This is a genomic window from Salinispora vitiensis (genome assembly GCF_000378825.1).
GTDB classification, from domain to species: domain Bacteria; phylum Actinomycetota; class Actinomycetes; order Mycobacteriales; family Micromonosporaceae; genus Micromonospora; species Micromonospora vitiensis.
Genome location: NZ_KB900388.1, coordinates 1,086,747 through 1,202,089, shown reverse-complemented (window position 1 = coordinate 1,202,089; position 115,343 = coordinate 1,086,747). Strand labels below are relative to the sequence as shown.

General features: G+C 69.3%; 96 protein-coding genes, 1 tRNA gene and 10 pseudogenes (2 of these 107 cut by a window edge). 70 read left to right on the top strand and 37 right to left on the bottom strand.

Going from position 1 to position 115,343, the window contains the following annotated elements; all coding sequences use genetic code 11:
* The 7 genes from SALPAC2_RS0105580 to htpG form a co-directional block, all read left to right on the top strand.
* Positions 1-739, top strand: the 3' portion of a protein-coding gene (locus SALPAC2_RS0105580; RefSeq protein WP_018215659.1) for a cytochrome P450. 491 nt of this gene lie to the left of the window's left edge; the window shows 739 of its 1,230 coding nt (coding positions 492-1,230); its start codon lies beyond the left edge, outside the window; it ends in the stop codon at positions 737-739.
* Positions 740-766: 27 nt separating this feature from the next.
* Positions 767-1,708, top strand: a complete 942-nt coding sequence (locus SALPAC2_RS0105575; RefSeq protein WP_018215658.1) for an alpha/beta hydrolase — start codon at positions 767-769, stop codon at positions 1,706-1,708.
* The gene (locus SALPAC2_RS0105570) at positions 1,701-2,810 is read left to right on the top strand and encodes an alpha-hydroxy acid oxidase (RefSeq protein ID WP_018215657.1); all 1,110 of its coding nucleotides are present in this window, start codon (positions 1,701-1,703) and stop codon (positions 2,808-2,810) included. Before SALPAC2_RS0105575 ends, SALPAC2_RS0105570 begins: the two co-directional genes overlap by 8 nt.
* On the top strand, positions 2,759-4,120 hold the full coding sequence (locus SALPAC2_RS0105565; RefSeq protein ID WP_026184462.1) for an aminotransferase-like domain-containing protein: 1,362 nt from the start codon (positions 2,759-2,761) through the stop codon (positions 4,118-4,120). The genes SALPAC2_RS0105570 and SALPAC2_RS0105565 overlap by 52 nt, the downstream gene beginning before the upstream one ends.
* A 73-nt stretch (positions 4,121-4,193) precedes the next feature.
* Positions 4,194-4,454, top strand: coding sequence for a hypothetical protein (locus tag SALPAC2_RS0105560; protein ID WP_018215655.1), 261 nt, complete (start codon positions 4,194-4,196; stop codon positions 4,452-4,454).
* A gap of 84 nt (positions 4,455-4,538) precedes the next feature.
* Positions 4,539-5,777, top strand: coding sequence for a D-alanyl-D-alanine carboxypeptidase family protein (locus SALPAC2_RS0105555; protein ID WP_018215654.1), 1,239 nt, complete (start codon positions 4,539-4,541; stop codon positions 5,775-5,777).
* Between the two features lie 133 nt (positions 5,778-5,910).
* Positions 5,911-7,821: a molecular chaperone HtpG gene (htpG, locus tag SALPAC2_RS0105550; protein WP_018215653.1), complete on the top strand. Its 1,911-nt coding sequence runs from the start codon at positions 5,911-5,913 to the stop codon at positions 7,819-7,821.
* Between the two features lie 75 nt (positions 7,822-7,896).
* On the opposite strand, the gene SALPAC2_RS0105545 is transcribed toward htpG, so the two are convergent.
* Complete coding sequence (locus SALPAC2_RS0105545) at positions 7,897-8,235, bottom strand: hypothetical protein (RefSeq protein ID WP_018215652.1); 339 nt, start codon at positions 8,233-8,235, stop codon at positions 7,897-7,899.
* A 120-nt stretch (positions 8,236-8,355) separates the two neighbouring features.
* On the opposite strand from SALPAC2_RS0105545, the gene pdxY reads away from it, so the two are divergent.
* From pdxY to SALPAC2_RS0105520, 5 genes are all read left to right on the top strand, one after another.
* Positions 8,356-9,207 (top strand): pyridoxal kinase PdxY, encoded by an 852-nt coding sequence (pdxY, locus tag SALPAC2_RS0105540; protein WP_018215651.1) that lies wholly within the window; start codon positions 8,356-8,358, stop codon positions 9,205-9,207.
* A 133-nt stretch (positions 9,208-9,340) separates the two neighbouring features.
* Positions 9,341-10,678, top strand: a complete 1,338-nt coding sequence (locus tag SALPAC2_RS0105535) for a nicotinate phosphoribosyltransferase (RefSeq protein WP_018215650.1) — start codon at positions 9,341-9,343, stop codon at positions 10,676-10,678.
* A gap of 9 nt (positions 10,679-10,687) precedes the next feature.
* Positions 10,688-11,308, top strand: a complete 621-nt coding sequence (locus SALPAC2_RS0105530; protein WP_018215649.1) for an L-threonylcarbamoyladenylate synthase — start codon at positions 10,688-10,690, stop codon at positions 11,306-11,308.
* Positions 11,309-11,463: 155 nt separating this feature from the next.
* Complete coding sequence (locus tag SALPAC2_RS24440) at positions 11,464-11,997, top strand: hypothetical protein (RefSeq protein WP_162561261.1); 534 nt, start codon at positions 11,464-11,466, stop codon at positions 11,995-11,997.
* Between the two features lie 89 nt (positions 11,998-12,086).
* A complete protein-coding gene (locus SALPAC2_RS0105520; protein WP_018215647.1) occupies positions 12,087-12,803 on the top strand; it encodes a GAP family protein in 717 nt (238 codons plus the stop codon).
* An 11-nt stretch (positions 12,804-12,814) separates the two neighbouring features.
* Here SALPAC2_RS0105520 and SALPAC2_RS0105515 read toward each other — a convergent pair whose 3' ends face one another.
* Positions 12,815-14,032, bottom strand: coding sequence for a D-alanyl-D-alanine carboxypeptidase family protein (locus tag SALPAC2_RS0105515; RefSeq protein WP_026184461.1), 1,218 nt, complete (start codon positions 14,030-14,032; stop codon positions 12,815-12,817).
* Between the two features lie 268 nt (positions 14,033-14,300).
* Between SALPAC2_RS0105515 and glpK the strand changes: the two genes are divergently transcribed.
* Positions 14,301-15,818, top strand: a complete 1,518-nt coding sequence (gene glpK / locus SALPAC2_RS0105510; protein WP_018215645.1) for a glycerol kinase GlpK — start codon at positions 14,301-14,303, stop codon at positions 15,816-15,818.
* On the opposite strand, the gene SALPAC2_RS0105505 is transcribed toward glpK, so the two are convergent.
* From SALPAC2_RS0105505 to SALPAC2_RS0105495, 3 genes are all read right to left on the bottom strand, one after another.
* Positions 15,819-16,820, bottom strand: coding sequence for a DUF817 domain-containing protein (locus SALPAC2_RS0105505; RefSeq protein WP_018215644.1), 1,002 nt, complete (start codon positions 16,818-16,820; stop codon positions 15,819-15,821).
* A gap of 165 nt (positions 16,821-16,985) precedes the next feature.
* Positions 16,986-18,617: a peptide ABC transporter substrate-binding protein gene (locus tag SALPAC2_RS0105500; RefSeq protein ID WP_018215643.1), complete on the bottom strand. Its 1,632-nt coding sequence runs from the start codon at positions 18,615-18,617 to the stop codon at positions 16,986-16,988.
* Between the two features lie 572 nt (positions 18,618-19,189).
* On the bottom strand, positions 19,190-20,821 hold the full coding sequence (locus SALPAC2_RS0105495) for a peptide ABC transporter substrate-binding protein (protein ID WP_018215642.1): 1,632 nt from the start codon (positions 20,819-20,821) through the stop codon (positions 19,190-19,192).
* A 592-nt stretch (positions 20,822-21,413) separates the two neighbouring features.
* On the opposite strand from SALPAC2_RS0105495, the gene SALPAC2_RS0105490 reads away from it, so the two are divergent.
* From SALPAC2_RS0105490 to ggt, 5 genes and pseudogenes are all read left to right on the top strand, one after another.
* A complete protein-coding gene (locus SALPAC2_RS0105490; protein ID WP_018215641.1) occupies positions 21,414-22,064 on the top strand; it encodes an HAD family hydrolase in 651 nt (216 codons plus the stop codon).
* Between the two features lie 262 nt (positions 22,065-22,326).
* Entirely contained in the window at positions 22,327-24,936 is a 2,610-nt protein-coding gene (locus SALPAC2_RS0105485; protein ID WP_018215640.1) for an ABC transporter permease, read from the top strand.
* Positions 24,937-24,991: 55 nt separating this feature from the next.
* Positions 24,992-25,846 carry a class I SAM-dependent methyltransferase gene (locus SALPAC2_RS0105480; RefSeq protein WP_018215639.1) on the top strand — a complete coding sequence of 285 codons (855 nt, stop codon included), beginning with the start codon at positions 24,992-24,994 and terminating at the stop codon, positions 25,844-25,846.
* Between the two features lie 127 nt (positions 25,847-25,973).
* Positions 25,974-26,760 (top strand): annotated as a pseudogene (locus tag SALPAC2_RS24435) (class I SAM-dependent methyltransferase).
* 324 nt (positions 26,761-27,084) lie between these two features.
* Positions 27,085-28,917, top strand: coding sequence for a gamma-glutamyltransferase (gene ggt, locus SALPAC2_RS0105470; RefSeq protein WP_026184459.1), 1,833 nt, complete (start codon positions 27,085-27,087; stop codon positions 28,915-28,917).
* 125 nt (positions 28,918-29,042) lie between these two features.
* On the opposite strand, the gene SALPAC2_RS0105465 is transcribed toward ggt, so the two are convergent.
* Positions 29,043-29,837, bottom strand: coding sequence for an MBL fold metallo-hydrolase (locus tag SALPAC2_RS0105465; RefSeq protein ID WP_018215635.1), 795 nt, complete (start codon positions 29,835-29,837; stop codon positions 29,043-29,045).
* Positions 29,838-30,253: 416 nt separating this feature from the next.
* Here SALPAC2_RS0105465 and SALPAC2_RS0105460 point away from each other — a divergent pair, with 416 nt between their 5' ends.
* Positions 30,254-30,967 carry an esterase/lipase family protein gene (locus SALPAC2_RS0105460; RefSeq protein WP_026184458.1) on the top strand — a complete coding sequence of 238 codons (714 nt, stop codon included), beginning with the start codon at positions 30,254-30,256 and terminating at the stop codon, positions 30,965-30,967.
* A 108-nt stretch (positions 30,968-31,075) separates the two neighbouring features.
* On the opposite strand, the gene SALPAC2_RS0105455 is transcribed toward SALPAC2_RS0105460, so the two are convergent.
* A complete protein-coding gene (locus SALPAC2_RS0105455) occupies positions 31,076-31,474 on the bottom strand; it encodes an NUDIX hydrolase (RefSeq protein WP_018215633.1) in 399 nt (132 codons plus the stop codon).
* 82 nt (positions 31,475-31,556) lie between these two features.
* Between SALPAC2_RS0105455 and SALPAC2_RS0105450 the strand changes: the two genes are divergently transcribed.
* On the top strand, positions 31,557-32,033 hold the full coding sequence (locus SALPAC2_RS0105450; protein ID WP_018215632.1) for an NUDIX hydrolase: 477 nt from the start codon (positions 31,557-31,559) through the stop codon (positions 32,031-32,033).
* Here the strand turns inward: SALPAC2_RS0105450 and SALPAC2_RS27770 are convergent.
* Positions 32,030-32,263, bottom strand: a pseudogene (locus SALPAC2_RS27770) (flavin reductase). The gene SALPAC2_RS0105450 and the pseudogene SALPAC2_RS27770 overlap by 4 nt on opposite strands.
* A 101-nt stretch (positions 32,264-32,364) precedes the next feature.
* Between SALPAC2_RS27770 and SALPAC2_RS0105440 the strand changes: the two are divergent.
* Positions 32,365-32,553, top strand: coding sequence for a DUF397 domain-containing protein (locus SALPAC2_RS0105440; protein ID WP_018215631.1), 189 nt, complete (start codon positions 32,365-32,367; stop codon positions 32,551-32,553).
* Between the two features lie 135 nt (positions 32,554-32,688).
* Here the strand turns inward: SALPAC2_RS0105440 and SALPAC2_RS0105435 are convergent, their stop codons facing one another.
* Complete coding sequence (locus SALPAC2_RS0105435; RefSeq protein WP_026184456.1) at positions 32,689-36,504, bottom strand: carbohydrate binding domain-containing protein; 3,816 nt, start codon at positions 36,502-36,504, stop codon at positions 32,689-32,691.
* A gap of 368 nt (positions 36,505-36,872) precedes the next feature.
* Here SALPAC2_RS0105435 and SALPAC2_RS0105430 point away from each other — a divergent pair, with 368 nt between their 5' ends.
* Positions 36,873-37,643, top strand: a complete 771-nt coding sequence (locus SALPAC2_RS0105430) for a polysaccharide lyase family 7 protein (RefSeq protein WP_018215629.1) — start codon at positions 36,873-36,875, stop codon at positions 37,641-37,643.
* A 66-nt stretch (positions 37,644-37,709) separates the two neighbouring features.
* Here the strand turns inward: SALPAC2_RS0105430 and SALPAC2_RS0105425 are convergent, their stop codons facing one another.
* The 3 genes from SALPAC2_RS0105425 to SALPAC2_RS0105415 all read right to left on the bottom strand — a co-directional run bounded on the left by SALPAC2_RS0105425 (position 37,710) and on the right by SALPAC2_RS0105415 (position 41,405).
* Complete coding sequence (locus SALPAC2_RS0105425) at positions 37,710-38,975, bottom strand: MFS transporter (RefSeq protein WP_026184455.1); 1,266 nt, start codon at positions 38,973-38,975, stop codon at positions 37,710-37,712.
* Positions 38,976-39,136: 161 nt separating this feature from the next.
* Positions 39,137-40,648 carry an MFS transporter gene (locus tag SALPAC2_RS0105420; RefSeq protein WP_018215627.1) on the bottom strand — a complete coding sequence of 504 codons (1,512 nt, stop codon included), beginning with the start codon at positions 40,646-40,648 and terminating at the stop codon, positions 39,137-39,139.
* A 46-nt stretch (positions 40,649-40,694) separates the two neighbouring features.
* Positions 40,695-41,405, bottom strand: coding sequence for a siderophore-interacting protein (locus tag SALPAC2_RS0105415; protein WP_018215626.1), 711 nt, complete (start codon positions 41,403-41,405; stop codon positions 40,695-40,697).
* A 137-nt stretch (positions 41,406-41,542) separates the two neighbouring features.
* On the opposite strand from SALPAC2_RS0105415, the gene SALPAC2_RS0105410 reads away from it, so the two are divergent.
* From SALPAC2_RS0105410 to SALPAC2_RS24430, 4 genes are all read left to right on the top strand, one after another.
* Positions 41,543-42,106 carry a GNAT family N-acetyltransferase gene (locus tag SALPAC2_RS0105410; RefSeq protein ID WP_018215625.1) on the top strand — a complete coding sequence of 188 codons (564 nt, stop codon included), beginning with the start codon at positions 41,543-41,545 and terminating at the stop codon, positions 42,104-42,106.
* A 78-nt stretch (positions 42,107-42,184) separates the two neighbouring features.
* Positions 42,185-42,874: a response regulator transcription factor gene (locus SALPAC2_RS0105405; protein WP_018215624.1), complete on the top strand. Its 690-nt coding sequence runs from the start codon at positions 42,185-42,187 to the stop codon at positions 42,872-42,874.
* Positions 42,871-44,424 carry a sensor histidine kinase gene (locus SALPAC2_RS0105400; protein ID WP_223874889.1) on the top strand — a complete coding sequence of 518 codons (1,554 nt, stop codon included), beginning with the start codon at positions 42,871-42,873 and terminating at the stop codon, positions 44,422-44,424. The genes SALPAC2_RS0105405 and SALPAC2_RS0105400 overlap by 4 nt, the downstream gene beginning before the upstream one ends.
* Complete coding sequence (locus SALPAC2_RS24430; RefSeq protein ID WP_223874143.1) at positions 44,421-44,930, top strand: hypothetical protein; 510 nt, start codon at positions 44,421-44,423, stop codon at positions 44,928-44,930. Before SALPAC2_RS0105400 ends, SALPAC2_RS24430 begins: the two co-directional genes overlap by 4 nt.
* A gap of 55 nt (positions 44,931-44,985) precedes the next feature.
* Here the strand turns inward: SALPAC2_RS24430 and SALPAC2_RS0105390 are convergent, their stop codons facing one another.
* From SALPAC2_RS0105390 to SALPAC2_RS0105380, 3 genes are all read right to left on the bottom strand, one after another.
* Positions 44,986-46,026: a D-alanine--D-alanine ligase family protein gene (locus tag SALPAC2_RS0105390; protein ID WP_018215621.1), complete on the bottom strand. Its 1,041-nt coding sequence runs from the start codon at positions 46,024-46,026 to the stop codon at positions 44,986-44,988.
* Positions 46,026-47,174, bottom strand: a complete 1,149-nt coding sequence (gene alr, locus SALPAC2_RS0105385) for an alanine racemase (protein WP_018215620.1) — start codon at positions 47,172-47,174, stop codon at positions 46,026-46,028. Before alr ends, SALPAC2_RS0105390 begins: the two co-directional genes overlap by 1 nt.
* Before the next feature lie 85 nt (positions 47,175-47,259).
* Positions 47,260-48,180: a helix-turn-helix domain-containing protein gene (locus tag SALPAC2_RS0105380; RefSeq protein WP_188115908.1), complete on the bottom strand. Its 921-nt coding sequence runs from the start codon at positions 48,178-48,180 to the stop codon at positions 47,260-47,262.
* 678 nt (positions 48,181-48,858) lie between these two features.
* Between SALPAC2_RS0105380 and SALPAC2_RS0105375 the strand changes: the two genes are divergently transcribed.
* The 10 genes from SALPAC2_RS0105375 to SALPAC2_RS0105330 are packed head-to-tail and all read left to right on the top strand — an operon-like array spanning position 48,859 to position 65,038.
* On the top strand, positions 48,859-50,652 hold the full coding sequence (locus tag SALPAC2_RS0105375; protein WP_018215618.1) for an AfsR/SARP family transcriptional regulator: 1,794 nt from the start codon (positions 48,859-48,861) through the stop codon (positions 50,650-50,652).
* Positions 50,649-52,829: a TOMM precursor leader peptide-binding protein gene (locus tag SALPAC2_RS0105370; RefSeq protein ID WP_018215617.1), complete on the top strand. Its 2,181-nt coding sequence runs from the start codon at positions 50,649-50,651 to the stop codon at positions 52,827-52,829. Before SALPAC2_RS0105375 ends, SALPAC2_RS0105370 begins: the two co-directional genes overlap by 4 nt.
* On the top strand, positions 52,826-54,718 hold the full coding sequence (locus tag SALPAC2_RS0105365) for a TOMM precursor leader peptide-binding protein (protein ID WP_018215616.1): 1,893 nt from the start codon (positions 52,826-52,828) through the stop codon (positions 54,716-54,718). The genes SALPAC2_RS0105370 and SALPAC2_RS0105365 overlap by 4 nt, the downstream gene beginning before the upstream one ends.
* A gap of 9 nt (positions 54,719-54,727) precedes the next feature.
* On the top strand, positions 54,728-56,380 hold the full coding sequence (locus SALPAC2_RS0105360) for a nitroreductase family protein (protein ID WP_018215615.1): 1,653 nt from the start codon (positions 54,728-54,730) through the stop codon (positions 56,378-56,380).
* Positions 56,377-59,139, top strand: coding sequence for a lantibiotic dehydratase (locus SALPAC2_RS0105355; protein WP_050563079.1), 2,763 nt, complete (start codon positions 56,377-56,379; stop codon positions 59,137-59,139). Before SALPAC2_RS0105360 ends, SALPAC2_RS0105355 begins: the two co-directional genes overlap by 4 nt.
* The gene (locus SALPAC2_RS0105350; protein ID WP_018215613.1) at positions 59,136-60,203 is read left to right on the top strand and encodes a lantibiotic dehydratase C-terminal domain-containing protein; all 1,068 of its coding nucleotides are present in this window, start codon (positions 59,136-59,138) and stop codon (positions 60,201-60,203) included. The genes SALPAC2_RS0105355 and SALPAC2_RS0105350 overlap by 4 nt, the downstream gene beginning before the upstream one ends.
* Positions 60,200-61,396, top strand: a complete 1,197-nt coding sequence (locus SALPAC2_RS0105345) for a zinc metalloprotease (RefSeq protein ID WP_018215612.1) — start codon at positions 60,200-60,202, stop codon at positions 61,394-61,396. Before SALPAC2_RS0105350 ends, SALPAC2_RS0105345 begins: the two co-directional genes overlap by 4 nt.
* The gene (locus SALPAC2_RS0105340; RefSeq protein ID WP_018215611.1) at positions 61,393-62,319 is read left to right on the top strand and encodes an ABC transporter ATP-binding protein; all 927 of its coding nucleotides are present in this window, start codon (positions 61,393-61,395) and stop codon (positions 62,317-62,319) included. Before SALPAC2_RS0105345 ends, SALPAC2_RS0105340 begins: the two co-directional genes overlap by 4 nt.
* Positions 62,316-63,071: an ABC transporter permease gene (locus SALPAC2_RS0105335; RefSeq protein ID WP_018215610.1), complete on the top strand. Its 756-nt coding sequence runs from the start codon at positions 62,316-62,318 to the stop codon at positions 63,069-63,071. The genes SALPAC2_RS0105340 and SALPAC2_RS0105335 overlap by 4 nt, the downstream gene beginning before the upstream one ends.
* Positions 63,068-65,038 carry a TOMM precursor leader peptide-binding protein gene (locus tag SALPAC2_RS0105330; protein WP_018215609.1) on the top strand — a complete coding sequence of 657 codons (1,971 nt, stop codon included), beginning with the start codon at positions 63,068-63,070 and terminating at the stop codon, positions 65,036-65,038. Before SALPAC2_RS0105335 ends, SALPAC2_RS0105330 begins: the two co-directional genes overlap by 4 nt.
* A gap of 65 nt (positions 65,039-65,103) precedes the next feature.
* On the opposite strand, the gene SALPAC2_RS0105325 is transcribed toward SALPAC2_RS0105330, so the two are convergent.
* The gene (locus SALPAC2_RS0105325) at positions 65,104-65,529 is read right to left on the bottom strand and encodes a YybH family protein (RefSeq protein WP_018215608.1); all 426 of its coding nucleotides are present in this window, start codon (positions 65,527-65,529) and stop codon (positions 65,104-65,106) included.
* Between the two features lie 114 nt (positions 65,530-65,643).
* On the opposite strand from SALPAC2_RS0105325, the gene SALPAC2_RS0105320 reads away from it, so the two are divergent.
* The gene (locus SALPAC2_RS0105320) at positions 65,644-65,970 is read left to right on the top strand and encodes a winged helix-turn-helix transcriptional regulator (protein WP_018215607.1); all 327 of its coding nucleotides are present in this window, start codon (positions 65,644-65,646) and stop codon (positions 65,968-65,970) included.
* Positions 65,971-66,119: 149 nt separating this feature from the next.
* On the opposite strand, the pseudogene SALPAC2_RS24425 reads toward SALPAC2_RS0105320, so the two are convergent.
* Positions 66,120-66,572: pseudogene (locus SALPAC2_RS24425) on the bottom strand (DUF4291 family protein); the annotation flags it as partial.
* Positions 66,573-66,692: 120 nt separating this feature from the next.
* On the opposite strand from SALPAC2_RS24425, the gene SALPAC2_RS0105310 reads away from it, so the two are divergent.
* Both SALPAC2_RS0105310 and SALPAC2_RS0105305 read left to right on the top strand, forming a co-directional pair.
* On the top strand, positions 66,693-67,946 hold the full coding sequence (locus tag SALPAC2_RS0105310) for an MFS transporter (protein WP_223874888.1): 1,254 nt from the start codon (positions 66,693-66,695) through the stop codon (positions 67,944-67,946).
* Between the two features lie 12 nt (positions 67,947-67,958).
* Positions 67,959-68,699: a MerR family transcriptional regulator gene (locus tag SALPAC2_RS0105305; protein ID WP_018215604.1), complete on the top strand. Its 741-nt coding sequence runs from the start codon at positions 67,959-67,961 to the stop codon at positions 68,697-68,699.
* Between the two features lie 78 nt (positions 68,700-68,777).
* On the opposite strand, the gene SALPAC2_RS0105300 is transcribed toward SALPAC2_RS0105305, so the two are convergent.
* On the bottom strand, positions 68,778-68,954 hold the full coding sequence (locus SALPAC2_RS0105300; RefSeq protein ID WP_018215603.1) for a thiazolylpeptide-type bacteriocin: 177 nt from the start codon (positions 68,952-68,954) through the stop codon (positions 68,778-68,780).
* A gap of 153 nt (positions 68,955-69,107) precedes the next feature.
* On the opposite strand from SALPAC2_RS0105300, the gene SALPAC2_RS0105295 reads away from it, so the two are divergent.
* On the top strand, positions 69,108-70,388 hold the full coding sequence (locus SALPAC2_RS0105295) for an amidohydrolase (protein WP_018215602.1): 1,281 nt from the start codon (positions 69,108-69,110) through the stop codon (positions 70,386-70,388).
* A 13-nt stretch (positions 70,389-70,401) separates the two neighbouring features.
* Here SALPAC2_RS0105295 and SALPAC2_RS0105290 read toward each other — a convergent pair whose 3' ends face one another.
* The 3 genes and pseudogenes from SALPAC2_RS0105290 to SALPAC2_RS0105285 form a co-directional block, all read right to left on the bottom strand.
* Positions 70,402-72,069 carry an RCC1 domain-containing protein gene (locus tag SALPAC2_RS0105290; protein WP_018215601.1) on the bottom strand — a complete coding sequence of 556 codons (1,668 nt, stop codon included), beginning with the start codon at positions 72,067-72,069 and terminating at the stop codon, positions 70,402-70,404.
* Between the two features lie 118 nt (positions 72,070-72,187).
* Positions 72,188-72,298: pseudogene (locus tag SALPAC2_RS26820) on the bottom strand (DUF421 domain-containing protein); the annotation flags it as partial.
* Between the two features lie 27 nt (positions 72,299-72,325).
* Entirely contained in the window at positions 72,326-72,856 is a 531-nt protein-coding gene (locus SALPAC2_RS0105285) for a MarR family winged helix-turn-helix transcriptional regulator (RefSeq protein WP_026184451.1), read from the bottom strand.
* Between the two features lie 39 nt (positions 72,857-72,895).
* On the opposite strand from SALPAC2_RS0105285, the gene SALPAC2_RS0105280 reads away from it, so the two are divergent.
* The 6 genes from SALPAC2_RS0105280 to SALPAC2_RS0105255 all read left to right on the top strand — a co-directional run bounded on the left by SALPAC2_RS0105280 (position 72,896) and on the right by SALPAC2_RS0105255 (position 78,822).
* A complete protein-coding gene (locus SALPAC2_RS0105280) occupies positions 72,896-73,702 on the top strand; it encodes a potassium channel family protein (protein WP_026184450.1) in 807 nt (268 codons plus the stop codon).
* A gap of 112 nt (positions 73,703-73,814) precedes the next feature.
* A complete protein-coding gene (locus SALPAC2_RS0105275; protein WP_018215598.1) occupies positions 73,815-74,225 on the top strand; it encodes a DUF1622 domain-containing protein in 411 nt (136 codons plus the stop codon).
* A complete protein-coding gene (locus SALPAC2_RS0105270) occupies positions 74,222-74,512 on the top strand; it encodes a hypothetical protein (RefSeq protein ID WP_018215597.1) in 291 nt (96 codons plus the stop codon). Before SALPAC2_RS0105275 ends, SALPAC2_RS0105270 begins: the two co-directional genes overlap by 4 nt.
* Before the next feature lie 164 nt (positions 74,513-74,676).
* Positions 74,677-76,575 (top strand): AMP-dependent synthetase/ligase, encoded by a 1,899-nt coding sequence (locus SALPAC2_RS0105265; RefSeq protein WP_050563165.1) that lies wholly within the window; start codon positions 74,677-74,679, stop codon positions 76,573-76,575.
* Between the two features lie 28 nt (positions 76,576-76,603).
* Positions 76,604-77,461: a slipin family protein gene (locus tag SALPAC2_RS0105260; protein WP_018215595.1), complete on the top strand. Its 858-nt coding sequence runs from the start codon at positions 76,604-76,606 to the stop codon at positions 77,459-77,461.
* 116 nt (positions 77,462-77,577) lie between these two features.
* Positions 77,578-78,822 carry an MFS transporter gene (locus SALPAC2_RS0105255; RefSeq protein ID WP_018215594.1) on the top strand — a complete coding sequence of 415 codons (1,245 nt, stop codon included), beginning with the start codon at positions 77,578-77,580 and terminating at the stop codon, positions 78,820-78,822.
* An 88-nt stretch (positions 78,823-78,910) separates the two neighbouring features.
* Here the strand turns inward: SALPAC2_RS0105255 and SALPAC2_RS0105250 are convergent, their stop codons facing one another.
* Complete coding sequence (locus SALPAC2_RS0105250; protein WP_018215593.1) at positions 78,911-80,119, bottom strand: MFS transporter; 1,209 nt, start codon at positions 80,117-80,119, stop codon at positions 78,911-78,913.
* 280 nt (positions 80,120-80,399) lie between these two features.
* On the opposite strand from SALPAC2_RS0105250, the gene SALPAC2_RS0105245 reads away from it, so the two are divergent.
* Positions 80,400-81,659, top strand: a complete 1,260-nt coding sequence (locus SALPAC2_RS0105245; RefSeq protein WP_026184448.1) for a lycopene cyclase family protein — start codon at positions 80,400-80,402, stop codon at positions 81,657-81,659.
* A 34-nt stretch (positions 81,660-81,693) separates the two neighbouring features.
* Here SALPAC2_RS0105245 and SALPAC2_RS0105240 read toward each other — a convergent pair whose 3' ends face one another.
* Both SALPAC2_RS0105240 and SALPAC2_RS0105235 read right to left on the bottom strand, forming a co-directional pair.
* Positions 81,694-81,921, bottom strand: a complete 228-nt coding sequence (locus SALPAC2_RS0105240) for a hypothetical protein (protein ID WP_018215591.1) — start codon at positions 81,919-81,921, stop codon at positions 81,694-81,696.
* A gap of 80 nt (positions 81,922-82,001) precedes the next feature.
* The gene (locus tag SALPAC2_RS0105235; protein WP_018215590.1) at positions 82,002-82,871 is read right to left on the bottom strand and encodes a pentapeptide repeat-containing protein; all 870 of its coding nucleotides are present in this window, start codon (positions 82,869-82,871) and stop codon (positions 82,002-82,004) included.
* 214 nt (positions 82,872-83,085) lie between these two features.
* On the opposite strand from SALPAC2_RS0105235, the gene SALPAC2_RS0105230 reads away from it, so the two are divergent.
* The 9 genes from SALPAC2_RS0105230 (at position 83,086) to SALPAC2_RS0105185 (ending at position 93,656) form a co-directional block, all read left to right on the top strand.
* A complete protein-coding gene (locus SALPAC2_RS0105230; protein ID WP_018215589.1) occupies positions 83,086-84,117 on the top strand; it encodes an ABC transporter ATP-binding protein in 1,032 nt (343 codons plus the stop codon).
* On the top strand, positions 84,114-84,884 hold the full coding sequence (locus SALPAC2_RS0105225) for an ABC transporter permease (protein ID WP_018215588.1): 771 nt from the start codon (positions 84,114-84,116) through the stop codon (positions 84,882-84,884). Before SALPAC2_RS0105230 ends, SALPAC2_RS0105225 begins: the two co-directional genes overlap by 4 nt.
* Positions 84,885-85,005: 121 nt before the next feature.
* Positions 85,006-87,801: a beta propeller repeat protein gene (locus SALPAC2_RS0105220; RefSeq protein WP_018215587.1), complete on the top strand. Its 2,796-nt coding sequence runs from the start codon at positions 85,006-85,008 to the stop codon at positions 87,799-87,801.
* Positions 87,802-87,826: 25 nt separating this feature from the next.
* Positions 87,827-88,687, top strand: coding sequence for a carbohydrate ABC transporter permease (locus SALPAC2_RS0105215; RefSeq protein WP_018215586.1), 861 nt, complete (start codon positions 87,827-87,829; stop codon positions 88,685-88,687).
* Positions 88,684-90,009: an ABC transporter substrate-binding protein gene (locus SALPAC2_RS0105210; RefSeq protein ID WP_018215585.1), complete on the top strand. Its 1,326-nt coding sequence runs from the start codon at positions 88,684-88,686 to the stop codon at positions 90,007-90,009. Before SALPAC2_RS0105215 ends, SALPAC2_RS0105210 begins: the two co-directional genes overlap by 4 nt.
* Positions 90,006-91,061, top strand: coding sequence for an ABC transporter ATP-binding protein (locus tag SALPAC2_RS0105205; protein WP_018215584.1), 1,056 nt, complete (start codon positions 90,006-90,008; stop codon positions 91,059-91,061). Before SALPAC2_RS0105210 ends, SALPAC2_RS0105205 begins: the two co-directional genes overlap by 4 nt.
* Positions 91,062-91,129: 68 nt before the next feature.
* The gene (locus SALPAC2_RS0105200; RefSeq protein ID WP_033662041.1) at positions 91,130-91,999 is read left to right on the top strand and encodes a carbohydrate ABC transporter permease; all 870 of its coding nucleotides are present in this window, start codon (positions 91,130-91,132) and stop codon (positions 91,997-91,999) included.
* A 7-nt stretch (positions 92,000-92,006) separates the two neighbouring features.
* Positions 92,007-92,078 (top strand) — tRNA-Lys (locus tag SALPAC2_RS0105195).
* 756 nt (positions 92,079-92,834) lie between these two features.
* On the top strand, positions 92,835-93,656 hold the full coding sequence (locus SALPAC2_RS0105185; RefSeq protein WP_018215582.1) for a hypothetical protein: 822 nt from the start codon (positions 92,835-92,837) through the stop codon (positions 93,654-93,656).
* 69 nt (positions 93,657-93,725) lie between these two features.
* Here SALPAC2_RS0105185 and SALPAC2_RS0105180 read toward each other — a convergent pair.
* The 4 genes and pseudogenes from SALPAC2_RS0105180 to SALPAC2_RS0105165 all read right to left on the bottom strand — a co-directional run.
* Positions 93,726-94,459 (bottom strand): annotated as a pseudogene (locus tag SALPAC2_RS0105180) (Tn3 family transposase); the annotation flags it as partial.
* Between the two features lie 198 nt (positions 94,460-94,657).
* Positions 94,658-95,329, bottom strand: coding sequence for a hypothetical protein (locus SALPAC2_RS0105175; RefSeq protein WP_018215580.1), 672 nt, complete (start codon positions 95,327-95,329; stop codon positions 94,658-94,660).
* Positions 95,330-95,782: 453 nt separating this feature from the next.
* Positions 95,783-96,967 (bottom strand): GNAT family N-acetyltransferase, encoded by a 1,185-nt coding sequence (locus SALPAC2_RS0105170; protein WP_018215579.1) that lies wholly within the window; start codon positions 96,965-96,967, stop codon positions 95,783-95,785.
* A 725-nt stretch (positions 96,968-97,692) separates the two neighbouring features.
* Positions 97,693-97,992, bottom strand: coding sequence for a VOC family protein (locus SALPAC2_RS0105165; RefSeq protein ID WP_018215578.1), 300 nt, complete (start codon positions 97,990-97,992; stop codon positions 97,693-97,695).
* 28 nt (positions 97,993-98,020) lie between these two features.
* On the opposite strand from SALPAC2_RS0105165, the gene SALPAC2_RS0105160 reads away from it, so the two are divergent.
* The gene (locus tag SALPAC2_RS0105160; protein WP_018215577.1) at positions 98,021-98,491 is read left to right on the top strand and encodes a hypothetical protein; all 471 of its coding nucleotides are present in this window, start codon (positions 98,021-98,023) and stop codon (positions 98,489-98,491) included.
* Between the two features lie 40 nt (positions 98,492-98,531).
* Here SALPAC2_RS0105160 and SALPAC2_RS0105155 read toward each other — a convergent pair whose 3' ends face one another.
* Entirely contained in the window at positions 98,532-99,224 is a 693-nt protein-coding gene (locus SALPAC2_RS0105155; RefSeq protein WP_033662036.1) for a response regulator transcription factor, read from the bottom strand.
* The gene (locus SALPAC2_RS25420; protein ID WP_018215575.1) at positions 99,212-100,456 is read right to left on the bottom strand and encodes a sensor histidine kinase; all 1,245 of its coding nucleotides are present in this window, start codon (positions 100,454-100,456) and stop codon (positions 99,212-99,214) included. Before SALPAC2_RS25420 ends, SALPAC2_RS0105155 begins: the two co-directional genes overlap by 13 nt.
* 296 nt (positions 100,457-100,752) lie before the next feature.
* On the opposite strand from SALPAC2_RS25420, the gene SALPAC2_RS24410 reads away from it, so the two are divergent.
* Entirely contained in the window at positions 100,753-102,882 is a 2,130-nt protein-coding gene (locus SALPAC2_RS24410) for an MMPL family transporter (RefSeq protein WP_018215574.1), read from the top strand.
* Positions 102,883-103,124: 242 nt separating this feature from the next.
* Positions 103,125-103,661 (top strand): annotated as a pseudogene (locus tag SALPAC2_RS25780) (YdcF family protein); the annotation flags it as partial.
* A 102-nt stretch (positions 103,662-103,763) separates the two neighbouring features.
* Here SALPAC2_RS25780 and SALPAC2_RS28450 read toward each other — a convergent pair.
* The 3 genes and pseudogenes from SALPAC2_RS28450 to SALPAC2_RS0105120 form a co-directional block, all read right to left on the bottom strand.
* Positions 103,764-103,923, bottom strand: a pseudogene (locus SALPAC2_RS28450) (ISKra4 family transposase); the annotation flags it as partial.
* A 285-nt stretch (positions 103,924-104,208) separates the two neighbouring features.
* Positions 104,209-104,406, bottom strand: a complete 198-nt coding sequence (locus tag SALPAC2_RS0105125) for a hypothetical protein (RefSeq protein WP_018215571.1) — start codon at positions 104,404-104,406, stop codon at positions 104,209-104,211.
* A 216-nt stretch (positions 104,407-104,622) separates the two neighbouring features.
* Positions 104,623-105,120, bottom strand: coding sequence for a tetratricopeptide repeat protein (locus tag SALPAC2_RS0105120; protein ID WP_026184444.1), 498 nt, complete (start codon positions 105,118-105,120; stop codon positions 104,623-104,625).
* Positions 105,121-105,498: 378 nt separating this feature from the next.
* Here SALPAC2_RS0105120 and SALPAC2_RS27765 point away from each other — a divergent pair, with 378 nt between their 5' ends.
* Entirely contained in the window at positions 105,499-105,945 is a 447-nt protein-coding gene (locus SALPAC2_RS27765) for a transposase family protein (protein ID WP_317889009.1), read from the top strand.
* An 18-nt stretch (positions 105,946-105,963) separates the two neighbouring features.
* Here SALPAC2_RS27765 and SALPAC2_RS0105110 read toward each other — a convergent pair.
* Both SALPAC2_RS0105110 and SALPAC2_RS0105105 read right to left on the bottom strand, forming a co-directional pair.
* Positions 105,964-106,197, bottom strand: a pseudogene (locus SALPAC2_RS0105110) (ISKra4 family transposase); the annotation flags it as partial.
* A 154-nt stretch (positions 106,198-106,351) separates the two neighbouring features.
* Entirely contained in the window at positions 106,352-107,614 is a 1,263-nt protein-coding gene (locus SALPAC2_RS0105105; protein ID WP_018215093.1) for an IS256 family transposase, read from the bottom strand.
* A 78-nt stretch (positions 107,615-107,692) separates the two neighbouring features.
* Between SALPAC2_RS0105105 and SALPAC2_RS24400 the strand changes: the two are divergent.
* Positions 107,693-107,845: pseudogene (locus SALPAC2_RS24400) on the top strand (YdcF family protein); the annotation flags it as partial.
* 447 nt (positions 107,846-108,292) lie between these two features.
* Here the strand turns inward: SALPAC2_RS24400 and SALPAC2_RS0105095 are convergent.
* Positions 108,293-108,913: a TetR/AcrR family transcriptional regulator gene (locus SALPAC2_RS0105095; protein ID WP_018215566.1), complete on the bottom strand. Its 621-nt coding sequence runs from the start codon at positions 108,911-108,913 to the stop codon at positions 108,293-108,295.
* A 106-nt stretch (positions 108,914-109,019) separates the two neighbouring features.
* Here SALPAC2_RS0105095 and SALPAC2_RS0105090 point away from each other — a divergent pair, with 106 nt between their 5' ends.
* The 8 genes and pseudogenes from SALPAC2_RS0105090 (at position 109,020) to SALPAC2_RS0105060 (ending at position 114,415) form a co-directional block, all read left to right on the top strand.
* The gene (locus SALPAC2_RS0105090) at positions 109,020-109,397 is read left to right on the top strand and encodes a DUF4267 domain-containing protein (protein ID WP_018215565.1); all 378 of its coding nucleotides are present in this window, start codon (positions 109,020-109,022) and stop codon (positions 109,395-109,397) included.
* Positions 109,398-109,455: 58 nt separating this feature from the next.
* The gene (locus tag SALPAC2_RS27760) at positions 109,456-109,749 is read left to right on the top strand and encodes a hypothetical protein (RefSeq protein ID WP_223874074.1); all 294 of its coding nucleotides are present in this window, start codon (positions 109,456-109,458) and stop codon (positions 109,747-109,749) included.
* Positions 109,746-109,922, top strand: coding sequence for a TrmO family methyltransferase domain-containing protein (locus SALPAC2_RS28445; protein WP_397540869.1), 177 nt, complete (start codon positions 109,746-109,748; stop codon positions 109,920-109,922). Before SALPAC2_RS27760 ends, SALPAC2_RS28445 begins: the two co-directional genes overlap by 4 nt.
* 198 nt (positions 109,923-110,120) lie before the next feature.
* A pseudogene (locus SALPAC2_RS24390) lies at positions 110,121-110,781 on the top strand (pentapeptide repeat-containing protein).
* A 15-nt stretch (positions 110,782-110,796) separates the two neighbouring features.
* Positions 110,797-111,366, top strand: coding sequence for a kinase (locus SALPAC2_RS0105075; protein ID WP_026184443.1), 570 nt, complete (start codon positions 110,797-110,799; stop codon positions 111,364-111,366).
* A 94-nt stretch (positions 111,367-111,460) separates the two neighbouring features.
* Entirely contained in the window at positions 111,461-112,189 is a 729-nt protein-coding gene (locus SALPAC2_RS0105070; RefSeq protein ID WP_018215563.1) for a coenzyme F420-0:L-glutamate ligase, read from the top strand.
* A 176-nt stretch (positions 112,190-112,365) separates the two neighbouring features.
* Positions 112,366-112,968 carry a GNAT family N-acetyltransferase gene (locus SALPAC2_RS0105065; RefSeq protein WP_018215562.1) on the top strand — a complete coding sequence of 201 codons (603 nt, stop codon included), beginning with the start codon at positions 112,366-112,368 and terminating at the stop codon, positions 112,966-112,968.
* Positions 112,969-112,996: 28 nt separating this feature from the next.
* On the top strand, positions 112,997-114,415 hold the full coding sequence (locus tag SALPAC2_RS0105060) for an RtcB family protein (protein WP_018215561.1): 1,419 nt from the start codon (positions 112,997-112,999) through the stop codon (positions 114,413-114,415).
* 89 nt (positions 114,416-114,504) lie between these two features.
* On the opposite strand, the gene SALPAC2_RS0105055 is transcribed toward SALPAC2_RS0105060, so the two are convergent.
* The gene (locus SALPAC2_RS0105055) at positions 114,505-114,945 is read right to left on the bottom strand and encodes an archease (protein ID WP_018215560.1); all 441 of its coding nucleotides are present in this window, start codon (positions 114,943-114,945) and stop codon (positions 114,505-114,507) included.
* Between the two features lie 115 nt (positions 114,946-115,060).
* On the opposite strand from SALPAC2_RS0105055, the gene SALPAC2_RS0105050 reads away from it, so the two are divergent.
* On the top strand, positions 115,061-115,343 hold the 5' portion of the coding sequence (locus SALPAC2_RS0105050) for a flavin-containing monooxygenase (protein WP_018215559.1). 1,202 nt of this gene lie beyond the right edge of the window; the window shows 283 of its 1,485 coding nt (coding positions 1-283); the start codon lies at positions 115,061-115,063; the stop codon falls past the right edge of the window.

The window sequence follows — 115,343 nt, the reverse complement described above, 5'->3', positions numbered from 1 at the left end:
CCGGGAGCGGGTGGACCGGATCGACGCCTTCCTGGACGTGGCCGGCAAGACACCGGAGCGGCTGGCAGCGGCGAACGCCGCCGGGGCCGAACTGCGAGCCTTCTACCGGGAACTGCTCGTGCACCGGCGCCGGATGCCGGGCGAGGACCTGATCAGCGGGTTGGTGGAGGCGGTCGACGCGGGCGGGGTCGAGTTGACCGAGGAAGAGTTGATCAGCAACCTGATCGTGCTCTTCAATGCCAGCTTCGTCACCACCGTTTACCTGCTCAGTAACGGTTTGCCGGTGCTGCTGGCGGAGCCGGAGGTGGCGGCTGCGCTGGCCGATGACCCGGAGCTGACCGCGGGTGCCGTTGACGAGATCCTACGGCTGCAGACGCCGGTGCACCTGCTGGCCCGCGCCGCGCCCCGGGACACGGTGCTCGGTGGGGTGTCGATCCCGCAGGGCCAGAACGTGCTGCTGCTGATCGCCGCCGCCAATCGCGATCCGGCCCACTTCCCAGACCCGGACCGGTTCGACCCCCGGCGGTCGGGTCCGCCTTCGCTGGCGTTCGGCCTCGGCCTGCACTACTGCCTCGGCGCCGCCGTCTCCCGGCTGGAGGGCCGGCTGGCGCTGCCTCGGCTGCTGTCCCGTTTCCCGCGGCTGCGAATCCTGGAACAGCCGGTGTACAGCGGCAGCCTCTTCCTGCGTGGAATCGACAGACTCTCGGTCAGCCCGGGGGGAAGGAGCATCCGTGAGTGAGCGACCAGTCGGTACGGGGTGGGTGGCGTGAACCTGCATCCTGAGGCGGAGGCGTACCGGGCGGGCCGCGCGGCCGCCGGCACCCCACCGCTGTACACGCAAACCCTCGCCGAGGCCCGCGCGGCCGACCTCGCCGCGATCCGGGCCGGCTCCGGCCCGGTCGAGCCGGTCCACGAGGTACGCGACGCGTGCGTCCCCGGGCCGGCCGGTGACCTCCCGGTCCGGGTGTACCGTCCCGCTGGTACCGGGCCGCTGCCGACACTGCTTTACTTCTTCGGCGGTGGGTGGACGCTGGGCAGCATCGACACCGCGGACGGGGTCTGTCGGCGGTTGGCCAACGCGGTGCCCTGCCAGGTGATCACCGTTGGCTATCGGCTGGCTCCCGAGCACCCGTTCCCGGCGGCCGTGCACGACTGTCACGCTGCCCTGCGCCACGTCGCGGCACATCCGGCGGAGTTCGACGCGGACCCGGAGCGGCTCGCGGTGGGCGGGGACAGCGCGGGTGGCAACCTGGCCGCCGCGGTCACGCTGCTGGCCCAGCAGGACGGTCCCCGGCTGGTAGCGCAGTTGTTGGTCTACCCGAACACCGACCAGACGATCGAGCCGCCCGGCGACGAGGATCCGCTGTTGTTCAACCGCCGCTCGGTCGCCTGGTACCGGTCCCACTACCTGGCCGACCCGACCGACGCCCAAGATCCACTTGCGTCGCCGCTACTCGCCGATGACCTGACCGGGCTGCCGCCGGCCTTCGTGGTCACCGCCGAGTACGACCCGCTTTGTGCCGAGGGGGAACGGTACGCCGACCGGCTTCGCCTCGCTGGCGTGCAGACCGTCCGTACCCGGTACGCGGGCATGGTCCACGGCTTCTTCACCATGCCCGGCGTCTTCGAGGCGGGCCGGCAGGCGCAGGCCGCGGCCGCGACCTTCCTGCGTCGCCGCCTCCGTCGGACAGCGGCCGACGATGGCTGAGCCGCCGGTAGCGCTGCCCGGCGAGCCGCCGGTGGCCCTAGCCGACTTCGCCGACCTCGCCCGCGCGGTACTACCGCCGGAGGTGTGGGACTTCGTCGCCGGCGGCAGCGGCGCCGAGACGACGCTGGCGGCGAATCGACGGGCTCTGGACCGGACCGGCGTGCTACCCCGCGTCCTGTGTGGTTCGTCGACGCCCCCGACCAACGCCCCGCTGTTGGGGGCGGCCCATGCGCTGCCGGTGGCGGTCGCGCCGATGGCATACCAGCGGCTGGTGCACCCCGACGGGGAGGTGGCCCTTGCCGCGGCGGCTGGCGCGGCCGGCATCCCATATGTGGCCAGCACGCTCGGCAGCATCCCGATCGAACAGGTCGCGCGGGCCGGCGGCGACGTGTGGTTTCAGCTTTACTGGCTGCGGGACCGGGGGCTCGTCGCCGACCTGCTGGATCGGGCCGAAGCGGCGGGTTGCACGGCACTGGTGCTCACCGTGGACGTGCCGATTCTCGGCCGTCGGCTGCGGGACCTGCGCAACTCGTTCGCCATTCCGGCGGATGTGGTCGCCGCGAACCTACCGACCGGCCGGGAAAGTCTCGCCCACCGTGCTACCCCGGGTACATCCGCGGTGGCCGCGCACACCGGTGCGGTCTTCGCGCCGGCGGTGAGCTGGGACGACCTGGAGTGGCTGCGGGAGCGGACCGCGGTCCCGCTGGTCGTCAAAGGGGTGCTCGATCCGCGTGATGCCGCCCGCGCGGTGGCGGCCGGAGCGGACGCGGTGGTGGTCTCCAACCACGGGGGACGCCAGCTGGACGGCGCACCGGCCACCGTCACCGCGCTGCCCGCGGTCGTTGACGCGGTGGGCGACCGGTGCGAGGTGCTGTTGGACAGCGGGGTTCGGGGCGGAGTGGACGTGTTGCGGGCCCTCGCCCTCGGCGCACAGGGAGTCCTGGTGGGCCGCCCGCTGCTCTGGGCGTTGGCGGCCGGTGGCCGGGCCGGCGCCGAGAGGGCCCTGGCACTCCTGGCTGACGAGTTTAGGGACGCGCTCACGTTGGCGGGGTGCGCCGACGTGGCGGCGGTACGGCAACTGCGGACGACGACGGTGCAGTGATCATGGAGCTGCACCTGGCCGATCTGCATCCGGCGCTCGGGGATCCGGCCCTGAACTCGATGAACTTTCTCAACGAGGTGGCGCAGGACTACCCGGACGCGGTGTCGCTTGCCGCTGGCCGGCCGTACGAGGAGTTCTTTGAGTTCTCGGCGCTGCACCGGTATCTGGACATCTTTCGGCAGTACCTGGTCGATGACCTCGGGCAGGACTCGGGGCAGGTGCGTCGTACCCTGTTCCAGTACGGGCGGACCAAAGGAATCGTGCACCACCTGGTTGCCCGGAACCTCGCCGTGGACGAGGGGATAACGGTCGACCCGGAGGCGGTCGTGGTGACCGTCGGGTGCCAGGAGGCGATGTTCCTGGTGTTGCGGGCGCTACGCGCCGGTCCCCGGGACGTCCTGCTTGCGGCGGCGCCGACCTATGTGGGGCTCACCGGCGCAGCGCGGCTGCTGGATTTTCCGGTTCGCCCGGTGGCGACGACGGACTCCGGCGTGGACCTGGCGGACCTACGCGGTCAGGTGAACCAGGCCCGGGCCGAAGGGCTGCGCCCGCGCGCCTGCTATCTGATGCCCGACTTTGCCAATCCGTCGGGTACCAGCATCTCGTTGTCCGACCGCCGGGCCCTGCTGGACCTAGCCGCCGAGGAAGAGCTGCTGCTGATCGAGGACAACCCGTACGGACTCTTCCCGGTCACGGAGAGCCGGCGGCTGCCCACGTTGAAGGCCCTGGACACCAGTCGTCGGGTGGTTTACCTGGGGTCGTTCGCGAAAACGGTGCTACCCGGTGCCCGGGTCGGCTACGTGGTGGCCGACCAGTCGGTGCCGGACGTCGATGGGGGGAGCGGTCTCTTCGCCGACCAGTTGGCCAAGGTCAAGAGCATGGTTTCGGTGAACACCTCTCCGGTGGCCCAGGCGGTGGTCGGCGGCGTGCTCCTCGCCCACGACTGCAGCCTGTTGGCGGCCACGGTCCGCCAGCGCAGCGTTTACGCCGACAACCTGCGCCACCTGGTTCACGGCCTGGGTCACCGGTTCCCGTCCGGTTCGCCGGTGCGGTGGACGGTGCCCGCTGGCGGTTTTTTCGTGGTGGTCACCGTGCCGTTTCCGGTGGACGACGCGTTGCTGCACCGCTCCGCCCGGGAATATGGGGTGCTCTGGACTCCGATGGCGCATTTTTACGGCGACGGTGTGCCGGTGCACGCGTTGCGGTTGTCGGTCAGTGCGGTCACCCGGGACGACATCGACCGCGGGCTGGATCGGCTCGCCGAGCTCGTGGCGGGCGAGGTGACGCGGCGGGGCGCAGGATCAGGGTAGCTTGACTCTTCGCGTTCATGGAATGGCAGGGAGTGACCACCCCCTTGCTGGTGGTCCTCGATGGACACCCATAATGGAGTCCATGGTCGCTTGGGAATACGCACTTCTGGTCCGCCGCTACCAAGGGCAGGGCCGCAGCTTTCACGTCAGTTTCGTCTGGTACGGCCCAGACGGATCCCGTCGAGATGTCACCAGCTACGGCGACACCGCGATCGCCCACCTCAACCGGGTCGGGCGCGAGGGGTGGGAGCTGGTCGCCGCCGCCGAGGACGTGAACAACGTCCAGGGCAGCACTGAGGTGCACCGCTATCACCTCAAGCGGCCGTTGGCCTAAGGTCGGGCACGGGCGGCGCACCTCCCGATGGCGGTGCGGTGCCCGTGCCTGGTTTGCTGATCTTTATTAGCTAGGATCCCGGACGTGAGAAATCGGCTACTGGCCGCTGCCTCAAGCGTCCTGCTGCTTCCCGTCGTGGTGCCCGCGCCGGCCGCCGCCGCACCCACGCCAGCGTTGGTGCCGTGCCCGCGGGCCAGCGTGTCGACATCGACGCCGTCCCGCCCCTCCCCGCCGCCGACGGTCGCTGAGGACCAGGAGGTCGGCGGGGCGGCACTGGCCACCGCTGGCCTGGTGGTCCCGGATGGTGCGGCCCAGCCGCCCGAGGTGAGCGCGAGCTCGTGGCTGGTCGCGGACCTGGACACCGGTGAGGTGCTGGGTGCCTGTGGCCCGCACGAGTACGCCACCCCGGCCAGTGTGCAGAAGTTGCTGCTGACCGCCGCCCTGCTGCCGGACCTTGACCCGCAGCAGGTGGCCACGGTGACGAAGGAGGATCTGGACATCGAGCCCGGCTCGTCGGCGGTCGGCCTGCTCGTCGGCGGGCAGTACCCGGTCGAGACGCTCTGGCTTGGCCTGCTGATGCAATCCGGCAACGACGCGGCGAATGTCCTCGCCCGCCTCGGCGGCGGTGCCGAGGGCCGTGCCGGGGGCGTCCGCGCGATGAACGAGTTCGCCGCGGAGCTGGGTGCCCGGCAGACGCACGCGGTTACCCCGTCCGGGTTGGACGGGCCCGGCCAGTTCACGAGTGCGTACGATCTCGCGCTGATCGCCCGGGCCTGCTTCGCCGAGCCGGCCTTCCAGCGGTACGCGCTGACCGAAACCCACCAGATCCCGGATCAGGAGGCGCTCGGTAGGAAGGGCTTTCAGATCCAGAACGGGAACTCCCTCATCGACCACTACCCAGGGGCGCTGGGTGGCAAGACCGGCTTCACCACGTTGGCCCGGCACACGTACGTCGGCGCGGCCGAGCGTGATGGCCGACGCCTGGTGGTCACGTTGCTGGGCGCCGAGGCGCGGCCGTTGCGTGGCTGGGAGCAGGGCGCCACTCTGCTCGACTGGGGCTTCGCGCTGCCGCGAGAGACGTCGGTCGGCCGACTCGTCGAGCCGGGCGAGCTGACTGCCGTGCCGGCCGACGTCCCCTCGGCAGCCGATGCCCGGCCCGCCGCCGACGATTCGCTCCCGGAAGGGCTGACCGGCCCCGGGCCGCTGCTGGTCGGGGCCGTGGTCGGGGTGGGTGGGTTGGCGGCGCTGATCGTGCGCCTGGCCACTCGGCCGCGTCGTGGGCCGGGGCGGCGTCGTCGTGGGCGGGGCCGCCGCCGGGCCTGATCCGGCCCGACGGGCGGGACGGGGCGTCGCCGCCCTGTCCCGCCGGAGGTGCTCGTATCCTTTCGGGCGACACACGTCGTCGGGGGCGTCACCGTCCGTCGGCGATTCGGATATGCGGACGAAAGGACACGGCGTGAGTAGTGAGACGTTGGAGTTCCAGGCTGAGGCACGCCAGCTGCTCCAGCTGATGGTTCACTCGATCTACTCGAACAAGGATGTCTTCCTACGCGAGTTGATCTCTAACGCCTCCGACGCGTTGGACAAGTTGCGCCTGGCGTCGCTGCGGGACAAGGACCTCGACGTCGACACCGCCGATCTGCACATCGCGATCGAGGTCGACCCGGACGCGCGGACACTGACCGTGCGGGACAACGGGATCGGGATGTCCCGGGACGAGGTCGTCCAGGTGATCGGCACGATCGCCAAGTCCGGCACCGCCGAGCTGCTCCGCAAGCTGCGCGAGTCAGCGGACGCGGAGGCGTCGCAGGAGCTGATTGGCCAGTTCGGGGTCGGCTTCTACGCGGCGTTCATGGTCGCCGACCGCGTTGTCCTGGTGACCCGCGAGGCGGGAGCCACCGACGGCACCCGCTGGGAGTCGAGCGGCGAGGGCACGTACACGATCGCCTCCGCCGCGGACGTTCCGCAGGGAACGGCGGTCACGCTGCACCTCAAGCCGGTCGACTCCGAGGACAACCTGCACGACTACGCCGCCGAGTGGACAATTCGGCAGATCGTCAAGCGGTACTCCGACTTCATCGCCCACCCGATCCGGATGGCGGTCGAGCAGCCCGGCACCGACGGGGGCGAGCCGACCACCGAGGTGCAGACGCTCAACTCGATGAAGGCGCTTTGGGCGCGGTCCCGCGACGAGGTGGAGCCGGCCGAGTACCACGAGTTCTACAAGCACGTCAGCCATGACTGGGCCGACCCGCTCGAGGTCGTGCACATGCGCGGGGAGGGCACCTTCGAGTACGAGGCGCTGCTCTTCCTGCCCACGCACGCACCGCTGGACCTCTTCTCCCCGCAGGGGCGACGTGGCGTGCAGCTCTACGTCAAGCGCGTCTTCATCATGGATGACTGCGAGGCGCTGATGCCGGGGTATCTGCGCTTCGTCAAGGGCGTGGTGGACGCGCACGACCTGTCGCTCAACATCTCCCGCGAGCTACTCCAGCAGGACCGGCAGATTCAGGTGGTCCGTCGCCGCCTGGTAAAGAAGATCCTCGCCACCGTCAAGGACCTCAAGGCCAACCAGCCGGAGAAGTACCGCACCTTCTGGACCGAGTTCGGCGCGGTGGTCAAGGAGGGGCTGATCGACGACACGGAGAACCGGGACTCGCTCCTGGAGCTCCTCTCCATCGCCTCCACCCACGATTCGGCCGAGCCGACCGACCTCGGCGGTTACGTAACGCGGATGAAGGACGGCCAGACCGACATCTACTACGCCACCGGCGAGAACCGCACCACTATCGAGAACTCGCCGCACATGGAGGCGTTCCGGGCCAAGGGCTTCGAGGTGCTGCTGCTCACCGACCCGGTCGACGAGGTGTGGGTCGAGCGGGTCGGTGAGTACGAGGGCAAGACGCTGCGTTCGGTCGCCAAGGGTCAGGTTGACCTGGACACCGAGGAGGAGCGCTCGGCGGCCGAGGCCGAACGGGAGCGCCAGCGCACCGAGTACGCCGACCTGCTCACCTGGCTGGGCAGTACCCTCGCCGACCAGGTCCGGGAGGTCCGCCTCTCAGCCCGGCTGACCACCTCACCGGCCTGCGTGGTCGGTGACGCGCAGGACATCACGCCGACGCTGGAGAAGATGTACCGCGCCATGGGGCACGAGGTGCCGCAGGTCAAGCGGATCCTCGAGCTGAACCCGACGCACCCGCTGGTCAGTGGGTTGCGCAAGGCTCAGGAACAGGGTGTCACCGAGGAGTCGCTGAAGGAGACCGCCGAGCTGCTGTACGGAATGGCGTTGCTCGCTGAGGGGGGCGAACTGGCCGACCCGTCCCGCTTCACTCGGATCCTCGCCGAGCGTCTCGCTCGTACCCTCTGATCCGGCGGGAGGGCGTCGGTGCTCCCGACGCCCTCCCGGTGGCGGTTCGCGCGGTGGCGGCGCGGTGGCCGGTGCTCAGGCGGCGATGTCGCCGCGGTGCTGTTGCTGCTCTGGCGCGGTGTGCCACGGCGGGCGGGGGTGGGGCGCGTTCCACTCGTCCGCCCGCCCTTCCGACCCGTCGGCGGGTCGTTGCCCGGGTGGGGTCTGGGCCATGCGGAGCGCGCGTTGAGCAGCCTGCCAGGCGGTGCAGGGCCAGCTCTGGCCGGCGCAGAGCAGGTTCACACAGTCGGTGCCCGTGGCGTCCGGCTGGTGCGCGTCCGCCACGCCGAGAGCCAGCCCCCACAGCAGCGGGTCGCTCACGTCGTCCGGACGGCCGGCGCCGGGTGTGGGCCGGTCGTGGGTAGTATCGGACATGTCGGGTCCCCCTTCTGAGCTGCCGCGATACTACCTCCACTCCGCGCCGATCCTGCTGAACGGGCACGCCGGGGCGGGGGTAGTGGGAATTTCCGCGACCCCAACCGCGATGATGGTCGGGTGCGAATCCTGTCTATCCAGTCGTCGGTTGCCTACGGTCACGTCGGTAACTCAGCCGCCGTCTTTCCCCTGCAACGCCTCGGGCACGAGGTGTGGCCGGTACTGACGGTCCACTTCTCCAACCACACCGGCTACGGGTCGTGGCGTGGGCCGCTGCTGGCACCCGCGGATGTCGCCGAGGTCATCGCGGGCATCGGCGACCGAGGAGTGCTCGCCCAGGCCGATGCGGTGCTCTCCGGATACCAGGGCGACCCGGCGATGGGTGAAGTGATCATCGATGCGGTCCGCCGGGTGAAAGCAGCGAACCCCGCCGCCGTCTACTGCTGCGATCCGGTGATGGGGGACGTGGGGCGGGGGATGTTCGCTCGTCCCGGCATCCCGGAGTATCTGCGGGACGCGGTCGTGCCGAACGCGGACATCATCACCCCCAACCAGTTCGAGCTGGAGTACCTTGCCGGCGGTCGGACCGAGACGCTGGCGGAGCTACTCGCGGCGGTGGACAGGGTACGGGCGACCGGTCCACGGCATGTGCTGGTCACCAGCGTGCTCCACCGGGACCTGCCGGAGCAGCAGCTGGAGCTGGTGGCCGTCTCGGAGGAGGGCGCCTGGGCGGTGACCACACCGATGCTGCCGATCACGCCGAATGGTGGCGGTGACGTCACAGCCGCGCTCTATCTCGCGCACCTGTGGACCACCGATTCGCCCGCGACCGCGCTGGAGCGCACCAGCGCCAGCATCTTCCGGATCTTCGAGGCCACGTTGGCGGCGGGTACCCGGGAGCTTCAGTTGATCGCGGCCCAGGAGTCGATCGCCAGCCCGCCGCCGGGCTTCACCGCCCGCCGACTGCGCTGATCCGGAGCTACTCGACCCGTTGGCGGTGCATGTTCCGTTCCCGGCACCCGCCGCCCCTCCTTCGACCAGAGTTGGTGGTGTCCGGACCGCCCAGCGCCGGACGGTCCGGACACCCCGTGGAGGAGGAGGCGACATGACCGGTCTCCGGATCGACCTTTACGAGCTTCGGATGGCCATCAGCTACCAGCGCCACGGCCTCACCGCACCCGCCACTTTCAGCCTCTTCTCCCGCCGGCTGCCGGATCGCCGTGGCTTCCTGGTGGCCGCCGGACTCGACGAGGCGTTGACGTTTCTGGAGACCTTCTCGTTCGCTGACGACGAGCTGGCGTACCTGCGGGATGTCCAGGGATTCGAGGAGTCGGCCCTGGCGGCGCTGGCCCCGCTCCGGTTCACCGGAGACGTGCGGGCGGTGCCGGAGGGGCGGCTCGTCTTCGCCGACGAGCCGTTGCTCGAGGTCACGGCGCCGCTCGCCGAGGCGCAGCTGGTCGAGACCGGTCTGCTGAACCTGATCACCTTCCAGACCACGATCGCCAGCAAGGCGGCCCGGTGTCGACTCGCCGCAGGTGGCGCGGAGCTGGTCGACTTCTCGTTCCGCCGTACCCATGGGCTGGCGGCGGGTGCCGGCGTGGCCCGGGCGTCCGCGATCGTGGGCTTCGCCGCGACCAGTCACGTGGAGGCAGCCCGTCGGTACGGGCTGCGACCGTCCGGCACGATGGCCCACTCGTACGTGGAGGCGTTCCCGGACGAGCGGGCCGCCTTCCGCGCCTTCGCGAGCGACTTCCCGGTCAATCCGATCTTCCTGGTGGACACCTACGACACGCCCGCCGGCGTACGGGCCGCTGTTGATGTCCTCACCGAGCTGGGATGGAACGGCCCGGCGGGGATCCGGCTGGACTCCGGGGACCTTGCCCCGTTGGCCCGGCAGGCCCGCGAGATCCTCGACAGGGCGGGCCTGACCGAGGTCAAGATCATGGCCAGTGGGGGCCTAGACGAGGAGATCATCGCGGGGCTGGTCGCAGCCGGCACCCCGATCGACGGGTACGGCGTCGGCACCCGGATGGGGGTGTCCGCTGACGCGCCGTCCCTGGACAGCGCGTACAAGCTGGTCAGCTACGGCGACCGACCGGTGGTGAAGCTGTCGTCGGGCAAGGCCACCCTGCCCGGCGCGAAGCAGGTCTTCCGGGACCCCACCGGCACCGACGGCGACCTCCTCGCGCTGCATACCGAAGCGTCGCCGCCCGGTTGGGAGTCGTTGCTCGTACCGGTCATGCGCGCCGGACGGCGGCTGGACACCCCTGCTGCGGCCGAGGCGGTACGGGCCGCGCGGGACCGATTCGAGGCGGACCTGGCGTGGCTGCCCGAGCCGGCCCGACGGCTGATCGCACCGGTTCCGCCCGCCGTGACGATCAGCCCCGAGTTGGCCGGCCTGCACGAGCGGGTGGCAGCGGCGGCCCGCTCGGGTCACTACTAAGCTCGGCCCATGGCGAGGTACTACGACGTGCACCCGGACAACCCGCAGCCCCGGACCCTGCGGCAGGTCGTCGGGCTGGTCCGGAACGGTGGCCTGATCGCCTACCCCACGGACTCCTGCTTCGCGTTCGGCTGCCAGCTGGGCGATCGCCAGGGGCTGGACCGGATCCGGGACATTCGCCGGCTCGACGAGCGGCACCACTTCACGTTGGTCTGTCGGGATTTCGCGCAGCTGGGGCAGTTCGTGCAGATCAGCAACGCGGTGTTCCGATTGGTCAAGTCCTGCATCCCCGGTAGCTACACCTTCATTCTGCCGGCCACCCGCGAGGTGCCGCGCCGGATGCTGCATCCACGGAAGCGCACCGTTGGAGTGCGGGTGCCCGCCCACGCCGTCGCCCAGGCGTTGCTGGCCGAGCTCGATGAGCCGTTGGTCTCCAGCACCCTGATCCTGCCCGGGGAGGAGGAGCCGTTGACCCAGGGGTGGGAGATCAAGGAGCGACTGGACCACGTGCTCGACGGCGTGGTGGACGCCGGCGACTGCGGCAAGGAGCCGACCACGGTGGTTGACCTGTCGGGCGATGAGCCCGAGGTGCTACGTCGTGGCGCGGGCGACCCGTCCCGCTTCGAGTAGCTGGGTGGCCGCACCGGCGGCCATGATCTGTGCGATCGGTCGGCTATGTGCCGGGGTGGTCTGCGTGTGTAGATCAATGTAGGGTCCCAAACGCGAGCCATGGGAACCTCAGGGAACGGACTTCCGCCGTGCGTGCGCGACGATGCTGGGTAACAGTGATCGCCACGCTGGTTGTCGCCTCTGTCGTCGCGGTGGTTGGATGGGTCGGTGCTTGGTCCACCATTGACGTTCGAATTCAGGGTGCCTATTCAGCTCGTGTGCTGAATGCCGACGAGGCCCAGCAGGCGTGGGCCGAGCTACACTCGCTCCCGTCTACGGGACTTCCGCCAGGAGAGAAGCTGCTGGTGGTCGCCGAATGGACCGACGAGCAGCGGACCCGATGGCCAGCCACCGACTGTGACTTCATTGTCTATGTGACTCACTCTGGGTTCATGTATGTGATGGCGCATCAAGGTGACGGCTATGCCCTCGGGTCGTCAGGGTTGGCGGAAAGGGCGGCACGTCACTATGTGGATATTCCAGTAATGGAGGACCACCCGATCGGCTGGCCGGCCTTCCAGGGGTCCAATTTCTTCATCCCTGCCACGCATCCCGAGGTGGGGGAGCTGCGGGTCCTGCTCATGGGCGAGCACGAGGACTTGGATCTGATCCGGGTAGGAATTCTGCGGTGGTGCAACATGGGTCGGTAAGACCGGCCGCACCCAGGGCGTGAGCCCAGAACAGCCCTGTTGCGACCTTGCCCTAGCATCGCACCCGTGACTCGGAGGGGGAGCGCACCGTGGACCTGGCCCTGATCGGATCGCTCGTCGTCCTAGCCCTAGTCGACAGCACCAGCTTCGGAACGTTGCTCATCCCGATCTGGATGATGCTGGCGCCGGGTCGACTGCGCCCGAGCCGGCTGCTGGTCTTCCTCGCCACGGTCGCCGCCTGCTATCTCGTGCTCGGCGTGGTGTTGCTCGTCGGTGCGGCGGCCCTGCTCGACCGGGTGCGTCCCGTGCTGGAAACTACGCCGTTCCGGGTGGTGCAACTCGTGGTGGGGATCGGCCTGCTCGGTCTCGGCCTGATCATCGGCCGGAAGCGAGCGTCGGCTGACTCCCAGCCAGGCCGCCTGCTGCGCTGGCGCGAGCGGGCGATGACCGGGGGCGAATCAGCCGCGGCGTTGGTCGGCCTGGCCCTAGCCGCCGTGACGTTGGAGGCCACCACGATGCTTCCCTACCTCGCGGCTATCGGGCTGCTCGGCGCTTCCGCGCTGACGCTAGCCGGGAGCGTCGCCGTGCTCGCCGGCTACTGCGTCGTCATGGTGCTGCCCGCACTGGTGTTGCTGGCGGCACGCCTGGTCGCGGCCGGGCGGGTGCAGCCGGTGCTTGCGGCGGTCAACCGGTGGATGGTCCGCAACGCGGCCGGGACCACCGGCTGGATCGTGGGCATCATCGGTTTTCTCCTCGCGCGCGACGCCGCCAACCACCTGGAGCTCTTCGCGGCGCTGTCGCGGTGACCGGAGCGTCATCAGTCGGCCATGCGTCGGCTTGCCCGGCGCCATCCGGCGAAGACGCCAACCAGGATGGTCCCCAGGGCAGCCACGCCGCCGATCACGACCGACACCAGCGCCCCGGGTCCGGCACCAGTTTCGCCCTCGTCGCCGACAGCGGCGACCAGCTTGTCCTTGTTCTCGTCCTTCTTCGCCTGGCCCGGGCTGACCAACTCGCCGACCGTCTCGTCGGGGGCGAGAGCGAAACCCCAGTCCAGCAACGCCGTCGCCTCACCCAGGCTGCCCAGTGGTGCGTTCTCCGCACCGAGCAGGGTCACCGCGAGCGTACGGCCGTCGCGTTCGGCCACGCCGACGTAGGTCTGCCGGGCCAGGTCGGTGAAGCCCGTCTTACCGCCGAGCATCCCCGGATAGCTGCCCAGCAGGGTGTTGTCGCCGGTGAGGGCGAGCGCGGAGCGGCCCGGCGCGGACGGTAGGTTCGCCGCGCGGGTGGCGATGTAACGGCGGAAGTCCTCACGTCCGAAAGTGGCCCGCGCGATCAGCGCCAGATCGTAGGCGCTGGTGTACTGGTCAGTGCCGTCCAGGCCGGACGGTGTCGCCGCGTGGGTCTGGTTGGCCTGGAGTCGCGCTGCCTCCTCGTTCATCATCTTTACCCCACCCGGTCGACCGGCGGCACCACCACCGTGCCGGGCCAGTACGTTGGCCGCATCGTTGCCGGACTGTAGGAGCAACCCCAGCCACAGCTCCTCAACCGTGTACCGGCCGCCCGCGACCACCCCCATCAGCGAGCTCGCCGGGTCGAGGTCGTCCAGGTCGTCGCGGGTTACCTCGACCACCGTCGTCGGGTCGAGCCGAGGCAGCAGGGCCGCGGCGAGCAGAAGCTTCTGCACACTCGCGGGGGTGCGGTGCTCGTGTGGGCCGCAGCCTCCCAGGACCTGGCCGCTGCCGAGGTCGGCGACGATCCAGGAGGTCGCGGTGACGGCCGGAGCTGTCGGGGTTCCGGCCGGCACGACCAGCCCGGTGGTGGCCAGCGCGGCACCGCCGACGGCTGCTTCGGTCTTGCCGACCGGAGGCGGCGAGGGTGTGCCGGCCGGTCGGGTCGACACCTCCACAGTGGGGCACGGCTGTGCTCCGGTGCTGGCTGTCCGGTTTCGGGCCGTGACCGGTGCGGCGGGCGATACGACGATGGCGGCTACCGCCACGACGACGGCTGGCGCGGCAATTCGACGGATAGTCACATGAGGCACGGTAGTGGGGGCGCGGGCGGCCCCGCGGCGGTTGGGAGAAGCACGGTGTATCGACGTCGGGGAGAACGATGCGCGCTGGGGCGCCCGCCTGTTCGGAATTCATGTCGGGCGTGCCGTTCCTCCGCTCCGGGAGCGTCTATGCATCATTTCCACCAGAACTAGAGCGGTTTCCTGTCCGTTTTGTCGTCCGATTTGCGGTACCCCACCCGCTCCACGTCTGATCGACTCATCCGGACGATCTGCGAAGGAGAGCCCCTGAATGGCCGATCTCGTTGCCGCGGTGGACCAGGGCACCACCAGCACCCGTTTCATGATTTTTGACCACGCTGGTACCGACCTGGGTCGCCACCAGCTCGAGCATCAGCAGATCCTGCCGCGGCCTGGCTGGGTCGAACACAACCCGGTGGAGATTTGGGAGCGCACCCAGACGGTCATCCAGACCGTCCTGTACGAGCACCGCCTCACCGCCAGCGACCTCGCCGCGCTCGGGATCACCAACCAGCGTGAGACGACCGTGGTGTGGAATCGCCGGACCGGTCGGCCCTACCACAACGCCATCGTGTGGCAGGACACCCGGACCGATCGGATCGCCGCCGCCTTGGAGCGTTCGGGTAGGGGGGAGGTGATCCGGCGTAAGGCGGGCCTGCCACCGGCGACGTATTTCTCCGGCGGCAAGATTCAGTGGATCCTGGAGAATGTGGACGGGGTGCGGGAGGCGGCCGAGCGCGGGGAGGCCATCTTCGGCAACACCGACACCTGGCTGTTGTGGAATCTGACCGGCGGCACCGCGGGCGGCGTGCACGTAACCGATCCGACCAACGCCAGTCGCACCATGCTGATGAATCTGGCGACGCTGGACTGGGATGATGAACTGTTGTCCTTCTTCGGCATTCCGCGGGCGATGCTGCCGCGGATCCGACCGTCGTCTGATCCGGATTCCTACGGTGTCACCGCCGCCCACGGCCCGTTCACCGGCGAGGTCCCGCTCACCGGGGATCTCGGTGACCAGCAGGCCGCGACCGTCGGCCAGGTCTGTTTTGCCCCGGGAGAGGCCAAGAACACCTACGGTACGGGCAACTTCATGCTGCTCAACACCGGTACGGAGCCGGTACGCTCCCAGGCCGGCCTGCTCACCACCGTCTGCTACCAGTTCGGCGACCAGCCGCCGGTGTACGCGCTGGAGGGCTCGATCGCCGTGACCGGGTCGGCCGTGCAGTGGTTGCGCGACCAGTTGAAGATCATCAAATCGGCGGCGCAGAGTGAGACCCTGGCCCGCCAGGTGGACGACAACGGTGGCGTGTACTTCGTGCCCGCGTTCTCCGGCCTCTTCGCCCCGTACTGGCGCTCCGACGCCCGCGGCGTGATCGTCGGCCTCTCCCGGTTCAACACCGACGCCCACATCGCCCGAGCCACCCTCGAGTCGATCTGCTACCAGAGCCGAGACGTCGCCGAGGCTATGGCGAAGGACTCCGGGGTAGCGCTGGGGCGCCTCAAGGTTGACGGGGGCGTCACGGAGAACGACCTGTGCATGCAGTTGCAGGCCGACATCCTCGGTGTCCCGGTGAGTCGCCCGACGGTCGCCGAGACCACCGCGCTCGGCGCTGCCTACGCGGCGGGCCTGGCTGTTGGCTTCTGGCGCAGTACCGACGAGCTGCGCGAGAATTGGAACGAGAGCCGGTGCTGGCAGCCCACTTGGTCGTCGGAGCAGCGCGAGGCCGGGTACGACCGCTGGAAGTGGGCGGTGCAGCGTACCTTCGACTGGGTTGATCTCGACTGATCAGCGCGGTTTGGTCGCGCTGGGCGTCTCCGGAGAGATTGGGCGGGAGCCCGGATGGCCAGGCACTGCCGCCTCCCGCTCTCTCCGTTCCCCCGTGGCAGCACCTGGCAAACCGGAGACGGGTCGTGGCGGATACACCCACGCCACCAACACCACCGAGATGATCATTAGTAGGAACCACGACCCGAGTTTGCTCGCGGAAACCGGATGCCAGCCCTCGGCCTGGTTGGGGTAGGTCCACGCGTGTGACCAGGTGGAGATGTTCTCGGCGAGCCAGATGAAGACTGCGACGAGCCCGAACGCGCAGAGCACCGGCATCCGCAGGCGGCGCCGGAAGACCCGGAAATGCATGACGCACCGGCCGAAGACCACGACAACCCCGGCCATGATCAGCCAGCGCAGGTCAGCGAGGTAGTGGTGGGTGAAGAAGTTGACGTAGATCGTCGCCGCCATCGCGGCGGTCAGCCACTGCCGTGGATAGCGGTCGAAGCGTAAGTCGAACAGGCGATACACGCGCACCAGGTAGGAGCCGACCGCGGCGTACATGAAGCCGGAGAAGAGCGGCACCTGCCCGAGCCGGAGGACACCATCGTCGGCATAGGCCCACGAGCCGACCTCGGTCTTGAATATCTCCATGGTGGTACCCGCGAGGTGGAACAGGACCACCACCCGGAGTTCCCGCAGTGTTTCCAGCCGCGTGGTGACCATGACGACCTGGATCGCGAGCGCCGCGAGCGTCAGCGCGTCGTTGCGCGCCAGCGCGGCGTCGTCGGGCCACCACAGTCGGGCCGCGACAACCACCGCAAGCATCGCGGCGCCGAATACGCAGGCCCACGCCTGCTTGGCGGTGAAGGCGGCGAGTTCAACCGTCCAGGCTTTCCATCCGGTACGCGGAGCGTGCTCGAGCCACCCGTGTACCCGACGGTCCAGGGCGCGCTCGGGACCGGTGAATTTCGCATCGTCGCCGGAGGGGGTGGGGTCATCCGTAATCGCTACCACCAAGGCCCTGGTCGGTGAACTTCACCGACCAGGGCCTTCTCGCCGTTGTCGCCTGACTGGGTCGGGGTGGCGGCAGTCGTTGGGTCTGGGCCCGGAGGTTGTCGGGACCGATCCGTGGCTGCCGCCTACCCCTTCCCACTGGTTGGAGCAGGGTGTCGAGGCGTGGTGCTACTTCATGGTGATGTCACCGTAGGCGGCGCCGGATACCTGGTTCCAGACGAAGGTGTCGACGTTTGCGCTGTAGAGCGCGGCTTCCTTGCGCCAGAACATCGGGATTACCGGTAGTTCCTCGGCCAGGATGTCCTCGGCCTGCTGGTAGTAGGGGATGGCCTCGGCGATGCTCGGGGCGGAGTCGCCCTGCTTCAGCAGGCTGTCGAAATTGGCGTTGCTGAAGGTGCTGGCGTTGCTGTCGGCGCCGGTGCCGTAGACCGGAGTCAGGTAGGTTTCCATGAACGGGTAGTCCGGGCCCCAGCCGAGCCGGAACGGGCCGGTGAACTCCCGGTCGTCCGCAACCTCCAGGTACTCGGCGAACAGCAGGTTGACCTTCAGTTCGTAGTCGATGCCCAGCGCGGACTTGATCTGGTCGCCGACTGCCTGCAGCCAGGCGTCGTGGCCAGAGCCCGAGTTGGCCCACAGGATCAGTTTCTTGCCCTCCGGCCAGCCGCCGGCTTCCTCGAGCAGCTTCTTGGCCATCTCGACGTCCTGCTTGCAGTAGGTGCAGACACCCTCGCGGGCGCCGTCGAAGATTGGCGCGACGAAGCCGGTGGCGGGGGTGTACCGGCCGTCGAAGACGGCGTCGATGATGGACTGGCGGTCGATCGCCATCGAGAATGCCTGGCGGATCCGCTTGTCCTTGAAGGCGTCGTCGTACAGCGGCAGGCCGACGTAGTTGAAGCCGTCGCCTTCCTGCTCGTAGAGCCGGTCGCCGTAGCTTTCCTTGGCATCTTTGAAGCGCTCCGGCGGGATCGTGTACATCACGTCCAGCTCGCCGGCCTGGAAGGAGGAGTAGGCGGCGTTGATGTCGGCGAAGATCCGGTAGTAGATCTCGTCGGCTCCGCCCGGCTCGCCCTTCCAGGTGTCGCTGCGGACCAGGTTGATCTCGACTTCGTGTTTCCAGCTTCCGTCGATCTTGTAGGGGCCGTTGCCGATCGGCGTCTCGTTGCAGGCGTCGGTGTCGTCAATGCAGGCCTGGGCCATCGGGAAGAATCCCGAGTACCCGACTACCGTTGGGAAGCCGCTGAAGGGTTCCTTGAGTTCGACGGTGAAGGTCAGGTCGTCGACCTTCTTCAGGCCGGACAGCGTCTCGGCCGTCGGCTCCGGGGCCTCCTTCGGGCCGTCATCGTCCGGGTCCTTGGGCAGGACCGCGTCGATACCGGCGATCCGCTTCATGAAGTAGCCGTTGCCCTGGCCGTTCGGCCCGTAGGCGGCGAAGTTCCACGAGCGGATGAAGGCGTCGGCGTTGACCGGCTCACCGTTGTCGAAGGTGTAGCCGTCCTTCAGCTTGATCGTCCAGAGCTTCTGGTCGTCCGATTCGATCGACTCGGCCAGATCCATCTCTGCATCACCGGTCTCGGCGTTGTACCTGACCAGACCGCGGTAGAGCTGACGGATCACATAGATCGCTGGCTCGTCACTGGCTGCGGACGGCAGCAGGTACGCCGGCTCCGCGGCGTAGACCCGTAGCTTGCCGCCGGACTTGTCGGTCGCCTCCTCTGACTCGTCGTTGCTGTTGCCACAGGCGGTGGCCAACATAGCGGTGGCGGTCGCTACGACCGCCACCTTCAGGAATTTCCCGCGCATGGGAGTGCCTCCTCAGGGCGCTCGGCTCACGAGGGGGTGTGAGGTGCCTGCCACTGTGACACCAGACACGCGATGGCGAGAAGACGTGTTATCAACCCGATACTCGGCCGGGACGATGTGTACACCAGCCCGGAAGCAGTTCGACCGATCGTGGACATATCGGTAGTTGTCAGTTCAAACTGAGACGGTCTGTTCCTGCTGGGTTGGCAGTACGCCGACGCTGGATGTGCCAGCCGATCCCGGAATGTCGGTGTTTGTGGTTATAGGGCGCAACGCCCGGTTTTCGGCCCTGGTCCTGAGGCGTTACCGTTCGGCGTGCAGCAGACTGGACCCGAACAACACGCTCCTTGCGAACGGGCAAAGTGGCGGTGTAGGTGCCACCTATAGCGGCGCAGGACCCCGGTCGAAGTTGATCTGTGAGAGGACCACTTCATACCGGGGTCCTGCGCCTTTTCGTTGCACCACAACAGGTTCGGGTGCGTCCGTACTCACGCAGGGAACGAGTACCCAACCCGCTCTGGACCGTTACTCGGAAAGTCTCACCGGTTGGAGCAGGGTGTCGAGGCGTGGTGCTACTTGAGGGTGATCTCACCATAGGCGGCGCCGGATACCTGGTTCCAGACGAAGGTGTCGACGTTTGCGCTGTAGAGCGCGGCTTCCTTGCGCCAGAACATTGGGATTACCGGTAGTTCCTCGGCCAGGATGTCCTCGGCCTGCTGGTAGTAGGGGATGGCCTCGGCGATGCTCGGGGCGGAGTCGCCCTGCTTCATCAGGTTGTCGAACCCGGCGTTGCTGAAGGTGCTGGCGTTGCTGTCGGCGCCGGTGCCGAAGACCGGAGCCAGGTAGGTTTCCATGAACGGGTAGTCCGGGCCCCAGCCGAGCCGGAACGGGCCGGTGAACTCCCGGTTGTCCGCAACCTCCAGGTACTCGGCGAACAGCAGGTTGACCTTCAGTTCGTAGTCGATGCCCAGCGCGGACTTGATCTGGTCGCCGACTGCCTGCAGCCAGGCGTCGTGGCCAGAGCCCGAGTTGGCCCACAGGATCAGTTTCTTGCCCTCCGGCCAGCCGCCGGCTTCCTCGAGCAGCTTCTTGGCCATCTCGACGTCCTGCTTGCAGTAGGTGCAGACACCCTCGCGGGCGCCGTCGAAGATTGGCGCGACGAAGCCGGTGGCGGGGGTGTACCGGCCGTCGAAGACGGCGTCGATGATGGACTGGCGGTCGATCGCCATCGAGAATGCCTGGCGGATCCGCTTGTCCTTGAAGGCGTCGTCGTACAGCGGCAGGCCGACGTAGTTGAAGCCGTCGCCTTCCTGCTCGTACAGGCGGTCGCCGTAGCTTTCCTTGGCATCCTTGAAACGCTCCGGCGGGATCGCGTACATCACGTCCAGCTCGCCGGCCTGGAAGGAGGAGTAGGCGGCGTTGATGTCGGCGAAGATCCGGTAGTAGATCTCGTCGGCTCCGCCCGGCTCGCCCTTCCAGGTGTCGCTGCGGACCAGGTTGATCTCGACTTCGTGTTTCCAGCTTCCGTCGATCTTGTAGGGGCCGTTGCCGATCGGCGTCTCGTTGCAGGCGTCGGTGTCGTCAATGCAGGCCTGGGCCATCGGGAAGAATCCCGAATATCCAACCACCGTTGGGAAGCCGCTGAAGGGCTCCTTGAGTTCGACGGTGAAGGTCAGGTCGTCGACCTTCTTCAGGCCGGACAGCGTCTCGGCCGTCGGCTCCGGGGCCTCCTTCGGGCCGTCATCGTCCGGGTCCTTGGGCAGGACCGCGTCGATACCGGCGATCCGCTTCATGAAGTAGCCGTTGCCCTGGCCGTTCGGCCCGTAGGCGGCGAAGTTCCACGAGCGGATGAAGGCGTCGGCGTTGACCGGCTCACCGTTGTCGAAGGTGTAGCCGTCCTTCAGCTTGATCGTCCAGAGCTTCTGGTCGTCCGATTCGATCGACTCGGCCAGATCCATCTCTGCATCACCGGTCTCGGCGTTGTACCTGACCAGACCGCGGTAGAGCTGACGGATCACATAGATCGCTGGCTCGTCACTGGCAGCGGACGGCAGCAGATGCTTCGGCTCTGCGACGTAGACCCGCAACTTGCCGCCGGTTTGCTCATCTCCTTCCGCTGGGTCGTCGCTGCTACCGGTGCAGGCGGTGGCCAGCATGGCGGTAGCGGTCGCCGTTACTACCACTTTCAGGAGTTTCCCGCGCATAGGAGTGCCTCCTCAGGGCGCTCGGCTCACGAGGGTTCTGAATTGTCTGCCACTGTGACACCAGAATCGCGATGGCGAGAAGGCGTGTTATCAATCCGGTACCGGGCCGGGACGGTGCGTACATCCGTCCCGGAACCAACCCACCAAAATCGGCTGCGCGTGTCTAGGAGGTACGGATTTGATCAATGGGCAGGTAGTTGCTCGTATGACTCCGAACAGTTGGCGCCGCTCGTTGATCAGTTTAGGCAAGGGTCAATATGGGGCGGCTAAAGTCGATGATCGGCAATCTAATCTGTCTACTGGTGGACGCCGTCCGTGCTATTGATCAATTCATGGAAATTCGGTGAGATGGGGGACAATATCCGAATCGAGTGCCTCGGCTCAGGGGCGGTCAAGGTCAACATGTCAGGTCGGCCAACTCGTTGTCGACGACCCCTTGCCGGTCGGTGGGAGCCACGACGAGGTACTCGACCGGATGGTGGTGGCGGCTTGGTTCGCTACCATGCAGCAGCAGTCGGGGAGACCCCAAACCTCGCAACGATCCCGTGTTGCCGGACCTACCCCGCACCGCGGACCGAGATAGGAGCAACGGATGACCACTCCGGTCGGGCTTGTCATCTTCGACTGCGACGGGGTGCTGGTCGACAGCGAGCGCATCGCGGTCCGCCTCAACATCGCGCTCGGTGCGGAACTGGGTTGGCCGCTGACCGAGGCAGAGGTCATCGAGCGGTTCATCGGCCGGTCCAGCACGTCCATCGGTGAGCAGATCGCGGCCCGCCTCGGACACCACGTGGCTGCCCAGTGGGCCCGCCGGTTCGACCTGGCGCACCGTCAGGCGGTGGACGCCGGACTAACCGCGGTGGACGGAGTCAACGAGGCGCTCGACGAGATCAACCTGCCGACGTGCGTGGCTTCCAGCGGTACGCACGAGAAGATGCGCCACACCCTGGGCCGCACCAACCTCTATCCGCGCTTCGCGGGCCGCATCTTCAGCGCCACCGAGGTCGCCCACGGCAAGCCCGCCCCCGACCTGTTCCTGCACGCGGCGGCGGCGATGGGTGTGCCGCCCGGGGCGTGTGTCGTGGTCGAGGACAGCCACTACGGAGTCCAGGCGGCCCGCGCTGCCGGGATGCGCTGCTTCGGCTACGCGGGCGGTTTGACCCCTGCGCACCGACTGGAGGGCCCGGGCACGGTGGTCTTCGACGACATGCGCAAACTCCCGGCGCTGCTGGACGCTGCTTGACGTTGACCGTTGATATGCGACTGCGACGGCGCGGGCCTTCAGCCAGGTCCCGCACGGCCCGCCGCCTTGCGGTCACGCGGTCTTGCGGTCTTGCGGTCTTGCCAAAGGCTGTCATGCTGGCCGATATGCACCAAGCTTCCCAACACGTCACCTCAGCTGACCAAACGATTCGCCCAACATTGGTGTCTATAGGACCTTCCGGTGCCGGCCTGTCCCAGCCCGCCCCGGAGCAGGCCGCGTCGCAGCGGACGTACCTGGGCGAGTGGTGATCCGCGCCGTCCGGCGGCTCATCGGCATCATGATTCCGCTTCCCCGAGACCTGGCGCTGGCCTGGAGCACGATCCGGGGAAACAAGGGGGGCTTCGCCGGGTCCTTCGTCGCGATCGTCGTCGGCTCCGCCGTGATTGCCGCGTGCGGGATTCTATTGCAGTCCGGGCTCAGCAACGGCGTCACCCCCGAGCGGTACGCGGGCGCGGCCGTGACGATCGGCGCACCGCAGTCCTTCTGGTTGGACGAGAGTGCGGAGGTTCGCTACCGCGAGCGGGTGACGCTGCCCGCTGACGCGGTCGCCGCGGTCGCCGCTGTCCCCGGTGTCGCCTCCGCCGTTGGAGATGTCAGTATCCAGGTCAGCCTTCTGTCCGCCGATGGCGATGTGGTGACCGGACCGCACGACTTCCCGGTGCTCGGGCACGGCTGGTCTGCGGCGGCGCTCGCACCCTTCACGGTGGACCAGGGGCGGGCACCGACCGAGCCCGGTGAGGTCGTGCTCGACGCGGACCTGGCCGCTCGAGCCGGGCTGTCGATCGACTCGACCGCGCAGATCGTGGTCGGCTCCACCCCGGCGGCCTACCAGGTGGTGGGCATCGCCAGAGCGCCAGCCACGCTTGACCGGCAGTCCGCCCTCTTCTTCAGCGACGACCAGGCGACCCGGCTCTCCGGCCGCCCAGACCGGGTGGACGCGATCGGCGTGTCGGCCGCACCCGGGGTCGCCGCGGAGGAACTGGCCGAGCGCATCCGGGCCGCCGTGCCCGAAGTCGTGGTGCATACCGGCGCCGACCGCGGCGATGTCGAGTTCCTGGATGTCGGCGATGCTCGCAGCCTGGTGGTGGAGTCCGCCGCGTCATTCGGCGGCACCATGGTGCTGATCGTAGTGTTCGTGGTGGCGAGCACCCTCGCGCTCTCAGTGCGGCAACGCCGGCGCGAGCTGGCCCTGCTGCGCGCCATCGGCACGACGCCCCGACAGATTCACGGAATGGTCAGCGCCGAGATGACCCTAGTGTCGCTCGTCGGCGCGTTGGTCGGTGTCCTCCCCGGCATCGCACTCGCCTACGCCATGCGCGGTGTGTTCGTGCTCGTCGGCGCGGCGCCCCCGGACTTCGCGCTTCAGGTGGGAGTGCTGCCACTTCTCGCCGCGCTGGTGCTCTGCGTGATCAGTGCCCGCCTGGCCGGCTGGCTGGTCGTCCGCCGGGCGGCCAGGGTCAGCCCGGTTGAGGCGCTCGGCGACGCCGCGATCGAGCCCAAGCGGCTCGGGAAGATCCGGCTGATCATCGGCGTCCTGCTTATCCCCCTCGGGCTGCTGCTCACGCTTGGGAACGTGGCGTCGCCGGGGGACTCGGCCGCCGATACCGCCGCGAGCGCCGTCCTGCTGTTCGTCGTGGCCCTCGGCTGTCTTGGACCGTTGCTGTTCAACGGTGCGCTCCGGTTGTTCGGCCGGTTGGTGAACCCACGCACCACCGCCAGTTCCTTCCTCGCCCGGTCCAACACGCGGGCCAACTGGCGGCAGCTCAGCGCGGCCGCCACGCCGCTGGCGATGGGGGTGACGCTCGCCGCCGTGCAGGTCTTTGGGGCTTCCACCACGCTCGGCGGGGCACAACGCCAGCTTGCGGAAGGACTGCGGGCCGACTATGCCCTGACTGCTCCGTCCGCCGCCGGGATCTCGCCAGAGGTCGTGGACGCGGTTCGGCAGACGTCGGGGGTAGCGGTGGTCACACCCGTCGCACGGAGTCAGGCGCTGTTGACTTTCCCGTCCGAGGACAGCACCGCGACCAGGGTTTTCGCCGCCCAGGGCGTCACACCCGACCGGCTCTCCGAGACCATCGACCTCGCGGTGACCCAGGGTGACATCGCGGAGCTACGAGGCGAGACGGTGGCGTTGAGTCGGATCGCCGCGGAAACCGTCCGTGGGACCGTCGGCGAGACGATCGAGCTGCGCCTCGGCGACAGCCATCTGCTCAACCCGCGGGTGGTGGCGATCTACGAGAACGGGTTGGGTTTCGGCGACGTGACCCTCCCCAACGAGCTCGTGGTTGCGCACACCACCGCGCAGGTCAACAGTGCGGTGCTGGTCAGCGCCGCGGACGGGGCTGACCCAACGGCACTCCAGCAGGCGCTCCGCGGCGCGGTCGAGCGCTTTCCGACGGTCCAGGTCGGTGACCGGGAGCGGTTCCTGGCGGCACCCGGGGTTGGCGGCACCGGTGACTGGGCGCTCAACCTGCTGTTCCAGACCCTGTTGCTGGGTTACATCGCGATCGCCGTCGTGAACACGTTGGTGATGGCGACGACGGCCCGGGTGCGTGAGTTCGCGATGCTGCGACTCATCGGTGCCAGCCGCGACCAGGTCCGCAAGATGGTGAGCGGCGAGGCGCGGGTCGTTGTCGTCATGGCGCTGCTGTTCGGTTCACTTGCCATGATTCCACCGCTGGTGGGCTTCAGCCTCGGGCTGACCCAGTCGGCCGCACCGAGCTTCTCCCTCTTGGGGGCGATCGCGATTGTCGCGCTGACCGTCGCGCTCTCCTGGGGAGCGATCACGGTGGCTACCCGTTTCGCGATGCGAGCCGCGCCCGCCGACGCGATCGGCGAACGGAGCTGCTGACGGGGTGTTCTACTCTGCCCTCGTAGCCCACCGGACCGGGTGAGGAGGAGTGTCAATGACGAGCAGTACGCACCCGAACTCGATCGTTGAGGTGTTCGAGCAGGCCGCCGCCAGCTACGACCGCACCGGAGTGTCCTACTTCGAGCCTTTCGGTACGGCTCTCGTCGGTTGTGCCGGCATTCTGCCGGGTGAGCGGGTCCTCGATGTTGGCTGTGGTCGCGGAGCTGTTCTCCTTCCCGCCGCCGCGGCCACCGGGCCGACCGGCCACGTCACTGGCATCGATCTCGCCCCGACGATGGTGAAGCTCACTGCCGACGACGCCACCCGGGCCGGCCTGACTCAGGTCGAGGTCCGGGTTGGCGACGCCCAACAGCCGAGTTTCCCGCCCCACAGCTTCGACGTGGTGCTGGCCGGGATGGTCGTCTTTCTGCTGCCGGAGCCAGAGCAGGCCCTGCGGGCGTACGCGCGATTGCTGCGCCCCACGGGCCGGTTGGTGGTGAGCACCCCCCGCACGTACGACCCGGCCTTCCTCGCCGCGATGGATGCCCTGGCCGCGCACCTACCGGCGGAGCAGCCGCCGCCCGCGTCGACCGCTGGCCCGTTCGACGATGAACAGACGATCACGGCGACGATGGCGGCGGCCGGCCTCGACGTCGCCGCGATCAGCGAGCACCGGGTTGAGAGCAGGTTCCAGGACGTGGACCACTGGATGCGGTGGATGTGGTCGCACGGTGGGCGGGCACTGCTACAACACCTGCCGGCCGATCGGCTCGACGCGGCGACCGCCGACGCGGCGCGGGTGCTGGCATCCGTTCGCGCACCCGAGGGCGACCTGACGTTGACCACCGTCGCCCGCATCACGAGCGCGGTACCCAGGCCGGGTGGCCCGGCACCTGCGGCGGCACTGTGAGAACGGGTGCTCGGGCTCAGCCGCGACCGTACCCGGTGCGGATTGCGTGGCATCCATCGCCAGTGCTGTCGCGTTCGTCCTTGCTCTTGCTGCGGTCGCACTACTGACAAAAAGCACACTCGCACCGATGGTCCTGCCGATTCCGTCCCACGAGTCGGTGCTGCGCTCGCACCGGTGGCGTACTGCCGAGAACTCGGCGGCCTACCTACTTCCGCACCTCGTGTCGGGTACGTCGGTGCTCGACATCGGTTGCGGGCCGGGCACTATCACCGTCGACTTGGCGACCTGCGTTGCACCCGGACCCGTCACCGCGGTGGAGATCAGCGGTGATGCACTCCAACTCGCCCGCCGACTCACGGGGTCAACGCAACATCGACTTCGTGGTGTCCGACGTCCACGCACTCGACTTCCCCGACAGCACGTTCGATGTCGTCCACGCCCACCAGGTGCTTCAGCACGTCGCTGATCCGGTCCGGGCGCTGCGTGAGATGCGCCGGGTTTCCCGTCCCGGCGGAATCGTCGCCGTGCGGGACAGCGACTATGCGGCGTTCACCTGGTTTCCTCGGGTTCCTGCGCTGGATGAGTGGCTTGGCCTGTACCAGCAGGCCGCCCGCGCCAACGCAGGCGAGCCGGACGCCGGCCGACGCCTACTTTCCTGGGCCCACGCCGCCGGCTTCACTGACGTACGAGCGTCGGCGAGCACGTGGTGTTTCGCCACGCCGACGGAGACGCGATGGTGGGGGGAGATGTGGGCCGAGCGGATCCGGAGTTCGGATCTGGCCCGACAGTTGCTGACCTCGGGCGCTGCCACGGCTGGGGACCTGCGCCGCATTTCTGACGGGTGGCGGGAGCGGGCTGCGGCAGCGGATGCCTGGTTCGCCGTTCTGCATGGCGAGATTGTCTGCCGTTCCTGAAGCTCCGATGTGGGGTGGCGGACGGCAGGCGTCGCAAACCAGCGTGCCGCACCGGCGACGCGGCCCGCACGGCCCCGACACCCAGCAGGACAGAATGGCCATACGTGGTGACACGGCACTAGCTACCATCTACCATCGTCACAGCCGTCAAACCGCCGTCAGCACGTTCGAGTCACTAGAGCTGCTCTTAGCGTTCAGCAGCGACCCAAGTCGGTCATGACTTTGGACGATCTGCCTCTACCTCTGTCAATGTCCGATATCCGGCACCCAATTCGGGCCAGCGGCTGGCGACGACCGAGAACGTCATCGACGTGAGGGGACAGAATGAGGGCCTTTCGAGTAGGGCTGACCGCTGTGGCCGTCACCGCGGGGCTGGTGGCATCGGCGACACCGGTGGTGGCGGCCGGGCCTGCGGTGCCACCACCGGTCAGTTCCAGCTCCACGGCTGTCGGTTACGGCGGAGCGGTGGCGACTGTTGATGCCACCGCGACGGCCGTCGGGCGCGACGTACTGCGTCGCGGGGGTAACGCCGTCGACGCGGCGGTGGCTGCTGCCGCGACCCTCGGAGTAACGGAGCCCTTCTCGGCAGGCATTGGTGGCGGTGGCTTCTTCGTCTACTACGACGCCCGGTCCGGGCGGGTACACACCATCGACGGCCGGGAGGACGCGCCGGCGTCGATCCGGGAGGACACGTTCGTCGACCCGGCAACCGGCCAACCATTCCCATTCGGGGAGGCCAGAGTCAGCGGCCTCTCCGTCGGGGTGCCGGGTACCCCGCTGACCTGGGACGCGGCCCTGCGTAAGTGGGGCACTCGCAGTCTCGCCGAGTCGCTGGCTCCCGCGATCGGGGTCGCCGAGCGGGGGTTCGCCGTCGATGCCACCTTCCGCCAACACGTGGTGGCGAACACGGAGATGTTCGCGCAGTTCACCTCCTCGGCACAGCTTTACCTGCCCGGCGGGCAGGCCCCGGAGGTCGGTAGCACCCACCGCAATCCGGACCTCGCCGACACCTACCGCCTAATCTCGCGGCGTGGCGTCGAAGCGTTCTACGAGGGGCCGATCGGCGCCGACATCGCAGCGACCGTGCAGCGCCCACCGGTCGCTGACTCTCCGACGCGGCCCTGGCCATACCCGATCCGTCCGGGTGGGCTGACCACTGCGGATCTCGCCCGCTACGAGCTGCGCTTCCCCGCACCGACCCACTCCGACTACCGGGGCTACGACATCTACGGAATGTCGACGCCATCCAGCGGAGGCACCGCTGTTGGTGAAGCACTCAACATCATGGAGCGGTTCGACCTGGGCGACTTGTCCACGGCCGAGCTGCTCAGCGTCTACCTCGACGCCAGCGCGCTGGCCTTCGCCGACCGGAACGCCTACGTCGGCGACGACACCGACCGGCGGGTGCTGCGCACGCTGCTCTCCGACCGGTTCGCGGCCACCCGGGGCGGGTTTGCGCCTGATTCGGCACTGCCGAAACCAACGGCACCCGGGCAGCTACCCGAACCGTACGGCAGCCTCCACCCGGCCACGGCGTCCACCGGTGGCGAGCAGGGAAAGAGCACCACGAACCTGACGGTCGCTGACCGCTGGGGCAACGTCGTTGAATACACCTTCACGCTCGAGCAGACCGGCGGAAACGCCATGGTGGTGTCGGATCGTGGCTTCCTCCTGAACAACGAGCTGACCGACTTCTCGTTCGCTCAGCAGGCCGGAGCGCCGCCGGACCCGAATCTGCCCGCGCCGGGGAAGCGGCCCCGTAGCTCCATGTCGCCCACGATTGTGCTCGACGACGGAAAGCCGTTCCTGGCGGTGGGTAGCCCAGGTGGCTCCACGATCATCACAACGGTGCTTCAGATCCTCCTCAACCGTATCGATCGGGGTATGTCGTTGCCCGAGGCGATCGCGGCTCCCCGCGCGTCGCAGCGCAACAGCAACACACCGACGGCGGAGCCAGCATTCATCGCCGACTATGAGCCGGAGCTCGTCGCGCTCGGTCAGCCATCCTTCCTCCCGGTCGCCGAGTTGGGTGCGGCGACCGCGATCGAGTTCCAGGACCGGCACCGGCTGGTGGCCGTGGCGGAGCCGACCCGTCGCGGCGGCGGGTCCGCCGCCGTGCTGCGACCGGCACCGAATTGTCCTCCCGAGCGAAGCTAGTGTCCTGTCTCAGCTTTGGTTAGCCACTTGCTGGAGTGCGCGTCCACCTCGGACTCTGATAAGGATCGACTCGACGGTAGCGGTCCAAACGACGGGCTTCGGGTCGTCGTTGTGGGCTGCCCCGTTCAGCGTCGACTCTCCAGGTCCAGACGGTCGGCCAGCTCGGCGATGGTGAAAGCGGTGACGAGTTCGTTGCGGCCCTCGGTGAAATGGGCCCAACTGTCGTAGTGGGCGGGAACCACCCGGCGAGCGCCGAGGATTCTGGCTGCCTCAGCGGCCTGGGCGCTGGTAAGGACGATGGGCGCACCGTCGAAGAGTAGGCCAGGGAAGCACGGGGCACCGGCGAAGAGGATGGCTGTGTCTATTGGTCCGAAGCGTTCCGCGATCTCCTGCACGGGGTCGAGCGAGGCGTTGTCGCCGCTGACGTAGTAGGTCGGCAGGTCCTCGCCGGTCAAGACGAAGCCCACGACCTGGCCGGTGACCCGTTCAACATCCTCGCGCGCGCCGGGTCCGTGGATGGCGGGCACGCCGGTCACGGTGATCGTGCCACTGCCGGGGCGATCCAGCTTGATTGGCTGCCAGTCGGCCAACCCTATGGCCCTGTCGCCCAGGCGTCGCGCGCCTTCGGGCGTGGTGAGCGTGAGGGGGACGTCTGCGAGCAGGGCTCGGCCAGAGTTGTCGAGGTTGTCGGGATGTTCGTCGTGCGAGAGCAGGACCACGTCGACGTGGCCGAGGTCGACGACACCGCCGGAAGGGGGAGCGGTTTTGGTGAGGATCTTTTGGCCTGCCGCGTAGTAGTCGCCCGGAGCGTCGAAGGTCGGATCGGTGATGAACTTCAACCCGCCGTACTCGAAGAGGGCGGTCGGGCCGCCGAGGACGCGGACGGGGAACTGCCCGGCGGTGGTGTGAGCTGTGGCCACGACCAACTCCTCACGGAGGAACGTCTGTCCGTGACTTGACGGTAGTTCGACTCCGTCACAACCGCCACGGCACTACTGTGGACAGCTGCTCGATCCGCCTCGGCGTACCCGGAGCGGTGGGTAGCAGGACCGCGAGGCCGGTGATTGCTGGCACCGAGCCGGGTGAGGGTAGCTGATACCACGACGGGGCCTGCTGGAGCGAGTGGGTTCCCGGGGTCCCTCGGGGTGAACCCTGACGAAATTCATGGTCGCCATCCGATGGCCTGAACGATATTCGCCACTAGCGTCGATCAGGCACGGACACCGTGCACGTTTCGATCCCGCGGTCATCACGATGCGGGCGTCCTCAACATGACCATCGGTGGGCTTCAGCCCGGCGTGGGCTCTCCTGCCAACTACAGTGGGAAAGGAACCCTGTGCGACGCTCTATCCATACCGCCGTCGTCGCCGCGCTGGTAGTGACGGCATCACTGGTTGCTCCGTCGTCCGTAGCCGCCGCCGCTCGGAACCCCGTCGTCTTCGTCCATGGAATGACCACCGATGCCAGCGATTGGAACGCATGGATCGATAGGTTCAGGGCGGACGGCTACCAGAGTTCCGAGCTATACACCTGGTCCTACGACTGGAAACAGTCCAACGCGACCACCGCTGCGCAACTCCAGACCAAGGTGCAGGAGGTGCTCGCCGCGACCGGTGCCACGAAGGTTGACATCGTCGCCCACTCCATGGGTGCCCTCAGCTCCCGCTGGTACATCAAGTACATAGGCGGGACGGAAACCGTGGACGACTTCGTTTCCATAGCTGGCGTGAACCACGGAACCAATGTGGCCGTATTCCTCCCCGTGGTCAATGGAGGTGACGGAACCGAGGCGTCCGTGCTCTGTCCCGTCTACAAGTCCTGCAGGGAAATGTTCTGGGGGAGTAGCTTCCTCCGTTCCCTGAACTCGGGAGACGAGACGCCGGGAAGCGTGAGCTACGCCACTCTCTGGTCCACCTGCGACGCAGTCATCGATCCTGACATTTCCGCAAAACTCGATGGTGCGGCAAATATGTCGGTGGGCTGCGTAGAGCATACCGAGATGAACGAGGACGCCAGTAACTACACCAAGGTCCGCGACTTCATCGCCTGACAGCGGCCAGCGGGCGACCACAGTCCTGCCCGGCGAGCGGCGGATCTCCAGCCCAAGAGCTACCGCAACCAGCCAGGGGTGGGCTCTTGAAAGGATCCGCACCCGTGGCTAGCGCAGCTGGGCGATCTCGTGTAGATGATCGAAAATGATTTGATCGACTGGGGAGACCCGGTGACGGTCGGCGTGGGTGAGCCAGACGATCTCCTCGATCTCGCTGCTGGGTTGCAGGAGGCCCTGGTAGCCGGCGGTGTAGCAGGTCATCTGGACCGTGATTCCGTCTGGGTGTCCGTGGGCCTGGGCGCGGAAGGTTCCGACATGCGTGGCGGTGTCGGGGGTGATGGTCACGCTGAGTTCTTCCTGAATCTCGCGGACGAGCGTGTCAAGGTCGCCTTCGCCGGGTTCTCGTTTGCCGCCCGGGATGTAGTAAACGTCCTTACCACGTGATCGGGAGCTGAGGATCGTACCGTTCTCAAGGTGTATCCAGGCGATCTTGTCGATGGTGATCATGTGACACTCCGGAGTGGCAGGGTCTGACTGTCCATGACCACCGTCACGTACAGTCCGGGCGAGACGAGCTAGGGTCGCGGTGATGAAGGCAATCTATCGGCCGGCAGCGCGGGTGATCTGCCTGGACGCCGCGTGCCGTGTGCTTCTGCTGCGTTGGCATGATCCAGTTGACGGGGTATGGCTGTGGGAACCGCCCGGCGGCGGCATCGAGCCAGGCGAGACGCCGCTGGCGGCGGCACGACGGGAGCTGATGGAGGAGACCGGACTGGACCCCGGGGCGGTCCTTGACCGGGCGCTGCCGGTCGAGCGGACTGTGCGCTGGAAGGGCAAGCGGTATGTCGGTCCGGAGGACTTCTTCGTGGCGCACTTCGCTGCGGACCGGCCCGCGCTGACCCGGACCGGTCTTCTCCCGAACGAGCAGTTCGAACTGCATTCGCATGCGTGGGTTTCCTGGACGGATCTGACCTCGCTTCCAGATCCAGTCGAGCCGCCGGAGCTGGTGACCGTGCTTCGCGCGTTGCAGCCGGATGGCCCCTGGTGCGAGGCGCGGAGCGGCTAGCGGCGGTGGCTGTGCCACTGTGGCTGGGTCCACGCCAGGAAGCGCTGATAGAGGCCGGATGTCTTGTGGACCTGAGAGAGTTGGGTGTCCACCTCAGTCAAGAGTGCGCCCAGGTGGAGCCGGAGCGTGACGCGGTGGTCGCGAAACCCGGTCAGGAGAGCGACTCAGGCCGGCGGGCATGGCCACTCGCCCGACAGGTCTCGCAGCCCCACAGAGGCGCGTCGCGGCAGATGCGGCTCGGTCGGTTCACCGGAATGCCCCGATCACGATGGCGGTGACCCGAACGAGACGGCCAAGTTTGTAACCACACTGATCGAGGAGATGGATAACCGTGAGTAACCTAGTCGGCGCTGTCTGGCGCAAGTCCACCCGCAGCGGCGCGAATGGCGACTGCGTTGAGGTCGCGGACAACCTTCCTGACCTCGTGGGTGTTCGGGACTCCAAGGATCCGACCGGGCCGGCCCTGGTGTTCGGTCCGGTGGCGTGGCGGGTCTTCGTGCGCCACGTCAAGCAGCACTGAGCAGCCCCAGGAAGCATGGCTTCCGGGGAATCTGACGGCAGCGGAAGGCCCGGCCCACTCGGCGGCCGGGCCTTCGTGTCGTGCTGGGCGGCGTCCGGGTTCGGTTGACCCCGGGCGCCGCCCAGCTGGTTGCGGTCAGCCGGCCGCGATCCGCCAGGCCGCGGCGAGCTTCCACGTCGCCGTGGTCGGCTTGCCAGTCAGGAGCGCGTGCTCCGCGTCCGCGGTCAGGGTGGAGGTCTGCGTCGCCGAGGGGGCGGTGACACCCTCCCGTACGATCGCCGCCTGCGTGACATCTCGAAGCGTCGACACCAGCAGTTCGTGCTGTGCCGCGATGTCCTGGCTGCTGAAGGCCAGCAGGGTGGAGACCACCGTCAGTTCGGTGACCACCCGCCGCTCGTCGCGGACCGAGCCGTCGTCCTGCCAGGAGCTGTCGTTGCGCAGCGACAGGTCCAGCACCTGCACCGCGGCCTGGGTCCAGCCGTCCTGCTCGATCGCGGCCAGCTCGGCCCGCAGCTCGTGCAGCCGGTCCTGGGTCGCGTCGGTGCGCAGGCCCCAGCCGTACGGGTAGAGCGGGTCGTAGCTGGCGTCACCGACGTTGATCGGCTCCTGGTCCAACGAACGCGGCCAGGAGACCGGCAGTTGACCGGTGAAGGGCTGCTCGCCGAAGAGTACGTCGGCGACGCCGGCCCCCTCGGTGCCGGGCAGCCAGGAGGCCACCACGGCATCGGCGGAGGCGAGCGCGTCGTCGAGCACGAGCGGACGACCGGAGATCACCAGTACGACGCACTCGTCCACCGCTGAGCAGACCGTGTTGACGGTGTCCTGCTCAGCGGCGCTCAACGTCATGGTGAAGCCGTTGTTGCCGACGTCGCCGATGCCCTCCGCGTACGGCTGCTCGCCCACCACGACGACGGCCCGGTCGTGCCCGTCCAGCGGGGCGGAGGCGTCGGCGCTGTAGGTGACCTCGGTGTCCGGCGCGACCTGTTGGATGCCGTCGAGGATGCTGGTGCCGGGGGTGATGTCGCCGTTGCCGCCCTGCCAGGTGATGGTCCAGCCGCCGGCCTGCGCGCCGATGTCGTCGGCGTTGGCGCCGGCGACGTAGAGCTTGCCGGTGTTGGCCAGCGGCAGCACCTGATCGGTGTTGCGGAGCAGCACCTGGGACTTCGCGGCGGCCTCGCGGGCCACCGCCCGGTTCTCGGGCGAGCCCACATCGGCCAGGTTGGTCCGGTCGGTGAACGGCTGCTCGAAGAGTCCGAGGTGGAACTTCTGGGTGAGGATCCGGCTGACCGCGTCGTCGATGCGGGACATCGGGATGTTCCCGGCCTCGATCTCGCCGAGCAGCGTCTCCTCGAAGCGCTGGTACTCGTTCGGCACCATGATCATGTCCAGCCCGGCGTTGATCGAGATGCGTACGTCGCTGTCGTAGTCCCCGGGGATCTGGTCGATCGCGGCGTAGTCGCTGATCAGGAAGCCGTCGAAGCCGATCTCCTCCTTCAGGACGTCGGTGAGCAGCTCCTTGTGGGCGTGCATCTTGACCGGGTTGCCGACCCCGTCCTCGGTGAAGTCGACGCTGGAGTACGACGGCATGATCGTTCCCGCGTTGTGCTTCCGCACCGCCGGAATGTATGGGTCCAGGTGGACCCGGTCGAACTCTTCCCGGCTCATGACGACGACGCCCTGGTCGATCGGGTACCCCCCGTCGCCCGGCCGGTACTCGGTCCCGCCGTCGCCGGCGTAGTGCTTCACCGAGGCGAGCACGCGGTCGGCGTCCTTCCGGTCGGCCAGCTCGTGGCCCTGGAGCCCGTCGATCACCGTTTCGTTGGCGATCACCAGCGCCGGGTCCTCCCCGTACGCCTCATAGGTGCGCCCCCATCGGTCGTCGCGGGCCACGCAGGCGCAGGGTGCGAACGACCACTGCGGACCGGTCGCTCGGGTCTCCTCGGCGGTGACGTGCCCGACCCGTTCGACCAGCTCCGGGTCGCGGGCCGCGCCGAGCCCGATGTTGTGCGGGAAGATCGTGGTGCCCTGGACGTTGCTGTGGCCGTGCACCGCGTCAACGCCGTAGAGCAGCGGAATCTGCAGTCGGGTCTGCAACGTGTACGTCTGGTAGCCGTCGACCATGTCCGCCCAGGCCTCGGGGGTGTTCGGGGTGGGCGTCGAGCCGCCACCGGAGAGCAGCGAGCCGAGTCGCCAGGCGGCCAGGTCGTTCGGCGAGTCGAGGGCGTTCCGCTCGGCCTGGGTCATCTGGCCGACCTTCTCCTCGACCGACATCCGCCCGAGCAGGTCGGCGACCCGCTCCGCAACCGGCCGGGAGGCGTCCAGGTACGGCAGGTCGTGTGCGTTGAGCACGATGTTCGGTGGGTTTTCGGGTACGGCGATGCCGTTGCCGGAGAGGGTCAGCGGGATGGTCTCCGCCAGCTCCGCCTGCTCGTCGGAGCGGGTGTGGACGGTGACTTGCCGGGTGGTTCCGGAGGCGGTGCCGGCGGGGAAGACGAACTCTCCCTCGACCGGCTCGTAGTCCTCGCCGGGGGTGGCCGTGCCGGCGCCGGTGGCGTACCGCAGGGTCACCTCGTCGTCCAGCGGCGCGTCATCGGTGTTGGTGAGCCGGATCGTGACGGTGGTCGACTCGCCCTCGTCGAGGAGGCTGACCGCTGGGTCGGCCGCCACCCGCACTGTGGGACCGACCCGCGGAACGCCGTAGACCTCAACGTCGTCGATGCGGAAGGTGTCGGCGTACCCGGAGCGGGGCTGCATCGCGTAGCCCCACATCTGGTCGAGGTCCAGCTCCTGGTTGATGCCGCCGATGGGTTGATAGTCGGTGCGGTACTTGAACTGCGAGAACGGGAGCTCGACCAGGCGCCAGCCGACCCAGTCCTCGGTGAAGCTGGTGATCCAGAGCTCGCTGTGTTCGGCGTCCGCCCCGCCGTCTTTGATCTCCACGTCGATGCGGCGCCCGGCGCCGGGCGCGGCCGGTGGCACGGTCAGCGGGCTGAAGTACCAGAACCGGAATCCGCCGAAGCTGCTCCAGTCCTGCGGTTCGGTGTTGAAGCTCAGGTTCTGCCCGAAGCCGGCCCAGCTGGTGGTGGTGTCGATCGCCACGGAGAGGGCCTGGTTGTCGGCGGGTGTGCCGTCCCGGGCGGCGTCAACGTAGCTCAGCTGCGGGATGCGGGAGTCGTCGCCGCTGAAGGTGATGATGCCGGGCTCCCCGGCGGGCGGGTTGAGCTGCGGCTGCGGGGCCTCGAAGTCGGCGACCGTCGCCACGTTGGTGAAGAGCTCCACCTGGTCGAAGTGCAGTTCACCGGCGCCCTGCGGCAGGTTGACCGCGAACCCCCACATCCGGTCGAGCTGCAGCTCCTTGTCCTTCGGGCCGTCCGCTGGCTGGTAGCTGGTGCGCCAGGCAAAGTCGGGGAAGGTCGTCCGGACCTGCTTCCAGCCGGTGGAGTCGTCGATGAAGAACGACTCCCACAGCTCCGACGCCTCACCGTGCTCGCCGCCGTCCTTGATCTCGAACTGGACCTGCCGGCCGCTGCCGTCCCCCTTCACCCAGAACGAGAACCCGTCGTACGCCCGCCAGTCCTGGTGGCCGTCCGGCGCGATGAAGTTGTGGGTGAAGCCACCCCAGCCCTCGATGTCGTACCGGACGGAGAAGGCATCGTTGTCGCTGCCCGCGCCGGGACGGTCATCGCTGGCGACGGTGCCCACCTCGGGCCGCTCGGGATCGCTGGAGGCGAAGAGTAGGACCTCGGGGGGTACGCCGTCCTCGTAGTCCTCGACGGTCTGCACGGCGCCGGCCGGCGCTGGCGCGACGGCGGTGTTGGCGGCGGGGGCCGGGTCGGGCAGGGCCTGCGCGGCCCCGGGCAGGACCAGCAGGGATCCGGTGAGGGTGAGGGTGAGCAGGGCGGCGGTTCGGGTACGCATGCCGCCCCGCCTGCGATCAGATCTTGGATGCACAGTGCCTCCTGTGGATGGGGTCGGGAACGCTCCCATCGATTGTTGTAAGCTACAACATATTGGCCCGCGCCGTTTTGAGGAAGTAACAGGTGCGTAACGAGTGGTAGCGGGGGTGGGCGCCTCGCACAGACCCCGTCGTAGCCCCACGGCGCCCGTCCGGCCGGCGTCGCAGCGGGGGTGCTGCGGAGATTGTGTTGTTAATTGACCCACAACCTGTATGCCATTAATCTTTTTGTAACTGGCGCGTTCAGTTAACACATGTAAAGCGACGCCATTGATCTGGAAATACTGGGCGCGCCCCCGTTTGTTCGTGCCTGTTTGCACCGGGTGCCCGCACTGTCGGTGCTCCATCAGGAGGTGTCCCAGTGATGAAGATCGTGTCTGCGTACCGACTCGTCACCACCATCGTGGCCACATTGGCAATCACGGCTGCCCTCGTCGTAACCACCGGCACCGCCGCTGCTGCCGCCCCCTGCGACTACCCCGCTCAGAAGCTGGACCTCACCAATTGGAAGGTCACCCTGCCGACCGGATCGCCCGGCTCGCCGACGGAGGTCAAACAGCCGGTCCTCGCCACCTATGCGGTGAACCCCTGGTTTCAGGTGAACCACAGCTGCCGGGGAGTGCAGTTTCGCGCCCCGGTCAACGGGGTGACCACGTCCGGCTCCAGCTATTCGCGCTCAGAGCTGCGCGAAATGACCGACAACGGGACGCGGCAGGCTGCCTGGTCGGCCATCGTGGGCACCCACACCCTGACGTTCCGGTTGGCGTTCAACCGGCTCCCCAACGGCAAACCGCACGCCGTCGGTGCCCAGATCCATGACGGCGACGACGATGTGACCACCTTCCGCCTCCAGGGCAGCAACCTCTACCTCACCAAGGGAAACGACAGCGACTACAAGCTGATCGCCAGCGGGTATCAACTGCACACGGTCTTCGAGGGAAAGTTCGTCGTCAGCGGGGGGCAGATTCGCGCCTACTACAACGGTGACCTCCAAGCGACCATCGGACACACGGGACCCAGCAACTATTTCAAGGCCGGGGCCTACACCCTGGCCAACTGCGGCAACTCCTCTCCGTGTAGTAGCTCCAACTACGGGCAGGTGAGCATGTACAAACTATTGATCACTCACTCGTAGCGTGCCGGGCGTCACCCGTTATCCCCTAACTAAGAGCCTGCTATTGCGGTTCGGTGTCCGGCGGGCCTACCCGCCGCCAGCCGGAACGGGAGGGTGCTCCGGCGTCGGTGCGGTTGGGTGCCGGGTCGAAACCGCCCATTGGGTCAGTCGCGGGGCGAACAGGCCGGTGACCGCGAACAGCAGCGCCAGCGCGACCCAACCCAGGCGCCCCCCGTCGAGGATCAGCAGGGTCAGCAGAGCGGGCCCCACCGCCCCGGCGAGGCCGTTGAGCAGCCCGGCGACGCCCTGGTACTCGCCGACGAACTCCGGTGTGGCGAGGTCGTAGGCCAACCCGGTGCCGCCGACCGCGTGCCACAGGTCGCCGATGGTGTAGACCGTGGTCGCGACGAGCAGCAGCGCGATCGTCGGGCCGGTGGGCAGCGCGCTGGTGCCGGCGAGGAGCAGCATCGCCGCGGCCAGCGTCAGGCCAGCCCGGCGCATCGTTCGCGCAGCCGGAGTGGCGGTCTGCGCGCCGCGGCTCAGGCGCACGGCCAGCAGCACCGTCAGCACGGTGTTGGTCACCAGGATCGCCGCCACCATGACGGTCGGTGCCGCCGTGTGGGACACCACCCAGAGGGGAATGATCAAGGTGAGGACGACGGAGTGCAGCGAGAGCACCGCTGAGGTGGCGCTGACGGCGATGAAGGGGGCGTCCCGCAGTGCTGGCCCGAGACCACCTTTCGGGGCGGCCGGCACCGATTCGGGCGGAAACGGAGGCAGTCGCATGACCAGCATCGCGGAGAGCGCGAACGTCGCGGCATTGCCGAGCACCAGCAGCTGGTACGCCGCCCGGGTGTCGGCCACTAGGGCGAGCCCCGCCAGGACCGCGCCGACACCGGTGCCGAGGTTCGCCACCGCGCGCAGGGTTGCGAAGGCACGTACCCGTCCCTGCGGGCCGCCGACGGCCGCGACCAGGGCGGCGCGAACCGCGAGGTTGCCGGTAGCGAGCAGCGCACTGAGCACCGCGACCACGACGAACGATGCGACCGAGTCGATCAGCAGATAGGACGCGGCGACAACGGCCTGCAGCAGCTGCAGGACCGCCCGCAGCGTACGCGGGTCGCGCCGGTCGGCGAGCCGGCCGAACGGCACGCTGGCGACCAGCCCGACCAGCGCGGCGATCGTGAGACCCACTCCGACCGAGCGGGTGGACAGCCCGACGCTCCGGGTGAGGAACAGCGCCGAACCGGCAACCCAGAGCCCCATCCCCATCGTGTTCGTCAGCGTGGCCCAGGCCAGGGTCCGCAGCGGCCCGGGTGGCGGGATCGGCGAGCTCCCCGGCCAGCGGCTCACCCCGGCGACCGTGCGGGTGAGGGTGACCTCCTGGGGAGCCATGCACTGAATCTAGGGTCGATCGGCTCCGGCCGGGTGCCGACGACCTGCGACGCCGATCACAGTGGATCTATCGGGAGTGCTGCGGGAACCGGGAGCCTGTTCACGTCGTCGGCGGAGGCTCAGCCGCGGGCGGCGATACGGTCGGCGCGGTGCAGCAGCGCGGCGGCGACGAGGCCGCCGACCAGGACGGCCACCGCTCCCACCGTCTGGCCGGTACGCAACGCGTCGGCGAAGGCGGCGGTGACCGCCGCCCGGTCCGGACCCGCCGCGGCCAGGGCCGCGGGGAAGGAGCCGGCGCCGGCCAGCGCGGCGGGCAACAGCGCGGCGAAGCGGGCGTTGAGCACCGCGCCCAGCACGGCGATGCCAAGGCTGCTGCCAACCTCGGTCATGGTGCCGTCGACGCCGGCTCCGGCGCCCGCCTTGTCCGTGGGGATCGCGCTCATCACCGCCTCAACGATGGCCGGGTTCGCCAGCGCGCAGCCCGTACCCATGATGAGTAACCCGGCCAGCAGCGTGCCGTAGCCCTCAGCGGGAACGTGGGTAACCAACGCCAGCCCGCCGGCGAGCAGGGTCATTCCGGTGGCGATGGCGGCCGGTAGCCCGAGCCGGCGGATCGCCAGGGTGGCGATACCGCCAACGTTTAGCACCACGATGGAGAGTGCGAACGGCACCATCCGTAGCCCCGCCTCCCAGGCCGGGTAGCCGCGGACGAACTGCAGGTGCTGGGTGAGCAGGAAGAGCGCACCGGTGGCGCCGAACGTGATCAGCACCACGCCGCAGACCGCGCCGACGAAGCGGCGGTTCCGGAAGAAGTGCATGTCCAGCATCGGGTGGGCGACCCGCTGCTCCCAGCGGACGAAGAGCACCAGCAGCAGCACGCCGGCGCTGCCCGCGCCGAGTACCTTCGTCGAGGCCCACCCGAGCTCCGGACCGGAGATGATCGCCCAGACGATCGCGGTCAGGCCGACGGTGGAGAGTGCCACGCCGACCAGGTCGAGGCGGCCGCTGGCAGGATTGCGTGATTCCGGGATCAGCGCCCGGCCGGCGAGCAGACAGACCAGCACGATCGGGATGTTCATCAGGAAGATCGCGCCCCAGGGCAGGTGGGCGAGGACGATCCCACCGATCGGTGGCCCGGCGGCGAAACCGAGCGCGCTGGTCGCCGCCCAGATGCCGATTGCCCGGGACCGCTCGGCGGAGTCGAAGACCTGCATGGCGATGGCGAGGGTGGCGGTGACCAGCAGCGCGCCCCCCACGCCCATTCCGGCCCGCGCGGCGATCAACTGTTCGGAGGTACCGGCGAGGCCGGCCGCCAGCGAGCCCACGCCGAACAGCACCAGCCCGACCAGCAGCATCCGCCGCCGTCCGTACCGGTCCACGGCACTGCCCGCGCTGAGCAGCAGTCCGGACAGCACCAACGCGTACGCGTTGATCATCCACTGCACGTCGGCGGTGCCGGCGCCAAGTTCCACCGTGAGTACCGGAACCGCCACTGTCAGTACGGTGTTGTCCAGTACGACGACGAGTTGGGTCAGGCAGAGGATCGCGAGGATCAGCCAGCGGTGCGGTACCTTGCCGCCCGCGACGGAGGGGTCGACCGGCGCGGTCGCGGTCGCCGAAGCGCCGCTCATCGCGTCGTGGTTTCGTCGTTCGTGGTCCGGCTGTCGAGTCGGTTCATCAGGCGGCCCGCCAGTAGCCGAGCGAGGTCAGCTGGTGTTTGCCGACGCCGAGCGTTCGCCGTGCGTGCCGGGTGATGCGGCGGGTGCTGGCCGCCTCGCACCCCACCCAGTAGTGTGCGGTCTCGCCGGACGGTAGCGCGGCGCAGACGGTGTCGACCAGGTGCTGCCCGTCGTCGCGGCGCGGCACCCACGTCACGTCGTGGTGCGCCCGGGCACGTGGAGTCAACGCCTTCTCGTCTTCATGGGCGAACTCCAGCCACACCGTCGCGGGGATGTCGGCGCCCGCGTCGAGGAGGCTGTTGACCGCCGGTAGTGACGCCGCGTCCCCGACCAGGTAGAGGTGTTCCGGCGCCGGGTCGGGCAGCTGGAAGGCGCTGCCCTGCACGGTCGCGTCGATGGTGTCGCCAACCTGTGCGTTGGTGGCCCAGCGGGCGGCGTAACCGTCGTGGATAGCGAACTCCAGGGTGAGTCGCCCGGTTGCGGGGTCTGGGTCGACCAGCGTGTACGCCCGCTGGTGTGCCCGGCCGTTGATATCGAACCAGAGCCGGATCCACATCGTCGGGTGTGCGCCGCACGCTGCCAGGAGCCCACCGTCGTCGAGGAGTAGCCGCTGGTAGCGCCCGGCCACCGACTCGGTGCTCAACACGGTGAGCCGGAAGTCCCGACCGCCCATGGCACGGAGGACCAGGCCCTCCCAGTTCCGTTTCACAGCGCCTCCAGCTAAGGTAAGCCTAAGTTAGGAGAGGTTAACCTAAGCCGAAGCTCTGATGGTACCGCTCCCTGCCCGACGGACTCCAAGCTGCTGACCCGATTCCCGCCCGGGCGCCGAATGAAAGGCGATATTGCGTGATTTATCAGGAGCAAATCCCCGACCTCGGCGAACTGACGCTGGAGCCGGTCTGCCCCGACCGGCACGCCGAACTGTTGCACGGCTGGGTGACCTTGCCCCGGAACCGTTTCTGGGGCATGGGGTCGCACCCGCTCGAACAGGTGCGGGAGACCTATGCCTTCCTCGACGGGTTGGACACCCACCACGCGTACCTGATTCTGCTGAACGGCGAGCCGGTCGGACTGTTCCAGAGCTACCAGCCGGCGGCCGATCCGGTGGGGGAGCGCTATCCGGTGCAGGCGGGGGACATGGGGATGCACCTGCTGCTTAACCCGCCCCGGCGCTATCTCCGCGGACTCACCGCGGCGGTCGGCCCCGCGCTGGCCCGGTTTCTGCTGCGGGATCCGACCATCCAACGCATCGTGGTGGAGCCGGACGTGCGCAACGAGACCGCGCTGCGCCGGCTACGGATCGAAGGGTTCACCTTCGCCGCGGAGATCGACATGCCTGACAAGCGGGCCCAATTGGCTTTCCTGACCCGAGGCCGGTTTGAAGTCGACCATCCGACTCAGGTGGGATAGCGATATCGGTCGTTGCGTGTTGGATCAGGTCGCCCCACACGCGAATCAAATTCGGTCGAGGGTGCGACACTAGGCGACATGCTCCGTGTTCTGCTGATCGAAGACCATCAAACGGTGCGCGATGGACTGCAGATGGCGTTGACCCGGCAGGGCCACACGGTGGACGCGGTGGCGACCGGCGAGCAAGGGCTGGCCTACCTGCACGAGGACGCCTGCGATGTCGTCCTCCTCGACCTTATGCTGCCGGGGATGGACGGGTTCGAGGTCTGTCAGCGGATCCGGAGCCTGGGCGACCTCCCGATTATCATCCTCACCGCCCGCAATGACGACATCGACATCGTGGCGGGCCTGGAGGCGGGCGCCGACGACTACGTGGTGAAGCCGGTGCGGGCCCGGGTGCTGGAGGCGCGAATCCGTGCGGTCCTCCGGCGGGCCGGGGGCGAGATCCGGCGGAGCGGCGGCGAGCCGGTGGAGCAGCACGGCGCTCTGACGATCGACCGCGCCGCGCTGGTGGTCCGTAGGAACGGCGTGCCGGTCGGTCTCGCGCCGACCGAGCTGCGCCTGCTGCTCGAGCTCTCCCGCGCGCCGGGCCAGGTGCTGAGCCGGCAGCAGCTGCTGAAGGCCGTGTGGGAGCACGGCTATCTCGGCGACTCGCGACTCGTGGACGCCTGCGTCCAGCGCCTGCGGGCCAAGATCGAGGACGACTCGTCGAAGCCGGTCCTCGTGCAGACGGTACGCGGGTTCGGGTACCGGTTCGGGCCGCTGTGAGGCGTTGGCGCCGGGTGGTGGGTCGCGCCTGGAGTCTCCGGGTCCGGCTGTTGCTGGCCTTCATTCTGCTGGGTCTGACGACCACGGCGGTGGTGGCCAGCGGTAGCTACTTCCAGGCGCGGAGAGTCATCCTCCAGCAGGCGCAGGACGACGCAGCGGTGTCGCTGACCAAGCAACTCAGCAAGCTGTACCCGTTGGGCCAGCTCCCGCCGACCCAGGAGCAGCTCGACGAGATGGCCGAGCTACTGTCCAATGAGGGCTGGCCCGCGGTGCTTCAGTACCACGAGATGCGGACGTGGAGCAACCAGGTGTCGCCATTGCTCACCCCAGAGTTGCAGCAGGCGGTCGGGGGGCGCGTCGTGGCCTGGCAACGCGTCTCGCAGGACGGCTCTCCCGTTCTTCTCGTCGGGACCCAGCTCCTGCTGGAACATCCGGATGGGCGGTCCAGACCGTCCGGGCTGGAGGTCTACGCCGGTCGGAGCCTCTTGTCGGAGCAGCAGAGCATCGACCGGCTCGCCGCCCTGGCCTGGACAGCCGGTGGGCTGTCGCTGGTCCTCGCGGTCCTGCTGGCCCTAGTCGCGGCGGCCGGGGTGCTGACCCCCGTACGCGAACTGGGTCGGGCCGCGCAGCGGCTTGGCGAGGGTGATCTGACGACCCGGCTGCGCGTCCGAGGTGCCGACGAACTGGCCGAGGTGGCGAGGACCTTCAACGGCACCGCTCAGACGCTGGAACGGCAGTTCATTGAGCTGCGCCGAATGGAGTCCGACGCGCGACGCTTCGTGGCCGACGTCTCGCATGAGCTTCGTACGCCGCTGGCCGCGATGTCAGCGGTCACCGACGTCCTAGACGAGGAGGTGGGCGGGTTGACCGGTGACGCCGGCCGGGCTGCCCGACTCATCAGTACAGAGACGCAGAACCTGGCCCGGCTGGTGGACGATCTCATTGAGGTCAGCAGGTTCGACTCGGGTACGGCGCGACTTGCCCTGGATGACGTGGACGTGGCCGCGGCCCTGACCGCGACGCTGCGAGCGCGGGGCTGGGCCGGCCGGGTCCGGATGGAGCTACCGGAGGGGATCCAGGCCCGCCTGGACCCGCGCCGGTTGGACGTTATCGTCGCCAACCTGGTCGGTAACGCCTTCCGACATGGTGCCGAACCGGTGTCACTGCGGCTGCATGCCGAACCGGACTGGTTCACTGTCGAGGTCGCCGACCACGGACCTGGCCTGGACCCGGAGGTGCTGCCACACGTGTTCGAGCGGTTCTACAAGGCGGACTCGGCCCGGACCCGGTCCGAGGGCAGCGGCCTGGGGCTGGCGATTGCGTGGGAGAACACCCGGCTGCACCGGCACACCGGGCAGCCGGGCAGCCTCACCGCCGCCAACGTCTCGACCGCCGCCAACGTGTCGATCGCCGGCAACGTGTCGATCGCCGGCAACGTGTCGACCGCCGGCAGCGCGTCGACGGCCGGCACCGTGTCGACCGGCGGAGCCGTGTTCACGCTCCGCCTGCCGCGGGTGGCGGAGGAGCCCGGCGACGGAGCCGGACGGTGATCGGCCGCCCGGCGGCCCGGAGACGCCCGGCGGCCCGGAGTCGAGCCGCGGTGCTCCTGGTGCTGGTCACCCTGCTCGCCGCGGGGTGCGGGGTCCAGCCCAGCGGGGTGATCTGGGGAGGTCCTGCCGTGCGTGGACCGGCCGAGGGCGTCAGCCTCTACCTGGTCCGGAACGGAACTCTCGCATTGGTGATCCGCCCGGTCGCCCCGGACCTACCCCCCACCGAAGTGCTTCGGCTCCTGGCAGCGGGCCCAACGGTGCACGAACGTCGCGAGGGGTTCACGAGCGAGGTACCCGCCGACGCCGTTCCGACCGAGGTTGCCCCGAGTGCCGACGGTGCCCACCTCGTGGTGACATTGTCGAGCCCGGTTACCACGTTGTCAGTGCACGCCGTCCGGCAGATCCTCTGCACTGTGGACCGTGCGGCAGCCAGTGCCGGCCAGGTCGTCACGGTCACCCTGCATGGCTCCGACGGCCACCTGAGCCCCCAGTCATGTCCCAACTAGCCGGGCTGGCTGACCGGTACCCCAGCCCGGCCGGGTCCTAGCCGGCCCGGACCGGCTAGGTGGTGACGCCGAGGGGACCGGGCCGTGGGGTGGGCGTGCGGCGGGTCATCCCGGCTGGTGTTGACCGACCGTAGTCGGTCAACGCGCCGCGGATCAGGAGGTCGAGCAGGGCCGGGAACTCGATTCCGGCCCGCTGCCAGATCTGTGGGTACTGCGACATGTGGGTGAACCCGGGGAAGGTGTTGACCTCGTTGACGATGGGCTCGGTGGATCCGCTCGTCGGCAGGAAGAGATCGACCCGGAGGAGCCCACGGCAGTCGAGGGCGTGGAAGGCGCGTACCGCCTGGCGCTGGAGTAGCTCGGTGGTGGCGGGGTCGAGCCGGGCGGGAATGTCGAAGACCGCACCTTCCTCGTATTTCGCGCCGTAGTCGAAGAAATCGGCGTCGGTCACGTTTATCTCCAAAGGGGGACCGGCCTCCACCCGGCCGTCGGGATGCTGCAGCACGGCCACGTCGATCTCGCGTCCACCGGCCGCCTGCTCGACCATGACCTTCGGATCGGCTGCCCGTGCCCAGGCCAGTGCGGCGGGAAGGCGCGCCCAGTCGTCCACCTTCGTGACGCCAAGGCTGGACCCGGAGCGGGCCGGCTTCACGAAGACCGGCAGGCCCAGCCGCTGCCGGTCGGCCGGGGCGAGACTGTCACCGGGGCGCAGGGTTACGCCCGGGCTGACCCGCAGGCCCTCGGCGCTGAGCAGCTTTTTGGTGGTGGCCTTGTCCATGCCGGCGGCGCTGGCGAAGACCCCGTTGCCGACGTACGGGGTGCCGAGCCACTCCAGCAGTGACGCGACGGTGCCGTCCTCACCGTACGGACCGTGCAGGGCAGGGAACACCACGTCCTGGACGTCCAACGCGCACAGGGCCGTGGTGAGCGGCACGGCCTGGCCGTCGACCCGCCACTCGCCGTCCCGGCCGATGAACACCTCGGTCACCTGGTATTGGTCCCGGTCCAGCGCGGCGAGGATACTTTCCGCCGAGTGGCAGGACACCTCGTGTTCGTTGCTCTGCCCACCGTAGAGGACCGCCAGTCGCGTACTCATCAGGCCATCACCATCTCGTGAAGGTACTCGCGGGCCACCCGGGCCCCGATTCCGGTCAGGATCTCGTTGGGGTTGGTGCCCGCCCATCTCGCCCACTCGGCGGCCGTCGGTTGGTCGCCCTGCTCGGGGCCGAAGATCACGACCGGGTCACCGATCGCCACGGGAAGGTCGCCGACGTCAACCACGCACTGGTCCATGGCGATGCGACCGACGACCGGGCAGCGCTGGCCGGCGAGCCAGACCGCGGCGCGGCCCTCGGCGGTCCGGGGCAGGCCGTCGGCATAGCCGAGCGGCACCAGTGCCAGCGTGGTCTGCTTCGTGGTCACATGACTCAGTCCATAAGAGACGCCGGTGCCGGCGGGCACCCGCTTCACGTTGACGACGTTCGTGCGCAGCGTCATCGCGGGGTGTAGCCCGAACTTGTCGGGCCCCCGCCCACCGAATGGATCGACACCGTACAGGGCCAGCCCGATCCGGCAGAGGTCGAAGCGGGACGTCGGGGCGGACAGCGCGGCCGCCGAGTTCGCCAGGTGCGCCAGGTCGGGCTGGAGGCCGGCGTCCCGGGCGATTCCGAGTGCCTCCTCGAACCGTGCCACCTGCCGCCGTAGCACCGGACTCCCCGGAATGTCCGCGTCGGCGAGGTGGGACCACACTCCGCGGACCCGGACGCTGCCCTCCACCTCGTAGCTGCGGGCCCGGGCGACCAACTCCGCCCAGTGCTCCCCGCCGGCCCCGTTGCGGGACAGGCCCGTGTCCGCCTTCAGCTGCACCATCGCCGGCACGCCCAACCGGCGCGCCGCCTCGGCGGTCGCGTGTAGGTGGGTCGGTGTCGACACGCCCACGTCGACGTCGGCGGCGACCAACGCGTCGAACTCGTCGTCGGGCCGGTGCAACCAGCTGAGCGTGGGGGCGCTGATGCCGGCCCGGCGCAGGGCCAGCGCCTCGGACGCCGAGGTCACTCCGAGCCATGCGGCGCCGGCGTCCAACGCCGCCCGGGCCACCATCGTCGCGCCGTGGCCGAAGGCGTCCGCCTTCACCACCGCCATCAACGGGGTACGCGTAACGTCTGCGATCGCCCGTACGTTGCTGGCGACCGCTGCTAGGTCGACGACGGCCTCGGCCAGCGCGCGCACCCCGTCTTTGATCATGCGGCTGACGCTGTCATCCGGATATCAGCGGAAGGTCCGCGATGTGTCACGAGCCGGTAATGGATGCGGTCCATCCCGGGTGGGGTCAGATCCAGCGGCGCAGTGCCACCTCCACGCCGGCCTGGAATCGACTCTTCGCGTCGAGGCGTCGCATCAGGTCGTGGACGGTGCGACGGACAGTCCGCTCGGAAAGTTGGAGTTGGCGGCCGATGGCCTCGTCGGTACGCCCCTGCCGGAGTAGCCGGAGGATGGCAACGGTTTGGTCAGTCAGGCCGTCTCTGTCGGCCGTGGCTGACCTCGGGAATTCTCTGCTCTTCTCCCAGAGTAGGTCGAAGAGGAGGCACAGCGTGGAGACCAGGGAGCTACCGCGGATCTCCAACGCGCCCCGGCGCGGTCGTGGCCCGATCGGGATGAGGGCGAACTGCCGGTCGACCAGGGTCATCCGAATCGGGGCCTCGGACATCACCCGACTCTCCTCGCCTTGCTCCGCCATTAGCTCGGCGTACGCTCGGGACCCGGCATCGTCCAGTGTGCTTTCCTGGTATATGTGGCGGATCGTCACCCCGCGGGAGAGGGCGATCCGGGTCAGCGTCTTGGCGGTCTCGATGCTTCCCGGTGGCATCGCCCGGCCGGTGGTCAGCGTCATGATGCTCTCGGATGCGGTGCAGGCGTGCTCGGTCAGGCGTTCCCACACGGTGTCGGCCCCTTCCAGCCGCACGATTTCCTCCCGCCCGCGGTGGGTGTCGTGGCTGGCGGCGTTGGCGAGCACCGAGGCCCGGGCCGCCAGGAGCTTCGCCTGCTGGGTGATCGTCTGCTGTTCGGCTTGGTGCAGCAGGGCGAGCAGGCCGAGCCGCAGGCTCACCGAGCGCAGACTGCCTTCCTGGTTGGGGGACGGTGGGACGATGGCCTGGTCGGCTAGGGCGGAGAAGGCATCACGGATGACCGCCTCCGGTACGTCCAGGGTGGTTGCGAGTTCATCGACGTTCCAGGTCGGGTGCTCCACCATCGCCCAGTAGACGGCTTCGATTCCCGCCGATATGCCTAGCCTGTCGAGCAAGGTTGCCTCCACCAGTTCTACCGGGTGTTCACATTAGTGAAATCTGCCCCCTCCGCAAGGTTTAGATATTGAGGCTCGCCTTTGGTTGGTATCGAGCGACCTTCGCGGTGCGACCCGTGCCCAGGCCGGTCGGCGTCCGGCGTCCCGGGTCTCTCCGGAGACCCGGCTCGGTGCCGTCCTCCCTCCCCGTGCCCGGGCGTCACGGTCGACCGGGCCAGCCCATCGGCCCTGGCTGCCCCGGGCGTTGCCGGAACCGGCCACGGCCGGTTCCGGCAACGCCCGGGGTGCTGACGCGGGCGACGCCGGAACCGCACGATGATCGCAGCGGCGCTGCCAGGGGACAGGTGGCAGCTGAGGGGAGGTGCCCGATGCGTACCGGGCAGATGTGGATAGTCGACACAATCGTGAAAACAGCGGTGCTCGAATCTCGAATCCGATTAGGGGAACGAGCCGCGAGGCCACTACATCGCCCTGCCCACCCGAATTCCCGAATTTGCTCCAGATCTCGCGGTATCGCCGCAAAAGCCGGATGGTATCAGACTACATCGGGCAGCGGGGAGCGATCGAACACAGCACATCGTGCCGCCGCAGGGGTCAACGAGTACCGGGCGTCCATGTGGACGGGAGATGGCGATGGAGCCTGTCGCGGTGCGCCCATCCGGCGATGACCCGCCAGCCCGACCGGCGGTGTTCCGGGTGCTCGGCCCGTTGACCCTCAGCAGCGGTGGGGACACGCTGGTTCTGCCACCGTCGAAGGTGACCTCGTTGCTCGCCGCGCTGTTGTTGCACCCCGACGAGGTGATCTCCGTCAGCACGCTGCAGCAGGCGGTGTGGGGCGACGCGCAGCCCGCCTCGGCCAAGGCCGCGTTGCAGACCTGCACGCTGCGGCTGCGGCAACTCTTCCACCGCCACGGCATAACCGGCAGCGTGATCAAGACGGTGCCGGGTGGCTACCGGATCACCGCCAGCGCCACCACCGTCGACCTGATGCGCTTCCGCGAACTGATCGGCCACACCCGCGAGGCCACCGAGCCAGAGGCCGAACTGGCGAGGCTGGAGGAGGCACTCGCGCTGTGGAGTGACCCAATGCTGGCCAACGTGCCATCAGAGACGCTGCACCGGGACGTCGTACCCCGGATCAGCGAGGAGCGGGTTCGGGCGATCGAGCGGGTGTGCGATCTGAAGATCAGCCTCGGTCGGGACCGTTCCGCGCTCGTGGACCTCTGGACCGCCAACCGCGCGTACCCGGCGAACGAGCGTTTCTCCGCGCAACTCGCCTCGGTGCTCTACCGCACCGGCCGGCAGGCGGACGCCTTGGCCGAACTGCGTCGGATCCGGGAACATCTTCGCCACGAACTCGGCATCGCTCCGGGCCCGACCCTGCGTGCGCTGGAGCTGACCATTTTGCGGGGCGAAGCGTCCACTCCGGTCGCCCCGGCGGGCCGATCCGCCATCGCGGTGCCCCGGCGCCCGGTCGTATCCAGCCTCATCGGTCGAGACGCGCTCGGCGAGACCATCGCCGACCGCCTCCGCGCGGACTGCCCGATCGTGGTGCTCACCGGCCCACCCGGCGTCGGCAAAACCGCGCTGGCGCAGCACGTTGGGCAGCTCGTAGCCCCCCAGTTCCCCGGCGGCCAACTCCGGGTGGCGGCGGCCCCCGCATCGCTGCAGGACGCCCAGGGACAGGCCCTCACCCCGCTCGACCATGGTCACGGTGCCCAGGTGGGCAGACGACTGCTGATCGCCGACGACGTGATCAACGGCAGTCACCTACGAGCCATGCCGGCCCTGCTGGCACCGGGCGACGCGCTGCTGCTGACCAGTCGGCAGAGCCTTTCTGGTCCCGTTACCCGCCTTGGCGGCTGGCTGCACCGGGTGGAGCCGCTCGACCCCGGTGACTCGCTCCAGCTGCTCCGTTCCGTGCTGGGACCCGAGCAGGTCGATGCCGACCCGCAGAGCGCCGCCGAGATCGCGGCGCTCTGCGACCACCTGCCACTCGCGCTGCGCATCGCCGCCACCCGCATCCTGCTGCGCACCCGGACCGGGCTCTCGGCGGCGGTGGAGTGGCTGCGGGTGGACCCGCTGAGCCGGCTGAGTCTGCCCGGCGAACCAGACATGTCACTTGGCCACCGCTTCGACGAGGCCCTGTCCCGAGCCGGCGAAACACTGGCGGCGGCCTTCGTTCGGCTGGCCACCGCGGCCCCCACCGCCAACACCGCCGCAGCGGCCGCAGAGCTGCTCGACGTTGACCCGGCCACGGCTCACGACCTGCTCGACGGGCTGGTTGACCACAGTCTGGTCGAGGAGGCCGCGGAGCACTACTGGATACGAGCCCTGCTGCGGCGACATGCCCAGCTGGTGGCCCAACGGCACGCCCCCCACTCCGGCCCACCGCACCGAGCGAAGGGACCCCTGCGATGAGCACTGCCTACGACACGGTGGCGCAGACCCGGCCGCGGGTGCGTCACGATGTGCTGTTCACCCGGACCGACGACGGAGTGGTGTTCCACAACGCCACCAGCGGCTTCCGGCTCTCCTCCGCGACCGCTTACCGGCTGGCATCGTTGCTCGTCCCGCATCTGAACGGGCGTCATCAGGTCGCGGACATCTGTGCCCGGCTGCCGGCCGGGCAGCGGGCCATGATCGGTGAGCTGGTGACCGCTCTCTACGCGCGCGGCTTCGCCCGGGACGTCCCCGAGGCCGAGGTCGACCCGACCACGATTCTGGGCCCGGCGGTGGCCCGGCACTTCGCAGCCCAGGTCGCCTATCTCGACCACTACGCCGACCGGGCACCGCAGCGCTTCGCCACCTTCCGGAACACCTCGGTCGCGGTAGTGGGCGCCGGTCCGGTCGCCACCGCCTGCGCCACCGGGCTCCTGCGCAACGGCGCCGCCACGGTGACCAGCTCGCCGGCGGTCGTACGGCGGCTCACCCCGGAGTTGGCTGAGCTGAGCGCCGCGGGCTGCGCGGCGACAGCCGTGCCGCTACCCGACGTGGGGGCCGAGGTCGGCTGGTCCGAGCTGGCCGCGGCGGAGATCGTGGTGGTGGCCGCCGGTGCCGACGCTCCCCGCGACACCCTGCGGCTACTCGCGGCCGGAATTCCCCCCGGCCGGCTCCTGCTGCCCGCGTGGGTCGCGGGTGGGCGGATGCTGGTCGGCCCGGTCCAGGGTGCCGGCCGGACCGGATGCTGGTGCTGCGTCATGCTGCGGCTCGCCGACAACGACGAGACCGGTGGCGCCGGGCGGGTGTGGCAAGCGGCGGCGTTGCCGTCCGGGGCCGCGCCAGCCGCCGCCGAGCCGGACGGACCCCTCGCGGCGATGATCGGCAACCTGCTGGCGTACGAGGTGTTCCGGCTGACCACCGGCGCGCTGCCCGCCGAAACCGACGGGAGCGTGATCGTGCAGCACCTCGCCGCCCTCGACGTGCTGACCGAGCAACTGCTTCCGCACCCTCGGTGCGCCTTCTGCCGGCCGGCCCCGCCCGAACCGGCCTGGGTCACCGGTGGGCTGGACGACACTCCGGTTGAGGCCGAAACCGCGGCCGACCCGGCCGCCGAGGCGCAGGAGGCGCTTGCCCGGCTCCAGGCCCACCAGCCGTTACTTCAGCCGCATCTGGGGGTGTTCCGCCGCTACGACGACGAGCGTTGGGACCAGACCCCGGTCAAGGTCGGCGGGGTCGCGTTCACCGAGGGCGGTGGCCAGCGCCGTACGGTGACTGCCTTTGATGTCCACCATGTCGCGGCCGCCCGGCTGCGGGCACTGCGGATCGCGGCCGTCGTCACCACCAGCAGGATCGCGGCCGCCGTCCCCGCCTCCCGCGACCTCCCGCGGGTCGACGCCACCCGACTCGGCCTGGCCTCGGGATGGGATCCCGCCGGGCCGGATGCCTGGGCCACCGCCCGGTCACTGTTCACCCGCGAGGCGGTGGCCGTCCCGACGTCGGTGCTGGAACCTTTTGGGGCGGCCAACCGTCGGCACGGCGCAGAACCCACCAACGCCGGCGGGGGAGCGGGCGAGGACCTCACCGAGGCCGTCCGGGCGGGCCTCGCCTCCGCGCTCGCCGGGCAGCGGCTACGACAGGTCGTCGCCGGGCAGGAGACCATCCACAAGGTTCGGCTAGCCACTGTCGGCGTCACCCCCGAGCTGCTCTTCCTCACCAGGTCGACGGCGAATCTGGGCCTCACCATGGAACTACTCGACCTCGGCGGACAGCGCGACACCGGAGTGGCGGTGCTGCTGGCCCGCTCCTTCGACGCCGACCGCGGCCAGTGGACGTACGCACTCACCGCCGACCCGGACTGGACGACGGCGGCCGCGGCGGCGCTACGCGACGTGCTCGGTCAGGCCCAACTGCGGTTGCAGGACCCCGAGGTGGTACCGGACACCGGCGACCCGGTGCTGGTGGACTTCGACGCCGGCACGGTGCCGGTGCACGGTGAGGTGGACGCCGCCGGGTTTGGTTACCGCTGGGCTGACGTGCTCCAGCGGCTACCGGACCTCGGCTACGACGTGCTGGTGGCACCCGTCGGTGGCGCCGACCTGGCCGCGGGTGGGCTGGTGGCGGTCCGGGTGCTGCTGGCCGCCGGAGGCGACCGATGAGCGTCGGTGCGGCCGCGACCGATGATCTGGTCTGTGCCGAGCTGACCCGGCTGCTCGCCGAGCGGGGCTGCGCCGCGGAGGTGGTCGCGCTGGGGGTGCGGGACGAGCTCCGCGCGACCGTCCGCCCGGAGCGCGGACCGCGGGTGCTGCTCTACGGGCAGCTGGCGCTCATCGCACCGGTGCCGCCGGCAGCGGCCTGTGCGACCTGCCTCGCGCGGCGCTGGCAGGCGGTGCGCCACCGCGACCTGCGCGACGCGGTGGAGCTGGGCGGTGACACGGCCGCGGTGGGGCCCTGGCCGTACGCGACCCCGCTCGTCGCGGACTTCCTGCACGCGCTGATCGCGGCGCGGGGGACCGCCGGGACCGGACCGGCCAGCACCGGGGCGGGTACGCCGAGCACGGTGTTTCAGGTCGACCTGTCGACCCTGCGGGTGCAGCAGGTGCCACTGCTGCCCGACCCCGAGTGCCCGGGCTGCGGCACCATGGTCGCCGACGCGCCGGAGCTGGCGGCGATCGAGCTGCCCGCCACCCCGAAGTCGGAGTCGGACCCGTTTCGTGGCCGGGACCTGGATGACTACCCGCTGAACGTCGCGGCTTTCGCCAACCCGGTGTGCGGGGCGCTCGGCGGCGGCCTGTGGCAGGACGTGACCTCGCTTTCCACCTCACCGGCGGTCGGCTCGTTCACCCTGCGTTGTGGCCGCTTCCTACGGGAGACGCTCTACGGTGGGCACGCCGACGGCTACCGACGCAGCGCCCGGATCGCGGTGTTGGAAGGGATGGAACGCGCCGCCGGCCTGCGCCCGCGGGGCAAGCGCACCGCGGTCACCGCGACCCTGCGGGAGTTGGGCGACGACGCCCTGGACCCACGCGAGTGCGGGCTCTACCCCGACGCCGTATACCAGGCCAATCCGTACCTGCACCGGTTCGACGTGGACCGGCCGATCACGTGGGTCTGGGGCTGGTCCCTGCGGGACCAGCGCACGCTGCTAGTGCCGGAGGTGCTCGCCTACTACCACGCGGCAAGTGTCGAGGAGCGTTTCGTCCAGGAGACCTCGAACGGCTGCGCCTCCGGCGGATCCATGGTGGAGGCGATCTACCACGGCCTGATGGAGGCGATCGAGCGCGACGCCTTCCTGCTGGCCTGGTACGGCGGCCGGTCCCTACCGGAGCTCGACCCGGCCAGCATCGACCGACCACGGGCCCGGATGATGGTTGACCGGCTGGCGATGTACGGCTATCGGGCCCGGTTCTTCGACACCCGGATCACCTTCGACATCCCGGTGGTGACCGCGGTGGCCGTTCGCGAGGACGGCGGTCTCGGTACCCTCGCCTTCGGTGGCGGGGCGAGCCTCGACCCGCAGGCCGCGATCACCGCGGCGCTCTGCGAAATCGCCACCGACTCGGTGATGGTGCGAGTTCGCGCCCGCGCCGACGAGGCCCGGTTGCGTCCGATGACGACCGACTTCTCCCGGGTGCAGGGCCTGCACGACCACCCGCTGCTCTACGGCCTGCCGGAGATGGCGCGACACGCCGCCTTCCTGCTCGATCACGGCACCGCACCGGTCCCGATGCCCCGGCTGTACGAGCGGGATCGGCCCGCCCCACCGGTTACCCCCGATCTCCGCGACGACCTCGAACACTGCCTGAAGCAGGTGACCGCGCAGGGCTTCGACGTGATCGCCGTGGACCAGAGCACCCCCGAGCAGCGCGAGCTGGGCCTGAGGACGGTGAGTGTGCTCGTCCCGGGACTCCTGCCGATCGACTTCGGCTGGCTGCGCCAGCGTGCCCCGCACGCGCGGCGGCTGCGGACCGCCTTCCGCGCCGCCGGGCTTCTCGACCGCGACCTGCGCGACGACGAAATCCACTCCGTTCCCCACCCGTTTCCGTGAGGTGCCGCCATGACGTCCGAGAACCCCGGCCTCGCCCACGCGTACGCGTACGCGATCCTGCATCGCAGCCGTGAACCGATGCCGCCGGCCGACTTCGCGCCGAACTGGGCCGACGCACCCCGCCGCGGTAAGTACTACCCGCAGGCGACCGCCTTCGGGCTGCCCGCCCCGGCCAGCGTCGACGCCGACCTGGACACCGCGCTGCGGGGCCCCGGCGACGCCGACGAGCCGTTCACGCTGCCGTTGCTGGCCGGCCTGCTCCACCACTCGTACGGGCTGCTCGGACGGCGGCTCGGCATCCAGGCCAATTCCGATCTGGGGGTGCTGCCGTCGTACGCGTACGCCAACTGGCACCGCGGCGCCGCCTCCGGTGGAGGTCTCTACCCGTGCAGCGTCTACTGGGTCGCCGGGCCCGGAGCCGGAGTCACCCCGGGTGTCTACTACTACGCGCACGCCCGGCACGCGATGCAGCGGCTGCTCGGCGGTGACGTCAGCGCCCGGGTGAACGCGGCGGTGGCCCCACCCCGCCCTGCCAGCCAGTTCCTGATCGTCGGTGTGAAGTACTGGCAGAACGCCTTCAAGTACAACAACTTCTCGTACCACGTGGTGTCGATGGACCTGGGTACCCTACTGCAGTCGTGGCGACTCTGGGCCGGCGCCCAGGGCCGGCAGATCCGACCCGTGCTCTGGTTCGACCAGGCGGCCGTCGCCGACTTGCTCGGACTCACCCCCGACGACGAGACGCTCTTCGCCGCCGTCCCCCTGACCTGGACCGCGCCCCAGCCCGCCGTGCCCTCGCCCGCCGTGCCCTCGCCCGCCTTGCCCTCGCCTCCGGCCTCCACGCCCGTCGCTTCCGCCGGTCGTGGGGAGCCCCCCGCGGTCCGGGTACGGCACCACGACCAGGAGCGGTCGCGGACGCTACTCCACTTCGACGCCCTACGGCGGGTAAGCCGCAGCACCGCCGCGTCGGTCGACCGGCCCGCCACCGGGGCGTTGGCATCCGCCGCCGCCCACCCGGTGCCGCCGGGCGGAACCCGCCGGCGATTGCCCGCCGCCGCGCCGCTGACGCTGCCCGTGGCGGCCGCCCTCACCGCCCGCCGCAGTAGCTTCGGCCGGTTTCTGCGGAACCGCCCCCTGGCGGCGGCGCACCTCGCCGCACTGTTGAAGGCCACCGCAGCCAGCACCGTGCCATCCGAGATCGACGGTCCGGCCGACCGTCCGCTGGCCCGGATCTACGCCTTCGTCAACGCCGTGGCCGCCGTGCCCGCCGGAGGATACGCGTACGACCCGCAGGAGCACAGCCTCGTCGCCATCACCAGTGGCCCACCCGGGGCGTTCCTGCAACGCAACTACACCCTGGCCAACTACAACCTGGAGCAGGCAGCGGTCGTCCTCGTCGCGACGGTGCGCACGCACGCGGTGCTCGACGCCACCGGTGACCGCGGCTACAACCTCGCCAACGCCACCATCGGCGCGATGGCCCAGACCTTCTACACCGTCGCCGCCGCGCTTGGTCTCGGGGCGGGGGTCGCGCTGGGCTTCGACGGCGTCTCCTACGTCAAGGAGCTGGGACTCACCGGCAGTGACGAGTTCCCGCTGCTCATCATGCTCGCCGGCGAGGAGCGCGGGCAGCTCGGCAACTACCGATACGAGCTGCGATGAGGCAGGCCGTGCCAGCGCCGGGCCCGCTACCGGCCGTGGCCGCCCCCGCCGGCTGGCGTACCGGTGCGTACTTCACCGCCCGGATCGCCGGTCTTCCCCTCTCGACGGTCGACCTGCTCCGTTCCCCGACAGCCCGCACCTGGGCCGACGAGGCGCTGGCCCTGGAGCGTCAGCTGCGCACCGACGGGGCGCAGCTCAGCCAACTCCTGTACGAGCTGGTCAACGACAATGAGGACGAGTCGGTCCGCCGACGGCTGCTGACGCTGCGCCGACAGGTCTTCAACAACGCCCTGCCGGCCGCGCCCGGGCCGGCGCTCGCTGCGGTCGAGCAGACCCGACCGGCGGCCCTGCCGGTCGTCCAGCGCTGGCTCCGGCGACGCACGCAGCTCGCCCGGCACCAGGACGAGGGCTTCGCGATCCTCGCCGCCGACGTCGCCCAGGCCCGCGCCGAGCTGTGGCGGCTGGCCGACGAGCCACGCCTGCGCGGCGGGCTCCAACTCGCCTCACCGACCCTCGACGAACAGCTCGCCGCCGGGAGCACACCGGAGCTGACCCGGCCGGCGAACAAACGGACCCGCCGCGTCGAGCGCTCACTGCTGTCCTACCTGTATCGCACCGCTGGCAAGACCAGCCCGTTCAGTACCTTCACCGCGGTCGCCCTCGGCCGCTTCACCGACACCGGCTCCCAGCTCGAGTTCCCCGTCAACGAGCAGTGGCACCAGCACGTACGCCTCAACGTCGTCCTGGTCGCCCGGCTCGCCGAGCTGGTCACCGCCGACCCGCGGCGGCGCGGCGACCTGATGGTGGAGTTGAGCCCGGGGTGGCGCCGCGACGCGGACCGGATCCGCTACGTGCGGCACTGGGTCACCGCCGGCGACGACAGCGCCACGGTCAGCTTCGACTCGGTCCGCGACGGCCTCTTCTTCCTCCGCCGCAGCGGCATCCTGGACGGGCTCACCGCCCTGTTGCAGCAGCGCGGCACGATGCGCTGTGCCGAGCTGGTGGACCGGCTCTGCCGGGACACCGGGGCCGACCGGCCCGATGGCGAGACCTACCTGTCGACGCTGCTGGAGTTGGGAATGCTACGGCTGGTCGGCCTGGACACCGAGGTGCACGCCACCGACCCGATCCGCGCCCTCGCCGACACGCTGGGGCAGCTGGACCGGCCGTGGGCCGGACAGCTCGTCAACCAACTCCACGAGATCATGCGGCTGGTTGACGCCTACCGGCAGGGCGACCTCGGCCGGCGTCGCGACCTGCGGCACCGACTGCGGGACGCGGTACGCGCGGTGATGCGCTCCCTCGGTGAGGAGAACCCGACCCTGCCGCAGACGCTGCTGTACGAGGACAGCCGGGTGGCCGGTGAACCGGTGACCATCGCGGCCCCGCCCTGGCAGCGGTTGGTCGGCGCGGACCTCGCCACCGTGGAACGGATCCTGCCCGCCTTCGACCAGAACCTGCCACACCGGATCATGTTCCACGGTTTCTTCCTGGCCCGGTTCGGCGTCGGCGGCCGCTGCGACGACCTGCTGCGGCTCGTCGAGGACTTCCACGACGACCTCTACGACCAGTACTCCTCGTACACGGCGGGGCGCCGCCCGTTCGCCGCGGACGGTAGCTACACGCCGGAGGAGAACTGGCTGGGTCGGCCCGAGATGTCCGCGCTCGACCAGGCCCGACAGCTCTTCGCCAAGCGGGTGGCAGCGCTCGCCGACGCCGATCCCCGGTGCCCCGAGCTGTCTCTGCCCGTCGAGCTGTTCGACGAGGTGGGCGCGCTGCTCGGCGCCAACGCCCACCAGGTCCACCCGATGGGGCACTTCGTCCAGCTGGCCCTCCGCGAGCCCGACCCGCTGCTGGTGCTCAACCAGTCCTTCGGCGGGCTCTCCTTCCCGTTCAGCCGGTTCACCCACTGCTTCGACGCCGACACCCCCACCCTCGCCGAACGGTTACGGGCCCAGACGGCGGAGCTCACCCCACCGGGCGTGGTCTTCGCCGAGCTGACCGGGGGAGCGGCCACCACCAACCTGAACCTGCACGCCCGGCTCACCGACCACGTGATCGTGTGTCCCGGCGAAACCAGCACCGTCCCGGCCGACCGGCAGCTCACCCTCGACGACCTCTACCTGGCCCACGATCCGGAAACCGACCGGGTGGTCCTGCGCTCGACCCGCCTCGACAAGGAGGTCGTCGCCGTGTATCTGGGCTACCTGGTGCCGATGGCGCTGCCGCAGATCCCGCGTACCCTGCTGCTGCTCTCGCCGGCGTCGCTGGTGCGGCTCGACGTGTGGCGCGGGGTGCCGGCGGCCACCAGCGACGGTGTTACCGTCCGGCCCCGGCTGCGCCTCGGCAACATCGTGCTCAGCCGCCGAAGCTGGTCGGCGCCGGTCCGCGGGCTTCCCGACTCGGGGGACCCCGGCACCGACCCGGCGGCGTTCCTGGCCTGGCGTCGGTGGCGGGCCCGGCACGGCCTGCCCGAGCAAGCGTTCGCCACCATCTACCCGGCCCAATCCGGTCCGCGCACGGCCAACCCGAAGCCGCAGTACGTCGACTTCGCAAGCGCGCTGTCGCTGCAGGCCCTACGTGCCGCGCTGACTGACCCGGACGACCAGGTCGTCCTGCGCGAGTTGCTGCCCGCCGCGAGCGAACTGGCTGCCCACAGCGCGCTCGGTGGACACGTCAGCGAGCTGGCCGTGGAGACCTTCCGCGTCCACGCGCGGCAGACCGTCGCCGCACCACGATCCGGAGGTAGCAGCCGATGACCGCGTCCGCCGCCGCGCCCACCGACGCCGAGGAGACCGCCGCCCGGCGAGGAGAGTGGATCTCGCTGCACGTCTTCTACGCGGCCAACCCGCAACCGTTGCTGGTGGACTGCGTGGCCCCGCTCATCCGGGAACTCACCGAAGCGGAGCTGCTCGCCGGCCACTTCTTCATCAACTACTGGCTGGAGGGGCCACACGTGCGGCTGCGGCTGCGCCCGCGTACTCCCGCCGACGAGCCGGCGGTGCGGGCGCGGGCCGAGGCGGTGGTCAGCCGCTTCCTCACCACCCGCCCCGCGCTGTACGCGATGGGCACCGGCTACCTGCGGGAGCTCTACGACATCCTCTTCGCGCTGGAGTTCCCCGACGGGCGGCCGGCGGAGCTGGTAGATGCCGCCGGACAGATGCTGCTCAGCCCCAACAACTCATACAGCTACCGGCCGTATGCACCGGAGTACGGCAAGTACGGCGGGCCGGCCGGCATCGAGGTGGCCGAGTGGCACTTCCAGCACTCCAGCGACACCGTGCTGCACGCCATCTCGTCGATGAACCTGCACCTGCGCCCGGTGCTGCTGGGCACCGCCGCGCAGCTGATGACGGTGCACGCCGGCACCTTCCTGCCCGACCGGGAGCAGCTGGTGGACTTCCTCGACCGGTACCACCACTACTGGCACCAGGCCTTCGCCGGCACCAACCTCATCGGCATCGACGAGTACACGCGAATGTATGACAGCGTCGCCGGTGAGCTCGGCCGTCGCGTACGGCAGATTCTCACCCTCGTTGGGCGCGGGGAGGTGCAGCGGCTCCCCGGCTTCCTCCGCGGGTGGGCCGAGCACACGGCCCAACTCCGCGAGAAGGTGCTCGCCCTGACCGCCTCCGGCGAGCTGACGGTCAGCGCGTGGAGCGGCGACGACCGGGTCATCACCGACCCGGGGGAGGCCCTCCCGTTCCTGCTCTCGCCGTACCTGCACATGACCAACAATCGGCTGCACGCCACCATCCGCGACGAGGCGTACCTCTCCTATCTGCTCGCCCGGGTGCTGCGGGAGTCGGCGGTGTCGTCGTGACGCGCCCGGGCCTGCTGGCCAAACGCCCCCGGCTGCGCGAAGACCTGATCTTCTCGCGGCCGTTGCAGCGCGGCCCCGACACGGTCTACCTGCTCAAGGACCGGCGCACCGGCCGAGCGTTCGAAATCCCGCCGAAGGAGCAGTTCCTGCTCCGCCGCCTCGACGGCGTCCGATCCCTCGGTGAGGTCGGCGCCGAGTACGCCGACGAGTACGGTCGTCGCCTCGGCGACGCGCACTGGACCCGGCTGCTGTGGCTCCTACACGAGCGGGACCTGCTGGCCGTACACCCCGCCGGGCCCGCCCCGGCGACGGGCGACGGCGAGCGGGCGACGGCCGACCCGGGACGCTCCGGCGCGCTGGGATGGTGGGCGCACCGGCTGCGATTCCTGCTGCGCCCGGCGGTCTTCGCGCTGGTCGCCGTCCTCGTCGTCGCGCTGCTCGTGCTGGTCGGGCTGCGGCTCGGCCCGCTCTGGCAGACCGCCCGCCCGGCCTTCACCGACCCGGTCAGCTTGGTGGCGCTGGTGTTGCTCGCCTGGTCGAGCGCAGCCTTGCACGAGTTCGCGCACGGGGTGGTGGCCGTCCACTTCGGTGCCAACGTCAACCGGATCAACCTGGTCACCCTCACCTGCCGGGTCGAGGACTACCTCTACCTACCGCGTCGGTCCCAGCAGGTGCTGATCGCGTCGGCCGGTGCGGTAGCCAACGGGCTGGTCCTGCTGCTCGCCGGCGCCGCCCTCATCGTGCTGCCCGGCGCCTTCGCCGACCGGCTACTCAGCGCGTTCGTGCTGGTCGGGGCGGCCCAGACGTTGGTCAACGTCATCGCCCTGCCCCCACTGGACGGCTACAAAGTCCTCAGTCACCTGCTGGACCAGCTGGACCTGGCCCCGGAGAGCCGCCGCTACCTGGCGACCCTTCCCCGGCGCCTGCTGCGCCGGCCCGGCCGCCGCTACCCACGACGGACCGCGGTCTGCCTCGGGCTCTTCGGCGCCGGGTGGTTGCTGGCGAGCGTTGCCGCCGCCAGTTTCGTGATCGTCTATCTGGGCGGCCTGCTTCGACCTTCCCTCGGCGCGCTCGCCTACGTGCTGCCGGCCGCCATCGTCGGTCTGACCGTCGCCGGCTGGCTGGCCCGACCCGGTCGGCCCCGCCCGGCGGACCGGATTCCCGCACCACCAACCAGTGAGAACAACCAGTGAAAGGCGAGCCGATGTCATCCATCGACAGTCCGGCGATCGTGCTGGACGCCGTGAGTAAATCGTATGGCGAGGTGCGGGCGGCCGATGAGGTCTCCATCTCGATCGGCCGCGGCGAGTTCTTCGGCCTCCTCGGCCCCAACGGCGCTGGCAAGACCACCCTTATCGAGATGATCGAAGGGCTGCGCCTTCCCGACACCGGCACCATCACGGTGCTGGGCATGGCACCAGCGCCACGCAACCTCGACCTGCTGCCCCGGATCGGCGTGCAGACCCAGCGTTCGGCCTTCTTCACCCGGCTGACCGCCCGCGAGCATCTGGTGACCGTCGCCGCCCTCTACGGCCTCCCGCCAGCCACCGCCGAGAAGGCGCTGGACCTGGTCGGGCTGACCGATTCCGGGGACGTCCGGGTCACCAAGATCTCCGGCGGTCAGCGCCAGCGCCTCGCCATCGCCTCCACCCTCGTCCACGACCCCGAGGTGGTCTTCCTGGACGAACCCACCGCCGCGCTGGACCCGGAGGCCCGCCGCGACCTCGGCCAGATGCTGCGCAACCTGAAGGCGATCGGCAAGACCATCGTCTACACCACCCACCACCTGGACGAGGCGCAGACCCTCTGCGACCGGGTCGCGATCCTCTCCGCCGGGCGCGTCCTCGCGCTCGACAGCCCCCGCGAGCTGATCGCCCGCTCCGGCATCGGTACCCGACTGGTGGTCCCCGCCGGCCGGCTCAGCCCGGAACAGGCCGGCACCCTCGACGGCGTCAACGGGGTCGCCGTTGAGGACGGCATGCTCGTGCTGCGGACTGCACACACGGCCCGGGTACTCGCCGCCCTCGACGGGGAAGCCGACCTGGACGATGTGGAGACCCGGCCGGCCACCTTGGAAGACGTCTACCTCGAGCTGATCGGAGCGCCGCAGGCATGAGCGCATACGCCGCACTCTCCCGAGCCGTCTACAAGGCGGCCGTACGGGATGCCACGACGGTCTTCTTCACCTTCGCCTTTCCGCTGATCTTCCTGGTCATCTTCGCGCTGATCTTCCGCAACCAGGAGGTCGCCGACACCGGCCGCGGATACGTCGACTACATCGCCCCGGGCGTGCTCTCCTGGGGCCTGGCCAACGCCGCCCTCTTCGGCGTGGCCTTCACCCTGATGCAGTGGCGCAACGACGACCTGCTGCGGATCATCCGACTCTCCCCAACCAGCATCTGGTCGGTGATCGGCTCCCGCTACGTGGTCGCACTGGGCATCGGGGCGGCGCAGTGCGTGCTCTTCGTCGGCGTCGCCATGCTGCCGGTCTTCGGCATGCGCCCGGACCCGACCTGGCCGCTCGCCATCCCGATCATGCTGCTCGCGGTGACCGCCTTCCTCGCCCTCGGCCTGATCGTCGGATCCGCAGCCAACACCCCGGAGGCCGTCGCCGCGATCGCCAACTGCGTCGTGGTGCCGATGGCCTTCCTCTCCGGCTCGTTCTACCCCCTCGAACTGATGCCGGACTGGCTACAGGAGGTCTCCCGGGTGCTGCCGATGCGCTACGTCAACGACGGCATCACGTACGCCTTCACCGGCTTCGGCACCATGACCGACTACCTGGTCTCGTGCGCCGCGCTGGTCGCCTTCACCGCCGTGTTCGCGGTCGTCGGAGTGCGGACCTTCCGCTGGAGCAACGACTCATGACCGACACCGCGGCGGCAGCGCACCCCACCCCCCTCGCCGCCGCCGCGGCCCAACTCCGACAGCACCTGCGCCGCCGATGGCTGGCCCAGCCGACCGGCGCCACCGAAGACCGGCGGGCCCGGCGAGCCGGAGCGGCACCGAGGGTGGTGACGCTGGGCGACGCTCCCGCGCCCGCCGTGGCCGACCCGGACCGGTGCGCCGCCACCGTGCACCTCACCGCTGCCACCGTGCTGATCGGACCCTTCGGTGGCGCCGCTGGCCGGGCCTGCGGGCACTGCCTGGCCATCCGTTGGCAGCGGCTACGCAGCCGCAGCCAACGCGACGCTCTGGAGGTCGGTGACCGGACGACCGCGGTCGGCCCGTGGCCGCAGCTGACCGCCTACCAGCTCGACGCCGTCTGGGAGCTCTACCGCGCCAGCCACACCGGCCCACCACTGCCGCCGCCACCGAGCTGGGACCGGCACAGCACCCCGCTGCCCCGGGTCAGCCAGCTCGACCTGGCCGGCCTGCGGGTCCGCACCCACCCGCTGCTGGCCGAGCCGTGCTGCCCCAGCTGCACCCGGCAACGCCCCGATAGCCCCGACACACCTGACCCGCTGGTGCTCGCGCACCAACCCCGGCCCAAGCCGCGACCCGACACGTACCGGCTGCGTCCCCCCGACGACTATCCACTGCCAGCGGCCGCGCTGGTCAACCCGGTCTGCGGCGTACTCGGTGCGGGTACCGCCCTCACCATCACGTCACCGACCACCGCACCGGTGACCGGCAGCGTCTTCATCCGCGGCTACGGTGGGCTGCTCGACGTCTCCTGGAGCGGCCAGTCCAGCGGCTACGACGCGAGCCGCGCGCTGGCCCACCTCGAAGGGCTGGAGCGCTACGCCGGGACCCACCGACGACGCAACGTCACCCCGGTCCTCGCCGCCTACGCCGATCTCGGCCCGGAGGCGCTGCACCCGGACCGCTGCGGCCGGCACCCCGACGAGGTGTACGACACCGACCCGATCCTGCGCCGGTTCGACCCTGAGCGACCGATCCCCTGGGTGTGGGGCCAGAACCTGCACACCGGCAGGCCCGTACTGGTGCCGCGTCGGCTGTGCTTCTACAGCTCGCCCGCCGCCGGCGACACCTTCGTCCTCTCCTCCTCCAGCGGCTGCGCGACCGGCAGCTGCCTGGCGGAGGCCGTCCTGTTCGGCCTGTTGGAGCTGATCGAGCGGGACGCGTTCCTGCTCGCCTGGTACGGCAACCTGACTCTGCCCCGGATCGACCTCGACACCTGCCCGCCGGTTGTGCGTGCGATGGCCGACCGGGCGGAGCTGCAGGGCTACCGGCTCTACGCCTTCGACAACCGGATCGACCTCGACGTACCCGTGGTCACCAGCCTCGCCGTCCGCCACGACGGCGGCCCCGGCCTGCTGTCCTTCGCCGCCGCCGCCCACCTCGACCCGCGGCAGGCGGTCACCGGCGCGCTCGCTGAGGCGCTCACCTACATCCCGCACCAGCCCACCACCGTGCGCCGACGCCGGGCCGAGCTGGAACGGATGGCCGACGACTACACGCTCGTCCGCCGGCTGCCCGACCACGCGGCACTCTTCGGCCTACCCCGGATGGCGGTGCACGCCGGAAGCTACCTCGACGACCGGGGCGCGCTCCCCATCGCGCAGCTCTTCGCCGGCTACCGACCCCCCGGCACGCCGGATCTCCGCGACGACCTGCGCCGGGTGCTCGACCTGCTGGCTGCGCGCGGGCTTGAAGCGATCATGGTGGATCAGACCACACCAGAGCAGGAGGCGGTCGGACTCCGCTCGGTCTGCACGATCGTGCCCGGCATGCTTCCGATCGACTTCGGCTGGATCCGGCAGCGGGCTCCGCACCTGCCGCGGCTACGGACCGCACCGGCGGTGGCGGGCCTCACCGACGCCGAACTGACCGACACCGACCTCCGCCTCGTGCCGCACCCCTTCCCCTAACGGCCCCGGCGCACCCGTCAGAAAGCGACCGCTCGTGCCGACCTTTCGACGTTTCACTGCCACAACTATTGTGGATCATTCGACCTATCGGTGCCGAACGGGTTGTCGATGACGTACCGCCAGCAGCCGTCCGGCCCTCGCCGTGCCACGTCGGTAGCCGTGCCCTCCAGGTGCACATGCTTCCCGTCGGGGCCCTGGCCGTCTATGGTCCAGTCGACGATCAACAGGGCGATGTCGTCGGCTACGTAAACATGCCGTGGGCGAACGTCGATTGGTAGCCCCAGGCCGAGGAATTGTTGATTGGCCGCAGCCCGGGCGGCGCCGGTGACAGGTTGGCCCGGCGCGGCGACAAAGACGCCGTCCGGTTCGTAAACCTGTTCAACAGCACCGACGTCCCCGGAGTTGAAGGCTCGAGCGAAGACCAGCGGGTGTTGGCTGGCATTGTCGGTGAGAGCGACAATGCCAGGGTGGTTGGTGGAGTCAGTTGGCATACGGTCAGTCAAACCGAGCCCGTCGCAGGTAACCAAACGGTGAGCAACGGCTGGGATCGCGACCTCGTTCTAGACACCCGAGGTGAAACAAGACATCCGGAGCCGACCTGCCCGGTGGAGGTGGCCCTCGCTGCCATCGCCGGCCGATGGACGACGCTGCTCCTACGAGAACTGATGCACGGGCCCCGTTCCTTCAGTCAGCTTCGGGTCGCACTGCCCAGGCTGAGCGCAAAGGTCTTGAGTGAGCGGCTCGCCACGCTGACGCGGGCCGACCTGGTCGAGTGCGAGCGCCAAAAGGGCTTCCCCTCTCATGTCAGCTACCAACTCACCCCAGTCGGCCGGACCCTCAAGCCACTCCTGATCGAGCTGTATCGGACTGGCGACGCGCTCCTCCGGGAGAGGGCGGCCTGGGGTGATCGGTCCGTTTCAGGGCGAGGGTGAACATTCCGGGGTCCGTCTTCGGCTAGGGCGTGACGGTTGACCATGCGTTTGAATTCGCGCGGGCCGAAAGAGCTTCAACCGGCGCAGGTAATAGATAATCTCACACGTCTGCGGACCGCCCTGTCCAGCGGCCGTCACCGTCCATGCTGCTACTCAGGAACTTCGTCGGCGGTGATGTCTGGACTGGCGTCGAGGCCGGTGGCGATCTGGGCCGGCAGCGGGTAGGCACGTTCGACCGGCAGGTGAGCTGCTGCCGCCGAGTCGTCGCCGCAGCGCAGTAGTTGCCGTATGCGTTGAACAGTCGCGGTGATGTCCGTGATGGCCACCGTCCAGTCATCGACGTACCGGTCGACAGCGTCACCGGAGAGCCCAACCTGCAGCGACCGGTACGGCAGCGCCTTCAGCTGCAGCGATCGCTCTGGATCCCACTGCACTCGTACGGGGCTGGTCTTCAGCTGCCGCGACCAGGTCGCCTTGTCGCGGTGCAGGTCTCGGTCATAGCGACTCAGGCAGGCTCGCGCCAGCGCCCACTCAAACCCCTCCCGCGTGATGTCGATGGACAGTACGTGCTCTGGCCCTGGCTTGGTGGCCCAGCGCAGTCGACCCGTGCCTGTCGATGAGCTGGACGAGCGCTTGCCTCCCCGTTCGGAGGGGAATTGGTTGATCGGGGCAGCGCCACACCTCCCCGATGGACGCTGTGGAGTTGACCCCGACGCAGCGTCATGGTTTGCGATGGTCGTATGAGCAAGGTGTCGTGGGCCTATTTGGCCTCCTACGTTCTATCCATGCTGGGTAACTCCATTGCCGGGGTGGTCCTGCCGTTGCTGGTCCTGCAGACCACCGGCAGTGTGCTCGCCACCGGTGCGGTCGCCGTTGCCTCGGCGCTGCCCGCAGCCGTCGCGGGGCTGGTCATGGGCGTGGTGATCGACCGGATCAACCGGCGTACGGCCGCCGTGCTCACCGATGTGATCTCCGCGCTCTCGATTGCCGCGCTGCCCTTGGTCGACGCCGCCGTCGGGCTCGCGCTCGGCTGGTTCGTGCTGTTCGCGGTGCTTGGCTCGTTCGGCGACGTGCCGGGACTGACCGCCCGGGAAGCGATGATCCCGGGCATCATCCGGACCGGGCGGACGAGCGCCGAGCGGTTGCTGGGACTACGCGAGGCGCTCGGCGCAATGGTCATGCTGATCGGGCCGGCGGTCGGGGCGGTGCTGATCGCGGCGTTCGACGGGGTCGCCGTGCTGTGGGTGACCGCGGCGACCTCGGCCTCGGCCGCGGCGGTCACGATGCTCATCCCGCGCGGGGCCGGCGTGGTCCCGGCTGCGGTGATCCCGGCAGACGGGGCCGCGCCGCAGCGGGTGGTGCTGCGCGACGGCTGGCATACCCTGCGCCGTTCGCCGTTCCTGCTGGCCACCACCCTGATCAGTGTCGGTGTGGTGGTGGTTCTGGCCGGCTTCCAGGCGTTGGTCCTGCCGGTCTACTTCACTCTGCAGCAACGGCCTGAGCTGCTCGGACTGGTGCTCAGCTCGCTCGCTGTCGGACTGCTGATCGGCGGCGGGACGTACGCCACGGCGGGCAGCCGGGGCCGGCGGCGTACCTGGTTCCGGACCGGATTGCTGATCATGATTGCCGGCTTCAGCGCTATGGCGACGCTGGCGAGCCCGTGGATCGTGCTCGGCGCTGCGGCCCTGGTCGGGCTCGGCAACGGGCTGTTCGGCAGCCTGATCGGCGTGCTCATGGTCGAGCGAATTCCGGACGCGATGCGGGGTCGGGTGATGAGCCTCCAGAACTCGCTGCTCACCCTTGCCCCGGCACTCGGCATGGGCGGTGCCGCACTGCTGGTCGCGGAGTTCAGCGCTCGCACCGGCGCGATTGTCCTCGCCCTCATCTGGCTCATCACCGGCGTCGCCGCGATCGGCGCACGGGCACTGCGCGACCTGGAACCAAGGCCGGCACCCGAGGCCGAACTAGTATGTTGACCTGGAGGAACGATGAATAGCGGCGAGATCGCCCGGCTGGCCGGAGTCAGCGTCCGCACCCTGCGGCACTATCACCAGGTTGGGGTCCTTCCCGAGCCGGCACGGCGGGCGAACGGCTATCGCGAGTACACGGTGCGCGACCTGGTGCTGCTGCTGCGCATCCGGCGGCTGGCCGAGGTCGGCATCCCCCTCGACGAAATTCCGCCGATACTGGAGGCCAGCGGCCGGTCCCACGCTGTCCTCGACGAGCTCGACTGCGCACTGGCCGACCAGATCGATCGGCTCACCGCCCGCCGCGAGGTGATCGCCCAGCTTCGCGCCGCCGGAGCCGCCGCGGACACGCCGTCGGAACTGGCCGGCCTGCTCGCGAGCATCGGCAGCAGCAGCGGTCCGGACCTGCCGCCAGAGCTACTCAAACACGACCGCGAAGTGATCTTGTTGCTGCACCACCTCCTGGACAACAAGGGCCGGGCCGAGTTGATCGGGCTCCTCCGTCAGGCCACGGCTCCGGACGTGCTGGCGGCCACCACCGCGCTGGCCGCCCGGTTCGCCGCGCTCGGGCCGGACACCAGCGATGAGGAGATCGACCGGCTGGTCGTCGACTACCACCTCGCCTTGGGCCAGCTGAGCGTCGACGGGTGGACGGAGTTGGATCCGCGGACCCGTGCGTTGCTCATGTCGTACCAGGAAATGGCTTTCAACGACGCCCAGCGTGAGCTTCTCGCCCGGCTGGCCAATGTCGATCACCCATGAACGACTGCGCGACATGCCCGCCCCAGCATGCGACGTCGGGCCACCCTTTCGGATGGCCCGACGTCGTACTGCTGTTGCTCAGGCCGAGCAACTGGTGGTGGAGGTGGTGCTGCTGCAGGTCGAGGTGGTGGCCGACGAGGAGCAGGAGGCGAGGATCGCCTCGGACGCGTCGGCGTAGTCGGAGATAGCGAAGGTCTCCGACTCCAGCTCCATGATCTCCTCGGCGAGGGCGTTGAGGTCGGTGTCGTGCTCCATGGTGACTCCTCCCGGTCGGTGGGCCGGCCGGCTTGTCCGGTCGGCCCACCGCAAGCACACCCCAGGGCGCTTACTGATCGCGTGGTGCCGCTGTCACACATCTCTGTCATTCGATGTCAGTGGAATGACAGCGGCGTCGGCTTGGCTGACCCCATGGCGTTCCTAGCAGCCGATGCCGCCGATCTGGCCGGCCCGCCGGTCGGTCGGGAGATCGTTGCCGCCGCAGCCCGGCTCTACCGCGACCTGCACGCGAATCCGGAGCTCTCCGGGGCGGAGGAGCGCACCGCGGCCCGCTTCGCGGCTGCGCTACGCGGGGTGGGATACCAGGTCACGACCGGAGTCGGTGGGCACGGCGTGGTCGGCGTCCTGCGCAACGGGGCCGGCCCGACCGTCCTGATCCGGGCAGAGCTCGACGCGCTTCCGGTCGCCGAGGAAACCGGCCTGCCGTACGCCAGCACCGCTACCGGCGTAGCCGCCGACGGCCGGACCGTACCGGTCATGCACGCCTGCGGACACGACCTGCACCTGGCCGCGGCGGCCGGCGCCGCCGCCCACCTGGCCCAGGGCCGGGACGGCTGGCGGGGGACGCTGCTGATCCTGGGGCAGCCGGCCGAGGAGACCCTGCACGGGGCGGCTGCCCTGATCGCCGACGGCCTCTACGAGCGGTTCGGCCGCCCCGACCTGCTCCTGGCCCAGCATGCCGCACCGCTACCGGCGGGCATGGTCGCCCACGGCGCCGGTGCGATGACAGCGGGCTGTGCCACTGTGGACGTCACCGTACCCGGACAGGGCGGGCACGCTGCGACCCCGCATCTTTGCGTGGACCCGGTGGTGCTCGCCGCGAACATCGTCGTGCAGTTGCAGGCGCTGGTGGCCCGCCAGGTCAACCCGGCTGATCAGGTGGCGCTCACCGTCGGAACGCTGCGCGCCGGGCACCATGCGGGAGTCATCGCCGATGAGGCCGCCCTCGGGCTGACGATTCGGGCATTGCGTGCGCAGACCCTGGACCGGGTGCTGGACAGCGTGACCCGAATCGTGCGGGCCGCCTGTGTGGCCGCCGGCAGCCCGCGCGAGCCGACGGTACAGGTCGTCTCGCGCACCCCCGCCTATGTGGGGGATCCGGCGGTGACCGCCCGGGTGCGGGACGCTCACGTGGGCGTGTTCGGGTCGGAGCGGGTGGGTTGGTGGCCACCGTCCCTGGCGGCGGAGGATTTTCCGCTGCTGGCCGCCGGGGGGATACGGAGTAGCTACTGGATGCTCGGCACGGTGGGGCCACGACAGTGGCGGAGGGCGCCCGGGGCCAACGCGGCCGAGAAGCTGGGCAACCTGCCGACGAATCACAGCCCGGCCTTCGCTCCCAGCCTCGAGCTGGCGCTGCCGACCGGTGTGACGGCCCTGGTGGCTGCGGCCCGACCGCTGCTCGCCACCGGCTGACCAGCAACCCACGTCAGCGTGGGTGGGGTGCGGATCGGCGTCGGTGGGTTAGCTGGATGAGGACGGCGCCGGTGACGATGAGCAGGCCGGCGGCGCCGATGGTGGTGGGTAGGTCGGGGCCGGTGATGGGGAGGTCGGGATCGTCGGGTGGTGGGTGGATGGTGATGCTGGTGGAGCTGGACTCGCTGTCGGGGCAGGTGCTGGTGCTGGTGTAGCCGGCGGTGAGGGTGTGGGTGCCGGCGGGCAGAGCGGTGGTGTGGGTGGCGGTGGCCCCGGTGGTCAGTGGCTCGGTGGCGAGGGCGGTGGTGCCGGTGCGGAAGGTGACGGTGCCGGTGGGGGGCTCGCCGGTGCAGGTGACGGTGGCGGTGAGGGTGACCTCCTGACCCGCCGTCGGGCTCGGTGGCGTCACCTGCAGCGCGGTGGTGGACGTCGGTGGCGCGGCCAGGGCCAGGCTGTGGCCGAAACCGCCGACGACGGTGGTGCTCACCGGCAGGTCAACCGCCTGGGGAGTGTTGCGGTTGGTGGTGCTCCCGTCGCCCAGCTGGCGATCGTCATTGATGCCCCACGCAAGGGCGGCGCCGGTGGCGGTGACCCCCAGACTGTGTGAGCGGCCAACGGCGATGGCGGTGATCGTGGTGCCGGGGGGAAGGTTGACGGTCACGAATGTGTTGCTGCTGGTGTTGGTGCCGTCGCCGAGCTGACCGTAGAGGTTGTCACCGGCGGCGAGGGCGGTGCCGGCGGAGGTGACTGCCAGGCTGTGGAAGCGGCCGGCGGCGACGGCGGTGAACGCCGCGCCCGTGGGCGGACTTACGGTCACGGGTGTGTTGCTGCTGGTGTTGGTGCCGTCGCCGAGCTGACCGTGGACGTTGTCGCCCCAGCCGAGAGCGGTGCCGGCGGAGGTGACTGCCAGGCTGTGGAAGCGGCCGGCGGCGAGGTCGGTAACTGTCGTGCCCGGGGAGAGGCTCACGGCCACGGGTGTGGTGCTGTCGTTGGTGGTGCCGTCGCCCAGCTGACCGACGCTGTTGCTGCCCCAGCTGAGGGCGGTGCCGGCGGAGGTGATCGCCAAGCTGTGGTCCTCGCCGGCGGCGATGGCGGTGACGGTGGTTCCCGGGGGCAGCTTCACCGCCACCGGCTTGGTGCTGTCGTCGGTGGTGCCGTCGCCGAGCTGACCACGGAAGTTGTCGCCCCAGGCGAGGACGGTGCCGGCGGAGGTGATCGCCAGGCTGTGGGAGCGGCCGGCGGCGATGGCGGTAACCGTGGTGCTCGGGGGGAGGTTCACCGCCACGGGTGCGGTGCGGCTGGTTTTGGTCTCGTCGCCCAGCTGGCCGAAGCGGTTTCTGCCCCAGCCGAGGACGGTGCCGGTGGACGTCAACGCCAGGCTGTGATTGTCGCCAGTGGCGATGCCGGTGACGGTGGTGCCGGGGGGAAGACTCACGGGCATGGGTGTGCCATGGTCGGCGCGAGTCCCGTCCCCCAGCTGACCGTACAGATTGTCACCCCAGGCGAGGATGGTGTCCGACGCGGCGGGGGACGGTGACAGCGTGTTCTGGGCGATCGTGGGCGACACGGCGATCGCCTGCGTCACTGCTACCGCCGCCGTGAGCAGACACCACCCGGCGCTGGCCCATCGCGTCCACCGCGCGCCGGCGTCCTGGACTGACCGCTGGCCGAGCTTCCGCATCGCTCCCACCTTCAAATGGACAAGAGTCGCTAACAGGACAGGCGCTATTGTCGACCAGAGATCCATCCTGTTCGTGGAGAAATGCCGCAGTCACCGTGACCAAGACCGATGGCTGCGGTCAGGGCCGGGCGCCGGAGTCGCGGGTGATCACGCTGAACTGGCCGTCCGACTCCATTCGCATCTTTCGTACGTCAGCCCGGCTGTCGATGCCCTGCTCGTGCGGGTCCCCGACGACGGCTGCATCACGCCGGTGAGCTCATCGCACTGCTCCGCCACACCGTTCCCAGGCCTGCCGCCACTGCCGTTCATCCGGTTCGCCAGCGGCGGCCACCAGCGCCTCCAGCACGCCGATCAGCCCGACGTCGGGCGCGGTGCCGGTCACCGCGACCAGCCGCCGGATCTCGGCGCTACGGCGTCGAACGACCTCGCCGACCAGGTCTCGACCGGCGACGGTCAGGCTGAGCCAGGACACCCGGCGGTCGCTCTCGCCGGTCCGTCGGGCCACCAGCCCTCGTCTGACCAGACGATCACAGGCGCGGGTGACGGTGGAGGGATGGACGTGCAGGCTCGTGGCGAGGTCAACGACCCGGACCGGCCCCTGGGAGACGAGGAGGACCAGGATTCGGTACTGCGACATCGTGAGGTCGACATCGAGGGCGTCGAGGGTGCGGACGGTGACGCCGACCAGCGAGCGGCACAGCGCTGCCAGCGCGTCTACCAGGGGTTCGTCTACCTGAGGCTCGTCCACTACCGTCGACGACCCCGTTGGCTCCACGTAGAGTCGCATCGGCCCATAGTTGCACGGCACTCGTACCACAGTCGGGGGGTGATCATGGAAAACACCGGCTCCATCAGCCGGCGGGAGCAGCGTGCCGCGAGCTGGGAGCGCCTGACTGAGCTGCCGCTGACCGTTTTCTCCCTGGTGTTCCTGGCCGCATACGCTGCGCCGATCCTGGATCCGCAGCTCAGCTCGACATGGACCACGGTCTGTCAGGTGACCACGTTCACCACGTGGCTGGTGTTCTGGCTCGACATGGCTGTCCGATTCATCCTGCATACGCAGCGGCGACGCTTCCTCCGGGAGCACCTGTTCGACCTCGTCGTTCTGCTCCTGCCGATGCTCCGTCCGCTGCGGTCGCTGCGGCTGGTGACGGTGGTGCTCTCGCTCAGCCGGCGGACCGAGGCCTGGGTTCGCGGCCGGCTCGGCATCTATGTGGCCGCGACGACCGTGTTACTGGTGGGGGTGGCCTCCCTGGCGGTCCTGGACGCCGAGCGGGCAGCGCCCGACCCGTCCATCACCAACTACGGCGATGCCCTCTGGTGGGCGGCCGTGACCATCACGACTGTCGGCTACGGCGACTTCTATCCGGTCACCCCGGAGGGGCGGCTGGTGGCGGTCGGCCTGATGATCGGCGGCATCGGGCTGATCGGTTTCGTGACCGGCTCGCTCGCCACTTGGATCGTTGACCGGGTGGCCGGTCGGGACCGGCACCCGGCAGCGACCGCCGAGGACGTCGCGGCGCTGCGCCAGGAGATCGCGGCGTTGCGCCAGCAGCTCGACCCGTCGGCCGGCGCCGGATCCGCCGACCCGCTGGCCCCGCCGGTGCAGCCGGCTCGCACGACCCACCCCTGACGGGGGGACCAGCGGCGGATGCCACCGCCGCGCGGGGCGGGACCGGCCGACGGCGACGCGATCGGGTGTTGTCCCGGCGTGCCGGCGCTCGCGGCGGCGTGGAGCCGCTGGTATGGATGGCATGGCCGACCAGCATTGGTTCTTGGAAGCGGTGGACCTCCTGGTGCGAGTGGTAGAGGCCGCCGGCATCCTCATCATCTTCGTCGGGGCGATGATGGCGTTCGTCCGGTTCCTGCTCGCGGGGTTGTGGCACCGGCGGAGCCGGGCGTTCGTACCGATCCGGCTGACTCTCGGCCGGTTCCTGACCCTCGGGCTGGAGTTTCAACTCGCCTCGGACATCATGCGCACCTCGGTCGCCCCCACCCTGCTGGACATCTCCGAGCTGGCCGCCGTGGCGGCGATCCGAACCGCCCTGAACTTCTTCCTCGCCCGTGAGCTCAAGCAGGAGCGCCGCGAGATCGCCGAGTTCGGCTCGCCCCGGTCCACCGACCCGAAGCGGGCGGGTAAGGAGCACACCCCGTGAACACCCTGGTCGAGTACGCCACCCTGGCCTGCATCGCCGCGGGCATCGGCTCGGCCGCGGTGGTCCTACTGGTGTCCCGGGATGGGCGCCTGGCCCTGCACGTCGGCCTTGACCTGTGGTTGGCCGCCAGTCTGCTGCGGCTCGCCCCGGCGCCGGTGGGGGAGAACCTGCTCTACGTAGTGGCGATCATGGTGATCCGCCAGGTGGTCCGAGTGGGTTTGACCACCGGCGGGGGCCAGCCAGGGCCAGCGGAGCGTGGGTTGTCGCGGCGCCCTCCGGTCCGCTAGCCGCACCGTCGTCAGTCGTCCTGCCGCCAACTGCCCGGCGTACGCGACGGGTCATGCCCCAGCCCGTAGGCGGCGTGGATCTCGACCGCTGTCGTACCACGTCGGCGCGGCACCCGGGCCGGTTTGCCGGTAGTTCCGCCGCCGGTGCCGCCGCCGGTCGCACGATGGGTGGTACGAGCGCCGGCACGCCAGGTGCCGGTGGTGAGGCTACCGGGGGTAGCAAGGTGCAGGAGGTCGTGGCCTCGCCGGTGGAGGAGATCGGCGGGGTGCTGCCGGGGCTGGCCGAGCAGGTGTGGACCAACGCCCGGGAGGAACCGGAGGCGGTGCAGTTCGTCCGGCCCGCACCGGTGTCCCGCGCCTGGTTCGCGCGGCGCTCGGTGCGCGGTGGGGATGTGCCGGTGACGTGCGCCCAGTTCCGGGACGACGTACTCAGCCTCGCCCGCGGCTTCGTCGCGGCCGGGGTGGGGCACGGTGACCGGGTCGGGCTGGTCAGCCGCACCCGGTACGAGTGGACCCTGGTCGACTACGCCCTCTGGGCGATCGGGGCGGTGTCGGTGCCGGTCTTCGAGACGGCCAGCGCGGACCAGCTCGGGTGGGTCCTGTCAGACGCGGGCGTGGTGGGCTGCGTGGTGGAGACCGCCGGTCAGGCCGAGTTGGTCGCCAGCCAACGTTCAGACCTGCCGGCGCTGCGCGACGTGTGGCAGATCGACGCCGGCGATCTGATCGATCTGGCTGGCCAGGGCCGTGCGGTTGAGGACGCGGTGGTGGACGGCCGGCGTCGTCGGGTGACCGGCGGTGACATGGCCACGATCGTCTACACCAGCGGAACGACCGGCCGGCCAAAGGGCTGTGTGCTGACCCACCGTTCCATTCACTGCGATGTGAGCGCCGCGGTCTCGGTGCTGCCGCAGCTGCTCCACGCCGGGGCGACCACGGTGTTGTTCCTGCCGCTGGCCCACGCGTTCGCCCGGATGATCCAGGTCGGGGTGGTGCAGACCCGCAGCACGATGGTGCACAGCGCCGACATCGCGGGTGTGCTGGAGCAGCTGCGCCGGCACCGGCCGACGTTCGTCCTGGCGGTGCCCCGGGTCTTCGAGAAGCTGCACAGTCGGGCCCGGCAGAAGGCCGAGGAGAGCCAGCGGGGCTGGTTGTTCCGGCTCGCCGAGCGGGTGGCGGTGCGGTACAGCCACGGCCTCGATCGCTCCTGGGGCCCGAACCCCCTGCTCCGGCTCGCCAGAGGCGGGTTCGACCTGCTGGTGTACCGGAAGCTGCGGGCCGCCCTGGGCGGTCGGTGCTCCGCGGCGATTGTCGGCGGGGCGCCGCTCGGCGAATGGCTGGGACATTTCTTCCGGGGCGCGGGCCTGCTGGTGTTGGAGGGGTACGGACTCACCGAGGCGTCCCCGGCGTTGACGGTGAACACGCCGACCACACAGCGGGTCGGCACGGTCGGTCGACCTTTGCCGGGGGTGCGGATCCAGATCGCCGACGATGGTGAGATCCTCGCCCGCGGCGACCCGGTCTTCCCGGGGTACTGGAACAACGCGGAAGCAACCCGGGCGGTGTTCACCCAGGACGGGTGGATGCGGACCGGTGACCTGGGAGAGCTTGACTCGGACGGCTTTCTGCGGATCACCGGGCGGCAGAAGGAGATCATCGTTACCGCCTCGGGGCAGAATCTCGCGCCCGCGCCGATCGAGGAGGCGATCCGCGCGCACCCGTTGGTCAGCCAGTGCATGCTGATCGGCGACGGTCGCCCCTACGTCGTAGCGCTGATCACCATCGATCAGTCGGCCTGGGATCGGTGGCGTTCCGAGCATGGCCGTTCGGACGACGCGACCGTGGCCGAGCTGCGGGACGACCCGGAGCTGTGTGGCGAGATCCAGGCGGCCGTTGACCGGGCGAACGCGACCGTCTCCCGGGCCGAGCAGGTCAAGACCTTCCGCATCCTGCCCCGGGATCTCACCGAGGCCGATGGCGAACTCACCCCCATTCTCAAGATCAAAAAAAGTGTGGTCGAGGAACACTTCAGCGACGACGTCAACGCCCTGTACCAGGGCCATTGAGCTGGGCGGGCGTACCGGAAGGGGTGCCATGGCAGCCGGCTTCATCGGCGTGGTGATCGTGCTGGTCGTTCTGGCGCTGCTCGGCGCCCTGAGCCTGCGGATCGTGCAGCAGTACGAACGCGGGGTGGTCTTCCGCTTCGGGCGGGTGGTGCTGCCCGTCCGGGAACCCGGCCTGCGGCTGATCATTCCGATCGTGGACCGCATGGTCCGGGTGAGCATGCAGACCACGGTGATCGACGTGCCGGCACAGGGGGCGATCACGCGGGACAACGTGACCCTCAAGGTCGATGCGGTGGTCTACTTCCGGGTCGTGGACCCGGTGAAGGCCCTGGTGAACGTGGAGAAGTATCCGGCAGCGGTGCTCCAGATCTCGCAGACCGCGCTGCGCTCGGTGATCGGCAAGGTGGACCTGGACACCCTCCTCGCCGACCGGGACAAGGTCAACGCCGACCTCAAGTCGGTGATCGACGACCCGACCGAGGGGCCGTGGGGGCTGAACATCGAGCGGGTCGAGGTCAAGGATGTCTCGCTGCCGGAGGGGATGAAGCGGTCGATGTCCCGGCAGGCCGAGGCCGAGCGGGACCGGCGGGCCCGGGTCATCGCCGCCGACGGTGAGTACCAGGCGTCCCGGCGGCTCGCCGACGCCTCCCAGACCATGGCCAACACCCCGGGGGCCTACCAACTGCGGCTGCTCCAGACCGTGTCGGATGTGGCGGCGGAGAAGAACAGCACCCTGGTGATGCCGTTCCCGGTGGAGCTGCTGCGCTTCTTCGACAAGTACGCGCGCGGCGCCCCGACCGACCAGGACGAGACGGTGGCGGAGCAGGCAGCGGCGGTGGCCGGTGACGGGCACCGCCGCGACGACGGGCTGCGCCCGGCCCGGTGAACGGCTACCATCGGCCGCATGACCTGGCGACATTGATCCACCGCTGAGTGCCCTTCCCGTGGGCCACCGCGGTCGCCGTACCTCCGGCGTCCGCACCCAACCCACGGGAAGAAACGATGATCTCCGACCCGACCGCACCGAGAGGTGGCCCGCGCCCGGGCCCGATCGCCGCGCCCGACCGGCAGGTCCGGTCACTCGCGGCAACCCTCTACGGGTACGCGTTCCTGCGCGACCTCGTCCTGCTGTACCCCGTCTACCCGCTGCTGTTCACCGACACCGGTCTGACGGTGTGGCAGATCTCGACCCTGTTCGTCATCTGGTCGGCCAGTTCGATCGTGCTGGAGGTCCCCTCCGGGGCGTTGGCCGACGCCGTCTCCCGGCGGCTGCTGCTCTGCCTCGCGCCGCTGGTGACCGCCGCCGGCTTCGCGCTCTGGACACTCGTGCCCTCGTACCCGGCCTTCGCGGTGGGTTTCCTGCTCTGGGGCGTCGGCGGCGCGCTCGCCTCCGGTGCGTTGGAGGCCCTGGTCTACACCGGCCTGGACGGGCTCGGCGCGGCCAGCCGGTACGCCCGTGTCATCGGCCGGGCCCGCACCGCGGAAACCCTCGGCGTGTTGGCCTCCCTCGTGTTGGCGGCGCCGGTACTCGCCCTCGGCGGCTACCCCGCTCTCGGCGTAACGAGCGTCCTGGCCTGCCTGGGGGCTGCCGCCGTCGCCACCCGCCTACCGGAGCACCGCGAGCCGGCCCCCGGACCGGACGCCGACCCCGACGACGGTGAACCCGGCTGGTGGGCCTCCCTGCGGGGCGGGCTGGCCGAGGCGCACGCCGACCGGGCGGTGCGCGCGGCGGTGCTGCTGGTCGCCGCCGTCGCGGCCGGATGGGGGGCGCTCGACGAGTACCTTCCGCTGTTGGCCCGAGACGTCGGGGCGAGCGGGCCGGCCGTGCCGTTGCTGCTCGTACTCACCTGGGTCGGTGTCGCCGTCGGCGGCCTGCTCGCCCCGGCGGGGGAGCGGCTGGGCCGCCGCGGGTACGCCGGCCTGATCGGTGGGGCCGCCGGGGCGCTCGCCGTGGGCGCGCTGATCGGTCACCCGGTCGGGTTCCTGCTGGTGGGCGTCGCCTTCTGCGGTTTCCAACTGGCCACTGTGCTCGCCGACGTCCGGCTCCAGGCGCGGATCGTCGGTCCGGCCCGCGCCACCGTCACCTCGCTCGCCGGGATGGCGACCGACACGACGATCATCGCGTGCTACGTCGGGTACGGCCTGCTCGCCACCGTCGCCGGCAACCGGGTCGCGTTCGCGGTGGCGGTGGCGCCCTACCTCGTCGTGGCGCTGCTGGTGGCCGCCGTACGACCGGTCCGCCGATGATCCAGGCCGTGGATGTGACAGCGTACGCGCGCGGGCGCCCCGCTCCGACCAGGACGAGGTCCGGGCGGAGCGGGGCGCCACGTACGCGTCAGACGGCCGATGCCGTACGCAGCGGTCGCCAGGCGATGACAGCGATGAGCGCCAACACGACGGCGGCGGCCCAGAACGGTGTGGTGAGTCCCCACGCCCCGGCGAGCAGGCCGCCGAGGAGCGAACCGAGGGCCGCTCCACCGAGATCGAGTAGTGAGTAGACGCTGCCGACCCGGCCGAGCAGGTGCGCGGGCACGACGCGTTGGCGCAGCGTTACCACGATGACGCCCCACACCATGGTGTGGATCCCGAAGACGATCAGAATGGCGGCGGCGACGAGTGGGGTTGTGGTGATCGCCAGGGCGACGTGGGTGACGAACTCGACGACGAGGCCCGCGCGGAGCAGGGTGCCGGCCCCGACGATCCGTTGTAGCCGTGGCGCGAGGACGGTACCGACCAACCCGCCGACGGCGAAGGTGGTCAGGAGGAAGCCGAAGCCGAGGTCGGACAGGCCCAGTCGCTGCCGGGCGTAGAGGATCAGGGTGGCGAAGGCGGCGCAGAACGCGAGGTTCGCCAGCCCCATACTGACCGCGAGCGTACGCAGCAGTCGATGTCCGAACAGCCAGCGGACCCCGTCGGTGATCTCCTCCCGCAGGCTCCGGCGCGGTGCCACCGGCGGAAGGGCGGGGATCGGCCGGATCGTCGCCACCAGCGCCGCGGCCACGGCGAAGGTCAGGGCGTTGACGCCGAACGGCGCGGCGGCGGCGATGACGAACAGCCACGCCCCCAGGGGCTTGGCGACGAACTGGTTGGCGATGGTGAAGGTCGCCATCAGCCGGGCGTTGGCGCTGGCCAGCTGGTCCGGTGCCACGATGGCGGGCAGGAACGCGCCAGCGGCGGTGTCGGCCAGGGTCTCCCCGGTGCCGAGGAGGAAGAACACCGCGTAGACCAGCGCGACCGTGGCGGTGTCGGTGGCGACGGCGAGGGTCAGCGCGGTGAGTGCCGCGGCGCGCAGCGCGTTGACGGCCACCACCAGCTTGCGGCGGTCCAGCCGGTCCACGTAGGCGCCGCTGATCAGGGCGAACAGCAGCCAGGGCAGTTGTTGGACGAAGACGGCGCCACCGATGAGCGCCGGATTGGTGGTGATGGCGGCGACCAGCAGTGGACCGGCCGCCATGGTGACTCCGTCACCGATGTTGGACACGGCCGAGGCGGTCCACAGCTTGGTGAAGTCCGCGCCGAGACGCGCGGATACAAGGGCACGCAAAACAGCTCCTCGAGCAAGGGAAACGGTCGTCTTTGGGAGCGACCGCTTCGCGGCGAGGAGCGCTACACCGTCGGGTCCGAGCCCGACGGTGGAACCGGCTAGCGCGCGGTGTGCTCTCGCGGCGAAGCGGTGACCGTGACCTTGCCCTGGCGCATGCCAACTCCTAACTGTCGATCACGGCCAGGATAGCCGCGATCGGGTGGATGCGAGAACCGCTCGGCTGACCCGGTGACGCCGGTGAATGCGGGGCGGCCGGTCCGGCCGGTGGCCCCGACCGTGAGTGTGGCAGCGTGTGAGGGTGCCCACCGTCGACGTTGACCTCGCCCTGGTCGGAGGGGGCGGCGCGGGATCTCTCGTGCTCGCCGCCCTAGACCGGCGGGACGTGCGTGGCCTACGGGTGGCGGTGATCGATCCGGTGCACCGTCGCGGGGCGGACCGGACCTGGGCCTTCTGGGGCCGACCCGACGACGGGCTCGACCCGCTGCTGACGGCGAGCTGGTCCCGGGTGGAGGTGACGACCCCCGAGCGGCACCGCGTGCTCGACCTCGCCCCGCTGCGGTACGCGATGCTGCGCTCGGCCCCCGTCTACGAGCGGGCCGCCCGCGCCGAGCGGCGGCTCGGCGCGGTCCGCGTCGGCGCCCGGGCCGAGGCGGTCGAGGACGACGGCGACCGGGTCACCGTCCACGCCGGCGGATCGACGCTACGGGCATCCTGGGTCCTCGACTCCCGGCCGCGCCCACCCCGGCGAGCCGGGCGTACCAACTGGTTGCAGCACTTCCGTGGTTGGTGGCTCGAGGCCGACCGGCCGCTCTTCGACCCGGGTCGGGCGGTGTTGATGGACTTCCGCACCCCGCAGCCGATCCGGGGGGTCTCGTTCGGGTACGTGCTGCCGGTCAACGACCGGTACGCGTTGGTCGAGTACACCGAGTTCACCCCCGGCCTACTCACCGACGCCGGCTACGACGCGGCGCTGGCCGGGTACCGGGACCGGCTCGGGCTGGACCCGGCCCGGCTGCGAGTGCGGGAGGTGGAGAACGGGGTTATCCCGATGACCGACGGTCCGTTCGACCCGCGGCCCTCGCCCCGGGTGGTCCGCCTCGGCACCGGCGGTGGCGCCACCCGACCCTCCACCGGCTTCACGTTCGCCGCCATGCACCGGCAGGCGGGGCAGATCGCCGCGGCCCTCGCCGACGGGCGGGCGCCGGTGCCGGCACCCGCGTACCCCCGCCGGCACCGGTGGCTGGACGCGGTCGCGCTGCGGGCATTGGACCGCGGTGGGGTGGGCGGTCCCGCCTTCTTCGACCGGCTCTTCGACCGCAACCCGGCCGAGCGGGTGCTGCGCTTCCTGGACGGGACCACCAGCCCGGCCGAGGAGGTCGCGCTGATGGGCACTACCCCGGTGGCACCGATGCTCACCGCCACCGCCGGTGACGCCGCCGCCCGGCTGCGGGACCGGCTCCTGCCGTGGCGGCGTCCCGTCGCCGGGCAGGTCCCGCCGCCGGTCACCGGTGCGAGGCGACGCCCCCAGCCGGACGAGTGACCTACCCTGCTGTACGAGTGCCGCCGTGCCGGGCTCACTCCCGGTTCGGGTCGACGGCCCCGGACACGTCCGCCACGTCGTAACCGGCCCGACTGATCTCCCGCGCCGATCGCCGGTCTTCGGCGGGTAGGTCGGCGAAGTCGTCACCGACGTCCTCGGTCTGCGGCAGCGACTCGCCCGGCGGCCGAAGCGACGCCTCCATCGCCGTGACGCCGTCCGGTTCGTCCGTATCGGCCAGGTCGAAGCGGTGTTGCTCGGTCATGGCGCACTCCCGCCCGTCGGCTCCCGGTGACCGCCCGGCCCCCGCACCTGCCGCGGCGACCGAAGTCGGCTTACCCGGCTTCACCTACCCGGACGCCGCCCGGAGAAACGCGGGGAGCCGCCCCGAGCGCGCGGCGGGGCTGCCCAGTGCGCGGGTCGGCTGCGCTGCGGCGGAAGACCGGTGGCCCGGTCGCCGCGGGCCGCATCCAGCTGAGACTGGTGCACGAAGAGAGCGCCCGACAGATCCGCGCCACGCAGGTCGGCCCCGCGTAGGTCCGCACCGGTGAGGTCCGCGCCGGTCAGGTCGGCCCCGCGCAGGTCGGCACCGACCAGCTGGGCGCCGCGCAGACTCGCCCGACGCAGGTCGACTCGGCGCAGGTCGGCACCGAGCAGGGCGGCACCGCGTCGGTCGACGCCAGGCCGGCCACCCCGGGCCCGGACATGGTCAGCGGCCTGGGCCAGCAGCGGAACGACTCCGCTCCGATGCGTGTCAACGGCCAGCGACCGCAGCGACTCCGGGTCGCCGCCGGCCAGCCGGTCGGTGGTGGCCAGCGCCTCGGCCAGCGCGGCCCGCAGTGGTGCGGGCAGCTCCATCGTCAGTGCCTCGGTCAGATGCCAGAGCAGTTCGTGGAGCGGCCGTACCACGGTGAAGGTGTCGAACATCGCCCGGGCGGTGGGCTGGTCGTCCCGCCAGTCCCGCCCCCCGAAGGTCACCTGGGTCACCCGCTGGCCGGCGCCGAAGCAGTCGAAGACGGTGCAGCCGGGGAAGCCGCGGCTGCGCAGCTCGGAGTGGATCCCGCAGCGGAGGTCCGGGCGCAGGTTCGGGCAGGGTCGTCCGGCCGGCTTGTCGATCGCGAAGTCGGCCGAGGCGGCGAAGGCGGGCGCCACGCAGCAGATCCCTACGCATCGGGAGCAGTCGGCGCGCAGCTCCTCCGGGCCGACCGCTGTCATGCTGACCGACTCTCCTGCGCGGGGCGCTCGATGCGAACCCTCCGACTTTGCCCCGGCGTCGGAGGTGTGGCCCGATGTGCGGCGGCTGCGATGTTGACCTCGCCCGTAATTATGGACTGGGTTGAGGCAAGGGTCGGGAAGGGGGTTGTCATGGCACGGAACCATGTGCGACTCGGCGGGTTCTTAGCAGTAACCACGAGAGGCTGACTCGGAAATGCGCGAACTGGACGTCGACGCCACCGCACCCGGTCCCGAGGCCGACTCACCACGGGAGGCGGCGATCCGGCTCACCGCCGTCACCAAGCGTTACCCCGGCCCCCACGGCACTACGAAGACCGCGACGGACGGGGTCGATTTGACGGTCCACCACGGCGAGATCTTTGGCCTCCTCGGCCCGAACGGAGCCGGGAAGACCACCACGATCGAGCTGCTGGCCGGCCTGCGCCGCCCCACCTCCGGGACCGTGCGCATTCTGGGACTTGACCCCACGACCGAACGCGACGAGGTGCGCCGCCAGGTCGCCATCCAGCCCCAGCAGGCAGCGCTCTTCCCGCAGCAGACTGTCGCCGAACTCCTGCGGGTCTGGGCCTCCTTTTACCCGGCGCCCGAAGCCCCCGAGGCCATCATCGAGCGCATCGGCCTCACCGAATCCCGGGATGTCCGGGTGGCCAAGCTCTCGGCCGGACAACGCCAACGCCTGCTCGTCGGCACCGCCCTCATCTCCCGCCCCCGGGTCCTGATTCTCGACGAGCCTTCCACCGGCCTCGATCCCAACGCCCGCCAGGAACTCTGGTCCGCGATCCGTGGCCACCGCGTCGGCGGCGGCACGGTTCTGCTCTCGACCCACTCCATGGCGGAGGCCGAGACGCTCTGCGACCGGGTGGCCATCCTCCACCAGGGCAAGGTCACCGTCGCCGGAGCGCCCCAGGAGCTCATCGCCCACCACGCACCGGAACGCGAGGTCCGCTTCACCGTCGCCGCCGGCACCGACCTCACCGGCCTGCGCGCCGCCGACGGCGTTACCCACGTGGAATCCCACGACACCGCTGACGGCACCCGCGTCACCGTTCGCACCCGCGACTCCGACCTCGTACTCAGCCAGCTCACCGGCCCCCTCGCGGCCACCCGGATCCAGCTCAGGGAAGCAGGCCTGGAGGCGGTCTTCCGCCACCTCACGGGCGTGCCGTTCCAGCACGCCGCCGAAGGCGCACCTGCGGACAGCCACCCGGAAGGGGCCACGGCGTGATCACCACTGCCACCCGCGAACTGGCCATGCTCCACGCCCGCGAACTCCTCCGCGAGCCCCGGTACTTCTACTTCGCGCTCTTCTTCCCCTTCGGAATGCTGGCCATCTTTCTCGGCATCGGCGCGGTCGTCCCACCGGAGAGCGGCGCCCCGGACTTCATCCAGCTGGTCATCCCGATGGCCATCTTCCTGGCCGTCACCAGCTCCGCGCTCACCGTCACGGCTGGCCCGCTGGCCACCCTGCGGACCAACGGGACCCTGCGCCTCCTAGGCACCACCCCCGTGGGTCGAGCCCGTCTCATCCGCACCCACATGTTCCCGCGGGTCCTCATGGTGACCGCCCAGACGGTCGCCCTGCTCGCGGTGGCCGGCGGCTTGGGCAAAGTGGAACCAGCCCGGCTGCCCGCGCTGTTCGGCATCGCCCTCCTGGGCCTGGCCATGTTCGGCGGCGTCGGCTACCTCATCGGCGGCCGCCTGGCCTCGCCGGACGCCGCCACCAACGTGGGCACGCTGGTCCAGCTCTCCGCCCTCTTCCTCAGCGGCCTCGCCTTCCCCATGGAGCTTTTGCCGGACGCCGTCCGTACCACCCTGGGTCTGCTCCCGAGTACCTTCTTCGCGGACCTCATGCTCACCCAGATGCCGGACGGCTCACCCCAGCACCCGGTGTGGCTCTCGATCCTGGTGGTGCTCGCCACCACGGCCGTGGTGGTGTGGCTGGCGGTCCGCACCTTCCGCTGGGACCAGGGTTCACCCAGATTCGTCGACTGAGTTGCGGCAGGGGATTGTGCCTGCCGCGTCTCCTCTGACATCCTCCTGGATGGACGCTGCCAGTGACGGTTGCCAATCCCGGAGGCCGCGCTGCGGCGACGCCTTCTTCGGGAGGAACCTTGTGAAGCGCAGACGTCGCCAGCTACTCGCCGGACTAGCGATCGTTGCCCTCGCCGCGACGACGGGTGTTGCCGGAATCCACCTTGCCGGCACCGAAGTGCCGGCCGCCGCCGCGGCGACCGGGGACGGCGAGTTACCGAACGCCCTCGGGGCCCACCTGGAGCAGATGCGCCGGTCAATACCGGGCAACGACGGCATGTCGCTGGACGGCCCGGGCGGCGCCGCGCAGCAGGAGTTCCTCAAGCGGGCCTACCCGGCCAACGAGGTGAGCCTCGCCGAGGTCGACCGCGCGAAGGCGGACTTCGCAGCGGCGGAGCGCCGGTTCCGGGGCGGCCAACGGTGGACCAACGTCGGGCCGAGCGAGGCGGTTTACCCGTTCACCGAGTACCGCAACGCCTTCAACTACGTTCCCAACGAGTACGTCGCCGGTGGCCGGGTGACCTCCCTCGACATCAGCCCCGACTGCAACCGGTGGCTCTGCCGGGCGTACGCCACGCCCGCCGGTGGTGGCGTCTGGGGCACGCTCAACATCCTCGCCGCCGAGCCGAAGTGGTTCTACCTGGGTGGGCCGCTCGGCATCAACGCGGCCGGCTCGGTCAAGATCGACCGCAACGACCGGCACGGGCTCACCATCTACGTCGGTACCGGTGAGGCCAACATCTGCGGCTCCGGATGTGTCGCCGGCGTCGGTCTCTACCGGTCCACCAACGGCGGACTGACCTGGCAGGGCCCGCTCGGTAAGGAGGTACTCGCCGGCAAGGGCATCGCCGAGATCACCATCGAGCCGGACGACCCCAAGACCATCTACGTCGCCACCACCACCGCGCTGCGCGGCATGTCCAGCGCCTGCTGCACGGGCGTGACCCGACCGGTGCCCGACGCCGAGAAGTGGGGCCTCTACAAGACCACCGACGGTGGCGAGAACTGGAACTTCATCCACAACGGTTCGGCCGCCGCCACCGACTGCACCGGCGACGCCGAGGAGTTCGACAACAACGCGATCTGCTCGCCGCGTGGCGTCCGCTACGTCAAGCTCGACCCGGAGAACTCCGACATCGTGTACGCGTCGTCGTACGCCCGCGGTGTCTGGCGCTCCCCGGACGCCGGAGCCAGCTGGACGCAGATCAAGCCGTCGCTCAACCCGGACCTGTTCCAGACCCGGGCCGCCATCGACGTCACCGCCCTGCCCAACGGCAAGACCCGGATGTACGTCTACGAGGGCAACTTCGGTAACCCGTACTCGCGGTTGCTGCGCAGCGACGACGTGGCCGGCGGAACCCCCACGTTCACCGACCTGAGTAGCTCGAACCCGGCAGACCCGGGGTACGCCACCTACAACCAGTGCACCGGCCAGTGCTGGTACGACATGTTCGTGCACACCCCGCCGGGGCATCCGGACATCGTCTACACCGGTGGCTCCTACGTCTACGGTGAGACGGTCGCGCACAAGCGGGCCGTCGTCCTCTCCACCGACGCCGGGGTCAGCGGCACCGACATGACCTTCGACGGCACCGACGAGCTGCACCCGAACGGTCTGCACCCGGACCAGCACGCGATCGTGACCCACCCGCGGGACCCGTATCAGTTCTTCGAGGCCAACGACGGCGGGATCATGCGCTCCAGCGGGGAATTCGTCGATCGATCCTCCTGGTGTGACAACCCGGACCGGAACCTGACCACGGCGGCCCAGCAGGATCGCTGCAAGCAGATGCTCTCCCGGATTCCGAGCAAGCTGGAGAGCGTCAACAAGGGCATGAACACGCTGCAGTTCATCAGCCTGTCGGTCAGCCCGCACGACGTGAACCTGCTGCAGGGCGGCACCCAGGACAACGGGACCTGGGAGAACAACGGCGAGCGGCGGCGCTGGTCGAACACGATGATCGGTGACGGCGGCGCCTCCGGCTTCGACGTCGGCAAGCCCGAGTTCCGCTTCCACACCTTCTTCGACGCGTCACCGGAGGTGAACTTCGCCGGCGGCGACATCGCCGAGTGGATCTGGACCGCGGATCCGATCTACGGCCAGCCCGGCACCCTCTTCTACGCGCCGGTGATCAGCGACCCGGTGGTCAGCGGCACGATGTTCGCCGGCACCGGTCGCTCGGTGTACCGGACGAAGACCTTCGGTCTGGGCGACCGCAGCATCGAGGAGGCCAACCGGATCTGCAACACCTGGACCGGCACCTTCGAGGAGCAGTGCGGGGACTGGGAGGAGCTGGGTTCCACGCCGCTCACCGACGGGGCGTGGGGGGACCGGGCCGGCGGCGCGGTCTCGGTGGTTCAGCGGGTCGACACCGACTCCGCCACCGCCTACGCGGCCACCAGCACCGGTCGGGTCTTCGTCAGCCACAACGTTGACGCCGAGTCGGCCGCCGAGGTGACCTGGACCCGGATCGACAACTCGGAGACTCCGAACCGCTTCGTCACCAGTGTCCACATCGACCCGGCTGACCCGAACCGGGCATGGGTCTCCTACAGCGGCTTCAACTCGAACACGCCGGAGACGCTCGGGCACGCCTTCGAGGTGACGACCGCCGGCACGACGGCGACCTGGACCGACCGCTCGTACGACTTCGGTGATCAGCCGATCACCGACCTGGTTCGGGACGACGTCACCGGTGACCTGTACGCCTCGACCGACTTCGGCGTGTTGCGGCTGGCCGACGGGCGGACCAGCTGGACCAAGGCCGGCGGTGGCATGCCGAATGTGGAGGTCGCCGGGCTCACCATCGTGCCGGGCGAGCGGGTCCTCTACGCGGCCTCGCACGGCCTCGGCGCCTGGCAGCTCAACCTGAAGTAGGTCGACTATTCACACCACCAACCGGGTGGGGGGCCGCGCCAGCGGCCCCCCACCGCTGTCCGGGCAGATCGGCCGGATCTGGCGCGCACTGGGCTCGCTCTTCGTCCTGCTCGTCTTCGTCCCGCCGCTCCTGCTACTGGTTTCGGGCTCGCTCACCGAGCCCGGCCTGCCACCGTCCCCCACCCCGCAGTTGATCCCCGACCCCGTCTCCACCGCCGGCTACCGGCAGGCCCTGGCGGTCGGCGGGGTGCTGCGGGCCGCACTCAACTCGCTGCTGGTCGCGGTCGTCGCCGTGCCGCTGAGTGTGCTGGTCGCCGCGCTGGCCGGCTTCGCGCTGGCCCGGCTCGCACCCCGGCGGGCCGCGCTCGTCGTCATGGCCTCCCTGGTAGCCCTGATGGTGCCGGCCACCGCACTGCTGGTACCCCGGTTCGCGATCTTCCGCGTGCTCGGGCTGACCGATACGCTGGTGCCCTTGATCGCTCCGGCGCTGTTGGGCACCTCCCCGCTCTACGTCCTGGTCTACTACCTGGCCTTCCGGGCGTTGCCGCGGGACCTCTACGACGCCTGTCTGGTGGAGGACATGACGCCGATGGGCATCTGGTGGCGCGTCGCACTCCCGATGGTGCGTCCGGTCACCGCCGCGATCACCGCCCTGACCTTCGTGTTCACCTGGTCGAACTTCCTCGATCCACTGATCTACGTGTACGACCGTGACCTGTTCACCCTGCCCTTGGCGCTGCGCTCGCTGTCGGTGCTGGACCCGACGAACTTCCCGGTGTTCCTGGCCGGGGCGGTCCTGGCAACCGGCCCCGCCGTGCTGGTCTTCGGATTAGCCCAGCGCCGATTTTTCCACCACGATGACCAGACAGGACGGAACCGGCCATGAGAAGACCCAAGGCGCTGCTGGCGGCGCTGCTCGCGACTGTGCTCCTCGGGTCCGGCTGCGGGGCCGGATCCGGGGCCGCCGCCGACGGGCCGGTGCGGCTGCTGGTCTTCGGCGCGCCAGAGGAGTTGGCCGCGTATCGCACGCTGATCGAGGCGTACGGTCAGGCGCGACCCGGTAACGAGGTACAGCTGATCGAGGCCAGCGACCGCAAGGACCTACTGGCCCGGCTCGCCACCTCGGTCGCCGGGGGCGCCCCACCGGACCTGTTCCTGATGAACTACCGCTTCTACGGCCAGTTCGCCGCGAAGAACGTGGTGGAGCCCTTGGACGAGCGGATCGCCGCCTCCGAGAAGGTGGATCCCGCTGACTACTATCCGGTGGCGATGGAGGCCTTCAGCTGGGGCGGCAAGCAGCTCTGCCTGCCGCAGAACGTCTCCAGTCTCGCCGTCTACTACAACCGCACCCTCTTCGCCAAATACCAGGTCCCCGAGCCGAAGGCGGGCTGGAACTGGAACGACATGGTCGGGACCGCCATCGCGATGACCCGGGACGACCGTGGGGTGGTGGTCAAGGGCACCGAGAGCGAGGGAGCCGCTGCCCGCCCGGCCGTGCACGGGCTCGGCATCGAGCCGTCGATCATCCGGGTAGCCCCGTTCACCTGGTCCGCCGGAGGTGAGATCGTCGATGATCCGGACCGACCGACGCGGCTCACCCTGGACACCCCGCCCGGCCGGGAGGCGCTGAAGAACCTGGTTGACCTCCGCCAGGCGTACGGGGTGGTGCCCACCGACGAGGAGGTCGAGGCGGAGGATGACGAGTCCCGCTTCGCCAACGGTCGACTCGCGATGCTGATGTCCTCGCGGCGCTCCACCACCACTTTTCGCTCAATCACCGACTTCGAGTGGGACGTCGCCCCGCTGCCGGTCTACCAGGACCAGGTCGGGGTGCTGCACTCGGACGCGTACTGCATGACCCGGGGTGCCAAGCGGAAGGACGCGGCGTGGCGGTTCCTGGAGTTCGCCATCTCCGCCGAGGGGCAGGAGATCATCGCCGCCACCGGGCGGACGGTGCCGTCCCATATCGGTGTCTCGCAGTCCCCGGTGTTCCTCGACTCGTCCCAGCCACCGCGCAACGCGACGGTCTTCCTCGACACGGTTCCCACTCTCCGGACGTTGCCGACCATCTCCACCTGGCCGGAGGTCGAGGACGTGACCGCCGGGATCCTGGAGAACGCGCTGTACCGGGGCGACCGGTTGGACGAGGTCATCCGCGCCCTCGATGAGCAGACCCGCCCGCTGTTCGCCCGTGGTGAGCACGGGTGAGCGATGCCGATCTGACCCACGACGCCGGACTGACTCTGGACGGAGTGAGTGCCGCCTACCGGGGCGTCACCGTTCTGCAGCAGCTGCAGCTGACCGTGGCCCGGGGAGAACTCCTGGTGGTACTCGGCCCCTCCGGCGCCGGCAAGTCGACGCTGTTGCGGGTGGTGGCCGGCCTGGAACCGGTCACCACCGGGCAGGTCTGGATCGCCGGCCGGGATGTCACCGCCGACCGTCCCGGCCGGCGCAACGTGTCGATGGTCTTCCAGTCGTACGCGCTCTTTCCCCACCTGACCGTCGCCGAGAACATCGAGTTCGGCCTGGTGGTGCGGGATGTCCCGAAGGCGGCGGCCCGGGAGCGGGCCCGGGCCGCCGCCGAGCAGGTCGGCGCGGCGCACCTGCTCGGCCGGCGACCCGGGCAGCTCTCCGGCGGTGAGCGACAGCGCGTCGCGTTGGCCCGGGCGTTGGTGCGGGAGCCGGACGTTTTCCTCCTCGACGAGCCGCTGTCCAACCTCGACCTTGCGCTGCGGGTGCAGATGCGGGCCGAGTTGCGGGCCCTGCACGACCGGCTCGGCGCCACGATGCTGCACGTCACCCACGATCAAACCGAGGCGCTGGTGCTGGCCGACCGGATCGCGGTGCTGCGCGACGGCCGGGTGGAGCAGGTCGGTACGCCGGACGAGATCTGGCACACCCCGGCGAGCCGGTTCGTGGCGGGGTTTGTCGGCTCCCCGGCGATGAACGTGCTTCCCGGCTCCGGCCCGATCCACCCGTCCGGTGCCCCGCCGGCGGGGATGGCCGGCGACCGCGAGATCGGATTCCGCCCGGAGGCGGTGGTGTTGGGGGAGCCCGACGGCGCGGCGGCGACCGTTGACCGGGTTGAGGTGGTCGGCACGGACGCCTACGCCTACCTCACCCTCCGCGCCGGCAACCCGGTGGTGGCCCGGGTGCCGGCCGCCCACCGGCCCGCGCGCGGCGACGCGGTTCGAGTCGGGGTTCGCTGGGCCGATACGCACGTCTTCGACGCCACCACCGGGCTCCGGTGTGCCTCTTGAGGGCGAGCAGGGAGCGGTCGCGCGCCGGGGTGGGGCCGGCGGCGCGCGGGCACCGGCAGGTGGCGGTGATGCTGGCGCCGTATCTGGTCGGCCTGGTCGGTCTGGTGTTGTTCCCCGCCGCGGTCACGCTCGCCCTGGCCTTCACCGAGTACGACCTGGTCAATCCGCCGAGCTGGGCCGGGTTGGCGAACGTCTCCGAGTTGGTGACGGACCCGGTGTTCCGGGTCGCGCTGACCAACTCGCTGGTGTTCGCGTTGGTGGCCGTGCCGCTTCGGGTGCTGCTCGCACTGGGCCTGGCGCTGCTGCTGCATCGCCGGTCGTTCGGGAGCCGTCCCGCACGGGTCGCGGCGCTGCTGCCGACCGCGGTACCCGAGATCGCCTATGGCCTGCTCTGGCTCTGGCTGTTCAACCCCTTGTACGGCCCGATCAACCAGCTGTTGCGGGTCGGTGGCGAGAACGGGTTGACCATGCTCGGTCGTACCCCGCCGCAGTGGCTCACCGACCCCACTGACGCCCGCGCCGCGATCATCCTGATGAGCGTCTTCACCATGGCCGAGACCTTCGTGGTGCTGCTCGCCGCCCGGCGGGCCCTGCCAGCGGACGTCTATGAGGTGGCGGCCCTGGAGGATGCCACCGGTTGGGACGTCTTCCGCCGCGTCACCCTGCCGCTGATGGCGCCGGTGTTGGCGCTGCTGGTGGTGCGGGATCTGATCGCCAGCCTGCACTTCTCCTTTGTGCCGGCGTTCGTGGTGACCGATGGCGGTCCACCGCCGTATGCCACCACCTACCTGTCGTTGTTCATCTACCGCACCGGCTTCGAGTACCTGCGCTACGGCTATGCCGCCGCCGCTACGTTGGTGATGATGCTGCTGACGGTGGTGGCAGTGGTGGTGCAGTGGCGGCTGTTCCGCCGCTACCGGGCCTTCTATCGACTGTGATCACTCAGGGCCTGTCGGTTCCGTGGCTTCCGTCGGACTCTTAATCCGCGGGTTCGGGGTTCGAGTCCCTGGCGGCCCACAACGTGACGCGTTGTGCGAAATTCCATCCGGGTACGTCGAGGCTGAGGACTTCCTCGGCGCAGGCGCAGGTCTCGTAGAGCATCCGCCAGAGGACCCGTTCGCGTAGCGGGTGGCGGTCGTCGGTGAACAGCCGCTCCAGGCGGGCGCGGGGGATGGCTTTGTCGCGGGTCCTGGTGACCTTGCGGCGTTCCAGGCGCCGGCCGGGGTCGGTGGTCAGCCAGTCCTGGCGGCGGCAGTAGGCGGTGAACGAGGTCAGCACGGACAGGTGCTTGTTCCAGGTGTTCGCCGCGCCCTGGTCCCAGCGCGCCATCGTCTGCTCGTAGAGCTGCGGGGTGAGCCCGGTGACCGGCATCTGATCCCCGGCGGTCTCGCGCAGCCGACGCAGGGGCTCGGTGTAGGTGGCGCGGGTGGCCGGGTCGTCACGGAACCGGTCGAGGAACGCGTCGACGGCGACCACGAGCGCCACCGGGCGCCGGGCGGTCGGTAGCGGGATCACGGACACCTCAGCGACCTCTTCCGGTGATGTGACACAGAATGTGGCCGAGTCGCCCTCGCCACAGTGACAGCGTCCCGCAGGTGGCAACGGCTGGATCAATGGCTCTGTGACAGAGAGTACGGGATTCTGTGTCACAGAGCCGATGTGCTCTAGAGCCACCATCCGGAAGGAGGCCATCGCCGACGGACACGGTCAAGATCATTATCAGCGCTACTCCCGGTCCAGTGTTCAAACGTCTTGTGAGCGAGCATCGAATCTGTGGAGATCGTGGAGCAGTTCGTACTGGGTAAGTACGGGGATCCGGAAGTGTGCGAGGACGCGATCGTCGTGACCGCTGAGCACGCGGCGGTTATCGACGGCGCTACAGATGTGAGTGGCCGGCGTTACGGGAACATGGCGGGCGGGTGGTGGGCCATGGCGGCTTGCCGGGATGCCGTGCGGCGGCTTCCGCGTGACGTCGACGCGCACACGGCTGCTGCGGCCATGACCGCGGAACTGGCGGCCCGCATCGACTCGGAGTTGATCGCATCCGAACGGCCGAGCGCGGCGGTTACCGTCTATTCGCGAGCGCGTCGTGAGGTCTGGCAGGTCGGTGACGCCGGATTCGCGTATCGAGGGCTGCCCGCGTCGGTCGGTCAGCCGCGCAAACTGGTCGACGAGGTCGCGGCGTCCTTCCGCGCCGCCGTTCTCGCCGCGGAGGCCGCCGCCGGAACGATCAGTATGGATCGGGTATCGGAAGTGGATCCGGGTCGACTCGCGGCGCGAGCTCTAACCCGGCGGCAGGGCGCCTTGCGTAACAGGATCGGACCGTATGGGTATGCCGCCATTGACGGACGGCCGATTCCTCCGTCGTTGGTGGTAGTGCATCCGGTCCCCGATGACATCGACGAACTGGTGATCGCCAGCGACGGCTATCCGGTCATCGGCGAGACCTTGGCCGACTCCGAGTCGAAGCTTGCCTTACTCCTGGAGAAGGACCCTTGGTGCGTGGCCGAACTGGCAGGAACCAAAGGGGTCCTGCCTGGGCAAGACAGCTTCGATGACCGTGCCTACCTGCGTATCCGCTTCCCGACGCGGTGACAAGCGCCGACAGACGACCTCCGTGAACGGCAGCGCATGACAGAGCCGCCGCTTACGGAGGGCCGTCGGTCAGATGCTTACCGAGGCAGGCTCGGCCAGCCGTAGCGGCCGGTAGCCGTCGGTGTCGAGCTGGGCGAGTTCGTCGTCGATGTCGACCGAGTGGGTGCCGTAGAAGTGCACGTTCTCGTGGTGGGTGGGCCAGATGTGCGCCAGGACCTCGTCGTCGACCTCGCGGCCGTCTCTGCGTAGGGCGGCCACGCCAAGACCGTGGTACTCCGTGGACCAGCAGACGATCGCGTTGGTAGCGAGGGTCAGGCACCACATCTGCTCGGTCTGCTGCTCGTGGTGCCGGCGCCGCAGCGCCCCCTCGCCGGCGTACACGAGGCTGCGGCGTAGGGCGTGCAGGTTCTCGCCCTTGTTCAGCTGCCGGGAGATCCGCCGCCGGTACGTCTCGTCCGCCAGGTACCGGGCCGCGTAGACCGTACGGCGCAACGCCCCGTACTCCTTGATCGCGCTGGTCAGCGCGTTCTGCTGACGCTTCGAGGAGCACAACTTCCCGACCACCAGCGCCGCGGTGGCGTGCCCGCCCTGCACCGATGCGGCGACGCGCCGCAGGTCGTCCCACATGTCCGTGATCAAGTCCAGGTTCAGCCGCCGGGTCAGCAGCGCCCCGGCGCACGGGTACCGGTCCAGGAAGTCGGCGCGGGGTCTGGTCGGTACAGGGTGATCTTCCCGAGGTCCCGGATCCGCGGCGAGAGCTGCTTGCCGACCAGGTCGAACAGGGCAAAGTTCGCTAATGTTGTTACCTGGACACCTCGTGCCCCGTTGCTGGTTGCAGGCGGCGCTGTGGCCTTCGGAACGGGCGCCGCGGGTCGGGCTTGCCCAGCTCAACGCGCGGTTGTCGGCCTACCGCGACGCCCTCGGGTCGTCGCCCAAGCCCTCGGCTTCCACCACACCATCACCCACCGCCATCACGCCGCTGCTGGCGGAACCTGGAACCGCTACACCGGCCGGGACGGGTAACCGATCTCAGCGAGGTCCTCGGCGAGATCGGCCACCAGAAGGTCACCGTTCAGGCGACGCACCAACTCGTCGGTTAACGGGTGTCCGGCGAACACCTCGCTGACGGCCTCAAGGTTCACGGCTCTTCCGTAGTAGTCCTCGGCGAAACGCTGGTACGCCACCGGAGCGCCGTCAGCGAGCACGCGGAACAGCTTGTCAGCACCATCCGGATCATCACCGCCAGGAAGAGCGAGTTCTCCGGCGTGCCACCGGTCGTCGCCGTGCTGACGCCATAGGCACACCGTTGCTTCCAACGTGCCTTCGTAACTGAACGCCGGCTCGTCGACATAGCTTGAGAAGATCTGCGGCACGGTATCGACCAGTCCCGGCCACAGCTCCTCATCGTTGTTGGCCGGGCTCATCGGCGACTCGTGGTCGAAACCCCGGACGAACGCACCAGCCGACGCGAAGACGATCGACCACTCGTCGCCGGATCCGTTCCTCATGGAGGCCATCTGCTCATCCGGCGCCCAGCGCGTATTGAACGAGTAGTACCGCGACTCCCACTCAGGGCTCATGATCGCGTCCAGCATCGCGAGCGCTCGACACCGTTCGCGAAGCGTCAGGATGTCCGGCAGGGCACGCGCCACGTCATGAACCGTCACCGGCACATCTAACCTCGACGAGCTCCCCGGCTCCTCGCCACCCGCAGCCCAGCACGAAGAGTCACCAAGCCTTGGCTCGTTGATCGGAATACCAGACGGTTGGATTACACGACTCGGCCAGTCAACCGGCCGAACGGGGCCGACACCCTCGCCGCGAACCCCATTGGCAGCACATTCGACGCTCACACGCGTGACACGATCGACGAGACGGCATCGAACACAGACCACTTGAATACCGGTCTCTGCCAGAGTCGGCCCCCTGGAACGTCAACCCCCGCCCATTCCAGTGGACAGCGAAGGCCGGCGAAATCGTCGCCACGGTCCAATTTGTACAGACCAGCATCAAACAACTTGTCGACAACAACGCTAAGTAAACCCAACAGGATCACGGGACACTAGCCGGTAACTCAGTCCCTCAGGCCAGCTACCGAAGCGCGGAGCCGACTGACCTGCGACGCCCTAGAAATAGTCGAGCAGTTCCGCCTGCTGTCCGGCGCCGAGCAGGTCCAGCGCCCCGGGGTCTGTCCCCGGGACGCAGCGCAGCAGGCCGGCCTCCGCGACGGCCTGCGCTGTCGTGGCGCCGAGATAGAGCAACCCGAAGCCCTGTACGGCCAGGCGCAGCGTGGGTTCAGAGTCCGTACGCTGCAAACTGGCTGAGCCGTCGGCGACCTCTAGGCGCCAGGAACCGGTGTTCCACGGTGCCAGGACGTCGTCGAGCGCGAAATCGACCTGGCCCCGTACATGTTGCGGCCAGCCACGGCTCTGCACCGCTCGGACGACGTCGACCGGCCGGTGCATCCACATCTGTTGTTGGTGCTCGCGGGCGATCTCCAGGGGCAGTTGCGCGCTCACCGCGTCGTGGCCCAGCAGGCACAGGCGCAGTGTCGGCGTGACGCTCTGCCAGCCGGCAAGCACACCGACGAGCTCTCGGGCCGCCTCCGCCGTAACGGCGAACAGGTCGAACACGCTCAGCACGGCTGTCGCGTCGTACCCCTGGCCGCGCTCCCAGCTTGCGTACCCGACGAGCTGGTCCCCGTCGTGCACCAGGGTTAGCCCGTCCACGCCGGGCGGTAGGGCGGCCGTCTCGCCGGTGTCATCGAACAGTGGTCCTCGCCGGGTCAGCAGACCACACCGGTGCCGGGCCACCCGCTCGTACAGTTCCGCGACGGCGGGCAGGTCCGCGGCGGTGCCCGGGCTGACCGAGAGGTGGGGTGACGGCCGGTGCCGGGGCAGCGCCATGGTGGCCAGGTCGACAGTGCGCAGCGTGCCACCGGTTTCCCAGCCGCAGCTCCGGTACGGTGCCGCCACGGTCGGAAACAGCGCGCTGATCGCCGCGCCGCGTTCCCGGGCCCCCCGCAGCACGGCGCCCAGCAGCGACCGCGCCACGCCGCGTCCGCGCGCCTCTGGCAACACCGCAACTGAGGCGATGTCCGCCGCGGTCACCGGGCGCCCGGCCCACCACTGCTCGTGGTGCAGATCGGTGGCTCTGCCCACCAGCCGCCCACCAGGGTCGAAGGCACCGTAACGGGTGATGCCCGGCACGGCGACAGGGGACTGCGGTGTCGGCGACGACAGACCGAACGCGAGCCGGCCCAGCTCCCACGCCGCCGGCATGTCGTCGGCGTGCAACTCACGAATCTCCACGGGTGCGTTCACCGCCGCAGCCTAGTGAGGGGGTGCGCCGCCGCGTAACGGTTTTCAAGGCGGCTGGCAGGAGGATCGGAGGCCGACCTGCACCAACCGCGGGTGTCAGCAGGCTGGGACGATCACCGCGGTGGCTTGGGCCCGTAGCGGGCGGTTGCGAGAGGGACAGACTACCGGCTCTCGGACTCACGGACAGAACCAGCGCTGCAACTCGGCGCCGCCGCCCTCCTGCCGTGGCGAGCCTTGGATACCGCCCCGTTACCGCGGCCGAGCGAGCCGCAGTGCACGATCACATGCTGGAGTTCCTCACCGAGCTATGGACCTCTCCGCAACAGCTCGACCGTTGGGCGCACTGGCTCGACCTGACTGCTTCGAACACGACGACCCCATGATCAGACATCGTCGGATGCAGCACGCAGTCAGTCCTCGTCGCCCGCGTCCGGGTCGCGCAGCATACGCCTGGCGCCGCCGAGTTCGGGCAACTGGAATGAGTAGTGGCCATGGACGTTGATGTGCTTGCGCTAGCGCAGCAGGTCGCAGCACAATTGTGCCCGCGACGGCCCACAAGCGCGGCCCGGCCGGAACCGCAGCGTCTCCACCAACTGCATCCGACCCAGCCCATACCGCGAGCAGGGCACCTCGTACCTGGTAAAGCCGTCAACGGTGCACGGACATGCCGATGATCGGACGCGGCCCGCCATCGCGAGCTCGACGCCCCGGTGCCCTCAGGCGCTGGTGTTGATCACGCAGAACAGGTTGCCGTCTGGGTCGGCCAGAACCACGAAATCAGCTCCCGCGGGATAGTCCCAGTCGACTCGTGTGGCACCGAGCGCCAGCAACCGCTCAACCTCGGCAAGCTGCTCATGCTCATCAGCAGCCCAAAGGTCGAGGTGCGTGCGGTCGGTTTCATCCAGGTGCAATCTCGGCGCGCCAGCCTTGTTCGGCACAAGGAAGTCCGGGTTGACGGCGGAGTGGTAGCCCAACGCCTCGCTCCAGAACGTCGCCGCCCGGCGGGTATCGGACATCTTCAAAACAATTGCTCCTATTTGTACCATGAGCGAAGCTTACGAGACGCCCACACTGCCGCAGGTCGGGTTCGACTCAGCGGAGGGGGGAATCGTCGTCCGACGGAAGCCGAGCCGCCTCGGCCGACCGACCCGACGTACTGGCGGTGACCGGCATCCCCGACGCCTTGGTGGCGCCAGCGGTGGCCGACTGGGAGGCGATCCGGCGCGGGACGCCGACCTGGCCGTGGCGCACGGGCCCTGCCCGGCGGACGCGACCGCCCACCGGCTCACCCGTCTGGCAGAGGGCCTGCCGTACCGGCTGCGGCTGGGCCTGACGGCGGGCCGCACCGATGGTGCACTGGACGCGGGGTGGGTGCGCGATCCCAGCCCAACACTGTGGATGGTCGCCGTGTCGGCCGGCCCGACGAACGGTCCGCTGCCCAACCGGATGCCTCCGGACCGCCGTCGTCCGATGAACTGGCCGCCTATCTGCGGCCCTGGCTGGCACCGGACCTGATCCCGAGCGAATTCAATTGGCAGGTGGCGCCGGGCTGACCTCATGAACCGCCGGGTGCAAGCGATTCGAGATAGCGCAGAACCGCGAGCACCCGGCGGTTGTGGTCCTGCTCGTCGTGGGAGAGGTCGAATTTGGTGAAGATGCTCCGAATGTGTTTCTCGACCGACCGTGGGGCCACGAACAGCCGTTCGGCGATGGCCGTGTTCGTCAATCCCTGCGCCATCTGGGCGAGCACTTCGTATTCCCGGCCGGAGAGGCGGTCGACCACCGAGCTGTTGCGCATCTTCGTCCGGGCGACGAGCTGCCCGACAACTTCCGGATCGAGGGCGCTGCCCCCGGCCAGCACCCGGTGCACCGCCTCGACGAAGTCGTCGATGTCGGGAACTCGGTCCTTGAGCAGGTAACCGATGCCGTGGGTGCCCCGGCTGAGCAGCTCGGTCGCGTACCCCTCGTCCACATACTGCGAAAGCACCAGCACCCCGACGTGCGGATGCTCCGCCCGGATGCGCAGCGCCGCGTGAATGCCCTCGTCACTGAAGGTGGGCGGCATCCGGACGTCGATGATGGCCAGATGCGGCTTCTGCTCCTCGATCGCGGCGAAGAGGGCATCCACATCGCCGACCTCGGCCACCACCTCGATCCCCTCGTCCTCGAGCAGCCGTGCGATGCCGGTACGCAACAGCACTGCGTCGTCGGCGATGACAACTCGGGGGTGTCTCTCTACGGTTCCCAAGGAAGAATCGCCTTCACCTCAGTGGGCCCACCCGGCGGACTCTCCACGTGGAAGGTTCCGTCCACCGCGTGCACCCGGTCCGCTAGCCCGGTGAGCCCACCGTTGGGGGTGAGCTCGGCGCCGCCCTTGCCCTCGTCGATGATCCGCACCTCGAGCTGGTCACCGGACGCATCCGTCGTCCGGGAGAGCTTGATCGTGATTGGCGCCGCGCCGGCGTGCTTGGCCGCGTTCGCCAGCGCCTCTGAGGCGACATAATAGCCCAGCGCCTCGATCCGGCGGGACGGACGCTCCGGGAGATCGATGTCCAGTTCGACCGGCGAGGGGTGCCGCCCGGCCGCCGAGACGGTCGCCGCGACGAGCCCGCGCTCGGTCAGGATCGGCGGGTGCGCGCCGCGGGCGATGGCCCGCAGTTCCTGCACCGCCGCCTTCGCCTCCGCCTGTGCGGTGTCGAGTAGTTGGTGGGTCTTCTCCATGTCGGTGCCACCCAGCCGCTTGGCCCGGCTGACCGCCAGCGCCACCGCGAGCAGACGTTGCTGCGCGCCGTCGTGCAGGTTGCGTTCGATCCGTGCGCGTTCCCCGGCCGCCGCGTCGACCATCGCCGTGCGGGTGGACTCCAGGGTGGCGACGCGGCGCTGCAGCCGCAGGGTCTCGTCCTCACCCTGAATCCACCGGCCGAACGTGGTCTGCACCCGGACCGCCCAGCGGGTCAGATGCAGGGTGCCGGTGGCCAGCAGGAGACCGAGCGGGATGCCGATCACGGACGCGCCGTAGCTGATCGGGAAGCCCTTGATGTTGGCATAGTCGATCGGGATCATCGTGGCGATCCACGGCATGTTGACCAGCGTGAAGGCGATGAGGAGCAGCGCGGTGACGAGGGCACCCATGCCGAGGGACCAGAACGCGATGGCGATGCTGTGCGCGAAAATGCGCCAGGCTCGCCCGTCGATGAAGCCTCGGAGACCGGGCGTGGGCGCCGGGTCGGGGGTTTGGACGCCGGCGATCAGCAGGGCGGCCCGGTCCAGCCGGACCACCCACCGCGCGGCGAATGTCGCCGACGGGATGAGCGGGAGGCCGATCAGGAATACAGCGATGCCGACCACGCCGGTGACCATCAGCAGGAAAGGCACGAGATAGAGCGGTACCAGCGAGAGGGAGACCAGCAGATAGGCGCTCGCCCGCCACCCGTCCTTGCGGAGCAGAATCGGTTTTCGCTCTCCGAACCAACTGTTCATCGTCCACTCCAGCTTCGTGTAGGGCGATGTTCAGGACGCTACCGGCGCGCTCGGCGCTGCCGCGTGGCCCCGGACCCGTCAAAGAGGTAGTGCTAGCCACACCCCCGAGGGCGGGCTGACGTGCCAGCGCGCGCATTCGCCTGGTCGATAGCGTCAAACGGCCGTTAGGACAGGACCTCGGCCAACGGGAGGACCCTTTGGGTGTCACGGAAATCAACCAGTCACTGCCGCAACCACCTGGACCAGTGGGAGACGGCGGTCCCAGGGCCCCCCGTGGTCTTGCCGAACGTCTCACGATGTGGAGCGCTCGGAGGCGAGGCCTCGTCCTCGCCCTCTGGCTGCTGCTGACCCTGTCGGCATACGCCTCCTCGTTCCTGGTGCCGGGTACGGCGATCCAGGACGCCGACTACCTCGATGGCGAGTCCGCCGTCGCCGAGCGCGCCGTGGACACCGCCGAGTTCGACGAGGGCGCCATGGAGACCGTCCTGATCCAGAGCCGCGGTGGCACGCTCGACCGGGCGACGGGCACCGCTGTCGCCGAGGAGCTGAAGCGTGCGTACGACGGCATCGGCGTCCTGATCGTCCGTGGGCCGAACTTCTCGACGGACAACCGCTCGGCGATGCTCTCGGTGGAGCTCGACCGCGGGCGCGGGGAGGACCGCAAGGAGCCCATCGAGGTTGTTGAGCCGATGCTCGAGGCCACCGCATCCGTGCAGCAAGCGCATGGCGACCTGCGGATCGAGCAGATCGGCGCCGGCTCGATCCGCAAGGAGTTCTCCATCCAGGACGCAAAGGACTTCCGTCGTGCCGAGCTGATCAGCATTCCGATCACCCTGGTCATCCTGCTGATTGCGTTCGGTGCGCTCGCCGCGGCCGGGATCCCGCTGCTGCTCGGCCTCACGGCCGTCGGGGCCGCCCTTGGGATCAGCGGGCTGGTATCGGCACTCGTACCGATCAGCCCCTTCCAGTCGAGTCTGGTGATGCTGCTCGGCCTAGCGGTCGGCGTCGACTATTCGCTGTTCTACGTGCGCCGGCAGCGTGAGGAGCGGGCTGCCGGACGAAGCCTGCACGAGGCGCTGCTGCGCACCGCGGCCACGTCCGGCCGGGCCGTCATCGTCTCCGGCGTCGCGGTCGCAATCGCGGCGGCAGGCATGTACTTCACCAACAGTGCCCTATTCGACTCGCTTGCGACCGGCACGATCCTGGTCGTCCTGATGGCCATCCTCGGCTCGCTCACCGTGGTCCCGGCGATGCTGGCGCTGCTCGGCGACAAGGTGAACTCGCCGCGGATCCCGCTGCTGTGGCGGCGATCGAAGGCGGCCGGTGAGAGTCGGACCTGGAACACGATCCTGCGCCCCGCGCTCAAGGCACCCGGCCTGACCGTGCTGCTGGGACTGGTGCTGATCGGACTCATGACCGCACCGGTGGCCGGCATGAAGCTGCAGATGCCCACCGACGACCACCTGCCCAAGAGCTACCCGATCGTGCAGACCCGCGACCGGCTGGTGGCGGCGTTCCCGGGCGAGGGCTCCAGCCACACGGTCGTTGTCGAGGCCGATCCAGCCAGCGCCGAGCGAGTCCGTACGGCCATGGCCGACCTGATGGCCCGGGCCGGCGCAACCGGCCAGTTTTCCATGGTGGACGATCCGCGCATCACGACCTCGGTCGACGGAAAGACCACCCGGATGTTCGTGCCGTTCCCGCAGCGGGTCGACAGCCCCGAGGCGGAACAGACGCTGCAGTTGCTGCGGACCGAGCTGGCTCCGGCTGCGCTGGGCGGGATTCCCGGGGCGACCTGGGCGGTCGGCGGCTCCACCGCGTTCAGCTCCGACGTCTCCTCGGTGCTGCGCGAGCGTCTGCCACTCATCGCCGGCTTCGTGCTGCTGCTCAGTCTGGTCGTGATGCTGCTGGCGTTCCGATCAATCATCATCGCGGCTGTGATCACGGTGCTGAACATCCTGTCGGTCACGGCGTCCTTCGGCATTCTGACGCTGGTATTCCAGAACACCTGGGCCGAGGGTCTGCTCGGGTTCGACTCCAGCGGGTTCGTGGTCGCATGGATTCCGGTCATCCTGTTCGTCGTGCTGATCGGTCTGTCAATGGACTACAACGTGTTCATCCTCAGTCGGGTCCGGGAGCCGTTGCACCACGGCGGCGACCTGCGCGACTCGGTCCGGCACGGCATCGCCTCGTCGGCCGGCGTGGTGACCAGCGCCGCGATGGTGATGGTGGCGGTGTTCGCGGTGTTCGCGACGCTCTCCACGCTGGAAATGAAGCAGTTGGGCGTGGGCTTGGCCGTCGCCATCCTGGTGGACATCACGATCATCCGGGCGCTGCTGCTGCCGGGGATCCTCGTGTTGCTCGGTAGCGCACCGTGGAAGGAACACAGTGCGCTGCGTCGGGTCCCCTCCGTAGCCCACGAATGACCGGGACGGTCGGCGGGTGACTTGCGCAGTGGTCACCTGCCGGCCGTCACCTTTTCGCGTACGGCGATGGTGGCTGGTCGCTCGGTGGTTGCACGGGAGCCGTTGGACCTCACGATCGTCCTGGCCGTCGCCAACCTCCTGGACTGGAGGTGGCCGGCGGGCGTGGTGCTGGAGTCAGCGGTGCTGCGCCGCTACCCCTACGCTGGCGGCATGAGGGGATCCAGCGCGGACCGGATTGGTAGGTGCTGATGAGCCGGCGTGCGGCAGCTGCTGCCGAGGTGATTCCCGACGCTGTTCGGGCGGACGTGGTGACGCTGTGGCGCTACCACGATCTGCGGCACGAGTTGCGTTCGTGTGATGTGGGGATCGGGCTGGGTAGTCATGATCTTGGGGTGGCGGTCGTCGCGACGCGTCTGTTCCACGAGGGCCTGTTCCCAAGGATCGTGTTTACCGGCGCGAATGCTCCGACGACGGTTGGGCGGTTCCCGCGTGGGGAGGCGGTGCACTACCGCGAGTACGCCGTCGAGCAGGGCGTACCGGCGGGAGCGATTTTGGTGGAGCCGCGTGCCACGAACACCGCCGAGAATCTGGAGTTCTCCCGTGCGCTGCTGGCCGAACGCCGGATCCCGGTGGAGTCGGTGCTGATTATGTCGCGGCCTTACCAGCAGCGTCGGGCCTACGCGACGTGTCGGCTGATGTGGCCGGAGGTCGAGGTGGTGTGCGCGTCGAACCCACTCGAACTGGACGACTACGTGCGTAGCATCGGCGACGGGGTGCGTTTCTTTTTGAGTGAGGTTGTTGTCTGGTTCATGCGGCCAGGGCGAGTTGGTCTTTGTAGCGGCTGGTGTGGGTGCGTTGGTGCTCGCGTTGGAGGTGGTAGCGCCAGTACTGGTCGAAGTCGCCGTTGGCGATGACAGCGCGGAGCAGGAGGACGGCTTCGCCGCTGGTCAGGCTCCAGCGGGCGCCGGTGATGTCGAGGCGGTCTTTGACCAGGTAGCGGCAGGATCCTTCGATCACGCCGGTGGCGATCGGCCAGCCCAGGGCAAGGGCGATGTGGTAGTTGAGGTAGGGCTGTTTGGCGGTGAGGTAGGCGGTAGCGCGTTCCAGACCGGGGGTGTGGTGGTCGGTCAGGCGTTGGATGTGGGCGCGCAGGTCGGCGATCACGCGGGGTGCGTGGCCTTGTAGGAGGTCGCGGGCGGTGTGGTGGACGAAGGCGGCGCGGGCCTGGTGGGAGGGATGTAGGTCTTCGGTGGCTTTCCACAGGTATTCGAGTACGTGGATGAAGTCGATGATGATGTCGATGTGGACGCTGCGGTGTTGGGCTCCTCAGCGGTAACGATCTCCATTTGTCTCACCCCCTCCCGGCGACTTCCGTTTCTTGCACCTCGACTGCGAGGCCACTCGTTGCGAATCCACCCATCGCTGGATGTTCACGTAGTACGAGGTAGCCAGCAGCTCGGCGGCGGTCTCAATGAACTCGATGTCATCGACATCGAACTCCACCTCAGCGGTAACGATCTCCATTTGTCTCACCCCCTCCCGGCGACTTTTATCTACTGTTCCCACCTGCTCGGCGAGAACTGGTAGAAGCTTGGCTCAGGCGGCTAAGGACGTCAATGCTGGCGACGACCTCCGGTTGACCGGCGACATCGTTCAACTGCGCACAGGCAGCAGTTGAACACAACGCGAGAAAGGCCCCACCCCGCAAAAGGGTGGAGCCTTTCGTCGACAGATGGGACGCTACTCACTTGAGATGACAGCCTTCGAGTAGTACGCTAGGGAGCGATTGTATCGGGGCAAGTGTTTGGCGAGGGCACCGAGCGCGAGACTCACAGCCTCACGTTCGCGGCCGACGTCGGTCAACGCCAAGGCGAGGAACGCCGCTACCGCATCGTCTAGCTCGTCGGAGCCTTTCTCGATCTCCGCGCTCAGCATGCTCACACTTTCCTCCGGATGACCGAGGTTGCGCAGAGTGCTGGCGAGCTGAATGACCGCGCGCCGCCTTCGGATTCCCTCGAGTCCGGCGGCCAGCGCCTGACGGTAGAGCGGCGCGGCCCGCTCACCGAGTCCGGTGGAATCGTTCGCGCACGCCCGCTCGAACAATGCCTTCGCATCACCGGGGTCCCGCTCAGCGGCCAGCTCCTCTACCTTGGAGCGGAATTCGGCAGGATCATGCTCATCGAGCTTCTGCCAGAGAGTCGCGACACGGTTCTCCCAGTCGACTTCACTGATCGTCATCTCGTAACCATGCCACAGCAAGGTGTTTAAGTCTTGCCCGGGGTCCGGGGGCGCGAACGGCCGGTCGACCTGGTCCAGGGAAGTCATCTAAGCGGATGTCCGGTAGGTCTTTCTGTTTGAAGTGGGGTTTACCATTGATACCTAGTGTCTCGTGATCCCGTTGTCTTTACCTGAGTGGCGCTGTGGTTGTCTATCAGGGCGATTGCATAGTCGGGTAGTAGGGCTCTGACCAGTGTGTCCGCGTGGTGCGCGGCCTGGGTTGAGGCGCAAGAAGCGGGTGAGGCCGTATCGGTGATCATGGAGTTCTTGACGCTTCATGACACAGGGGCATTGCGTAGTCGGTTGAAGGGCTGCTGACCTGGGCGTATATGGGTGACGATGCGAGCCCTGGAGCTGTTTGGGGCGGGTGCGACCACATCAGTGATCATGGAGTTGCTGAGACAACACGACTCCGAAGGGCCGCACTCGCTCATGTCATCATCGCCGATCGCCGCGATCGCCGGGCCCCGGCCCACTGGCACCACATCACTGACAGCCGTTACCGATTGTGAACGACAGGGGTTGCTGGCGGCCTTGGCCGTGGTTGCCGATCCCCGGGACCCGCGCGGAGTCCGGTACCTCTTGGCGAGCATGCTCGCCGCCGCCGTGTGCGCGGTGATGGGTGGCGCGTGTACCTTCGCCGCGATGGCCGACTGGGTCCGTGACCTGGACCCACCCGCGTGGGTCAAGCTCGGGTTCACCGGCAAGCTGCCGGTCCCTTCGACGCTGTGGCGGCTGCTGACCAGGGTCGACGACACGGAATTGTCGGGGTGCGTTTCTTTTTGAGTGAGGTTGTTGTCTGGTTCATGCGGCCAGGGCGAGTTGGTCTTTGTAGCGGCTGGTGTGGGTGCGTTGGTGCTCGCGTTGGAGGTGGTAGCGCCAGTACTGGTCGAAGTCGCCGTTGGCGATGACAGCGCGGAGCAGGAGGACGGCTTCGCCGCTGGTCAGGCTCCAGCGGGCGCCGGTGATGTCGAGGCGGTCTTTGACCAGGTAGCGGCAGGATCCTTCGATCACGCCGGTGGCGATCGGCCAGCCCAGGGCAAGGGCGATGTGGTAGTTGAGGTAGGGCTGTTTGGCGGTGAGGTAGGCGGTAGCGCGTTCCAGACCGGGGGTGTGGTGGTCGGTCAGGCGTTGGATGTGGGCGGGGAGTGTGGCGTTTTCCGTGTTTGGCCGTTGGGTGTGATCGAGGTTGTTAGATGGTGATCCGGTCGCCGTAGGCGAGGATCAGGGCGTTGAGGGCCTTGGCCCAACCGTAGACCCGGCCGGTGATACTGCCGCCGCCCTTACGTTTCTGCTGGACGACGAGATAGAGCACCTTCATCGCGGCCTGCTCGGTCGGGAAGTGCCCCCGCCGGCGGGCGGCCTGCCGGAACCGGGCGTTCAGGCTCTCGATGATGTTGGTGGTGTAGAGGACCTTGCGGACCTCGTGGTCGTAGTCCAAGAACGGCACGAACTGCGGCCAGGAGGTGCGCCAGAGCCGGATCACGGCCGGGTAGCGGTCGCCGAACTCGACGGCGAACGCCTCGAACCGGGCCTCAGCGGCCGCGACGGTCGGGGCGGTGTAGATCTCCCGCAACGCCGGGGTGATCTTCTGCCAGTCCTTTCGATTCGTGTACCGCAGTGACGCCCGTACGAGGTGCACGACGCATTGCTGGTGCACCGCCTGCGGCCAGACCTGCTCAATGGCGTCGGTCATGCCCTTGAGGCCGTCGGAGCAGACCATGAACACGTCGGCGACACCCCGGTTACGTAGCTCGGTGAGGTAGCCGGCCCACTGCTTGGCGCCCTCACCGCCGGTGCCGGCCCACATACCCAGAACGTCGCGTTCCCCGTCGAGGCTGATTCCGACCACGACGTAGACGGGCCGGTTCGCGACCTGCCCCTGGCGAATCTTCATCACGAGGGCGTCGATGAACACCACCGGATAGACCCGGTCCAGGGGCCGTTGCCGCCACGCTTCCATCTCCTCCAGCACGCTGTCGGTGACCCGGCTGATCAACTCCCGGGACACGTCGGCGTCATACACATCCGCCAGATGCGCGGAGATCTCCCCGGTCGTCAGGCCTTTGGCATACAGCGACAGGATCGCCTCGTTGAACCCGTCCAACCTGCGGACGTGCTTCGGGACGATCCGCGGGGCGAACGACCCCGCCCGGTCCCGAGGGACCTGGATCCGTACCGGCCCGACCTCGGTCCGCACCGTCTTCGCCCCATGCCCGTTACGCACGTTGGCCCGCCGGCCCGACGCCTCGTCGACGCCGACCTCGTCGAGGTGGGCATCCAGTTCGGCGTCGAGCGCTGATTCAAGGACGGTGCGGGTGATCCCCGCGAGGAGCCCACCCGGACCGACCAACGACACTCCATCGGCCTTGGCCCGCTCAACCAGCTGCTGCGCGAACTCCACCTCCGCCGCCGACGGCTGCGGAAGCTGAACAACGCTCTTCTTGTCTGCCATGACGTGGTCCTTCCTGGACAGGATCAACGTCCTGTCCAACGGACCACACCCAGGTCAAACACGGAAATCTACGCAGTCCCGGGGCGGGTGGTGGAGATGCTGGTCGGCGACACGCAGCGGATCGAGGTGTACGCCGAGCGCGGGTTCGCGATCCCGCAGGAGATGCCGGACGAGGTACGGGCGGCGTTCGAGCGCCTGGTGGCGGCCGGTTACACGAGCCGGCTGATCTGAGCCGCGTCTGGCAGGTCGTGGACGCACTGCTGGCCGAGGAGTTGCTGATCGTTGCCGGTGGTGTGCAGGTGGGTGACACCCGGACCGGGACGACCGTAGTGCCGGGTTGTTGCAGTGGGTTGGCGGACTGGCGGGAATGGGCGCAGCTGTCCACCGGCGGTTCGCCATGGTTGGGGCATGATCCGGGCCCAGAGGTCGAGGTGGTCGGTGACGATCTGCGGGTGTGGCAGGACGTTAGCCCGGTGCTCTCGTCGACTAGAACAAGAGAAGGCAACGCCCGCTACGGGCGCCCGTGGGGCGCCGTGCCCACCCCGCGCGTCCGAACCTTGACCGGCACCGACGATCAGGCTCCTGTCGAAGCACGCGACGAGCGATCCGCTCATGGCAGACCGTGCGGTGCGGATCATTGGTGAACACGTAGCCGACGAGCGTGCGTTCGGTCGCTGCTCAGGTTCTTGACCTCGGTCCTCTCTTGTGGCGTTGTCGGTCCTGTCGGGTGTCAGCGATCTGGGCGATGATCAGGTCGACCCGCTCCTCCTGCCCGTCAGGGGGGATGCGGCCGCTGCCCGACAGGACGGCGATGCCGTGTAAGGCGCTCCAGATGACTTCGGCGAACAGTTCGCGCCGTTCGTTGTCCGGGTGGAGACAGTTCACGAACTCGTCGAACGAAGCCCGCAGCGGGGCCGGTGTCTCGGCGCTCGCGAACTTCAGGTCGGTGGGCAGGATGAACATGGCCTGGTACAGGGCGGGTCGCTCGGTCGCGAACGCCAGGTAGGCGTGGCTGACGGCGCGCAAGGCGGCCTGTCCGGGCTCAGCGGCTGCCTGCCGTGCGTGGCTTAGGTGGGCGGCGAGTTGGTTGAATCCGTCCAGGGCGACGGCGCTGACGATGGCGTCTTTGCCATTGAAGTGGCTGTACAGCACCGGCTGGCTGTACTCGACGCGTTCGGCCAGCCGTCGTGTCGTGACCGCTTCCCAGCCTTCGGCCTCCGCGAGTTCGCGGGCGGCTGTGATGATCAGCTGGTGGCGGTGAGCACGTTCACGCTCGCGACGCTCGCTGATGGTGGACATGACTAAATCCTAGCAACGCTAGACATCCTGCCGAAGGCAGTTTAGCGTTGCTACCACATCTAGCGTCGCTAGGGTTTTCGCTGCTGTCGCCAAGGAGGAGACCGCCGTGCTTACCACCGTCGCCAATGTCCTCGCCGGGCTGATCGGCGCAGGCATCATCGTCATCGGCCTGAACGCCTTCCGGGCGCCGCACGCCGCAGCCGGCTTCGGCATCCCCGGCACGCCGACCGAGGACCCCGCCTTCCATGCCTGGCTGAGGGTTAAGGCCGTGCGCGACATCGCCTCGGGCATCTTGATCTTCATCGTGCTGGCCGGCGCCACGCCCCACCTGCTGGGCTGGTACATGCTGGCCGCCTCCGGCATGCCCGCCGGCGACGCAATGATCGTGTTGCGCAGTAACGGCCCCAAGGCAGTTGCGTACGGCGTGCATGCTGCCACTGCCGTGGTGATGGTGGTGATCAGCGTGCTCCTCCTCGTCGCGTGACCACGCGTCACGCCGCTTCGGCCGAAGATTGCGTTCACTGAAGGGAAACAGCCTCTCCATGCTCAGCTTCGAGATCAATCCGATCGGTACGGTGCGCAATGACCGGACAGATGTCCAGCACACGGACAACTGGGGTGCTGTCCACAGCACGATCACCATCGACGAGCGCTTCGGCGAGGCGTGTCTGCAAGGGTTGGAGGGCTTCACCCACGTCGACGTGCTTTTTATTTCGATCAGATCCCGGAACGCGACGACTACCGCGAGCCTCGCCCGAACCGCGGCCGTGCTGACCTCCCGTCCGTCGGAATCTTCGCCGGTCGCGGTCCCCGCCGACCGAACCGCATTGGGGTGACGTGCTGCGCGATCGAATCCGTGCGCGGCCGCGAACTGACGGTGGTCGGCCTTGACGCGGTCTCGGGTACCCCCGTAATCGACCTGAAGCCAACGATGAACGAGTTCCTGCCGGTAAACGTCCGGCAGCCGGAATGGGTCAGCCAGCTGATGTCGGAGTACTTCCAGCCGTAAGCGAGAGCTTGCCGGTGGAGTTGATACTCCGTCAACCCCACCGAACGCAGCGGCCTCTCGGAAGAGAAAAGAAGAGGGTGCTTCAGAGTCGTCGGTGATGCCGGTCGACCCGTCAGCCTCGAGGAGGGCTTCTTGTGAGCGGCATCGGCCCCGCGCGGGGCGGCGTGCCCATCCCGCGCCTGCACAGGTTGAGGACATATGCGTACCACCACGGTCGGCGAGGTGCGGGTCCTGCTGCCGGGCCTCGATCCGGATGACCTTGATGCTATGACGGACCTGGCCGGCGATCTGACCGAAACCTTGGTCGAGGGTGCGGCGTGGCGCGGTGCGCAGCTTGCGGATGTCAGCATCCGCAGCAGCCTGATCACCGGTGTGGACCTGGGCGAGTGCACCTGGGAGGCGGGGAGCCGTCTCGGCTGCGAGGTCACCCGTACCGACTTCTCCGGAGCCACCCAACCGGCATCACCATCGAACGGTGCGCGATCACCGGCTCCCGGTTCACCGGCACCAGGTTCACCGACGTACGCCTCAAGGATGTCCTGTTCGACGGCTGCCGCCTCGACTACGCCACCCTCCAACGCGTCGTCGCCGCCCGCTCGGTCGCGTTCACCGACTGCACTCTCAGCAACGGCGAGTGGTCTTCCTGTCGGCTGCCGCGTATCGCGCTGCGCTCTTGTGACCTCGCCGGTCTGGAGTTGGACTCCTGCCACCTCGACGGTGCCGATCTTCGCGGAAGCCGCCTCCAGGGCTCAGGACGCCGTTGGACAATCTGCGCGGGGTCACCCTTGGCGAGGATCAACTTCCTGACTTTACGCAGCTGACTGTCGCCGCTCTCTACCTGACCATCCGAATCGACTGAAGCCGAGGAGGCATCGTGCCCGCTGAAATCACGGGTAGGCCGGACACGATCCTTGTTTGCGTGCGGGGTAACTCCGGCTCGGGTAAGAGCAGCATCGCCGGTGAGCTGCGACGCCGGCACGGCCGGGGTTGCGCCCTGGTCGAGCAGGACTACCTGCGCCGCATCCTGCTACGCGAGCGGGACAAGCCCGGGGGAGTGGCACCGGCCTTGATCGCGCAGACCGTTCGGTTCGCTCTTGACCACGGCTATCACGTGGTGCTGGAGGGCACCCTGCACACCAGCCGATACCGCAGCATGCTGACGGCCCTGCGGGACGACCACCGCGCGCGATCGCTGTTCTGCTACCTCGACGTGTCCCTGCCCGAGACTCTGCTCCGACACCTCACGCGCCCGCAGGTCAGCGAGTTCACCGCCGAGCAGATGAGCGGCTGGTACGTCGCCCATGACGTCCTGGGCTGGCCCGGCGAACTCGTCCTGCCCGAAACCACGGGACTGAACGATGCCGTCGAGGCCATCGCGGCTGCCGCCGGTCTTCCCCAGACCGGACGCGACGACGACCTGCTTCCACACGCTCCATTCCCATAGCCCCGCCGGCCAAGGGTTTCGCCGTTCAGCGAGGCTTGCCGCCGGACCCATCCGCATATGCACCTGTCGTCCTCACTTTCGCAGGAGCCCGACGATGACCGCCATCCCGACCTTTGGTTTCTCCGCTTTCGCGCTGGAACCCTTTCCCGAGCTCGAGCCGGGTGCGGACCTGGCGGGCGCTATCACCAGCGTCTTGGCCTCTACTGGCACCGAGTTGCAGGACGGGGATGTGGTGGTGGTGGCTTCCAAGGCCGTGAGTGTCGCGGAGAAGCGGTACGTCGACCTGGCCAGTGTCGTGGTTGGCCCGGAGGCGCTGGAGTTGTCCGCTCGCACGGGCAAGCCTGCCGAGGTCGTGCAGCTGATCTTGGATTCCAGTGACAGCTATTTCCTGGTCACCGACAGGGGCCCGATCATCGCGCGGCATACGCTCGGCTTCCAGCTGACCTCCGCCGGGATTGACCGGGCTGGCCCGCAGGGTGCGTGGCTGTTGCCGGTGGATCCGGACGCCTCCGCCCGCGCCCTGCGGGATGCGTTGATCGCTCACGCGGGCGCGGAGGTGGCGGTGGTGGTCGCGGACTCCGACGGTCGTGCCGACCGGCGTGGGGCGACCGTCATTTCGATCGGCGCGGCGGGTGTGGGGCCGCTGCGTGTGACGGAGTACGGCGGTAAGCGGCAGGAGGAGACCTTCACCGACCTGATCGCCGCGGCGGCCGGGATCATCCTCGGGCAGCGGGGTCGTGGGGCCCCGGTCGCCGTCCTGCGCGGCGTCGCCTATGAGAGCAGTGATGCGGGCGTGGTGTCGATGCTTCAACGCCGGCCGTGACACTGCTGCTCACCGGAGCCGCCGGGACCATCGGCCACCCCGGCCCCTGACCTCCCGCTCTGGCTGCGCGGCTCGGGGGTCTGTGGCTGGCCAGCTTCCGGGAGACGCGAATATTCCCGGCGGCGGATGCTGCGGTGCTGGGAGGATCGCCGTTCGGGACGAATGGGAGGACGTTCGTGGAGGTACGGCGGATCGGGCCGGAGCTGGTCGAGGCGGCGGCCGGGGTACTGGCCGAGGCGTTTGACGGCTACTCCTGGACTGCGTGGACCGTCGGCGCGGATCGGCATCGGGAACGGCTGGCACACCTCTTCGCGATGACCCTGACCAGGGTTGGTCTGCCGTACGGGGATGTCTGGGCGGCGCTGGACACCCACGGCCACCCGCAGGCGGTGGCGGTGTGGCTGCGGTCGGACCGGTCGGTGCCCGACGAGGTCTGGGCCGAGGTGGCTGCCGGGAACGCGGAGCATGCCGGGGACCGTCATGCGGCGATGCTCGCCGCGGAGGCGGCCTGTGCCCCGCTGCGGGCCGCGGAACCGGCGTTCCTGCTGGCCACGGTGGGGGTGCGGCCCGCGGGCCAGGGCGGGGGAGTCGGCTCGCGGCTGCTGCGTCCCGGCCTGGTCGAGGCGGACCGGGCCGGCCTGCCCGCGACGCTGGAGACGAGCGCTTCGGCGAATCTGCGGTTCTACCGACGGTGTGGGTTCGAGGTGACCGGGGAGGTGACCGTGCCGGGCGGGGGACCGCGGGTGTGGGCGATGCGTCGCCCTCCGGCCCGCGTGTAAGCCGGACCGGACCGGGTAGGTCGCGCGGGTGGAGCTGGTCGAGGAGTCGCCGTACCGTTTCCGGATCGATCGGCGGGACCCGATGCGGGTTCCCGGAGTGGTCTTCGCGGCCGAGGCGCTGCTGCCGGGGATCGGGGCGGACGGGTCGTTGGAGCAGGTCGCGGCCGTTGCCACCCTGCCCGGCATCGTCGACGCCTCATTCGCCATGCCGGACGTGCACCTGGGCTACGGCTTTCCGATCGGCGGGGTGGCCGCCACCGATGTGGCGGCGGGCGGGGTGGTGTCCCCGGGCGGGGTGGGGTTCGACATCTCCTGCGGTGTGCGGCTGCTCGCGGCCGACCTCGATCTGGCGGGGCTTCGTCCCCGGCTCGACGCGGTCATGGATGGGCTGGCTGAGGGGACGCCGCGGGGGGCGGGGCGCGGCGCGGCGTGGCACTTGGCGGGCCGCGCGGACGTGGACGGGGTGCTGCGCGACGGGTCGCGGTACGCGGTGCAGCGTGGCTTCGGCGTCGAGCGGGACCTGGAACGCTGCGAGGACCAGGGTGCGCTGGGTGACGCCGACCCGGAGGCGGTCGGTGCACGGGCAATCGAGCGCGGCGCGAAGCAGGTGGGCAGTCTCGGTTCGGGCAACCACTTCCTCGAGGTGCAGGCCGTTACGGAGGTGTACGACCAGCGCGTCGCGGAGGTGTTCGGGCTCTGGCCCGGCCAGGTCTGCGTGATGATCCATTGTGGCTCGCGCGGGCTGGGGCACCAGATCTGCGCCGACTACGTGCGTCGGATGGAGAAGGCGATGCCCCGCTACGGCATCGAGGTGCCGGACCGGCAGCTCGCCTGCGCCCCGGTCTCGTCTCCGGAGGGGCACGCCTATCTCGGCGCGATGGCCGCCGCCGCCAACTACGCCCGGGCGAATCGGCAGCTGCTCACCCACGTGAGCCGGCTGGTCTTTCGTCGGGTCACCGGCGCAAACCTCGACCTGGTCTACGACGTCTCACACAACCAGGCGAAGATCGAGAATCACGGGGTGGATGGCGAGCGGCGTTCGCTCTGCGTGCACCGCAAGGGTGCCACCCGAGCGCTGCCTCCTGGGCATCCGGACCTGCCGGCGGAGCTGGCTGAGGTCGGGCAGCCGGTACTCATCCCCGGGTCGATGGGCACCGCGTCCTACGTGCTGACCGGGGTCTCCGGTGCCCCGGCCTTCGCCTCTAGCTGTCACGGGGCCGGGCGGGTGCGCAGCCGGAAGCAGGCGGTGCGGGACGAGCGCGGCCAGGATCCGCGCGAGCAGCTCGTCGCGCGGGACATCGCCGTACGCGGTGCTTCCCGGCGTGGTCTGGCCGAGGAGATGCCGGCGGCGTACAAGGACATCGACGCCGTGGTCGAGGCGACCGAGGGCGCCGGGCTGTGCCGCAAGGTCGCCCGGTTGGCGCCGATCGGCGTCGTCAAGGGCTGATCCCTCCGGGCTGGTCGCGCGGAGCTGACGGTGCAGCGCAGCAGCGGCCCGTCGGTGGGCGCGACGTGCGTGCCTCGACGGGTGCCGGCTCACACGTCCACGGTGAGCGCGCAGCACCAGCGGGGGCCGTCGGGGCCGAAGCGCAGCTCGTGCAGGGAGATGGCCTTCGGTACGGCGCCGATCAGCTCCACCGCGTCGGCGTCGATGGTCTGCCAGCGTACGTGGAGCCCGTCCGCGCCGCCGTCGCGAACCTCGGTACGCAGCGGCAGCTCGCCCCTGGTCTCCATCCGGAAGATCACCTCCTCGAGGATGTTCACCAGCAGGTCTGCGTCCTCGTCGGCGGGGGCGTGGTACGCCCGTTCGGCGGTGGGCTGCGCCGGGCCCGGGTCGACGAAGGTGTCGACCAGGGCGGTGACCGCCTCGGCCAAGCACTCCGCCCGCGTCGGCGCCCACGCCTCGATCCGTACGTCAGCGGTGTGCGGCAGGCAGTGGTGGCCGCGTTCGGGTCGTGGTTCCACGCCCCCGATCATCCGCTACGATCGCCTGCTCTGGGCCCGGTTCGCCGCAGTGGGCCGCCGGGCCCTGTTGAACGCGTTGACGGTCCTCGATAGGGTTCAGTGCACAGGCTCGTTTACGGGAGACACCATGGCGACGACCGACCATGTTGACGTGCTCATTGTTGGTGCTGGTCTCTCCGGCATCGGCGCGGCCTGCCACCTGGTCCGGCACTGTCCCGAGAAGACGTACGCCGTATTCGAGGCGCGGGGCGCGATCGGCGGCACCTGGGATCTGTTCCGCTATCCGGGCGTCCGGTCGGACTCGGATATGTTCACTCTCGGCTACTCGTTCCGGCCCTGGAGCGACTCCAGGGCCCTCGCCGACGGCCCGTCCATTCGGGACTACGTCCGGGACACCGCCCGTGAGTACG

Excerpts from the sequence above, each read along its gene's own strand:
- SALPAC2_RS0105330 (WP_018215609.1), top strand. The coding sequence starts at position 63,068 with ATGACCGACACCGCGGCGGCAGCGCACCCCACCCCCCTCGCCGCCGCC.
- SALPAC2_RS0105105 (WP_018215093.1), bottom strand. The coding sequence starts at position 107,614 with ATGGCAGACAAGAAGAGCGTTGTTCAGCTTCCGCAGCCGTCGGCGGCG.
- SALPAC2_RS0105570 (WP_018215657.1), top strand. The coding sequence starts at position 1,701 with ATGGCTGAGCCGCCGGTAGCGCTGCCCGGCGAGCCGCCGGTGGCCCTA.
- SALPAC2_RS0105285 (WP_026184451.1), bottom strand. The coding sequence starts at position 72,856 with ATGCGACTCTACGTGGAGCCAACGGGGTCGTCGACGGTAGTGGACGAG.
- SALPAC2_RS0105160 (WP_018215577.1), top strand. The coding sequence starts at position 98,021 with ATGAGCGAAGCTTACGAGACGCCCACACTGCCGCAGGTCGGGTTCGAC.
- SALPAC2_RS0105545 (WP_018215652.1), bottom strand. The coding sequence starts at position 8,235 with ATGTCCGATACTACCCACGACCGGCCCACACCCGGCGCCGGCCGTCCG.
- SALPAC2_RS0105235 (WP_018215590.1), bottom strand. The coding sequence starts at position 82,871 with ATGACAGCGGTCGGCCCGGAGGAGCTGCGCGCCGACTGCTCCCGATGC.
- SALPAC2_RS0105120 (WP_026184444.1), bottom strand. The coding sequence starts at position 105,120 with ATGACGATCAGTGAAGTCGACTGGGAGAACCGTGTCGCGACTCTCTGG.
- SALPAC2_RS0105260 (WP_018215595.1), top strand. The coding sequence starts at position 76,604 with ATGGCAGCCGGCTTCATCGGCGTGGTGATCGTGCTGGTCGTTCTGGCG.
- SALPAC2_RS0105365 (WP_018215616.1), top strand. The coding sequence starts at position 52,826 with ATGAGCGTCGGTGCGGCCGCGACCGATGATCTGGTCTGTGCCGAGCTG.
- SALPAC2_RS0105275 (WP_018215598.1), top strand. The coding sequence starts at position 73,815 with ATGGATGGCATGGCCGACCAGCATTGGTTCTTGGAAGCGGTGGACCTC.
- SALPAC2_RS0105310 (WP_223874888.1), top strand. The coding sequence starts at position 66,693 with ATGGTTTGCGATGGTCGTATGAGCAAGGTGTCGTGGGCCTATTTGGCC.
- SALPAC2_RS0105325 (WP_018215608.1), bottom strand. The coding sequence starts at position 65,529 with ATGCCAACTGACTCCACCAACCACCCTGGCATTGTCGCTCTCACCGAC.
- SALPAC2_RS0105255 (WP_018215594.1), top strand. The coding sequence starts at position 77,578 with ATGATCTCCGACCCGACCGCACCGAGAGGTGGCCCGCGCCCGGGCCCG.
- SALPAC2_RS0105355 (WP_050563079.1), top strand. The coding sequence starts at position 56,377 with ATGAGGCAGGCCGTGCCAGCGCCGGGCCCGCTACCGGCCGTGGCCGCC.
- SALPAC2_RS0105455 (WP_018215633.1), bottom strand. The coding sequence starts at position 31,474 with ATGATCACCATCGACAAGATCGCCTGGATACACCTTGAGAACGGTACG.
- SALPAC2_RS0105430 (WP_018215629.1), top strand. The coding sequence starts at position 36,873 with ATGAAGATCGTGTCTGCGTACCGACTCGTCACCACCATCGTGGCCACA.
- ggt (WP_026184459.1), top strand. The coding sequence starts at position 27,085 with ATGAGGGCCTTTCGAGTAGGGCTGACCGCTGTGGCCGTCACCGCGGGG.
- SALPAC2_RS0105230 (WP_018215589.1), top strand. The coding sequence starts at position 83,086 with ATGCGCGAACTGGACGTCGACGCCACCGCACCCGGTCCCGAGGCCGAC.
- SALPAC2_RS0105390 (WP_018215621.1), bottom strand. The coding sequence starts at position 46,026 with ATGAGTACGCGACTGGCGGTCCTCTACGGTGGGCAGAGCAACGAACAC.
- SALPAC2_RS0105500 (WP_018215643.1), bottom strand. The coding sequence starts at position 18,617 with ATGCGCGGGAAATTCCTGAAGGTGGCGGTCGTAGCGACCGCCACCGCT.
- SALPAC2_RS0105200 (WP_033662041.1), top strand. The coding sequence starts at position 91,130 with ATGCTGGCGCCGTATCTGGTCGGCCTGGTCGGTCTGGTGTTGTTCCCC.
- SALPAC2_RS0105240 (WP_018215591.1), bottom strand. The coding sequence starts at position 81,921 with ATGACCGAGCAACACCGCTTCGACCTGGCCGATACGGACGAACCGGAC.
- SALPAC2_RS0105095 (WP_018215566.1), bottom strand. The coding sequence starts at position 108,913 with ATGTCCACCATCAGCGAGCGTCGCGAGCGTGAACGTGCTCACCGCCAC.
- SALPAC2_RS0105490 (WP_018215641.1), top strand. The coding sequence starts at position 21,414 with ATGACCACTCCGGTCGGGCTTGTCATCTTCGACTGCGACGGGGTGCTG.
- SALPAC2_RS27760 (WP_223874074.1), top strand. The coding sequence starts at position 109,456 with ATGCTCAGCTTCGAGATCAATCCGATCGGTACGGTGCGCAATGACCGG.
- SALPAC2_RS0105265 (WP_050563165.1), top strand. The coding sequence starts at position 74,677 with ATGGGTGGTACGAGCGCCGGCACGCCAGGTGCCGGTGGTGAGGCTACC.
- SALPAC2_RS0105335 (WP_018215610.1), top strand. The coding sequence starts at position 62,316 with ATGAGCGCATACGCCGCACTCTCCCGAGCCGTCTACAAGGCGGCCGTA.
- SALPAC2_RS27765 (WP_317889009.1), top strand. The coding sequence starts at position 105,499 with ATGCGAGCCCTGGAGCTGTTTGGGGCGGGTGCGACCACATCAGTGATC.
- SALPAC2_RS0105480 (WP_018215639.1), top strand. The coding sequence starts at position 24,992 with ATGACGAGCAGTACGCACCCGAACTCGATCGTTGAGGTGTTCGAGCAG.
- SALPAC2_RS0105360 (WP_018215615.1), top strand. The coding sequence starts at position 54,728 with ATGACGTCCGAGAACCCCGGCCTCGCCCACGCGTACGCGTACGCGATC.
- SALPAC2_RS24410 (WP_018215574.1), top strand. The coding sequence starts at position 100,753 with ATGTGGAGCGCTCGGAGGCGAGGCCTCGTCCTCGCCCTCTGGCTGCTG.
- SALPAC2_RS0105210 (WP_018215585.1), top strand. The coding sequence starts at position 88,684 with ATGAGAAGACCCAAGGCGCTGCTGGCGGCGCTGCTCGCGACTGTGCTC.
- SALPAC2_RS0105305 (WP_018215604.1), top strand. The coding sequence starts at position 67,959 with ATGAATAGCGGCGAGATCGCCCGGCTGGCCGGAGTCAGCGTCCGCACC.
- SALPAC2_RS0105420 (WP_018215627.1), bottom strand. The coding sequence starts at position 40,648 with ATGAGCGGCGCTTCGGCGACCGCGACCGCGCCGGTCGACCCCTCCGTC.
- SALPAC2_RS0105300 (WP_018215603.1), bottom strand. The coding sequence starts at position 68,954 with ATGGAGCACGACACCGACCTCAACGCCCTCGCCGAGGAGATCATGGAG.
- SALPAC2_RS0105375 (WP_018215618.1), top strand. The coding sequence starts at position 48,859 with ATGGCGATGGAGCCTGTCGCGGTGCGCCCATCCGGCGATGACCCGCCA.
- SALPAC2_RS0105530 (WP_018215649.1), top strand. The coding sequence starts at position 10,688 with ATGGCGAGGTACTACGACGTGCACCCGGACAACCCGCAGCCCCGGACC.
- SALPAC2_RS25420 (WP_018215575.1), bottom strand. The coding sequence starts at position 100,456 with ATGAACAGTTGGTTCGGAGAGCGAAAACCGATTCTGCTCCGCAAGGAC.
- SALPAC2_RS0105495 (WP_018215642.1), bottom strand. The coding sequence starts at position 20,821 with ATGCGCGGGAAACTCCTGAAAGTGGTAGTAACGGCGACCGCTACCGCC.
- SALPAC2_RS0105165 (WP_018215578.1), bottom strand. The coding sequence starts at position 97,992 with ATGTCCGATACCCGCCGGGCGGCGACGTTCTGGAGCGAGGCGTTGGGC.
- SALPAC2_RS0105405 (WP_018215624.1), top strand. The coding sequence starts at position 42,185 with ATGCTCCGTGTTCTGCTGATCGAAGACCATCAAACGGTGCGCGATGGA.
- SALPAC2_RS0105370 (WP_018215617.1), top strand. The coding sequence starts at position 50,649 with ATGAGCACTGCCTACGACACGGTGGCGCAGACCCGGCCGCGGGTGCGT.
- SALPAC2_RS0105290 (WP_018215601.1), bottom strand. The coding sequence starts at position 72,069 with ATGCGGAAGCTCGGCCAGCGGTCAGTCCAGGACGCCGGCGCGCGGTGG.
- SALPAC2_RS0105560 (WP_018215655.1), top strand. The coding sequence starts at position 4,194 with ATGGAGTCCATGGTCGCTTGGGAATACGCACTTCTGGTCCGCCGCTAC.
- SALPAC2_RS0105380 (WP_188115908.1), bottom strand. The coding sequence starts at position 48,180 with ATGGTGGAGCACCCGACCTGGAACGTCGATGAACTCGCAACCACCCTG.
- SALPAC2_RS0105295 (WP_018215602.1), top strand. The coding sequence starts at position 69,108 with ATGGCGTTCCTAGCAGCCGATGCCGCCGATCTGGCCGGCCCGCCGGTC.
- SALPAC2_RS0105125 (WP_018215571.1), bottom strand. The coding sequence starts at position 104,406 with ATGGAGATCGTTACCGCTGAGGTGGAGTTCGATGTCGATGACATCGAG.
- SALPAC2_RS0105535 (WP_018215650.1), top strand. The coding sequence starts at position 9,341 with ATGACCGGTCTCCGGATCGACCTTTACGAGCTTCGGATGGCCATCAGC.
- glpK (WP_018215645.1), top strand. The coding sequence starts at position 14,301 with ATGGCCGATCTCGTTGCCGCGGTGGACCAGGGCACCACCAGCACCCGT.
- SALPAC2_RS0105055 (WP_018215560.1), bottom strand. The coding sequence starts at position 114,945 with ATGATCGGGGGCGTGGAACCACGACCCGAACGCGGCCACCACTGCCTG.
- SALPAC2_RS0105350 (WP_018215613.1), top strand. The coding sequence starts at position 59,136 with ATGACCGCGTCCGCCGCCGCGCCCACCGACGCCGAGGAGACCGCCGCC.
- SALPAC2_RS0105450 (WP_018215632.1), top strand. The coding sequence starts at position 31,557 with ATGAAGGCAATCTATCGGCCGGCAGCGCGGGTGATCTGCCTGGACGCC.
- SALPAC2_RS0105070 (WP_018215563.1), top strand. The coding sequence starts at position 111,461 with ATGACCGCCATCCCGACCTTTGGTTTCTCCGCTTTCGCGCTGGAACCC.
- alr (WP_018215620.1), bottom strand. The coding sequence starts at position 47,174 with ATGATCAAAGACGGGGTGCGCGCGCTGGCCGAGGCCGTCGTCGACCTA.